This window comes from Streptomyces mangrovi (assembly GCF_900114215.1).
GTDB lineage: Bacteria > Actinomycetota > Actinomycetes > Streptomycetales > Streptomycetaceae > Streptomyces > Streptomyces barkulensis.
Map to the genome: position 1 here is coordinate 1 of NZ_FOSG01000010.1, position 115,343 is coordinate 115,343.

Consider the following 115,343-nt stretch of genomic DNA (forward strand, 5'->3'; position numbering starts at 1 on the left):
CGGCAAGGAGGCGAACAAGGGCGTCAACCCCGACGAGGTGGTGGCCATCGGCGCCTCGCTGCAGGCCGGTGTCCTCAAGGGCGAGGTCAAGGACGTCCTGCTGCTGGACGTCACCCCGCTGTCCCTGGGCATCGAGACCAAGGGCGGCATCATGACCAAGCTGATCGAGCGCAACACCACGATCCCGACCAAGCGCTCGGAGATCTTCACCACCGCCGAGGACAACCAGCCCAGCGTGCAGATCCAGGTGTACCAGGGCGAGCGGGAGATCGCCGCGTACAACAAGAAGCTGGGCATGTTCGAGCTGACCGGGCTGCCGCCGGCGCCGCGCGGAGTGCCGCAGATCGAGGTCACCTTCGACATCGACGCCAACGGCATCATGCACGTCTCCGCCAAGGACCTGGGCACCGGCAAGGAGCAGCGGATGACCGTCACCGGCGGCTCGGCGCTGCCCAAGGACGACATCGAGCGGATGATGCGGGAGGCCGAGCAGTACGCGGAGGAGGACCACCGGCGGCGGGAGGCGGCCGAGACCCGCAACCAGGCCGAGCAGCTCGTCTACACCACCGAGAAGTTCCTGGCGGACAACGCCGACAAGGTGCCCGGTGATGTGAAGAGTGAGGTCGAGGCGTCGGTGGCGGACCTGAAGGAGAAGCTCAAGGGAGAGTCCGCCGAGGGCGACAGCACGGCGGCCATCCGCGAGGCCTCCGAGAAGGTCGCGGCCACCAGTCAGAAGCTGGGCCAGGCCCTGTACGCCGACGCCCAGGGCCGGCAGGCCGCGGGCGGCGCCGAGGCCGGCGCCGGAGCCGGTGCGGAAGATGCCAGGGCCGGCGGCGCGGACGAGGACGTGGTGGACGCCGAGATCCTCGACGAGGACCGGGACGACAGGGGCAGGGCCGCGTAGCAGCCGGTCCGCCCGAACGGGCGCGGGCGCGCGGCGCGGACGGCCGAGGGCCTTCGGCATTTGCTGGACTTACCGCACCTCGTGCCGGAGCATCGAAGTACCGCCCGTTCGAGGCGGCCGGGCCCGGGCCGGACCCGGCCCCGCGCCAGGAGCCGGCAGAGGCCGGCAGGGCCCGGCCGGGACGAGTGGGCCGGGGCTCACAGCGAAGTGGGGAACGCCGATGAAGGGACAGGTGACGCGGACGACCGCCGTACCGTTCGGGGCCGCCGCGGCGCCGGTGGGCGGGGCGCGTCCCGGCCCGCCCACCGCCGACGACACGCGCGGTCTGTTCCGCGCCTCCGACGCCGTCTTCGCCGAACTGTCGGGTCCGCGCCACGTCGTGGAGACGGCCAACCCCGCCTTCTTCCGGGCGCTGGGCCGCGAGGAGGCCACCGGCGTCCCCTTGTCCGAGCTGGCCCCCGAACTCGCCGAGCAGGGGATCATGGACCTGCTCGACGGTGTCTACCGCACCGGCCGCCCCTACACCGCCCAGGACGCCAGGGTCCTGCTGGGCCCGCCGGAGGCGATGAACGAGGCGTACTACGACTTCACCTACGAACCGCGCCGGGAGCCGGGCGGCCGGGTGGTGGGCGTCACCGCCCTGGGCGTGGACACCACCGCCGTCCGGCAGGCCCGGCAGCTCGCTGCCGAACAGCGCGTCCTGCTGGAGCAGATCGCCCTGGACGCGCCCATAGGGGACGTTCTGCGCGCCATGACCGCCGCCATCGAGGAGCTCGACCCCGGAGTCCTGGTCTCGGTGCTCCTCGCCGACGCCGACGGACGCCATCTGCGGCACGGCGCCGCGCCGAGCCTGCCGGACTTCTACAACCGCGCCATCGACGGCATCGCCACGGGCGAGGGCGTCGGCTCCTGCGGCACCGCGGCCCACCGCCGCGAGACGGTCGTCGTCGCCGACATCGCCACCCACCCGTACTGGGAGGAGTTCCGCGAGCCGGCCCTGCGGGCGGGGCTGGCCGCCTGCTGGTCCACCCCGATCACCGGGACGGACGGAGGGCTGCTGGGCACCTTCGCGATGTACCACCGGATCCCGCTCATGCCCCGCGAGGCCGACCTGGCCCTGGCCGCCGCCTTCGCCCGTACCGCCGCCCTGGCGGTGGAGCGCCACCAGACCAAGCAGGCCCGCGAGCGGGCCGAGGCCGAGGAGCGGGCCGCCCGGCAGGACCTCGCCTTCGTCCTGGAGGCCAGCACCCGCATCGGCCGCGACCTGGACTTCGACGACAGCCTGCGCCGGCTGGCCGAGCTGAGTGTCCCGGCGCTGGCGCCGATGAGCGCGGTGGACGTGCTCGACGGCGGACGGCTGAGAAGGGTCGCCGCGTTCGACGCCGGGGACCGCGGCGGGCGGTGGGCGCGGGAGGCCGGGCGGACCGCGCTCCGCCCGGACGGCGAGACGGTCGCCCGGGTGCTGGCCACCGGGGTGACGGAGGTCGCCCGCCGCTTCCCGCCGTCCCCGGGGCCCTGGCGGGAGCTGGGCGTCACCGGCTACGTGTGCGTACCGCTGAGCTGGCGAGGGGGCCCCTTCGCCGTGCTGACCCTGCTGTTCACCGGGGACCGCCCCCTCCAGGGGCGCACCGTGGCCCTCGCCGAGGAACTGGCCCGCCGCACCGCCGTCATCGCCCACAACGCGCGCCAGTACACCGAGCGCGTCGAGCTGGCCCGGGATCTCCAGGCCGGTCTGCTGCTGCCAGAGCCGCCCGCCGTCCCCGGGGCCGAGGTCGCCACCTGCTACCGGCCGGCCGGTGAGGGGCTGGACGTCGGAGGCGACTTCTACGACGTCTTCCCGCTGGGCGGCGGCCGCTGGGCCTTCATGATCGGTGACGTGTGCGGGCGCGGGGCGTCGGCCGCCACCGTCACCGGGCTGGTCCGCCACACCGTCCGCGCCGTCGCCCGGCTCGTCGACGATCCGGCCCGGACCGTCGCGGAGGTCAACACCGCCCTGCTGGAGGGCGTCCGGCACGGCAGCGCCTTCGTCACCCTCGTCTACGGCCGGATGACACCGGGCAAGGACGGGCTGGAGGTCGAACTCGTCCGGGCCGGCCACGTACCGCCCCTGGTGCGGCGCGGCGGCCGGCGGGTGGAGGAGATCACGGCCGGGGGCATGCTGCTGGGCATCGTCCCCGACCCGGCCGTCCGCACGGTACGGCTGACCCTGCGGCCGGAGGAGACCCTGTTCCTGGTCACCGACGGCTTCACCGAGGCCCGCTCGGCCGACGGCCGGTTCCTCGGCGAGGACGGCCTGGCCGCCGCCCTCGCCCGCGCCGGCCGCGACGACGGCGCGGGCGCCCGGGAACTCCTCGACGAGGTGGTCGCCTCCGTCGACCGGTTCTCGGACGACGCGGCCCCCAGCGAGGACGACAGCGCGGCGCTGGTCATAACCGCCCGCTGACCGCCCGCCCGCCACCCGTCGGCCGGACCCCGTCCGCGGATGTCCGAAAACCCCTCCCGGCCAAGGGAATCGACCGGGGGGCGGCATCGGTTGCACGGACCGTGCCGCGCCCCACCCGGACGCGGCCTTCCGACGACCGAAGGCGTATCCCCATGACCGACGACAGCCCGTCCGCGCGCGCCCGGAACACCCTCGGCCGCCCCTTCTCCCTGGGCGGCCTCACCCTCCGCAACCGCGTCGTGATGGCGCCGATGACCCGCCAGTTCTCGCCCGGTGGCGTCCCCGGCCCGGACGTGGCCGAGTACTACGCCCGCCGGGCCGCCGCCGAGGTGGGCCTGATCGTCACCGAGGGCACCTACGTCGACCACCCGTCGGCCGGCACCAGCGACCGGGTGCCCCGATTCCACGGCGAGGACGCGCTCGCGGGCTGGGAGAGGGTGGCCGACGCGGTCCACCGCGCGGGTGGGGCGGTCATGCCGCAGCTGTGGCACGTGGGCATGGTGCGCGACGCCGGGGCTCCGCCGTTCCCCGACGCCCCGCGCACGGGTCCCTCGGGCATCCCCCTGGAGGGCGACGGGACCGGGCACGCGATGACACACTCCGACATCGACGACGTGATCGCCGCGTTCGCGGCCGGAGCCGCCGCGGCCGAGGCCCGCGGCTTCGACGGCGTCGAGATCCACGGCGCCCACGGCTATCTGGTCGACCAGTTCCTGTGGTCGCACACCAACCGGCGCACCGACGCCTACGGCGGCGACCTCGCCTCCCGCGTCCGCTTCGCCGCGGAGATCGTGGCGGCCTGCCGCGAGGCCGTCTCCCCGCACTTCCCGATCAGCTTCCGCACCTCCCAGTGGAAGGCGGGCCACTACCGGGCCAGACTCGCCGAGACGCCCGAGGAGCTGGAGGCCGTCCTGACCCCGCTGGCCGAGGCGGGGGCGGATGTCTTCCACTGCTCCACGCGCCGCTACTGGCTGCCGGAGTTCGAGGGGTCCGACCTCAACCTGGCGGGCTGGGCGAAGAAGCTGACCGGCCGCCCCACCATCACCGTCGGTTCGGTCGGCCTGGACAACGAGTTCTTCGCCGCGTTCCAGGGAGCGGACGGGAACCTCACGGACATCGACGCCCTGCTGGAGAGGCTGGAGCGCGACGAGTTCGACCTCGTGGCGGTCGGCCGCTCCCTGCTCGGCGACCCGGAGTGGGCGGCGAAGGTGCTGGCCGGCCGCTTCGGTGACCTGAGTTCCTTCGACGCGGCCGGGCTCTCCGTGCTCCACTGAGGTCCGCGGGCGCGGGCCGGGCCAGGAGGGGGCCGGGCGGCGGCCGGGTGGTGTTCCGGCCTCACTCCTGCGTCGGCGGCAGCGCGTAGCCGGGGACGGAGGGCCAGCGGACCGTCAGCAGCGTCGAGTCCTCCTCGGCGACCCAGGAGTGGTCCACGCCCCGGCCCCACACGACATAGTCGCCCCGCTCGGCCAGGACGACGCCGCGGCCGGGGAACTCGACGCGGAAGCGGCCCTCGACCAGGATCTGGAAGGTGGTGCGCTCCTCGCCGCGCACCCACTGCCGCCGCCGCTCGCCGCGCGGGTGGACGCCCCACTTGATCTCCAGCGCCTCGCTGTGCCGGAGGTCGCCCGCGTCCTTGAAGTGGCCCAGCAGCCAGCCCCGGTCCAGCGCCGCGTCCGGCCCGGCGCTGCCCGTGTACACGTTGTCGTCCATGTGCTCGGACGCTAACACCCGCGCCGGGTGGCCCGGGTCTCCGCCGCTCCGCTACTCGAAAGAAAAGTGTGCCAAGCGGTTTGTAGTACCGCCCTGTCCGACCCGGGCCGACGTCAGCGAGGGAGGGAGCGGACGAGGCGGAAGCCCACGTCGTCGATCCGCAGGGTCGGGTGGCTGCGGCGGCGCACCGAGGCCCGGCAGCTCCAGGGCTCGTCGAACCACCCGCCGCCGCGCAGCACCCGGTAGGCACCGTAGACCTCGGGGTCGTAGCGGTCCCAGCACCACTCCCAGACGTTGCCGAGCATGTCGTACAGGCCCCAGTCGTTGGGCCGCCTGCCGCCCACGGCGCGGACGCGCTCGCCGGAGTTGCCGCGGTGCCAGGCGATCTCGTCCAGCGGGCCGTAGCGCGGGCCGGTCGTGCCCGCGCGGCAGGCGTACTCCCACTCGGCCTCGGTCGGCAGCCGGTACCCGTCGGCGCGCTCGTCCCATTCGACGCCCGTGCCGTCGCCGTACCCGCCGTCGCCGTCGCCGTCGTCCGGGGGGAGGCGGTAAGCGGGAGCCAGCCCCTCGTGCAGGGACAGGGTGTTGCAGAACCGGACCGCCTCCAGCCAGGAGACGCCCTCGACGGGCAGCCGGCCGCCGTGCGCGGCCTCGGGCGGCGAGCCGGTGACCTGCGCGTACCGGGCCCGGGTGACGGGAAGGGCCGCGATCCGGTAGGGCGCGAGGTCGACCGGCCAACTGCGTTGTGTGCGGCGGTCCGACAGCGTCACCCGCCCCGGCGGGACGGCGATCAGAGCGCCGTCCCCGGTGTCGGTGTCCATGGGCGGGCGAGCCTAGCAAGGTGCTTGGGGAGGGCCGGTGTTCCAACGGATGCCGCGCACCGGTTTCGGCCGTCGCTCACCACGGAACCCCGGATCCCGTGTGTCGCAGGGGAGTTGACGGCATGTGGGAGGCGGCAACCCTGAAAACGACCACATTTAACGTTGTTTGCGGTGATTACTCCCAGATGGGTCGGGCACCCGATGTTGCGAAGGGACCTGCAAGACAACGAGTGAAGGGAGCAGTCATGGCTGCGTCCAGCAACTCCAACAACCCCGGTAACTTCGCCAACGACCGTGAGAAGGCCTCCGAGGCCGGCCGCCAGGGTGGTCACGAGAGCGGTGGCAACTTCGCCAACGACCCGCAGCGTGCCGCGGAGGCGGGCCGCCAGGGTGGTCACGAGAGCGGCGGCAACTTCGCCAACGACCCGCAGCGTGCCGCGGAGGCGGGCCGCCAGGGTGGTCACGAGAGCGGCGGTAACTTCGCCAACGACCGTGAGAAGGCCTCCGAGGCCGGCCGCAAGGGCGGCCAGAACAGCGGCGGCGGGCAGCGGTAACTCCCGCCTCGCCCGAACCGCGCCCGCGGGCGCGGAAGCAACACCACGGCCCCGGTTCCTCCGGCGAAACGGAGGGGCCGGGGCCGAGTCCGTGTGCGGCGGGGCGCGGCTCGCTGCCTCGTACGGGTGAAATGCGCTTACCGGGCCGCTCCGTTCCCGGCCCGGCCGTGCCGAGCCACAAGGATGGGGCGCGGAAGGGGGCCGGTTCCGGCCGGTCCGAGTTGAGCGCGCGAGGAGGCCCGATGGGCAAGGCATACGGCGTCGTTGCGGACATCCTGGTCGGCAAGTTCCAGTTCACCGAGGGCGAGCTGTCACCCGGTGCCACGCTGGAGGAGATCGACCTGGACTCGTTGGGGCGGGTCGAGTTCGCCCTGACCCTGCGGGAGAGCACCGGTGTGCCGTTCGCGGACGACCAGATCACCCTGGACACCACGCTGGGGGAGATCGCCGACGCGGTCGAGGCCGCGTGGGGCGCGGGTACGGCGGCGGCTCCGCGGTGACCCGCCCCGACATCGCGGTGACCGGCCTGGGGGCGGTCACCCCGGCCGGAGCCGGGGTGGAGGAGACCTGGCACCGGGTCCGCGCCGCCGAGCCCACGGCCTCCCAGGACGGCGAACTGGCCGGTCTGCCGGTCGACTTCAGCTGCCGCGTCCCCGAGGTGGAGGTCGCCGACCGGAGGCGCCGGCGGCAGTTGTGGCGGCAGGACCGCTTCACCCGGATCGCGCTGGCGGCGGCCGACGAGGCGCTGCGGGACGCGCGGCTGGATCCGTCCTCCTGGGACGGGGCCCGGATGGGCACGGCCGTCGGGTGCAGTCTGGGCGGTGCCGGCACCTGGGAGGCGGAGTTCGGCCGGATGCGGCGGGAGGGTCCCGAGGCGGTGTCGCCGGTGGTCATCCCGAGGCTGCTGCCGAACATGGCGGCCGGCGAGGTCGCGCTCGCGCTGGGGGCGCGCGGCCCGAGCATGGCGGTCTCCACCGCCTGCGCCTCGGGGGCCAGCGCGCTGGCGGTGGCCCGCGACTGGCTGGCCGCCGGTCTGTGCGACGTCGTCCTGGCGGGCGGTACGGAGGCCGCGGTCACGCCCCTGGTGGTGGCCGGGTTCCAGCGGGCCGGGGCGCTGTCGTCGCGCACCGGCGATCCGGCGGCGGCCTCACGGCCGTTCGCGGCGGACAGCGACGGGTTCGTGATGGCCGAGGCCGCGGCCGTCCTGGTGCTGGAGCGGCTGGCGGACGCGCGGGCGCGTGGTGTGCGCCCGCGCGCCCTGCTGGCCGGCTGCGGCACCAGCACCGACGCGCTCCACCCCACCGCGCCGCACCCCGAGGGCCGGTTCGCGGAGCTGGCGGTGACCGCGGCGCTGGCGGACGCGGGCCTGGAGCCGCGGGACGTCGACCACGTCAACGCGCACGCCACCTCCACCCCGCTGGGTGACGCGGCCGAGGCGAGCATGATCGCCAGGGTCTTCGGGCACGGCCCGAGCGTGACGTCGGCCAAGGGCGTCCTGGGACACTCACTGGGCGCCGCGGGCGCGGTGGAGGCGGTGCTCACGGCCTTGAGCATCGAGCGGTCCGCCGTGCCGCCGACGGCCAACACCGACGCGCCCGCGCCGGAGTTCGACATCGATCTGGTGACCAAGGCGGTGCGCGAGCAGCGCGTCGGTGTGGCCGTCAGCAATTCCTTCGGGTTCGGCGGCCACAACGTGTCCGTGGTGCTCCGGGCCGTCTGAGCCGACCGGCTCCCGGTCCCCGTTCCGGCCCGCGTTCCGGGCCCGCGTCCGCCGCCGGGCGCGGGCCCGGTGTGCTCAGCGCGCCGCCCCGTCCGCCGCCGTGGGCTCCGGGGCGGTACCGAAGACGTGGTCCCAGTAGGGGCAGCTCACTCCGAAGCCGCGGCTGTCGTCCTGGAAGTGGTGGCGCAGGTGGTGCCTGCGCAGCCGGCGTCCGAGCGCGGTGGGCGGGCCGGGGCGGTGCAGGAGGAAGTGCAGCTCGTCGTAGAGGACGTATCCGGCGGTGAACCCTGCGGCCACCGCGTTGGCCGCGCCGCCGTCCAGGGCCAGGTGGAGGGCGGCGAAGGGGAGGCCGGTCAGCAGCAGGCTGGCCAGCGGCGGCATGACCAGGCGGCGCGGGTCGCCGGGGTGGTCGTGGTGGACGCCGTGCACCATCCAGTGCAGCCGCCTGCCGCGCGCGCCGCGCGGGGTCAGATGGAAGAGGGCCCGGTGCACCCAGTACTCCGTCAGCGTCCACAGCGCGTAGCCGAGCAGGACGTGGCCGGCCAGGGCCGCCCAGCCCAGGCGGGGCGCGGCCAGGGCGGCGAGCAGGACGGCCGGGGGGCCGTACAGGACGGCCGGCACGGCCGGGTGGACGCGGGTGAAGCGGTCCAGGAACGGGGAGCGGAACAGGGGCGGGGAGGCCCGCAGCCGTTCGGCCCGGCCGGTGCGGGGCCGGGTGGGGCGGGGCTGGGTCGTCAAGACGGGTTCCTCTCGGGCTCGGGCACGGGAGTGGGTGCGGGCACGGGCGTGGGTGCGGGGCGCAGGGCGTCGGCGAGGCCCGCGGGCCAGACGGCCGCGGGGGTGAAGCCGAGCTCGCGGGCGGCCCGTTCGTGGCCGCAGATCCAGGCGGGGCGGGCCAGTTCGCGGACCTTGTCGTGGCAGAGCACCGACGGCCGCCCCCTGATCCGCGCCGCCGCCTCGGCGCACCGGGCGGCGGCGTACGCCACCGGTAGGGGGAGTGGGACGGCGGCGGGCGGGCGGTGGCCGGTCACCGCCGCCACGGCCGCCGCGAGGTCCTGCCCGCGGTGCCCGGCGCCGTCGCCGGCGTGGTAGATCCCGCGGGAGCCCTCACCGGGGGCGACGGTCGCGCCGCGGTCGGCCGCGGCGAGCAGCAGACGGCACAGGTCGTCGACGTGGATCAGCGAGTAGCGGCGCGGTCCGAAGCCGCACAAGGGCAGCACACGGTGGCGCACGGCGGCGAGCAGCGCGGGCAGGAAGTCGGTGTCGCCGGGGCCGTAGACGATCGGCGGGCGCACGACGGTGCAGGGCAGGGCACCGGCCACGGCGCGCAGCGCCTCCTCGCCGGCGAGCTTGCTGCGGCCGTACGCCGACACCGGCGCGGGCGGATCGTCCTCGCGGCGCGGCCGGCCGGGCGGGGAGGGCCCGGCGGCGGCCAGGGAGGAGCAGTGGACCAGCCGGGGCGGGCGCGGCAGCGCGGCCAGGGCCTCGCACAGGCGGCGGGTGCCGACGGCGTTGACGGGGGCGTAGCCGTCCGGGCGGAGGGCCCTGACGGCGCCGGCCAGGTGGATCACGCGGTCGGCGCCCCAGGCGGCGGCCCGGTGCAGGCCGCGGCCGTCCGCGAGGTCCCCGTCCAGTCGCTCCACCGGTGCCGGGAGCCGGGCCCGGGCGGGGTCCCGTACCAGGGCGGCGACGGTGTGGCCCTCGTCCAGCAGCCGGCGCACCAGACGGGTGCCGACGAAGCCGGTGGCGCCGGTGACCAGGTATCTCACCGGCGGGCTCCGGGGACGTGCGGGGCGGCGGGCGCGGGTACGGCCGTGGGCAGGGGCGTGGACGAGGCCGGGGGCGAGACCGGGGCGGCGGGGCGCAGTCCGCTGCCGTCCGCGAGGTCGCGCCGGTAGAGGCGGTGCCTGCGGTGGAGGACGCCGCCGAAGGCCCGGGCGTAGCGGTTGGCGTCGCGGTTGTCCTCCAGCAGCCAGGAGAACTCGCTCTCGGTATAGCCCAGGCGGAAGGCCGACCGCTGGGCCTCGGCGAGCAGCGCGGCGGTCAGTCCGCGGGCGCGGTGGGCGGCCCGGACGCCGGTGAGGATCACCCGGGCCCGGTCGATGCGCCGCACGGCCCGGGCCGTGCGCAGCCATCCCAGAGGCCGCCCCAGGGATTGCCCCAGGGGTGTGTCGCGGACGGCGTGCAGCGCCTGGTTGACGTCGGGCAGCCAGAAGGTGAAGGCGACCGGTTCGCCGCGCACCTCGGCGAACCACACCAGCTCCGGCCGTACCAGCGGACGCAGCCGGTCCATCGCGTGGGAGAACTCGCGGCCGGTCATGGGTACGGAGGCGTAGTTGCCGGACCAGGCGTCTGTGTAGATGTCGCGGACGACCGCCAGGTCCGCCTCCCGTCGGCAGGGGTCCAGGTGCCGCAGCCGTACGTCCGGCGCGTCCGCCGCCCAGCGGGCCGCGCGGGCGGCGGCCCCGGGCGGCTCGCCGCCGGGCGGCACGGGGACGCGCCAGGACAGCAGGTCCTTGGCCTTGGCCAGCCCGCAGGCGGCGTACAGGGCGGGGTAGTAGGCGGGGTTGTACGGCATCATCACGGTGGGCGGGCCGTCGAAGCCCTCGACGAGGACTCCGCACTCGTCGTGGACGGAGAAGCCCAGCGGGCCGAGCATCGTCTCCAGGCCGCGTTCGCGCAGCCAGCCGGCGGCGGCGTCGAAGAGGGCGGAGGCCGCTTCGGGGTCGTCGGCGCACTCGAAGAGGCCGAACAGGCCGCCGCGCGCGTCGTGGAGGGCCTGGTAGCGGGAGTCGACGGCGGCGGCGATCCGTCCGACCGTCTTCCGGCCCCGGCGGGCGAGGAACAGTTGGGCCGTACCGACCTCGAAGAACGGGTTGCGCCGACGGTCGATCAGGGAGCGCTGATCGCTTCTGGCGGGCGGCACCCGGTACGGGTCGCCGCGGTGCAGGGCGCGGGGGAGGGCGGCGAAGGCGGCGGTGTCCGCGCGCCCGCGCACCGGACGGACGGTCAGGGGCGCGGAGGCGACGGGGGAGGCGCCCGCGGGGCGTGCGGGGAGCGCGGGGGAGGCGGTCACGCCACCACCGCCTCGGTGCGCCCCGGGCCGCCCGGCGCCGGCAGGAGCCGGCCCAGTCCGCGCCGTACCCGGGCGAAGGCGTCCAGGACGCGGGTGATGTGGTCGTCGGTGTGGATCGCCTGGGGGGTCACCCGGATCAGCGCCCGGTTGCGGGCCACGGCCGGCGCCACCACGGCGTTGGTGAACACCCCGGCGTCCAGCAGCTCCTGCCACACCCGCAGGCACAGCCGCGAGTCGCCCACGTACACCGGCACCACCGGGGTGGTCGAGTCGCCGGTGTCCCAGCCCAGCGACCGCAGCCCGGCGAGCAGCCGCCGGGCGTGGCCGAACACCCGTCGGCGGCGCTCGGGTTCGGACTCGATGATGTCCAGCGAGGCCAGGGCGGCGGCCGCCGAGGGCGGTGGCATCGCGGCCGAGAAGAGGACGGAGCGGGCGCTGTGGCGCAGGTGCTCGACGACGGAGGCGGGGCCGATCAGCATCCCGCCGACGGAGCCGAAGCACTTCGACAGCGTCCCGGTGACCAGATCCACCTCGCCGGTCAGCCCGAAGTGCTCGGTCACGCCGCGTCCGCCGGCGCCCAGCAGGCCGATGTCGTGGGCGCCGTCCACCACCAGCCGGGCGCCGTGGCGCCGGGCCAGCTCCACGATGCCCGGCAGCGGGCACAGGTCGCCCTCCATGGAGAACATGCCGTCGGTGACGATCAGACGACCGCGGCCGCGGCCGGGATCGGAGGCGGACTCGGAGGCGGACTCGGAGGCGGCCAGCAGACGGCCGAGGTGGCCGAGGTCGCGGTGGCGGTAGCGGTGGTGGGCGGCGCCGCCGAGCCGGACGGCGTCCACCAGCGAGGCGTGGTTGGACATGTCGGCGAAGACGGCGTCGCGCTCGTCCAGCAGGGCGGCGAGCGCGAGGTTGGCCTGGAAGCCGGTGGTGGTCACCAGCGCCGCCTCGCCACCGACGAACGCGGCCAGCCGGCCCTCCAGTTCCTCGTGGAGCGCGAGCGTGCCGTTGAGCACGCGCGAGCCGGAGCAGGAGACGCCGTAGCGGCGCAGTGCGCGGGCGGCGGCCTCGGTCACCCGGGGGTCGGCCGACAGCCCCAGATAGTCGTTGCACCCGGCCATGACCACCGTGCGGCCGTCGATTCCGACCTCCGCGCCCCGGGGGGAGAGAGGGCGGTAGTAGGGCCGGGAGGTGCTCTGCGCCGCCAGGCGGTGGAGAGCCGACCGTTCTTTGCCGAAGACATCCGCCATGCTGTTCCCCGAGGAGTTCGCGTCGAGAGGGTTGCGTCGGTTTTCCGATGGGTGTTCGTGTTCTTGTGCTACCGGAGTCCGGCGTCCGTGATTTCGCGGGAAACGGGTCCGAATTCCCTCCGGTGGGTCCGTGGACCGGGTTCGGCGCGGCGGCGGGCGGCTTCCGCGGTACTGTCCCGGCCGCGCTCTCACCGGTCCGGTCACCGGTCCGGTCGCTGCGCCGTCCGGGGCCGGACGGGCGTCGGTCCTTTTCTCGCCGGGCGTTCCGCCAGAATACTGACACAGGATCAGAAGAGGCGCGGACAGGTGACTCGTGTGTTTTCCGGGTGTGCCGTCGAAGGTTTGCGCGAGTTCTCGATGAGTGAGCGAGAAGGCGTATGGAGACGAGTACCGCCCTTTCACCGGTGGAGGAAGTCCACTGCGGTGCGCGGGGAGTTCCCGAAACGGTCGGAATGGCGGCGCTGTTCACCGGTGAACCGCCGGGGGCGGACGCGCTGCGGGCCCGGGTCGCGGAGCGCTGGGGCGCCCTTCCCCGGCTGCGGCGGGTGCTGCTGCCCCCCGCGCCGCCGGCCCGGCTGCGCGGACACCGCTGGCTGCCGCTCGACCGGTTCGACGTCCGCCGCCACGTCACCGCCGTCAACACCGCCGTCGCCACCGCCGACACCGCCGACAGCAGTGGCGGTGGCGACGGCGCCGCGTTCACCGCCCTGCTCGGCCGGCTCGTCACCCGCGCCCTGCCCGCCGGGCTGCCGCCCTGGCGGCTGACGCTGGTACGGGGCGCGGACCGGGGGCGGTTCGCCGTCGTACTGACCGCCCACCACGCCCTGCTGGACGGCCGGTCCCTGGAGATCCTGCTCAGCCGCCTGTTCGACGGCACCCCGGGGCGCGGTGTCCGCAGAGGCACGGGCGTGCGGGCGGTGGGAGCGCTCGGGGCGGCCGGGCCGGACCGCCCCCGCCCACCCGCGGCGCCCGGCGCAGGGTCCGGCCGGGCCCTGCCGCTGCCCCCGGGCCTCCGCCCGCGGCCGGACCTGGCCTGGACGGAGGTGGACGCGGACGCGGTACGGGCCGCCCGCCGCGCCCTGCCCGGCCTGGGAGCCACCCTCAACGAGGTGCTGCTGGCCGCCGCCGCGGGCGCCCTGCGCACCGTCCACGGGGACCCGGACCGCTGGCCCGGCGCGCCGCGCCCGCTGTACGGCTCCTTCCCGGTGGACCTGCGCACGCCGCGGGAGGACCGGATGCTCGGCACCGCCGTCTCGGCGGTGCGGGTGCCGCTCCCCGTGACCGCCGCCGACCCCGGGGAGCGGCTGGCGGCCTGCCGGGGCGCGCTGGCCGCCTTCGGCCCCCTCCACGGCGGCGCGGACACCGTCCGCCGCACGGTCGGGGCCGCCGCACTGCTGGGCCCCTGGGCGGTGCGCCTGCTGGCCTCGCTGAGCTGCTCGCCGGGCTTCTGCCCCGTGACCTGCCTGGCCTTCGGCTGGCCGCGCGGCCCGTGGTCCCTGGACGGACGGCCGCTGGAGCGGATCGTCCCCCTGCCGCCCGTACTGGCCCCCGGGGCCGTCTGCCTGGCCCTGACCGACTACGCGGGCGCGTACACCCTCACCGCGGTCACCCACACCCTCCCCGGCGGGGCCCGGCCGCTGGCCGGCGCCCTCACCCGCGAACTGGCCCTCCTCGCCCGTCCGACCGGATCCGCGCCCGGCGCGCCGGGCGGTCCCGCGATGTCCGGCCCCGCGCGAATGTCCCGCACCGGGCGATTCGCCGGCGCGATCCGTGGAACGCGGAACGGGCCGCCGAGGTGACGTCCGCCGACCGACGAGGAGGGGTGGCGATGAGGTACGACGAGTTCCTCGCCCGGGTTCGCGAGCTGGGGGAGTACGAGAACAGGCTGGAGGCCGAGGAGGTGACCACGGCCGTGCTGGAGGTGCTCGCCTCCCGCATCACCCCGGGGGAGACCGAGGACCTGGCCGCCCAGCTGCCCGGCCCGCTGGGAGACTTCCTGATGGAGAGCAGCCCGGAGAGGCCCGAGACGTACGGCGTGGAGGAGTTCTGCCGCCGGGTGGGGGAGCGGACCGGGTCGCGGCCCAGGACCGCGGAGTGGGACGCCAGCGCCGTGCTGTCCACCACCGCCGGGGCGATCTCCGGGGGCGAGCTCAACCAGGTTCTGAGTCAACTGCCCTCCGGCTACGCCGTGCTGTTCGGCAAGCCGGAGCTGAGCGACTGAGCCCGCCGGGCCGCGGAGCTCGGGTGCCGGGCTGCGGATCCCGGGCTGTGGGCGCCGGGGTTGCCGGATTCGGGAGGTGAGAGGCGGCGGAGTCGCGGCGCGACGGCGCGCGTCGCGCGCCGCGCCACCCCCCGCCGCACACAACAACCGTGTTCGCTCTGCGTGACGACTTGTCACGCTGAGCTATCGAGGCCACCGTGGGGGCGTGACGAACGAACCCGCGAGTCCCCCCGTCCGCTCCGACCGCCCCGCCGGGCCCGCGCGGCATCTGCCGTGGCCCGGTGCGCGCCCGGCCGTGCCCGGTCCGGCACGGGCCGTGCTCCGCCCGGGCCGGTGGGACGGGTGCGTACGCGCCTACCGGGCCGACGTCACCGCCGAGGGGCCGGTGGACGGTGCCCCCGTCGCCGTACTGCTGGGCAGGTACACCGGCCCCAGCGCCGGTCTCGCGCTGCGGTGGCTGCGCGGACAGGCCCGCCGGATCGCCGACGGGCTCGACCCCGACCCGGTGACGGCCCGCTGGGCGGGGCGCGGCACGCTCGGCCGCGTGCCGGACCGGCCCGGGCGGAGCGCCGACGTACCCGCCGAGCTGCGGCGGTGGTGCGCGGACGAGGAGTCGCAGGAGGCCGCGGCCGAACGGCTCGCCGAGGGGCTGTCGTTCCGGCTCACCGCCGCCGACCACACCGGGAGTTACGCGCTGCGGGTGTGGCCCGTCGGCGTGGTCGTCCCCCGGTCGGGCACGTCACCGCTCACCTATGTGCGGTGGCCCCACCAGCTCCCGCCCTGGTCGCCGGAGCCCCGTCCCGCCGCGGCCTCCCCGCACCGGGGGACGGGAGTGCGCCTCCGCTCCCGGTGACCGGGGCGGGCCCGGCGCCGGCCGTCCGGGGGTGCGGCGGGCCACTCAGAGTCCGAACTCGTGGAGCGGCAGGTCGAGCAGGTGGCAGACCTCGCGGACCACCACCAGCTCGGCCGCGTCGAAATAGCCGTCGGCCCCGCCGACGGCTATGCCGATACGGACGACGGCGCGGGCCTCGGAGGGTCTGCGCGCGGCTTTGGCGACCTCGCGCAGGGCCTCGGCCCGGTTGAGGTCGAAGTCGGTGGTGAGCCGGTCCAGCCAGTTCTCGAAGCGGCCGCGCAGTTCGCCGGCGGGGAAGCTCCGCAGCACCTCGTCGTGCTCGATCAGCTGGGCGACGCGGCGGCGTTCGGCCGGGTCGATCGTCCCGTCCGCCGCGGCGACCAGCGCGCACATCGCCATGCTCGCGTCACGGAAAGCGCCGCCCGTCAGCGTGTTCCTCTTCGCCGCCAGCCGGCCCCGCGCCGTCCGGGCGGACTCCGCGAGGCGGTTCCACAGGGGCATGAACACTCCGGGTGTCGGGAAGAGGTCGGGCCGCGCCGACGCGGTCGGACGGAAATCGTAGGGGTTCGGTCCCGCCCCGCGTCCTCGCTTCCGATGTTTCTACAGAATCGTAGAATCAGGAAGGCGTCACGCTGCCGCGGGGGTTCCCTGGAGGTCCCGGGGCGGGGGCGGCGTCGAGGGGGGAGGCGGAGTTCCGGCTCCACGGTGGCACTTTGCCAATCCTTTACACTTCATCGGGAGGCCTCGGCCCGACCCGAGGTACCCGGACCCGAACCGACACAGAAGGAGCAGCACACCCGCCATGGGCGAACCTCCCAGTACCAGCCGTGCCACCCGCGGCCGCTCCGCGACGACCCCGGGGGCGGGGGTGGCACGGTGATCGAAGTCCTGCTCCTGCTGGCGGCCCTGGCCCTCGTCCTGGCCTGCGCGGTCTTCGTGGCCGCCGAGTTCTCCCTGACCACCGTCGAGCGCGGCGAGCTGGAGCGCGCCGCGCGCCAGGGGGAGCGCGGCGCCGAGGGCGCGCTCAGGGCCGTGCGGCAGCTCACCCTCCAGCTCTCCGGCGCCCAGCTGGGCATCACCGTCACCTCGCTGGTCATCGGCATGCTCGCCGAACCGTCCCTGGCCGCGCTGCTGCGCGGACCGCTGCGCGACGCCGGACTGGGATCCGCCGCCTCCACGGTGGCCACCGTGCTGGGCGTGGCCGTCTCCACGGTGGTGCTGATGGTGGTCGGCGAACTGGTGCCCAAGAACTGGGCCATCTCCAGCCCGCTGGCGGTCGCCCGCGTCGTCGCCGGCCCACAACGCGGCTTCACCGCCGTCTTCGGGCCCTTCATCCGCCATCTGAACGGCACCGCGAACCGCTTCGTGCGCCGCTTCGGCCTGGAGCCCACCGAGGAGCTGGCCTCCGCCCGCAGCCCGGACGAACTGGTCTCCCTGGCCCGCCGCTCCGCCAGGGAGGGCGCGATCGAGGAGGACTCCGCCGAACTGTTCGTCCGCACCCTCCACCTGAGCGAGCTGAGCGCGGAGAACGTGATGACCCCGCGCGTGGACGTCCGCGCCCTGGAGGCGCACGCCACCGCCGCCGACGCCGAGAACCTCACCCTGGCCACCGGCCTGTCGGTCTTCCCCGTCTACCGGGACACCCTGGACGAGGTGATCGGCACCGTCCACATCCGCGACGTCCTGGCCCTCCCGGCCGGCCGGCGCTCCACCACCCCCGTCACCGAACTGCTCGGCGAACCGCTGCTGGTGCCCGAGACCCTGCCGGTGGACCGGTTGCTGGAGCGCCTGCGCACCCGCCGCACCATCGCCGTCGTCATCGACGAGTACGGCGGCACCGCCGGGGTCGCCTCCGTGGAGGACATCGTCGAGGAGGTCGTCGGCGAGGTCCGCGACGAGCACGACCCGCTGGAGGAGCCCGACCTGCGCCCCACCGCCCCCGCGCCCGACGGCCGGGCACGCTGGGAGGCCGACGGCGGCGCCCGCCTGGACGTGCTGGCCGCGATCGGACTGGCCGCCCCCGAGGGCCCCTACGAGACCGCCGCCGGCCTGATCGCCGCCCGCCTGGAGCGTATCCCCGCACCCGGCGACACCGTCGGGATCGACGGCTGGGAGCTGCGCGTCCTCGACGTCGAGCACCACCGCGCCGACCGCATACGGATCACCGCCCCCGCGCGGACCGCCTCCGCCGGGGCGGCCGGCCGCACCCACCGGGAGGACGCCCGATGACCGCCCTGCAACTGACCATCGGCGCCCTGATGATCCTGGTGAACGCCTTCTTCGTCGGCGCCGAGTTCTCCCTGATCTCGGTACGCCGCAGCCAGATCGAGCCGCACGCCGAGGAGGGCGTCAGGCGGGCCCGCACCACCCTGTGGGGCCTGGAGCACCTGTCGGCGATGATGGCCACGGCCCAGCTGGGCATCACCGCCTCCTCCCTGGTGCTGGGCGCGGTCGCCGAACCGGCGATCGCGCACCTGCTGGAGCCTCCCTTCGAGGCCGTCGGCGTCCCCGGCGCCCTGGTCCACCCGATCGCCTTCGTCATCGCGCTGACCCTGGCGACCTATCTGCACATGCTCATCGGCGAGATGGTGCCCAAGAACATCGCCCTGGCCGCCCCCGTGCCCACCGCCCTGCTGCTCGGGCCGCCGCTGGTCGCCCTCACCCGGGCCCTGCGGCCGGTGATCTTCGGGATCAACGCCTTCGCCAACGCCCTGCTGCGCCTGCTCAGGGTCGAACCGAAGAGCGAGGTCGCCTCGATCTTCACCAACGCCGAGCTCACCCGCATGGCGCGGGAGGCCAGCGAGGCCGGACTGATCGAACCGGGCGGTCACGAGCGGCTGCGCGAGGCCCTGGAACTGGGCAGCCGCCCGGCCTCCGAGGTGCTGGTGCCCCTGGCCGAGATGCACACCGTCGGCCACACCGTCACCCCCGACCAGCTGGAGCGGACCGCCACCACGGTCGGCTTCTCCCGGCTGCCGGTCACCGGCCCGGGCGGCGCGGTGCTGGGATATCTGCACGTCAAGGACGCCATCGGCGTCGTGCACCGCGACCGGCCCTTCCCGCCCGAGGCGCTGCGCACCGTCGTACGTGTCGGGGCCGGCACCCCGCTGGACGACGTCCTCACCACCATGCGCGCCGGCGGTACCCACCTGGCCGCCGTCACCGGCGACCGGGGCGAGCCGCTGGGCTTCGTCACCATGGAGGACGTGCTGGAGAAGCTGGTCGGCCCGGCCCCGGCCGGGAACTGAGCGTCCGCTCGGGCCGCCCTCCGGCGGGGACGCACGAGGGAGCCCCGCCGCGCGTACGGGCACCGTTTTCTTCCTCCTGGGGCACCCGGGGCGCGGCGGGAGCGGGGACGGCGGGAGGAGTGGCGCCTAGCGCTCCCCCACCTTCTCCGTCTCCTCGTCCCCCTCCTTGTCCAGGTCGTTCCACTTGGCCACGTAGACCAGCGCATGGCCGTAACCGGGCCAGAGCGCGGGACAGGGCGAGCCGATGTGGACCTCGGTCGTGATGTCGGACCGGCCCTCGGGACTCCCCATCAGGAGCATCTTCAGTTCGGAGACGATCTCCTGCAGGTTCTGCACGGCCTCGGGCGTCTCCCTGGCCACCGCCGCGTGGACGACGACCTCGCCGGGGCGCGGCTCCACCGACAGCCCCAGGACGTCCCCGCCCACACGGCCCAGCGCGGCCTGACAGGTTCGCAGGAGGAGTTGGTCGCGGCGGAGCAGTGCCCGTACCTCGTCGGGCGGCAGACTGGGCGCGTAGTACAGCTCAGCGGGGTGGCGCATGCGCGTACGGTAGGGGCTCGCCGGGTGCTCCGCCATGGGAACGCCCGCATCCGTATCGCACTGTCACCGGGCCCGTACCCGGCTACCGGATCCGGGCCCGGCACAGGGAGGCCAGCTCCCGGGCCAGCGGCCCGTTCCCCGCCACCAGGACCGGGGCGCCGAAGGCGTACGGCCGTCCGTCGCCGTCCAGCACCGTCCATCCGCGGCGGCGCAGCAGCGCCACCCCGGCGGCCACGTCCCAGGGCTTGGCGCCGACGCACACACAGGCGTCCTGCCAGCCCTCGGCCACGCCGATCAGGTCCAGGCTCATGCAGCCCTGCATCCGTACCCGGTAGGCCTCGTCCAGCAGGGCGGTCAGCAGCCTCCCGGACGGGGAGTGGACGTCCCCGGCGCCCGTGACGCCGACCACCGCCCGGGACACCTCCCGGGCGCCTTCCCCCGCCTCTTCCGTACTGGGAGCCTCTTCCGTGCCCGGGGCGGCGTCCGTGTCGGGGCCCGTGCTCCAGCGGCGGTTCAGGGCGGGGGCGTGGAGCACGCCCAGTGCGGGCTCGCCGCCGTCCACCAGCCCCAGGGAGACGGCGTACAGCGGGGCGCCGCGGGTGAAGTTCATCGTGCCGTCGATCGGATCCAGCAGCCAGCAGCGGGACGGTACCGAATCCCCCTCCTCCCGGTCGGTCTCCTCGCCGACGACCGGGATACCGGGCGCGTGCTCCCGCAGCACCCGCGTGATGCGCCGCTCCACCTCGGCGTCGGCGTCCGTGACCTCCTCGCCCGACGCCTTGAACCTCCGCTTCGACCACTCGTCCCCCGCCTCGGTGAGCCACCCGACCCCGGCGTCGACGGCCGCCTCGGCGGCGCCGAGCAGACGGGCGAGCGGCTCACGGTCGGATCCCACATCAGGTTCGGTGCGCATTCCCCCAGTGTTTCCGAGGACCCGTCTCCCATCCGCGGCGGGCGGGCCGTACGCGTGGAGGGGTCCGGCGTGCGGCCGTGCGTGCGCACGATGACCTCGCAGCACTTGGTTGATGCCGACCATGGTCATTGTGATTGTGAACTTAGTTTCCTTGTTCTATGGTTCTTCGTGGAGCGCACGCCCGTGGCTGTCGGCCGAACCGGCCGGGTGGGGTGTGCCGGGGCCCGGCCCCGGCCGAGCGCCGTGCCTCTGAAGTCCGGAGGCAGCAGCACAGACAGGAAGAGGGGGGTCCTCCGATGGCCCAGCACAATCCCGGTCCGCAGTACCAGCAGCAGTGGGGGCCCGGCCGGCCGCAGCAGCCGATGCCGCCCGTACCGCGGAAGAAGTCCGGCGCGGGGAGGATCATCGGCTTCGGCTGCCTGGGCGTCATCGCCTTCTTCGTCGTGATCGGCGTCATCGGTGCGGCTCTCGGCGCGGGCGGTGACGAGAGCGCGGAGAAGCCCGCCGCGCCGGCGGCGCCGAAGGAGCCCGGCGGCGGGGAGAAGAAGGACAAGGGCGAGGAGAAGCCGCGGGAGGAGCCCGAGGAGGAGGCCCCCGCGCCGATCCAGGTCACGGCGGAGGCCGCCGACTTCCGGCCCACCATCCTCGCCGATGGCGAGGAGTACACCTCCGTGCTGGTCACGGTCGTCAACAACAGCGCGGAGAAGGTCGGCGTCAACCCGCTGTACTTCGAGGTCACGGCCGCGGACGGCTCCAAGTACGACGTCGAGCTCGCCGCTGACGAGCGCCAGATCGACACGGTCGAGCTGACCGAGGGCGAGAAGGTGACCGGCACCGTCACCGTCAAGGGGAAGATCGAGCCGAAGACGGTCACCTTCACCGACGGTCTCTTCGGCGACTCGATCAGGGCGGACGTCGGTTGACGCTCTCCCCCGTGAACGGGGGAGATTCCCACCGTGCCGCCGCTGTTGCCAGCACGTGCGTGGTGGTTCCTGCTTCATCACCCACCGCCCGGCTTGCCGAGTCTTACACGGGCTCCACGAGGCGTTTTACGTGTCCGGGCGTCCCTCGGCCACAATGCTCCGCCCTTCGCGGCGGATGTTGAGTTCGGCGTTCTCGTCCCGGTCGTGGACGGCTCCGCAGGAGCACGTCCACGACCGGATCTTGAGTCCTTCCAGTCCCTTCGGTCCTTCGACCGACCCGCAGGACGAGCACAATTGGGTGCTCGGGAACCAGCGGGACACCTTGGCGAAGTCACGGCCGTACCGGGCGCACTTCGCTTCGAGGGCGCGGGCGAACCTTCCCAAGGACTGGTCGTGGACGGACTTGGCGCGCTTTCCCCTGGCCATGCCCTTCACGTTCAGGTCCTCCAGGTAGACCGCTTGGCTCTCACGGCCGATCCGGGTGGTTTCCTGCTCGATGAAGTCGCGCCGCTGGTCGGCTGTGCGCGCATGGATCCTGGCTACGGCGAGCTTGGCCTTGCGCCGGTTGTTGCTGCCTTTCTCGCACCTGCTCAGCTTGCGCTGAGCACGGCGAAGCTTCTTCTCCTGGCGCCGGAAGAACTTCGGGCTGGCGATCTTCCGGCCCCGCAGCACCGCGTACGACGAGAGTCCGAGGTCGATTCCGGTTTCTGTCTCGTCCAAGTCCAGTTCCGGGAGCAGCTTGTCCTCGGCCTCCACGACGAACGAGGCGAAGTACCTTCCTGAGGCGTCCTTGATGACCGTCACGGACGACGGCTCGGACGGAAGTTCCCGGGACCAGCGGATCTTGACGTCACCGATCTTCGGAAGGCGCAGCGCGCCTTCCTCGGTGATGGAGAACCGTGCGGCCTTGGTAAGTCTGACGGCCTGGCGGCTGGTCTTCTTCTTGAACTTCGGCGGTCCCGTCCTCGGGCCCTTGCGGGTGCCGTTCTTCGAGGCGAAGAAGTTGGAGTACGCCGTCCCCAGGTCCCGTAGGGAGGACTGGAGTAGGACCGCGGAGACCTCGCCGAGCCATGCCCGGTCTTCGGTCTTCTTCGCCTCGGTGATGACCAGCTTGGCCAGCGCGACGATCGACGGAACCGGCTTGCCTTGCTTGTAGGCGTCCTGCCGGATACGCAAGGCGTCGTTCCAGACGACGCGAGCGCATCCGAACGCCCTGGCCAGTTGATTCCTCTGCGGGGCGCTCGGGTACAGCCGGAACTGGTACCTGAGCTTCATGTCGATCATGATATCACCGTAGGTCTACGATGAACCCATGAAGCACTTCTCACTCAGGCTCCCCGAAGACCTCCACGAACGGCTTCTCGCTCAGGCCGACACCGACCGGCGGTCCCTCAACTCTGAGATCATCCACCTGCTTGAGGTTGCTCTCACCACCGTGGGTGGAGACGGCGAATCGCCCTGACGGCGATGCGCCTTTCCCTGCCCCACTACGCGGGAAAGACGGCTACACCCTCCCCGTAAACGGGGAGGTACCGCCGCCACTCCGGATAGCGGCCGAGCCGGGCCGCCGGCGTCGGTCCTGCGGCGACGGGTCAGGGGTACGGGAACCGGAGGCGGACATGCTGGTGTGGTGCCCCGAGAAGCCGTTCGAACGGGGGGCCGCCCGGGGGTGCTGACCGGCGGCCCCCCGCGGTACCCCGGCGCCGTCGCGGCGGACAGCGCGTACAGCACCGCCCGCGGGCGCGTACACCACCTCCCTGGACGTGCGTGATCGCTTGTCCCTCCCGGTGGCGGGAGCCACCGTGGAGGGCGTGATCGACGTTTTCGGACCATCTGCCCGCACCGGCCGCCTCGCCGGGGCCGCGGGGAACTTCTCCTGGCGCGGCGCGCGCCTGGTCGTACGCGACTTCGCACGGACGGCGGGCCGTTCGGGCCGCCGGGGCCACACCGGATGCGGGGGAGACGGGGGAGGCGCCCGGCTCCCGGTCTACCGGGCCGAGGTCGTCGCCGTGGGAGCGGTGCACGGCGGCACGGTCGCCGTGCAGCTCGGTGCGTGCGAGGTGGACGACCGCCGCCGGGCGCTGGGCTGGCTGCGCGGACAGGCCCGCCGGATCGCCGACGGGCTCGACCCCGACCCGCGAACGGCCCGCTGGGCGCCGGGCGGTGCGCTCGTCCCCCTGCCGGACGGGCCCGCCGGGGCGGCCGACGCGCCCGCGGAACTGCGCCGGTGGCACGAGGACGAGGAGCGGCAGCGGGCCGCCTGCGAACTGCTGGCACGGGGAGCGCCGTTCCACCTCGCCGTCGCCGACCGCACCGGCACGTACGTGCTGAGCGCCAGGCCCGTCGGCACCGCCGCCCCGTAGGGCCGGCCGCCGGCGAGGCGGCGGGGGAGGCGTCCGCGGCCCGGCTGGTAGACCTGGAGCGTGAACGACGGACGGATGCACGCAGGCGGCGGGGACGGCGGCGACGGTGGGGGCGCCGAGGACGGCCGGGGGAGAGGGCACCACCCGGTGCCGTACGGACGGCCCCGGGGGAAGGTGGGCGAACTCCAGCGCAGGCTGGCCGAGTTCGCGGCGGCACGCCGCTGGGAGCCGTACCACACGCCGAAGAACCTGGTGATGGCGCTGGGCGTGGAGGCCGCCGAACTGGCCGAGATCTTCCAGTGGCTCACCCCCGGGGAGTCGGCGCGGGTGATGGAGGACCCGGGCACGGCGGGACGGGTCGCGGACGAGGTCGCCGACGTCCTCGCCTATCTGCTGCAGTTCTGCGAGGTGCTGGGGATCGACGCGCCGGCCGCGCTGGAGGCGAAGATCGAGCGGAACGAACGACGCTTCCCCGTCACGGAGAGTGGCGGAAGGGTTGATGGGGGAGCCGGTGAGACGGACGGCCTCGACGGTGCTCAGGGAAAGGCCAATCGTCACTCTTCGGAGTGATGGTGTTCTCCACAGTGTCGAGTTTTTCCACAGTTTTCCCGAACCCCCTAGCCAAGCGCGGTCATGGGTATCACGCTGGGTAGCGAATGGTTGCGGAGGGAAAAGGTGGATGGATGCGGTACCACTCATTGAGATCACGCGGCGAGCGCTCGCACACAGTGAGGAAGCGGCTGACGTCGTTACCGAGGCGTGGCAGGCGCAGGCGCTCGCGGAGGCGGTAGGAGTCCACCTGGCCACGGCGGGCCCGCCCGAGGTGCGGGCCCAGGCCGGGGGACTGCGGGAGGCGAGCGGACGCGCCTGCGGTTCGCTGCGCGGCCCCGGGCAGCGGTCCGACGGGGCGCGCGCCGCCCGCCTGACGGAGATGAGCGACCCCCTCTCGGCCCTGCACGAACTGGGCGGCCTGCTGGGCGAGGCCGGGGGCGCGCTGGTGCTGGTGGCGGTCGACGCGGAGGAGGAAGGGCTCTACTGGAGGTGCATCGAGGGCATCGACGCGGCCGACGAGTGCGGTGACAGGGTGACGGCGATCCTCAGACGGCTCGCCCTCATACCCCGGCCCTTCCGTCCGGCCCCGCCGGCGGGCGGGGCCGGAGTCCCGCCGGTGCGTGAGGGCGCCGCGCCGGTGTGCGGTGACGGCCCGCCGGTACGGGAGGAGGCGTAACAAAGGTGCAGGATGGAGGGCATGGATCTGCGCATCTTCACCGAACCCCAGCAGGGCGCCTCCTACGACACCCTCCTCACGGTCGCCAAGGCCACCGAGGACCTGGGCTTCGACGCCTTCTTCCGCTCCGACCACTACCTGAAGATGGGCGACGTCGACGGGCTCCCCGGCCCGACGGACGCCTGGATCACCCTGGCGGGGCTCGCCCGCGAGACCAGGCGCATCCGGCTGGGCACCCTGATGACCGCGGCCACCTTCCGGCTGCCGGGCGTCCTGGCCATCCAGGTGGCGCAGGTCGACGCCATGTCGGGCGGGCGGGTCGAACTCGGCCTGGGAGCCGGCTGGTTCGAGGCCGAGCACACCGCGTACGGCATCCCGTTCCCCAGGCAGAAGTTCTCCCGGCTTCAGGAGCAGCTGGAGATCGTCACCGGGCTGTGGGCCACCGAGCCGGGCAAGACGTTCTCCTACGACGGCGCCCACTACCGGCTCACCGACTCGCCCGCGCTGCCCAAGCCCGCACAGGCCAGGGTGCCCGTCCTCGTCGGAGGCATGGGGGCCAAGCGCACCCCGGCGCTGGCCGCGCGCTTCGCCGACGAGTTCAACGTCCCCTTCGTCTCCGTCGAGGACAGCGAGCGGCAGTTCGGCCGGGTGCGGGCCGCCGCCGAGGAGCACGGCCGCGCCGCGGACGACCTGATCTACTCCAACGCCCTGGTCGCCTGTGTGGGCCGGAACGACGCCGAGGTGGCACGGCGCGCGGCGGCCATCGGCCGCGAGGTGGACGAGCTGAAGGAGAACGGACTGGCCGGCTCCCCGGCCGAGGTGGTCGACAAGATCGGCCGCTACGCGGAGGCGGGCTCCTCCCGGATCTACCTGCAGATCCTGGACCTGCACGACCTGGACCACCTGGAGCTGATCTCCTCCCAGGTGCAGAGCCGGCTGGGGTGAGCCCGGCATGAGCCCACCGCCCGCGCCGCCGCCCGGTCCCACACCCGCGCCCGCCCCGGGGCTTTTGCTCGCGGACGCCCTGGCGCGCGGTCCCCTCGTCCTCGACGGCGGGCTGTCCAACCAGCTCCAGGCACAGGGCTGCGACCTGTCCGACGAGCTGTGGTCGGCCCGGCTGCTCGCCGACGACCCCACCCAGGTGGAGGCGGCCCACACCGCCTATGCGCGGGCGGGGGCGCGGGTGCTCATCACCGGCAGCTACCAGGCCTCACACCCCGGCTTCGCCCGGCGCGGGCTGGGCCGCGAGGAGACCGACGCCCTGCTGCGCCGCAGCGTGGCCCTGGCCCGTGCCGCGGCGGGCGCGGCCGGCGAACCGGTGTGGGTGGCCGCCTCGGTCGGCCCGTACGGCGCGGTGCTGGCCGACGGCGGCGAGTACCGCGGCCGGTACGGCCTGACGGTCGCCGAGCTGGAGCGCTTCCACCGGCCCCGGATCGAGGCGCTGGCGGCGGCCGCCCCGGACGTCCTGGCCCTGGAGACGGTGCCCGACGCCGACGAGGCCGAGGCCCTGCTGCGCGCGGCGGCCGGCTGCGGGGTGCCGGTGTGGCTGTCGTACACCGTCGCCGGGCGGCGCACCCGGGCCGGGCAGCCGCTGGCGGACGCCTTCGCCGTCGCCGCCGGCAACGACCAGGTGATCGCGGTCGGCGTCAACTGCTGCGATCCGCGCGACGCCGCGCCCGCCGTACGCCTGGCGGCGCGGGCCACGGGCAAGCCGGTGGTGGTCTACCCCAACAGCGGCGAGGGCTGGGACGCGGCGCGCGGCGCCTGGAGGGGCGAGGCCGCCTTCGACCCGGCCGCCGCCCGCGTGTGGGTGCGCGACGGCGCTCGGCTGGTCGGCGGCTGCTGCCGGGTGGGCCCGGCGGAGATCGCCGCTCTGGCGGCGGAGCTCGCGGCGGGAGCGGAGCGGGAGGCGGGGCCGGGGGCAGAACCGGGACCGGGACCAGGACCAGGACCGGAGGGATAGTCGTACCAGCGCCCCGCCCCGGTGGAAAACCGGTGGGGCGGACCACCTGAACGGGCCATACTCGCTCAGGTGTTCCTGACGATGACCACCACCGGCAGCGCCGGGCGGCCCGCCACCGACCTCGGATTCCTGCTGCACAAACACCCCGACCGGGCGCAGGAGTTCTCCACCTCCCACGGCACCGCGCACGTCTTCTACCCCGAGGCGGGGCCCGAGCGCTGCACCGCGGCGCTGCTGCTGGAGGTCGACCCCGTCGCCCTGGTCCGCCGCGGCCGGGGCAGGGGACGAGGCGGCGCACCCGACTCGGCCCTGGCGCAGTACGTCAACGACCGCCCGTACGCGGCCTCCTCGCTGCTGGCCGTGGCGCTGGGCGCGGTGTTCTCCAGCGCGCTCAAGGGCCAGTGCCGGGCCCGGCCCGAACTGCCCGGACGGAGAAGGCACCTGCGGATCGAGGTGCCCGCGCTGCCCGCCCGCGGCGGCCCCGAGCTGGTCCGCCGCCTCTTTCAGCCGCTGGGCTGGACGGTGGGCGCCCAGCCGGTGCCGCTGGACGCCCGCTTCCCCGAGTGGGGCGACTCCCGCCATGTGTCGCTGGTGCTGGAGGGCGAGGTGCGGCTCGCCGACGCGCTGCGCCATCTGTACGTCCTGCTGCCGGTGCTGGACGACGCCAAGCACTACTGGGTCGCCCCCGACGAGGTGGACAAGCTGCTGCGTGCCGGGGAGGGCTGGCTGGAGCACCACCCCGAGCAGGAGCTCATCGCCGGCCGCTACCTCACCCGCCGCCGTCGCCTCACCCGCGAGGCCCTGGAGCGCCTGGAACTCGCCCGCCTGGCCGAGGCCGACGGCAGCGAGCCCGAGGAGTTGGACAACGCCGTGGACGAGGGCGCCGACACCGACGAGCGCCCCGCCCCGCTGGCCGTCCTGCGCCGCGAGGCGATCCTGGCCGCCCTGCGCGAGAGCGGCGCCTCCCGCGTCCTGGACCTGGGCTGCGGACAGGGCCAGCTGGTGCAGGCGCTGCTGAAGGACACCCGCTTCACCGAGATCGCGGGCATGGACGTGTCGATGCGCGCTCTGCACGAAGCACGGCGCAGACTGCGCCCGGAGCGGATGTCCGAGCGGCAGGCCGCCCGCGTCAGCCTCGCCCAGGGCTCGCTGACGTACACCGATCCCCGGCTGTCCGGCTACGACGCGGCCGTGCTCAGCGAGGTGATCGAGCACATCGACCCGCCGCGCCTGCCCGCGGCCGAGTACGCCGTCTTCGGCGCGGCCCGGCCGGGGACTGTCGTGGTCACCACGCCCAACGCCGAGTACAACGTGCGCTGGGAGACCCTGCCCGCGGGCCGGGTGCGCCACCACGACCACCGCTTCGAGTGGACCCGCGAGGAGTTCCGCGCCTGGGCCGCGGGCGTGGCCGAACGGCACGGCTACACCGTGGAGTTCCGACCCGTCGGCGAGGACGACCCCGAGGTCGGCCCGCCCACCCAGCTCGCCCTGTTCCGCCTGGCCGCCGAGGCACCGACCAGTGTGAAGGAGGAAGCCGCATGACGGACCGCACCCCGGCACCCGCCCCCGCGCCCGCCCCGGCCGGGGCGGCGGACCCCGCCCCGGCCCGTACGACGGCCCTCGCCGTACCCGACCTGTCCCTGGTGGTGCTGGTCGGCACCACCGGCGCGGGCAAGTCCACCTTCGCCCGCACCCACTTCGCGCCCACCCAGGTCGTCTCCTCCGACTTCTGCCGCGGCCTGGTCGCCGACGACGAGAACGACCAGAGCGCCAGCTCCGACGCCTTCGACGTGCTGCACTACATCACCGGCAAGCGGCTGGCCGCCGGGCGCCTGACGGTGGTGGACGCCACCAATGTGCAGACCGAGGCCCGGCGGCAGCTCGTGAGGCTGGCCCGCGAGCACGACGTGCTGCCCGTGGCGATCGTCCTGGACGTGCCGGAGCGCGTCTGCGCCGAGCGCAACGCCGCCCGCCCCGACCGCGCGGACATGCCCGCCCACGTCATCCCGCGCCAGCGGCGCGAACTGCGCCGCTCCCTGCGCTCCCTGGAGCGCGAGGGCTTCCGCAAGGTGCACGTCCTGCGCGGGGTGGAGGAGGTGGCCGCCGCCCGCATCGAGCTGGAGCGGCGCTACAACGATCTGCGGCACCTGACCGGCCCGTTCGACATCGTCGGCGACGTCCACGGCTGCCGCGCCGAACTGGAGGCCCTCCTGGGCAGACTCGGCTACGCGATCGAGCGCGACGCGGCCGGCCGCGCGGTGGATGCGAGCCACCCCGATGGGCGCACCGCCGTCTTCGTCGGCGACCTCGTCGACCGCGGCCCCGACAGCCCCGGAGTGCTGCGCCTGGTCATGGGCATGGTCACCGCCGGGCACGCGCTGTGCGTCCCCGGCAACCACGAGAACAAGCTCGGCCGGCACCTGAGAGGACGCAACGTCCGGCACACCCACGGACTCGCCGAGACGATCGAGCAGATGGAGAAGGAGGCCGCCGCCGACCCGGGGTTCCCCGCGCGGGTGGGGGAGTTCATCGGCTCGCTCGTCAGCCACTACGTCCTCGACGGCGGAGAGCTGGTCGTCTGCCACGCCGGGCTGCCCGAGAAGTACCACGGCCGCACCTCCGGCCGGGTCCGCGGCCACGCCCTGTACGGCGACACCACCGGCGAGACCGACGAGTTCGGCCTGCCCGTGCGCTACCCGTGGGCCGAGGACTACCGGGGCCGGGCCGCCGTCGTCTACGGCCACACCCCCACCCCGCGCGCGACCTGGCTGAACAACACCGTCTGCCTGGACACCGGCTGCGTCTTCGGTGGCGCCCTGACCGCCCTGCGCTGGCCCGAGCGCGAACTGGTGGACGTCCCCGCCGAGCGGGTCTGGTACGAGCCGGTGAGGCCGCTGACGGCGGACGCGCCCGGCGGGCACGAGGGCCGCCCGCTCGCCCTGGCCGACGTGCACGGCCGCCGCGTGGTGGAGACCCGCCACGCCGGCCGCGTCGCGGTGCGCGAGGAGAACGCCGCCGCCGCGCTGGAGGTGATGAGCCGCTTCGCGATCGACCCGCGCCTGCTGCCCTACCTCCCGCCGACGATGGCGCCCTGCGCCACCTCGAAGTCGGCGGGCTACCTGGAGCACCCGGCCGAGGCGTTCGCCGAGTACCGGGCGGCGGGCGTGGCCAAGGTGGTGTGCGAGGAGAAGCACATGGGCTCGCGCGCCGTCGTCCTGGTCTGCCGCGACGCGGACACCGCGGCCGAGCGGTTCGGCGTGACCGGCGGGGAGACGGGCGCGCTCCACACCCGCACCGGGCGTCCGTTCTTCGACGACCGGGCCGTCACCGAGGAAGTCCTCGCCCGGGTGCGCGCCGCCGCCGACAGCGCCGGGCTGTGGGAGGAGCTGGACACCGACTGGCTGCTGCTGGACGCCGAGCTGCTGCCCTGGTCGCTGAAGTCGGCCGGGCTGCTGCGCCGGCAGTACGCGGCGGTCGGCGCGGCAGCGGGAGCCGTCTTCCCCGGCGCGCTGGCCGCCCTGGAGGCGGCGGCCGCCCGGGGCTCGAAGGTGGACGGGTTGCTGGCTCGGCAGCGGGAGCGCGCGGCGGACGCGGCGGCGTTCACCGAGGCGTACGGCCGGTACTGCCGGCCGGTGGAGGGGCTGGACGGCGTGGAGCTCGCGCCCTTCCAGATCCTCGCCGTCCGCGGCCGCAGCCTGGCCGCCGTACCGCACCTCGACCAGCTCGCCTGGCTGGACCGCCTGGCCGGCGCCGACGGCACCGGGCTGCTGCGCCGCACCGGGCGCCTGGTGGTGGACACCGGCGACGAGGCGTCCGTCGCGGCGGGCACCGACTGGTGGCTGGAGCTGACGGCGGCCGGGGGCGAGGGCATGGTCGTCAAGCCGCTGGACGCCCTGGTGCGGGGCCCGGGCGGACGGCTGGTCCAGCCGGGCGTGAAGTGCCGGGGGCGGGAGTACCTGCGGATCGTCTACGGCCCGGAGTACGCCCGCGAGGAGAACCTGCGGCGGCTGCGGGAGCGCCACCTGGGCCACAAGCGCTCCCTGGCCCTGCGCGAGTACGCCCTCGGCCTGGAGGCGCTGGACCGGCTGGCGGGGGGCGAGCCGCTGTGGCGGGTGCACGAGGCGGTCTTCGCGGTCCTCGCCCTGGAGTCGGAGCCGGTCGACCCCAGACTGTGACCGCGACTCCGGCCGCCGGCCCGGCGGCCGGTCGGTGCCTCGGGGTGTAGCCGTCCGGCTCGGGGTGAGGATGGTGGCATGGGATTCCACGTCGACTCCGAGGCCGGGCGGCTGCGCCGCGTCATCCTGCACCGCCCCGACCTGGAACTGAAACGGCTCACCCCGACCAACCGGGACGACCTGCTCTTCGACGACGTGCTGTGGGTGCGGCGGGCCCGCCAGGAGCACGACGGCTTCGCCGATGTCCTGCGCGACCGGGGCGTGGAGGTCCACCTGTTCGGCGACCTGCTGGCGGAGTCCCTGGAGATCCCCGCAGCCCGCGCGTTCGTCCTGGACCGCACCTTCCACGAGAAGGAGTACGGGCCGCTGGCCGCCGACCACCTGCGGGCCGTCTTCGAGGAGATGTCCGGGGCGGAGCTGGCCGAGGCGCTGGTGGGCGGGATGACCAAGCGGGAGTACCTGGAGCGGCACCCCGAGCCGGTCTCGGTGCGCTTCCACGTGATGGACCTGGACGACTTCCTGGTGGCCCCGCTGCCCAACCACCTGTTCACCCGCGACACCTCCGCCTGGATCTACGACGGGGTGTCCATCAACGCCATGCGCTGGCCGGCCCGGCAGCGCGAGACGATCCACTTCGAGGCGATCTACCACCACCACCCGCTGTTCGCCCGGCCCTCCGGCGCACCCGGAGTCCAGGACCCCGGCTCCCCGGACCCCGGCGCGCCCGGGGGCAGGGGTTTCCACGTCTGGTCCGAGGGCCAGGGCGCCTACCCCTCCACCATCGAGGGCGGGGACGTGCTGGTCATCGGCAATGGCGCGGTGCTCATCGGGATGAGCGAGCGCACCACCCCGCAGGCGGTGGAGATGCTCGCCCAGGGCCTGTTCGCGGCGGGCTCGGCCCGCACCATCGTGGCCCTGGACATGCCCAAGAAGCGCGCCCTGATGCACCTGGACACGGTGATGACGATGGTCGACGGCGACACCTTCACCCAGTACGCGGGCCTGGGCATGCTCCGCTCCTACACCATCGAGCCCGGCGCGGCCGAGTCGGAGCTGAAGGTCACCGACCACCCGCCCGAGCACATGCACCGCGCCATCGCCGCGGCCCTGGGTCTGGACGGCATCCGGGTGCTGACCGCGACCCAGGACGTGCACGCCGCCGAGCGCGAGCAGTGGGACGACGGCTGCAACGTGCTGGCCGTCGAGCCGGGCGTGGTCATCGCCTACGAGCGCAACGTCACCACCAACACGCACCTGCGCAAGCGGGGGATCGAGGTCATCACGATCCCCGGCAGCGAGCTGGGCCGGGGCCGGGGCGGGCCGCGCTGCATGAGCTGCCCGGTCGAGCGCGACGCGGTGTAGGCGTGGGGGCGGGCACGGCCGGGGAAGGGCGCGGGGCGGGGGGGAGTCCGTACGGGTACGGTCCGGGGGCGGAGCGGGGACGGAGACACCCCTCTCTGCATAGGGATGCGATGGCTCGTATAGACTTCCGGCTTTCCCGCCGTATCCGACGCGACAGTCCCCAGGAGACCCCATGGCGATCGATCTCACGGGCCGCCACTTCCTCAAGGAGCTGGACTTCACCCCCGAGGAGTTCCGCCACCTGATCGAGCTGGCAGCCGAACTGAAGGCGGCCCGGCGGGCGGGCACCGAGGAACAGCGGCTGCGGGGACGCGGCATCGCGCTGATCTTCGAGAAGACCTCCACCCGCACCCGCTGCGCCTTCGAGACCGCCGCCGCCCAGCAGGGCGCCCACACCACCTACCTCGACCCGTCCGGCTCCCAGATCGGCCACAAGGAGTCAGTGCGCGACACCGCCCGGGTGCTGGGACGGATGTACGACGCGATCGAGTACCGGGGCAGCGGTCAGGACGCGGTGGAGGAGCTGGCCGCCCACGCCGGCGTCCCCGTCTACAACGGGCTCACCGACGACTGGCACCCCACCCAGATGCTCGCCGACGTGCTCACCATGACCGAGCACTGTGACAAGCCGCTGACGCGGACCGCCTACGCCTACCTCGGCGACGCCCGCAACAACATGGGCAACTCCTACCTGGTCACCGGCGCCCTGCTCGGCATGGACGTGCGTATCGCGGCGCCGCGGAGCCTGTGGCCCGAGGAGCCGGTGGTCGCCGCCGCCCGCTCCCTGGCGAGGACCACCGGCGCCCGCGTCACCCTCACCGAGAAGGTCGAGGAGGGTGTGGCCGGCGCCGACTTCGTCGCCACCGACGTGTGGGTGTCGATGGGCGAGTCCAAGGAGGTCTGGGAGGAGCGCATCGAGCTGCTGCGGCCGTACGCCGTCACCATGGACGTCCTGCGCGCCACCGGCAACCCGCGCGTCCGCTTCCTGCACTGCCTGCCCGCCTTCCACGACCTGGGCACGGCCGTGGGCCGGGAGATCCACCAGCGGTACGGCCTGGAGTCGCTGGAGGTGACGGACGAGGTGTTCGAGTCGGAGCACTCGGTCGTCTTCGACGAGGCGGAGAACCGCATGCACACCATCAAGGCGGTCATGGTCGCCACCCTCGCGGGGGCGTAGAGGCTGCCACCCTCGCGGGGGCGTAGAGGCTGCCACCCTCGCGGGGGCGTAGGGACGGCCACCCCCGCGGGGGGCGCAGGCGCCGCAGCCCTCGCGAGGACATGGTGCTCACCGCGGGCGCAGGGGCATTGTCAGAGGGTGCGCCTAGGGTTCGAGGCGACACCCGTCGTCCGGCCCGGAAGGCCCCCATGCCCGCCCAGCGAACCCCGCGCCCCCGTCGCACGCCGCCCGCCCCGCCGGCTCCGCGGGAGCTGGCCGACCTGCCCTACGCGGAGTACCTCCAGCCGTTCGACGGCGGCGGGCGGCTGGAGCGGGAGCGCACCTACGACACCGTCCACTTCGACGGGGACGGCTTCCACGGCGCGGACGCCGGCGGCGCCGGCTTCGTGGAGTCCGCCCTCACCTCGGTCGAGTTCGACGGCGGGCGCTACCGGCGGGCGCGCTTCAACGACGTGTGGCTGCACACCGTGCGGTGGGTGGGCGCCGACCTGGCCGAGACCGACTGGACGGACGTCGAGGCCGTCTCCGGCGCCCTGGCCGGAGTGGAGGCGTTCGAGGCGCGGATGCGCCGCGTGACGTTCTTCAACTGCAAACTCGACTCGGTCAACCTCCGCGCCGCGCGCCTGCGCGACGTGTCCTTCGTGGACTGCCTGCTGCGCGACGTGGACTTCGGCGAGGCGGCCCTGGAGGGCGTGGCGTTCCCCGGTTCGGTCCTGGACGGGGTGCGGCTGGAGAAGGCGAGGCTCACGCGGGTCGATCTGCGCGACGCGGCCGGGCTGGGGATCACGGCGGGCCACGACTCGCTCAGGGGCGCGATCGTCAGCCCGGCGCAACTGCTGGACCTCGCCCCCGCGCTCGCCCGGGCGCTGGGCGTCGAGGTCCGCGACGACTGAGGACGACTGAGGAGACGCACTGTGCCCGCACATCCGTTACGACCCCGCCGGCCGGGGAGACCCGGCACATCCGGGAGACCCGGGACATCCGGTGGGGGAAATCCGCGGGAAGCGATGAGTCCGGTGCCCCCGGACGGTCCGAAGGACGAGGGAAGCCGCACAACCGACGAGCGACGAGGACGACGGAACATGGGCGAGAGCGCATCCGGCCTGGCGATCGAGACATCCGGGCTGGTCAAGGTGTTCGGGGAGACCCGTGCGGTGGACGGCGTGGACCTCGCCGTCCCGGCGGGCACGGTCTACGGGGTCCTCGGTCCCAACGGGGCGGGCAAGACCACCACGGTCAAGATGCTCGCCACCCTGCTGCGCCCCGACGGCGGCCGGGCCCGGGTCTTCGGGCACGACGTGCTGCACGAGGCCGACGCCGTACGCGCCCGGGTGAGCCTGACCGGGCAGTACGCCTCGGTGGACGAGGACCTGACCGGGGCGGAGAACCTGATCCTGCTGGGCAGGCTGCTGGGCCACCGCAAGCCCGCCGCCCGGAGGCGGGCCGAGCAGCTGCTGGAGGCCTTCGGGCTCGCCGAGGCGGCGGGCAAACAGGTCAAGAACTACTCGGGCGGCATGCGGCGCCGCATCGACATCGCCGCGTCCATCCTCAACACCCCCGACCTGCTCTTCCTGGACGAGCCGACCACCGGCCTGGACCCGCGCAGCCGCAACCAGGTGTGGGACATCGTGCGGGCGGTGGTCTCCCGGGGCACCACGGTGCTGCTGACCACCCAGTACCTCGACGAGGCCGACCAGCTCGCCTCCCGCATCGCCGTCATCGACCACGGGAAGGTCATCGCCGAGGGCACCAAGGGCGAGCTGAAGGCCTCGGTGGGCGCCGGCGCGGTGCATCTGCGGCTGCGGGACGCCGAGCGGCGGCCCGAGGCCGAGCGGCTGCTCGCCCGCGTCCTGGAGGCACGCATCCAGCTCGATCCCGACCCGGTGGCCCTGACCGCCCGCGTCGGCCTGCGCGGCGACGGCGCGGGCGCGGCCGAGCAGGCTTCCCGGGCGCTGGCGGAGCTGGCCCGATCCGGCATCACCGTCGACACCTTCTCGCTGGGCCAGCCCAGTCTGGACGAGGTCTTCCTCGCCCTCACCGACCGCCCCGCCGCCCGCACCGGCGCCCCCGAGAACGAGGCGAACGAGGAACAGGAGATCCCGGCATGAGCACCGCCACGACCCGCGGACAGCGCACCGGCGAGACCGGCGAGCCGGTCCCCGCGGCGGCCGACACCCTGGCCGGCCTGCTGGTCTCCGGGCAGCGCCCGCCCCGCCCCAGCGCCTGGGCCGCCTCCGCCGCTTTCGGCTGGCGGGCGGTGCTGAAGATCAAGCACGTGCCCGAGCAGCTCTTCGACGTCACCGTCTTCCCGGTGATGATGGTGCTGATGTTCACCTACCTCTTCGGGGGCGCACTGGCCGGGTCGACCGACCAGTACGTGCAGTTCCTGCTGCCGGGCATCCTGGTGATGAACATCGTGATGATCACCATGTACACCGGTGTGGCGGTCAACATCGACATCGCCAAGGGCGTCTTCGACCGGTTCCGCACCCTGCCGATCTGGCGCCCCTCGGCGATGGTCGGCTATCTGCTCGGCGACATGCTGCGCTACACCATCGCCTGCGCGGTGATGCTGGCCCTCGGCCTGGTGCTGGGCTTCCGCCCGGCCGGCGGCGTGCCCGGAGTGGTGGCCGGGGTGGCGCTGCTGATCGTCTTCGCGTTCGCCTTCTCGTGGATCTGGACGATGTTCGGCCTGATGCTGCGCACCGAGAAGTCGGTGATGGGCGTCAGCATGATGGTGATCTTCCCGCTGACGTTCCTCAGCAACGTCTTCGTCGACCCGTCCACCATGCCCGGCTGGCTCCAGGCCTTCGTCAACAACAGCCCCGTGACCCATCTGGCCTCGGCGGTGCGCGGACTGATGGCGGGCGACTGGCCCGCCACCGAGATCGCCTGGTCGCTGGGGTGGGGCGCGGTGCTGGTGGCCGTCTTCGGAACGGCCACCATGCGCCTGTACAACCGCAAGTAGGCCTTCGTGCCGCCCTGGGCGCCCAGGGCGGCACGAAGGCAGGCCGTCAGCCCCCGTCAGCCGCCGTCCGCCCAGGGGGCGGTCAGGGCGCAGGTCTCGTCGTAGGTGGGCAGTGGCGGGGGCGGGGCGGCCGGGTCGGCGAGGGAGGCGGCCAGCTCCACGGCGCGCTGGAGGGCGGCGCGGAACAGCAGCGACCCCAGGCTGATCCGGGCCACGCCGAGCTCGGCCAGCCGCTCGCGGGTGGGGCCGCCGGGGGAGTACAGGACGTTCAGCGGGGCGTCCAGCTCGCCGGCCAGCGCCCGGATGCCGTCCTCGTCGGTGAGGCCGGGCACGAAGACGCCGTCGGCCCCGGCCTCCCGGTAGGCGCGGGCCCGGCGGGACGCGGCGGCCGTGGTGGGGTCGGCGGCCAGCCAGTGGGTGTCGGTGCGGGCGTTGACGAACAGCGCCGGGGCGGCCTCCTTGACGGCCGCGATCTTCTCCGCGTGGTGGGCCGGGTCGGCCAGGCGCCCGCCGGGCAGCCCGTCCTCCAGGTTCACCCCGGCCACCCCCGCCTCGGCCAGCTCCCGCGCGAAACGGGCGACCTGCGCGGGGTCCTCGGAGAACCCGCCCTCGACGTCCACGCTGACGGGCACCGGCAGCCGGGCCAGCCGCCGCCCCAGCGCCAGGGTCCGCTCCCGCGCGGTCCCCGTGGCGTCGGGCAGTCCGGCCGCGGCGGCCACCCCCAGGCTGCTGGTCCCGACGGCGGGGAAGCCGTGCGCGGCCAAGGCGGCGGCCGAGGCGTGGTCCCAGGCGCATGGCAGCAGCAGCGGCCGCCCGCGGCGGTGCAGTGCGCGGAAGGCGGCGGACGCGGCGGAGCCGGTGGATGGGGCGGACGCGTTCACCACGGACGGCTCCCCTCTCCCACGACGTCCTTTCCCACGAGGTCTTCTCCGGAGCCGGCCCCTGCGGGGCTCAGCCCAGGTCGGAGGTGTCCAGCTCCACCGCGAACGGTTCGGGCAGCCGCACGGGCGTGCCGAACGGATGCGGCCCCTCCACCCGGGTGTAGCCGAGTTCGCCCGGCTCGGCGAAGAGCGTGCAGGCGCGCTCCTGCCGGTCGACCAGCAGGTACAGCGGCGCTCCGTACTCGGCGTAGCGGCGGCGCTTGGCGGTGCGGTCGGTGTCGGCGTTCGACTCGGAGGTGACCTCGACCACCAGCAGCGTCTGGTCCGGAAGCAGGGCGCCCGCCCCCTTGGCCAGGTCCCGGGGGACGACGGCCAGATCCGGCACGTACCAGTTGCTGCTTCCGGGCAGGTCCAGGTTGCCCGATCCCGCGACACAGCCGAGCCGCCGTACGGCCGGGCCGATCTGCTCGCGGACGACGTCCGCCGCGGCCTCGTGGTCCCAACTCGGTGACACCGGCTCGATGACCCCCTCCACGATCTGCACCCGGTCCCCCCGGATGTGCTGGATCGCGTACTTCAGCGCTGTTTCCGGGTCGGCGGCTGCGTACGAGTGCGGCTGGGCGCTCATCGGTCCTCCACGGACGGTGTGGGTGCAGCATGACGACATTCCCGGGTCTACCGCAATCCGGGACGGCCTGCCGCGTCCCAGCCCTCGCATCGCCCGTACGGGGGAACGCTCCGGCGGCGGTCCTCATGCCGTGGCCTCCGCCGTCTCCGTGGTCCTGGCTGCCTCCGCCATACCGGAAGTGCCCGCCGGCTCGCCGCCGAGGTCGGCGCCGGTCAGGCCCAGCAGCTCGTGCAGGGCGTGCCGCCCGGCATCGGTCACGCGCAGCGCCCGACGGGTGCCGATCCGCTCGCACCAGCCGGCCTCCAGGGCGTGCCGGCACAGCGCGGCCCCGGCCGCACCGGCCAGGTGGGGGCGGCGTTCGGTCCAGTCCAGGCAGGCGCGGGCCTGCGGGCGGCGGCCGTACGGGCGGGCTCCCAGGTCGATGCCGAGCCCGCCGAACCACCCCAGCCCGGCCCCGGTCACCGCGAACCCGGCCCCGGTCACCGCGAGCCCGGCCTCCTGCCGCAGCAGTCCCCGCTCCAGCAGGGCGTCGGTGACCGCGACCCCCAGGCGTCCGGCCAGGTGGTCGTAGCAGGTGCGGGCCCGGGCCATCGCCGTGTTCGCGGAGGCCTCCCGCAGGGAGCGCGCGGCGGGCGGGGGCCCCGCGTGCGCGGCCAGCTCCTCGACCAGACGCGCGGACGACGGACCGGCCAGCCGCATATAGCGGTGCCGGCCCTGGCGTTCCTGGGCCAGCAGGCCCCCGGCCACCAGTTTGTCCAGGTGCTCGCCGGCCGTGGACGGCGCGACGTGGGCCAGCCGGGCCAGCTCGCCCGCCGTCCACGCCCGCCCGTCCAGCAGCGCCAGGCAGAACAGGGCCCTGGTGTCGTCGGCGAGGAGCCCGGCGAGCCGGGCGAGGCCGGAGCCGGCGTGCTCGGGACGCCGCTCGGGAGGGGACGGGCGGGGCCGGCGGGTGCGGTCGGGGGAGTCCATGGCGCCCATCATGCGGGCCGGTCGTTTCGGCGGGCACCGAAGGAACACCCCGGCCGCCCTCAGAGGGTCGACTCCCTGACCGCCACGTTGTAGCTGGAGGGCGTGGGCGAGGTGACCTCGATCTGCGAGCGGAAGGAGTCGCCGGTGAAGACCACGGTCAGCTCCCTGGGCCCGCCGCGCCGGGTGGCCGCGGTGAAGCCGCCGGCCGGCAGCGCCGAGACCAGGCAGGCGCCGCTGCTGCCGAACCGGATGGACGCCCGTCCTCCCGTGGTCTGGAAGGTGCGCACCTCGGCGCCGGCCGTACGGCAGCCCTCCTCGCCGCCTTCGGTGTTCGCGGTGGGGGACGGCGTGGGGCGGGTGGCGGGACGGGTGGTGGGGGAGGGCGTCGGCTTCGGCGCGGGGGTGGGGGAGGAGGCGCGCCGGGTGGGTGAGGGGGTGGGCGTGGGAGTGGGGGACCGGCTCGGCTCGGCGCTCGCCGTCGCGGAGGAGACGACCGTCCCCGGGGTGTCGCGGGCGACGGGCGGGGTGGGCCGGGTCGTCCCGACCACGAACTGGACGGTGAGGCTCACCGTCGTCACGCTGAGGGACGTGCACGACAGCCACAGCAGTACGTAGCGCAGGTAGCGGGGCACCGCCCCATACTGCCCGACCGCCCGCGGCGGCCACCGCCAGGGCCCGCGAAGGCCCGCGAAGCCCCCTTGACGGGACGCTGGTTGCGGACACGGCGACGGCACCCGTTACCGTCCCTGGCCATGGCATCGGTACTTCTGGTCGAGGACGACCCCGTGATACGGGCCAGGCTCATCGACGTCCTGTCCCGGCACGACCACGTGGTGCGCAGCTCCCCCTACGGCTTCGAGGCCCTGCGGGAGGTGACGCGGCAGCCGCCGGACGCGGTGGTGCTCGACCTGGGGCTGCCCGACCTCGACGGCGTCGACGTCCTGCGCATGCTGCGCAGCATCTCGCAGGTGCCGGTGCTGGTGGCCACCGCGCGCGACGACGAGGCCGAGATCATCCGGCTGCTCAACGCCGGGGCCGACGACTATCTGGTCAAGCCCTTCTCCGGCGGGCAGTTGGCGGCCCGGCTCGGGGCGGTGCTGCGCCGCTCCGCCGTCGCGGCGGAGCGGCCGGGCGCCCTGGAGGCGGAGCCCCGGGACGGCGCGATACGCGTGGGCGGCCTGGCCATCGACCGGCAGGCGCGGTCGGTCTCCCTGGACGGGAGCGAACTGCGCCTGACCCGCCGGGAGTTCGACCTGCTGACCTATCTCGCCGAGCGCGCGGACCGGGTGGTGCCGCGCCGCCGCGTCCTGGCGGACGTGTGGCGCCAGTCCTACGTCGAGGAGCAGACCCTGGACGTGCACGTGTCCTCCCTGCGCCGCAAACTCGGCGAGCGGGCGAGCCGGCCGCGCTATCTGCACACCGTGCGGGGCGTGGGCATCAAGCTGGTGACGCCGCGATGAGACGGACGCTGGCCGGCGTCGCACTGGCCGTCACCTCCATGGTCGCGCTGTCCTTCCTGATCCCCCTGGCCCTGCTGGTCAAGTCCGAGGTGAGGTCCCGGGCGATCACGGTGGCCGAGCAGCGGGCGGCGGCGCTGGCCCCCGTACTGGCCCTGACCACCCGCCCGGACGAGGTCCAGCAGGCCGTGGCCGAGGTCGACGACACCGGCCGGCTGGGCGTCCACCTGCCCGGCGGACGCCTGGTGGGCACCGCCTACGCGCCCGCCGACGCATGGCGGCGGGCGGCCCGGCAGCAGCGGACCTTCGCCCAGGACACCGAGGAGGGCTGGGTCCATCTGCAGCCGGTGGTGCTGGCCAGGGACCGGGTGGCGGTGGTCGAGTCCTTCGTGCCGCGCGCCGAGTTCGAGCGCGGCGTGGGCACCTCCTGGATGGTGATGTCGGCGCTGGCGCTGGCTCTGGTGGCGGGGTCGGTGCTGGTCGCCGACCGGCTGGCGGCACGGGTGGTGCGCGCCTCGCGGGACCTCTCGCGCGCCGCCAACGCCCTGGGCGAGGGGGATCTGGACAGGAGACTGGAGCCGAAGGGGCCTCCCGAACTACAGGAGGCCGGCGCCGCGTTCAACACCATGGCCGACCGTGTCGTCGAACTGCTGGCGATGGAGCGAGAGCTGGTGGCCGACCTCTCGCACCGCCTCAGGACTCCGCTGACGGCGCTGCATCTGGAGTCCGAGCGCATCGCCTCCGGCCTGCGGCGGGAGGACGCCGACCGGCTGGAGACTGCCGTCACCCATCTGGAGGAGGAGCTCGACTCCATCATCAAGGCAGCCCGCACGCCTTTGTCGGCGGCCTCGTTCGCCCCGGCCTCGCAGGGGCCGGGGGGCTCGTGCGAGGCGGCGCGCGTGGTGTCGGCGCGGACCGACTTCTGGTCGGTCCTGGCCGCCCAGCAGGGCCGGGACTGCGCGGTGACGGTGACGGACGAGCCCACCCCCGTGACGCTGCCGGAGGAGGATCTGGCCGCGGCCGTCGACGCCCTGGTCGGCAACGTCTTCCGGCACACCCCGGAGGGCACGGCCCTGGCGGTGGGCGTGCACCGCACGGCGCACGCGGTGGTGGTGACCGTGGACGACGCCGGCCCCGGCATCCCCGACCCCGAGCGGGCGCTCGCCCGGGGCGCGAGCGTCGGCGGCTCCACCGGCCTGGGCCTGGACATAGCCCACCGCGCCGCCGACACCGGCCGCGGCCGGCTGGAGGTCGGCCGCGCGCCGCTGGGCGGGGCGCGGGTGCTGATGGAGCTGGAACTGGCGCCCGAGCGCTCCCCGGGCGGCGAGCGCGCCTCCCACGGGCGGCGGCGCCGGGCCTGGCTCCGCCTTCCCCGGCTCTCCCGTATCGGCCGCCCCCGTCCTCGGAGGGGGGCGGGGGAGGCGGGTGAGCGGAGAGCCGGCGGCCCGCCTTAGCTGTTCCTTAGCCGTCCCTGAGGGCACTTTGAAACCCGCTCACCTCGCTGATCTGCGGCGATAGCGTCCCCTCGGACGTCGCCCCAGGGCGATCCCCCCACGAGTGAACGGAGCGGATCTGTGAAGGTGAAGCAGCGGCGAGGACGGCGGGCGCGCAGACGGCCGATGGTGCTGAAGGCGGCCATCGGCGCCGCCGCCGCGTCCGTGGCGGCCACCACGATCGTCGTGCTGCAGCCCGAGGCGGACGCCATCCCCGCGCCCTCGCTCCTGAGCGCGGCCCAGGCGAGCACCCTGGCCCACCGGCTGGAGTCGAGGCTCGGCGAGGAGGCGGCCGGGTCCTACTACGACCCCGCCGAGAGGAAACTGGTCGTCAACGTCGTCGACGGCGGCGACCTGACGGCGGTCCGCAAGGCCGGAGCCGTGGCGAAGGAGGTGGAGCGCACCACCGAGGAGCTCGCCGGGGCCAAGTCGTCGCTGGACCGCAGCACCCGCACCCCGGGCACCTCCTGGGCCGTGGACCCCCGCACCAACAAGGTGCTGGTCACGGTGGACTCGACCGTGACCGGGAAGAAGTGGCGCGAACTGCGCCAGAAGGTCGCGAAGCTGGGTGGCAGGGCCCGAATAGAGCGGATCGAGGGCGTCTTCGAGCCCTTCGTCGCCGGCGGGGACGCCATCACCTCCGGGGGCTCCCGCTGCTCGGCCGGCTTCAACGCCCGCAAGGGGGACGAGTACTTCGTCGTCACCGCGGGCCACTGCACGGAGAAGGGCGCCACCTGGAGCAGCGGGGACTCCTCGCGGCAGCGGGTGGGCAGGGCCGTGGAGAGCAGCTTCCCCGGCGACGACTACGCGCTGATCCGCTACGACAACCCCGACGTGCCGCGCCCCGCCGCCGTGAACCTCTACAACGGCGGCACCCAGGAGATCACCGGCGCCGGCGAGGCGTTCGTCGGCCAGCGCGTCCAGCGCAGCGGCAGCACCACGGGCCTGCACGGCGGCACCGTCACCGGGCTGAACGCCACGGTCAACTACCCGCAGGGCAGGGTCCACGGCCTGATCCGCACCAATGTGTGCGCCCAGCCCGGCGACAGCGGCGGAGCGCTCTTCGCCGGCAGCGTCGCCGTCGGACTCACCTCGGGCGGCAACGGCGACTGCGGCAGGGGCGGCACCACCTTCTTCCAGCCCGTCACCGAGGTCCTGGACAAGTTCGGCCTGACCGTCGACCTCGGCTCCAAGCCCCCGGCGGACGGCGGGCCCGGCACCCCGCGGCCGACCGCGCCGGAGCAGACCCCCGCGCCCGAGCCGACCGCCTCCCGTCCGGCCGAGCCGGAGCCGGAGCCGGAGGCGGACGACGCGGCCGCGCGACGGGTGCTCCAGCTGGTCAACGCCGAGCGGGCCAAGGCCGGCTGCCGGCCGCTGACGGTGGACGAGAGGCTGGCCCGCGCCGCCCAGGCCCATGCCGGAACCATGGCGGAGCGCGGCGTGCTGTCCCACGTCGGCCCCGACGGTTCCACCATGGCCTCGCGGGTCGAGGCCGCCGGATACTCCTGGTCCGCGCTGGCGGAGAACATCGCCAGGGGCCAGAAGACCCCCGAGCAGGTGATGAACGGCTGGATGAACAGCCCCGGCCACCGCAGGAACATCCTCAACTGCGCCTACCGGGACATCGGCATCGGGGTGAGCGAGAAGGCCGGGGGCCCCTGGTGGGTCCAGAACTTCGGCAAGCGCCGCTGACCGGCTGAGCCCCGCGTCCGCCGTCCCGTCCCGCTCCGCCCCGCCGCGCCGGGGGCGGAGCGGGACGGGACGGCGGTGAAGGCGGTGGGGGCGCGGGTTTCACGTGCCGGAGCCGGGATGATCACATCACCGTCACGATCGAACGCCGGTCCGAGGTTCCCCGTCCGGGCCGCGGCGTGGACTCCTAGAGTTGCCCCGTCACAGGGACCTGTGGCGGGCCGGTGCCGAACACGCCCTCCGGGTGACGGCGTTGGGGCCGTCAACGGAGCAGAAAGAGCACACGATGCGATCCACCGCCGTACGCCGTACCGCCCTCGCCGCCTCCGCGGCCTGCCTGGCCCTGCTGGCCACCGCCTGCGGCGGCTCGGACTCCGGCGGGAGCGACGAGGAGAAGACCAAGGCCGGCAAGGCCGACAAGTCCTCCTCCGCCGGTCCGGCCGCAGGGGTGAAGACCTCCGACGAGCTGGAGAAGATCGTCCTCGCCGACGGCGACGTGGAGGGCCACAAGGTCGAGGAGCTGGGCGCCGGGGACAGCGTCTCCGCCGAGGAGGTCTCCTCCGACAAGGACGAGTGCACGCCGCTGGCCCACGCCCAGCTCGGCGTGCCGCTGGGCGACCCGGCGGCCACCGCCCAGCGCATGGTCACCCAGGAGCCCGAGAAGCCGGCCGACGGCGGCACGGGCGGCTCCGAGGAGCTCACCGAGGAGGACCTGGAGAACTTCGAGGACGCGATCATGGGCGCCCTCGACGCGACCACGACGATGCTCACCCTCACCTCCTACGAGGACGGGGGAGCACAGAAGGCCCTGGCCGGTCTGCGCACCGCCGCCGAGTCCTGCTCCGGCGGCTTCACCGGGGGCGTCAAGGGCGACGGGCAGAAGGTGACCGGCATCGAGGAGGAGAAGGTCACCGGCGGCGAGGAGGCCGCCGCCTGGACGGTGACCACCGAGCAGGAGGGCGAGAAGGTTCCGCTCAAGCTGGCCGTGGTGCGCCAGGGCGCCACGCTGGCTGTCTTCTCCTCCTTCAACATCGCCGCCGCCGGCAGCGGTGAGGACTTCGACCTCCCGACCGCCGTCATCGAGGCCCAGACGGAGAAGCTCGGCTGACGACTCCGGCAACCGTCCGCGACCCCCGGCAACCGCCCGCAGCCCCGGCCCCCGGCGCTTCCCCCCCCCGCCGGGGGCCGGGGGCTTTCCCGGGGGCGCGCCGCAACCAAACGCATGCCCCGGATGTCTCCCCTGCACGGACACCGACGAGACGGTGTCGGAAGCGGGCTCGTGCAGAGCCCGAGGGGAGAAGCGAGTTGAGGACCATGACACGAGCGGCGCTGGCCGTTCTGACCGCCGCCGGCACGCTGGCCGCCGTCCCCGCGGCGGCGCAGGCCGCCACCCCGTCCCCGGAGGGCGGCCCCGGAGCGGCCCGGACGGTCGAGAAGGGCTACGCGGTGAACTGCTCCGGGCGCTCCGGGGACGTCTTCGTCGCGGTGGACCTGTACCAGAACTCCGCGTACGGCACGCACACCGGCGTGGTCGTGGAGACGCCGGAGGGGGAGTACGGCGGCGGCTACGGCCCGGGGGACACCACGCTGTTCTCCGGCGGCGCGATCACCGCCGACATCCCGGTCAGGAGGCTGGACGAGACCGGGGAACCGGCCGGAGGCGCCACCGTCACCGGCACCTACACGACCGCGGGGGAGCCCACCCGTGTGCGCGAGGTCGTCGAGGACCCGCCCGGCCACTACGTGATCACCAGGGGCACCAACACACCGCTGACCGCGTCGGTCACCGTGGAGGTGCTCGGACGGACGGTGCCGCTGTCCTGCTCCACCGCCTTCGCGTTCGACCTCACGGTGGTACGGGTCACCACCGGCCGCGGCTGAGGGCCGTCGGCCGCCCGGGTTGGCGCGGGGCCCGGGCGGCCGGCGGGTCTCGGGGCGGAGGAAGCGTCCCCCGCCGGTCAGTGGCTGTCGGCGAGCCGGCCGGCGAGCCTGCCGTGCATCTCGGCGCTGGCCTTGTTGAGGCCGACGATGGTGACCTTCTTGCCGCGGGCGGCGTACTTGGTCTCGATCGCGTCCAGGGCGGCCACCGAGGAGGCGTCCCAGATGTGGGCGTCGGACAGGTCGATGACGACGTCGTCGGGGTCGCCGGCGTAGTCGAACTGGTAGACCAGGTCGTTGGAGGAGGCGAAGAACAGCTCGCCGGTGACGGCGTAGACGGCCTGCCTGCCGTCGGGGTCGACGACGCCGGAGACCTCGGCGAGGTGGGCGACGCGGCGGGCGAAGACCACCGTGGCGGTGATGACGCCGACGATGACGCCGATGGCGAGGTTGTGGGTGGCCACGACCACGGCGACGGTGACGGCCATCACGGCGGTCTCGCCGACGGGCATCCGCTTGAGGGTCCTGGGCTGGATGGAGTGCCAGTCGAAGGTGGCGAAGGAGACCAGGATCATCACCGCGACCAGGGCGGCCATCGGGATGGTGGAGACCACGGGTCCGAAGGTGACCACCAGGATCAGCAGGAAGACGCCGGCGAGGAAGGTCGACAGCCGGGTGCGGGCGCCGGAGGTCTTCACGTTGATCATGGTCTGGCCGATCATCGCGCAGCCGCCCATGCCGCCGAAGAGGCCGGTGACGACATTGGCGACGCCCTGGCCGATGGACTCGCGGGTCTTGCCCGAGTGGGTGTCGGTGATGTCGTCGACCAGCTTGGCCGTCATCAGCGACTCCATCAGCCCCACCAGGGCGAGGGCGAACGCGTAGGGGGCGATGGTGGCCAGGGTGTCGATGGTGAAGGGGACGTCGGGCAGGCCGGGGACGGGCAGGGCGGAGGGCAGCTCGCCCTTGTCGCCGACGGTGGGCACCGCGATGCCCGCGGCGACGGTGATGACGGTCAGGATGACGATGGACACCAGCGGGGCGGGCACGACCGTGGTGACCTTCGGAAAGAGCACCATCAGCGCCAGGCCGCCGATCACCAGCGGGTAGACCGCCCAGGGCACGTCGGTGATCTCCGGCACCTGCGCCATGAAGATCAGGATGGCGAGCGCGTTGACGAAGCCGACCATCACACTGCGCGGCACGAACCGCATCAGCTTGGCCACCCCGAGGGCGCCGAGCGCGATCTGCATCAGACCGCCCAGGATGACGGCGGCGACCAGGTGGCCCAGGCCGTACTCGTGGTTGAGCGGGGCGATGACCAGGGCGATGGCGCCGGTGGCGGCCGAGATCATCGCCTTGCGGCCGCCCACGACCGAGATCACCACGGCCATGGTGAAGGAGGCGAACAGGCCGACGGCCGGGTCCACCCCGGCGATGATCGAGAAGGAGATCGCCTCGGGGATCAGGGCCAGGGCGACGACCAGGCCGGCCAGCACCTCGGTGCGGAAGACCTTGGGCGAGGCGAGCCAGTCGGGGCGGGAGGGGCGCAGCCGCCAGGCTGCGGAGGTGTCAGCGGACATGCATCCGTTTCCGTATCGGGCGCGCAGGCGTCAGGCGTGCGCGCGCGGCGTGCGCGACTCCGGGTGGGAGCGGAAGGGGCCGGTCGGCCGCGGCCGTCTTCGGTGACGGGGGCGCAACCGGGGATCGGCGGACGTGGGGGAGCCGCCGGTCGGGCATCATTGCCCGACGGGATTGGGGAGGGCGGTGTTCCGCCCGAAAACAAACTCTACCCTGACGTGAGGGATGATTGCGGTCGAGGTCCTGTAAATCGCAGGTGAACACCGTGCGGGATCCTGTGATTCATATCACGCGATAGGGTTGGGATTTACGAATCCGAAAAATGTTCGGGCATCAGAGGGGAATCGGCAGTGGCGGACGAGCAGCGGATGCAGATCGGTGAGGTGGCCGACCGGACGGGACTGTCGCTGCGCACCATCCGGCACTACGAGGAGGTCGGCCTCGTCATCCCCTCCGCCCGCACCAAGGGGGGCTTCAGGCTCTACACCGCCGCCGACGTCGACCGCCTGATGGTCATCCGCCGGATGAAGCCGCTGGACTTCTCCCTGGAGGAGATGCGGGACCTGCTGTCCGTCACCGACCGGCTCTCGGCCGACGAGCCGCTGGAGGAGGCGGAGCGGAAGCGGCTGCGGGAGCGCCTGGACACCTACCGCAAGGTGGCCGACGCCCGCTGCGAGACGCTGCGCGCCCAGCTCATGGCCGCCGAGGACTTCGCCGCCACCCTCCGCCGCAGACTCGGCCCGCAGGGCTGAGCGTCCCGCCCGCCGTCGTCCCGTCGCACCCGTTCCCGCCGCCGGCCTCCACCGTGCGACGCGAAGCGGCTGGTGGGAGGGGCGATGGGACAGCCCGGCCGCCCTCGGATAGCGTCAGGGTATGAGTCATCCACACCCTGAGCTGAAGCCCGCCCCCAAGCTGCCCGAGGGAGGGCTGAGGGTCGTAGCCCTGGGCGGCCTGGGGGAGATCGGCCGCAACATGACCGTCTTCGAGTACGGCGGCAAGCTGCTGATCGTCGACTGCGGCGTGCTCTTCCCCGAGGAGCACCAGCCCGGCGTGGACGTGATCCTGCCGGACTTCACCTCCATCCGGGACCGCCTGGACGACGTGGTGGCCGTGGTGCTCACCCACGGCCACGAGGACCACATCGGCGGCGTGCCTTACCTGCTGCGCGAGCGGGCGGACATCCCCGTCGTCGGCTCCAAACTGACGCTGGCCTTCCTGGAGGCCAAGCTCAAGGAGCACGGCATCAAGCCGCGCACGGCGCGGGTGCGCGAGGGCGACCGGCGGGGCTTCGGTCCCTTCGACTGCGAGTTCGTCGCGGTCAACCACTCCATCCCCGACAGTCTGGCCGTCGCCATCCGCACCGGCGCGGGCCTGGTGCTGCACACCGGCGACTTCAAGATGGACCAGTTCCCGCTGGACGGCCGCATCACCGACCTGCGCGCCTTCGCCCGGCTCGGTGAGGAGGGTGTTGACCTCTTCCTCACCGACTCCACCAACGCCGAGGTCCCCGGTTTCACCACCGCCGAGGCCGATCTGAACCCCGCGATCGAGCAGGTGATGCGCACCGCGCCCCGGCGGGTCATCGTCTCCAGCTTCGCCAGCCATGTGCACCGCATCCAGCAGGTGCTGGACGCCGCCCACGCCTACGGCCGCAAGGTCGCCTTCGTGGGACGGTCGATGGTCCGCAACATGGGCATCGCCCGCGAGCTGGGCTATCTGAAGGTCCCCTCCGGCCTGGTGGTCGGCATGAAGGAACTGGAGAAGCTGCCCGACCACAAGGTCACGCTGGTGTGCACCGGTTCGCAGGGCGAGCCGATGGCCGCGCTGTCGCGCATGGCCAACCGCGACCACATGATCCGCATCGGCAAGGGCGACACCGTGCTGATGGCCTCCTCCCTCATCCCCGGCAACGAGACCGCCATCTACCGGGTGATCAACGGGCTGACCCGCTGGGGCGCCAACGTCGTCCACAAGGGCAACGCCAAGGTGCACGTCTCCGGCCATGCCAGCGCCGGCGAACTCGTCTACTGCTACAACATCGTCAAGCCCCGCAACGTCATGCCGGTGCACGGCGAGTTCAAGCACCTCAGGGCCAACGCCGATCTCGCCATCCGCACCGGCGTCGACCCCGACCGGGTCGTCGTCGCCGAGGACGGCGTCGTCGTCGACCTCGTCGACGGGCGCGCCTCCATCGCCGGCAAGGTGCCCGCGGGCAACGTCTACGTCGACGGCATGGAGGTCGGCGGCGCCACCGAGGCGTCCCTGAAGGACCGGCTCACCCTCGCCTCCGAGGGCGTGGTGACGGTCGTCGCCATCGTCGACGCCGACACCGGGGCGCTGGCCGAGCCCCCGGACTTCCTGGCCCGCGGCTTCGTCCACGACGAGGACACGTTCGCCTCGGCCGTTCCGGTGATCGAGAAGACCCTGGCCTCGGCGGCCGAGGAGGGGGTGGGGGACGCGCAGCAGCTGGAGCAGCTCATCGCCCGCTCCGTGGCCTCCTGGGCCTTCCGCACCTACCGCCGCAAGCCCCTGGTCATCCCCGTCGTCATCGACGCCTGACCGGACCGGAGGGCGACCGTATGAGCAAGCGCTTCGAGGAGATCGACTGGCGCCCCACCCCCATGGGCGACATCAGCCTGCGCCGCCGCCGGGACCCGGTGACCGGCCGGGAGGTGTACGAGGTCAAGCTCGGTGACGAGTTCCTCATGTCCAGCCTCTTCACGGCCGGCGAGACCGAACTGGCCCGCCTCGGCCTGGCCGCGCTCCCGAAGGACGCGGCCGGGCCGGACGCGGCCGGGCCGGCCGTGGCCGAGCTGGACGTGGCCGTGGGCGGGCTCGGCCTCGGCTACACCGCACGGGCCGTGCTGGAGGACCCGCGGGTGCGCTCGCTGGTCGTCGTCGACGCCCTCCCCGACGTCATCCGCTGGCACGAGGAGAAGCTGGTGCCGCTGGGCGGGACGCTGGTGTCGGACGGGCGCTGCCGGCTCGTCCGGGGCGACTTCTTCGAGCGGGCCGCGGGCACCGAGGGGCTGGACCCGCGGCGGCCCGGCGGCCGCCTGCACGCGATCCTGCTGGACGTCGACCACTCGCCGCGCCATGTGCTGCACCCCGGCCACGCCCCGTTCTACGAGGAGGCCGGGCTGCGCGCACTGTCGGAGCACCTCCACCCCGGCGGCGTCTTCGCCCTGTGGTCCGACGACCCGCCGGACGAGGACTTCACCGCCGTGCTGGCGCGGGTCTTCGCCACCGCCGAGGCCCACGTCGTCCGCTTCGACAACCCCTACCGGCCGGGGGAGGAGTCGGCCAACACCGTCTACGTGGCCGGGAAGGGGGCGGGGACGTAGCGGCGGGCGGAGGCCGGGATCCGCCCCGCCCTTGGAAACCTACCCTTACGTCAAGGTAGGTTTGCGTGCGGCGGGGCCTGCGGGCCGCCGCCCGGGGCCGGCGAAGAGGCACACGACGTATACGACGTATACGAGGAACCGCACGCAAAGGAACTGGTGGAACGGTTGCGCAGGTACAGGGACGAGGCGGACGCGCGGTGCGGGGCACCGCGCCGGGAGCAGGCGCGGTGAGCGCGGTGAGCGCCGCGGACCGGCAGGCCGCCGCCGAGGCGGCCCGGCGGCGGACGTTCGCGGTGATCAGCCACCCGGACGCGGGCAAGTCGACGCTGACCGAGGCGCTGGCCCTGCACGCCCACGCGATCACCTCGGCCGGCGCGGTGCACGGCAAGGCCGGCCGGCGCGGAGTGGCCTCGGACTGGATGGAGATGGAGAAGGCCCGCGGCATCTCGGTGACCTCCGCGGTGCTGCAGTTCGCCCACCGCGACGCGGTGCTGAACCTGCTGGACACCCCCGGCCACGCGGACTTCTCCGAGGACACCTACCGGGTACTGGCCGCCGTGGACTGCGCGGTGATGCTCATCGACGCGGCCAAGGGCCTGGAGGAGCAGACCCGCAAGCTGTTCGACGTCTGCCGCCACCGCGGCATCCCCGTCATCACGTTCGTCAACAAGTGGGACCGGCCCGGCCGCGACGCCCTGGAGCTGCTGGACGAGATCGAGTCCGAGTTCCGCCTCAGGCCCACCCCCGTCACCTGGCCGGTCGGCGACGCCGGCCATCTGCGCGGGCTGATCGACGTGCGCGAACCGGAGCGGATGCTGCGCTACACCCGCGCCCCCGGCGGTGCCCGGGCGGCGGCCGAGGAGAGCGTCCCGGCCGACCGGGCGGCCGCCGAGGAGGGCGCCGACTGGGCCAGGGCGATCGAGGAACTGGAGCTGCTGCGCGCCGACGGCGCCGAGCACGACCAGGGCTCGTTCCTGGCGGGCAAGTCCACGCCGGTGTTCTTCGGCGCGGCCGTCTCCAACATCGGGGTACGGCTGCTGCTGGACGCCGTGGTCGACCTCGCCCCGCCGCCCGGGGCGCGCGAGCTGGCCGGAGGCGGCAGCCGGCCCGTCGACGCCCCGTTCGCCGGCCTGGTGTTCAAGGTGCAGGCCAACATGGACCGCGCCCACCGCGACCGCATCGCCTTCATGCGGGTGTGCTCCGGGGTCTTCGAACGCGGTACGACCGTCATCCGGGCCGCATCGGGCAAGCCGTTCGCCACCAAGTACGCCCACAGCGTCTTCGGCCAGGACCGCTCCTCGGTCGACGTCGCCTACCCCGGCGACGTGGTCGGCCTGGTCAACGCCACGGCCCTGCGGGTGGGCGACACCCTCTACAGCGGAAAGCCCGCCGCCTTCCCGCCCATGCCCACCTTCGCCCCCGAGCACTTCGCCGTCGCCCGCCCCGCCGACATCGGCCGCTCCAAGCAGTTCCGCCGCGGCATCGCGCAGCTGGACGAGGAGGGCGTGGTCCAGGTCCTCGTCTCCGATCTGCGCGGCGAGCAGGCGCCGGTGCTGGCCGCGGTCGGGCCCATGCAGTTCGACGTGGTCGCCCACCGCATGGAGCACGAGTTCTCCGCCCCCGTGCGACTGGAGCCGCTGCCCTACCACGTCGCCCGGGCCACCGACGCCGCCGGCGCGGACGCCCTCAACCGCACCCGGCTGGTGACCGGGGAGGGCCTGGTCCGCAGCCGCGACACCACCCACCTCGCGCTCTTCCCCAGCCGCTGGCAGGCCGACTCCTTCGCCCGCGAGTTCCCCGGCGCCCGCCTGGAGACGCTCATCGCCGCCCACACCTGAGGGGCGGGCCCGGTCAGGGGCGCGGGGCGGCGCCGGCCAGCCGTCCGGCGACCTCCCGCAGGGCCGACAGCAGCTCCTCCGGCTCGCGCGAGAGGTCCAGGCCGTGCCGGTACAGCCGCACCCCCCGCCCGTCCGGCCCGGCCGCCGTCCCGCGCACCTCGTGGAAGTACGCGGGCAGCGCCCCGCCCGCGTACACCAGGTGCGCCTCGCGCAGGCCGAGCACGGTGGCGTACGCCAGCGCCTGGTACAGGTCGGCGGCGGGCGGCCCGCCGTCCTCCCCGGCGACCTTGTACTTGGCGTCGGCGACGGCGAGCGGGGTGCGGCCGTCGCCGCCGCGCACGACGAGGTCGGGGCGCATCCGCACCAGGCCGGCGGTGTCGAGGTGGTGGGGGTCCTGGAGGCGCGCGGTCAGGCCGTGCTCCCTGAGGGCCTCGCGCAGGGCGACGGTCACGAAGTCCTCGAACAGCTTGTTCATGTCGAGCAGGAAGCCGTCCACGGCGAGCGGTTCGGCCCCGGCGGGCCGGTGCTCGGGCGAGGAGCCGCGCAGTACGGCCTCGGCCAGCCGCAGCGCGGGCCGGTAGCGGGAGTTCAGGCGCGAGGGCCGCCAGCGCGGCGGCTCCTGCCCCCGTATCAGCGGCGCGGCGCCCGCCAGGCGCAGACGCTGGTGGGCCAGGCGCCGCCGGACGGCCCCGGGCACCCCCGGCAGCCGCAGCAGCCGCTCGGCGGCGGCGCGCAGGAGGCGGTTCTCGGCGATGTCCTCGGTGTACGCGTCGTAGGCGATCTCCACGGGCGGGGTGCGGCCGAAGTGCCGCCGGATCTGCTCGGCCTCGCGTATCCGCCCGCGTACCACCAGCGCGGACTCCTCCACCTCCCGGTAGCCCTGGAGGACCCCGCGCCGCAGCGCCGCGTCCACCCGCCGCTCCACGGCGTGCGCGAGCGCGGGGACGACGTCGTCGTACGCGCCGGTGTCGACGGTGCCCTCCCGGCCGTCGCGCCAGGCGCGCTCCGGGTCGAGGCTGAAGCCGAGCAGGAAGAACAGCCGGCGCACCGGCGTCTTGGGCGCGATCCGCAGAACCGGGCCGCCGCCGGGTACGCGCACGGCGCCGACCCGGCTGCCCGCCCGCAGCAGCCAGTGCCCGGCCCGGCCGGGATCGGGGGCGGCGCTGTGCAGGACGCCGGAGGAGATGAGCGCCCGCCCCGCCGCGGCGTCCAGGGGGACGGAGACGGCGGGCCCGTACTCGCGCAGCACCACCTCGCGCGCCGCCTCGCGCACGGGCGCCGCCTCGCGCACGGGCACGTCCGCGCTCACGGGCCCGGCCGCGTCCGCGGTCACGGGCGTTGCCCGCGCAGCGCGTCGAGGCCGTAGCGGGCGGCGACGTCGAGCCCCTCGCCGTAGTGGTGCTCCTCCAGCAGCGGCAGGATCTTGGTGCGCCAGGTCCGCTCCAGTCCACCGTCGCGGTACACCCCCGGCCTCATCAGGTACGAGGGCCCGATGGCGAAGTCGGGGTCGTCGATCAGGGAGTTGAGGGCGTCCAGCAGGCGGGCGGGCTCCGCGTCCCGGCCCTCGCGCTCCAGCCAGCGTGCGAGCAGACCGGCGGTCGGCTCGGTGCGCGGGGACAGCTCCACGAACGCGAAGCGGCGCCGCATGGCCGCGTCCACCAGCGCGATGGAGCGGTCGGCGGTGTTCATCGTGCCGATCACGAAGAGGTTGGGCGGCAGCGCGAAGTCGTCGCCGGAGTAGGTCAGCCGCACGGACCGGTCCCGGTACTCCAGGAGGAAGTACAGCTCGCCGAAGACCTTCGCGAGGTTGGCGCGGTTGATCTCGTCGATGATCAGGAAGTGCGGCACGTGCCGGTTCCCCTCGCGGGAGGCGAGGTCGGCCAGCTCCCGCAGCGGGCCCGCCGTCAGACGGAAGGCCACCTCCCGCGTCTCCGGGTCCGCCGCGGGCCGGAAGCCCTCGAAGAAGTCCTCGTAGGCGTAGGAGGGGTGGAACTGCACGATCTTGACCTGCTCCGGCCCGCCGCCGAAGTGCTCGGCCAGCCTCATCGCCAGATACGTCTTGCCCGTGCCCGGCGGTCCGTAGAAGACCAACTGCTTCTCGTCCAGCAGCAGTTCGCGCACCTCCTCCAGCCAGGACCGGTCGTGGACGAGGAGGTCCGCGGCCAGCTCCCCGGTGACCTGCGGCAGTGTCAGCTCCCGCTGCGCCGGCCGCTCGCCGCTGCCCCCGGCCGCCGACGGCTCCGCGCCCTCCACCTGCCCGGCGGACGCGCCTGGTGCGTCCAGCCCTTCCAGCCCTTCCCGTCCGTCCAGTCCGTCCAGCGCCTCCAGGACACCGGTCAGGTCGACCACGTCGTGCTGCACCGACAGCTTCTGCTGCACCTCCCCCGGCAGCTCCTCGTACGGGTGGCCGCCGGGCCGCCAGTCGACGGTGCGGCGCAGGTTGGACAGCCCGCCCGGTGATGCGGTCTGCACGGCCTCCCCGGTGATCCGCCCGGTGTACAGCCGGTCGTCGTCGAAGGTGGCGACCGTGTCGCCGACGCGCATCTGCGTCAGGAAGGCGTGCAACTCGTCGACCAGGCCCTGCTTCTGGTGGTACGAGGCCGCCCCCTCGTACCCCTCCTCGACGAAGCGGCGCAGCGCGCTCTTGGTCGGGTCGCTCTCCTCCAGCGGCGGCAGGTGCGCGCCGGAGAGCGAGACGATCCCCTCCGCCGGCCACAGCTTCCGCGCCAGGTTGTGTCCCGAGACGTTGGCGCCGCGCACCAGCCACGCCTTGCGCGGGGCGCGCCAGGCGGTGGACAGGTAGTCGGCCAGCGGATGGCCCTCGTCGGTGCGCCAGGACTCCGGGCCGGAGGCGTCGTAGCCGTAGACCAGGGCTGCGGCGGCCGAGGAGGAGTTGCACTCGATGTCCCGGGCCGTCACCCAGCGCGGCGGCGCCTGCGGCCGGCCGGGATCGGCGGGCGCGTCGACGAGCCCGCCGCTCGCGCGCAGTTCGGCGCGCAGACGGCGTGCGTGGTCGCCGAGCCCGGGGGACGCCCCGGCGGCCACCGCCGACTCCTTGAACAGGAGGAACCTGTTCGTGCCGTTGTTGCCGAACTCGGTGAGCAGGCAGCCTCGCGCCTCGCCGCCGCCCCTGGGGAGCCTGATGCGGAACTCGGGTGCGCCGGGGAGGCGTTCGGGCTGCGGCATGGGAGGACCCTCCGGGTAGAGCGGCACCTGCGTTAACGCCCCACACCTTACCTGTTGACATTGTCAATAGGTAAGGCGGTGTTGTGGGTGGATGCCCGGCGATCGGCGCCGCCCGCCCCTGCCCGGGGCCGGTGGTCCGGCCGGGCCGCTCAGGCCCGGTCGTCCTCGCGCCGGCCGCGTTCCGCGCCGTCGGCCGGGGGCAGGGCCGGGGAGAGGCAGCGGCGTACCAGGGCCAGGGTGCGGTCGGTCACGGAGTCCAGCGCCGCGCCGCGCTCCACGGCGGCCAGGGCCGTGTGCAGCATCCCGGCGATCAGGTCGGCGGTCAGTTCGGGGTCGGGGGCGCCGATCTCCCGGACGGCGGCGCGGAAGGGGGCGACCTGCTCCAGGTGGAGTTCCATCAGCCGCTCCTGGCAGGCGGGGGGCAGGCCGGCGCTCATCAGGGCGGCGGCCGGCCGGTGCGCGCCCTCGGCGCCCAGGCGCAGGCTCTCCCGGAAGAACGCCTCGACGCGTTCCACCGGGCCGCTCGCCGCGGCCATGGCGCCGGCCAGCGCCTCGTTCGACCGCCGGAAGGCCTCCTCGGTGACGGTCGCCAGCAGGGCCGCCGAGGAGTCGAAGTACTGGTAGACGCTGGAGCGGGCCAGGCCCGCCCGGGCGCCGACCGCCGCCGGGGTGACGGCGGAGGCGCCCTCGCTCACCAGGATGTCGATCGCCGCTCCCACCAGCGCCTCGCGCTGGTGGGCACGGTGTTCGGCGACGGTGGAGGCGTTGATCTTCGGCATGCGGTGCGGACTCCGGGGTGGCGGACGGGGCCGGGAGTGCGCACCGGTCCACGGCCCCGGTCAGGACAGGCGGCCGTCGACCATCTCGTACACCCGGTCGGCAGCGTCCATTATCGCCGTGTCGTGGGTGACCATGACCGTGGCCGTGCCGCGCTCGTGGGTCTGCTCGGCGAGCAGCCGTACCGCCTCGGCCGAACGCACCCGGTCCAGCGCGGAGGTGGGCTCGTCCACCAGCAGGACGGCGGGGGAGGTCATCAGCGCGCGGGCCAGGCCCGCGCGCTGGCGTTCGCCGCCGGAGAGCTGGTGCGGCCGGGAGCCGGCGCGGTGCGCGAGCCCGACCGCTTCGATGAGCTCGTCGGCCCGGGCCCGGGCGGCGGCGTCGAGCCGGCCGTCGATGTGCGCGGGCAGCAGGAGCTGTTCCCGGACGGTCAGCGAGGCCAGCAGGTTGGACTGCTGGAAGACGAAGCCGATGTGGCGCCGGCGGGCCGCGGTGCGCTCCTTGTCCGACAGGGCGGTCAGCTCGGTGCCGGCGACGCGGACGGTGCCCGAGGTGGGCCGCTGGAGGCCGCCGGCCACGGCCAGGAGGCTGGACTTGCCCGAGCCCGAGGGGCCGACGACGGCGGTGAACTCGCCGGGGGCGACGGCCAGTTCGACGTGGTCCAGGGCGGTCACGGCGGTGTCGCCGTCGCCCAGGGTGAGGGTGACATCGAGCAGTCGCAGCCCGCCGGAGTCGGCGGTCTCCGGTGCGTCCGCGGCGTCTGCGGCGTCCGGTGCGGCCCGGTGGCCGGCGGCGGTGGAGGGCGTGGTCATCGGGTGGCTCCCAGGGCGGTCAGGGGGTCGACGGCGGTGATGCGGCGGACGGCGACGGCGGCGCCCACGGTCCCCAGCCCGATGAGCAGGCCGGAGGAGGTGGCGATGGCCGGGGCGGACAGGGAGAACGGCGCCTTGCCGATCATCGCGCTCCCCAGCGCCAGGCCGACGGCGGTGCCGAGGGCCGTCGCGCCGACGAGTACGGCGACGACCTGGGCGAGCGCGTCGCGCAGGATGTACCCGGTGGGCGCGCCGAGCGCCTTCAGCAGCGCGATCTCGGCCTTGCGCTGCACGGTCCAGACGGTGAAGAACGCGCCGACGACGAGCGCGGAGATGGCGTACAGGAAGCCTTTGATCAGGGCCATGGTGCTCGATTCGGCCGTGTAGCCCGGGGAGGCGCCGAAGGTGGCCTCCTTGGTGTCGGCGCGGGTGCCGGTCGCCTTCTCCACGGCCGCCACGGCCGGGGTGCCGGCGCCGTCCTGAAGGGTCAGGGCGACGGCCGTGGCCTGCCCGCGCGCGGCCTCGGGCAGTTCGCCCGGCAGGCCGTAGTGCACATGGCGCCAGGTGTCGAGGTCGGCGTAGGCGACGCCGATGTGGCCGTAGGAGACGGTGTCGTCGACCAGGCCGACGACGGTCAGCGGGACCTCGCTCTTGTCGACGGTGAGGACGTCCCCGATCTCCACGCCCAGGTCGGCGATCTCCCGGGTGATGACGATGCCCGCGCCGTCCTCGCTGATGCGCTCGCCCTCGATGGGCTCGGGGGCGAGGGAGGAGTCCGGCTCCATGCCGAAGACGGCGAGGTTGACCTGCTCGCCCTTCTCGGCGCCCTCGGTCACCTGGGCGTTGACCAGTGTGTTCCCGAAGGGTTCGGCCCGCTCCACGCCCGGGGCCTTCGCCCAGGCCTGCCAGTCGGCCCGTTCCACGGTCGAGCGGGAGAACTGCTCGCCGGTGGCCTTCTCGTCGAAGGCCATGTGGGTCATGGGCAGCGCGCGCAGGCCGGATATGCCGGCGTCCGCGAGGCCGGAGGCCAGTCCGGACAGCAGGACGCCGAGTACGGCGATGAGCGCGACGACCGCGCCCATCAGGGCGAAGCGACCGCGGGCGAAGCGCAGGTCGCGCAGGGCGAGGAACACGGGATCTCCGGGCGAAGGGGGGAGTGGGTGAGGGCAGGGGAGGGCGCGGCGGCAGGACGCGAGCAGGGCGCATCCGCCGCTTTGCCGAATCTTGACGACGGCCGTGTCGGCATCGTACCCGACGATGCCGACACGTGTGTCGGCTCCCTGTGTCCGGCGCTCCGCGTGCCTCACCGCCGCCTCCGCCGGAGCCCGACACGGAAACGCGGCGGCCCGGGGCATCGCCCCGGGCCGCCGCGTTCGCGTGCCGTGTCAGGCTCCGGCGACCTCGACGGCCGCCAGGTTCTTCTTGCCGCGCCGCAGCACCAGCCAGCGCCCGTGCAGCAGCTGGTCGGCCGTGGCGACGGCGTCCTCGGCGGTCACCTTCACGTTGTTCACGTAGGCGCCGCCCTCCTTCACGGTGCGGCGGGCGGCCGACTTGCTCGCCACCAGGCCGACCTGCGCGAACAGATCGGTGATCTGGCCGAGTTCGCCCACCTTGGCGTGCGGAAGCTCGGAGACCGCGGCGGCCAGCGTCGCCTCGTCCAGCCCGGCGAGATCGCCCTGCCCGAACAGCGCCTTCGACGCGGCGACCACGGCCGCGCACTGGTCGGCGCCGTGCACCAGCGTGGTCAGCTCCTCGGCCAGGGCGCGCTGCGCGGCACGGGCCTGCGGCCGCTCCTCGGTCATCCGCTCCAGCTCCTCCAGCTCCTCGCGGGAGCGGAAGGAGAGGATGCGCATGTACCGCGAGATGTCCCGGTCGTCGGTGTTCAGCCAGAACTGGTAGAACGCGTACGGAGTGGTCATCTCCGGGTCCAGCCAGAGCGTGCCCGTCTCCGTCTTGCCGAACTTGGTGCCGTCCGCCTTCGTCATCAGCGGCGTCGCCAGCGCGTGCACCTCGGCGTGCGGCTCCAGGCGGTGGATCAGGTCCAGGCCGGCCGTGAGGTTGCCCCACTGGTCGCTGCCGCCGGTCTGGAGGGTGCAGCCGTACCGCCGGTACAGCTCCAGGAAGTCCATGGCCTGCAGCAGCTGGTAGCTGAACTCCGTGTAGGAGATGCCCTGGTCGGAGGCGAGGCGCTGGGCGACCGACTCCTTGGTGAGCATCTTGTTCACCCGGAAGTGCTTGCCGACGTCCCGCAGGAACCCGATCACGGACAGGCCCGAGATCCAGTCCATGTTGTTGACCATGACCGCCGCGTTGTCGCCCTCGAAGGAGAGGTACGGCTCGATCTGCGCGCGCAGCCGGGCCACCCACCCGGCGATGGTCTCGGAGTCGTTCAGGGTGCGCTCGGCGGTCGGCCGGGGATCGCCGATGTGGCCGGTCGCACCGCCCACGAGCGCCAGCGGCCGGTGCCCGGCCTGCTGGAGCCGCCGGACGGTGAGCACCTGCACCAGGTGCCCGACGTGCAGGCTGGGCGCGGTCGGGTCGAAGCCGCAATAGAACGTGACGGGGCCGTTCGCCAGAGCCTTGCGCAATGCGTCCTCGTCGGTGGACTGGGCGAGCAGCCCGCGCCACCTGAACTCGTCGACGATGGCCGTCACGGTCCTGTGTCTCCTTGGGTTGTGTTCCGGTCTGGCGGCCAGTGTAGTGCGCCGGCCGTTTCCCACCGTTTCCGCCTGTGGACGGCCGACCTGCCCGGCCCTCCGCCCGCCGCCGCGCCGGTCCTCACCCCCCGGCGGCCGGGGTGGTGAGGACCGCGCGGACGGTCTTGCCGCCGGGCGGGTGGGGGACGGTCTCCCAGTGGTCGGCGAGGGCGGTGACGAGGGTGAGGCCGTGCCCGCCGGTGCGGAGCGGCCCGGCCTCGGCGTCCGGCCCGTCATCCGGTCCGGCGTCCGGCGCGGAGACGCGCGGCTTGCACTCCCCGCGTGCGTCGGTCACCTCGACGAGCAGGCGGCCGGCCGCCCGGTCGTAGGTGAGCGACAGGCGGAAGCAGCGGCCGGGCACGTGCCCGTGGAGGACGGCGTTGGCGGCCAGCTCCGCGACGACGAGTTCGGCGCGCTCGGCGAGGCCCTGCGGCACCTCCCAGGAGAGCATCTCGGTCACGGTCAGGAGCCGGGCCAGACGGGCCCCGCGCCGCGTGGACGACAGCAGTTGTGTGAAGGCGGCGAGGGCCGGTCCGGCCTGCGGTGTCGCTCGGTTCATGCGGGCCAGGGTGGGGGTCGCGCGGGGGCGCGAACGAGTGCGCGGCCGTGTACGCGGAGTCCGTGTACGGGCACTTCGGGTGGACGGTACGGAAGTGCTCCGTCACGCCGGCCGGCGACCGCGAGCCTTTTCGGCGGCCGTCGCGGTCCGGGCCCGGAACACGGCGTCCCTGGTCATCGTTGCCGGGGCCCGGCCGACTCTCGTCCGTGGCACTGACGCCCGCGACACCGCGCAGTTGGTGCACGAGTCCGTACCGCGCGGCTGTTTTCGTGGCCTGTTCGAGGACAAGCAGCCCATCATCCCGGCAAGCTGCATCGGAGAGGGGATGTGGCCACGCGCGGTGTCAGGGGCGCGTGTTGCGCCGGTGATCCGCGCCCCCGTGCCCCGGCGGCCTTCCGGCCTGGGAGCCGGTGGGTTCGAGCCAACGTCGCGCTGGGCCTGTGACGCCCCTTGACGGCTCTCATCCCCTTCGGGAGCGTCGCACGCAAGAATGCGCAACCGACTTGGCCCGGGAGGACGCTGTGGATCTACAGTTCATCGGGATCGATCCGAATACCGGGGGCGAGGGGTCACCGACGGTGTGGGTGGAGGAGGAGACGGCCGACCTGGTCCTCCAGGGCGTCAGGGCCGAGGAAGCGCTGGAGGCGCTGATCGGAGGCACTCAGTGGGTCACCGGTCACTCGGTGGGAATCCCCGCCCATGAGACGGTGATCCGCGTCCCCGCCCGCATGGTGCCGATTCTGAGGGAGGCGTGTGATGTCGCGGAGCGGCGTGCCGAGCTTCGCTGAGCTGCTGTCCGGTACGTGCCGCAGCGCGGTGCACCTGGAGATGCGCGATGCGTACGGCGTCGGTGACGAGGTCGAGGAGTTCGAGCATTTCAAGCGCACCGGCCACGTCGACCTGGACCCGACGGCGCGGTGGTGGCCCCAGTGGCTGGGCCTGGTGCGGGAGGCCGTCGGCCGTGGTGTGGTGATGCGCCGGGCCCGGATCGTCTCCGAGCCCGTGACGGACTACATCCGGTGGGAGCACGCCGCCACCCCGCTGAACATCGGGGCGGGTGAGCTGGTGCGCTGGCTGCCCCGCCGGCGGGCCGTGGACATCGCCCTGCCCGGAGCCGACTTCTGGCTGTTCGACGACCGCCTGGTGCAGTTCAACATCTTCACGGGAGACGGGGACTGGGCGGTTCCGCCCAAGGAGTTCAGTGAGGATCCCGCCGTGGTCAAGCTCTGCTCCGACGCTTTCGAGGCCGTGTGGGAGCGTGCCGTCGACCACGAGAAGTACACCGTCTGAGCATTACGCGCACCGATGCCCGCTTCCCCCTCCTCCAGTGCCCAGGCGGCCCGCGAGGCGCTTGCCGTCCGCCTGACGCACCTCCGCAAGGACGCCGGCCTCACCGGGAAGGAACTGTCCGCCCGGTGCGGCTGGCACCCCGCGAAGACCACCCGCATCCAGAAGGGCGAGGTCCAGCCCACCGACGTGGACATCCGCGCCTGGTGCGCCGCCTGCGACGCCGTCGACCAGGCCGAGGACCTGATCGCCACGGCCCGCACCGTCGACTCGATGTACGTCGAGTGGCGCAGGAGCCACCGGACCGGCATGCGCAGGACCCAGGAGGACTTCTACGATCTCTACGCGCAGACCGGCGTCACCCGCGCCTACGTCTCCAACGTCGTGCCCGGTTTCTTCCAGACCCCCGCCTACGCCACGGCCCTGATGCAGGCCATCACCGACTTCCAGGGCACTCCCGACGACGTCTCCGAGGCCGTCGCGGCCCGCGTCGCCCGGAGCCGGTTCCTGTACGAGGGCGGGCACCGGTTCGTCGTGCTCATGGAGGAGTCCGTCCTGCGCTACCGCGTCGGCGACACCGAGACGATGGCCGGACAGCTGAGGCATCTGCTGACCGTGATGCCGCTTCCTTCCGTCTCCTTGGGCGTCATACCTTTCGGCGCACGCCGGACCATGTGGCCGCTGGAGGCGTTCTACCTCCATGACGGCACACGCAGTGTCGTGGAAACCCTCACAGCCGAGATCAACGTGGTGCGGCCCAGCGAACTCGCCGACTACCGCAAGGCGTTCGGGGAGCTGATGAAGATGGCCGTCCACGGCGGCGCCGCTCGCGCCCTGGTCAACGCGGCGATCGGCTCGCTCGGGTGACATTCCGCAATTCCCCGCAATTTCTTTGAGGTGCAACTCACTTTCTCCGTACGGTCGTTGAAGTCGCCGGGCGGAGACCGGGCTCCCTTCGGCAGCAGTGAAGGAGGATCCCGCCCGTACACCTCGCCCGCAGCCGGCCGGCCGCTACCTGGACGCCCGTACCCGTTGAACCCGGTTCTTCCCGCACGGCCCTGGACGGATAAGGATGAGAGGGAACCGCCATGGAGACCTTCGAACGCGCCCGGCTGGACGCCTACTTCGCCCGGATCGCCGCCCGGTTCGCGCCGGGCGAGCAGACCGCATCGTTCCTGATCACCCATCTGCTGGCCGAGCGTCCCTCGTTCGTCCGCGCCGTCGCCGCGATGACCCGGCTGGCAGCGGTGCTGCCCAAGCCGAAGTCCGTCCACGTGGCCGCGAAACGCGAGGTCGAGCAGACGGTCCCGGTCGACACCCTCACCCGCGACCTGTTCACGGACCAGGGCACCGCCCTGGACTACTTGGAGTCCCGGGCCGCGGGCGAGACGGTCTGCCTGCTGGACGTCGGCGGCTACTTCGCACCGAGCCTCACAGAGGTCCACAGCCGCTTCACCGGCCGTCTCGCCGGGGTGATCGAGGACACCGAGAACGGGCACCGCCGCTACGAGGACCTCGACAAAACCCCCTGCCCCGTCATCTCCGTGGCCCGCTCACCACTGAAGGACCCCGAGGACTTCCTCGTCGGCCAGTCCGTGGTCTTCTCCACCGAGGCCGTCATGCGGGACCGGGGCGATATTCTCCACGGCCGCCCGGCACTGGTGATCGGCTTCGGCAAGCTCGGCAGCTCGATCGCCAGGCTTCTGCACGCCAAGGGCGTCCAGGTCACCGTCTTCGACATCGACCCGGTCCGCCGCACCCAGGCACTGTCCCAGGGGTTCACCGTCGCCCGCGACCGTGAGGCCGCCCTGACCGGGGCCGGCCTGGTGCTCTGCGCGACCGGCGCCGTCTCCCTGCGCGGTGAGGACTTCTCCCACCTGCGAAACGGCGCCTACGTCGCCACCGTCACCTCCAGCGAGGACGAGCTCGACCTCGCCGGACTCCCCGACGTCTACACCCGCACCCAGGTCGGCGACCACGTCACCCGCTACCAGACAACGGGCCACTACTTCTATCTGGCGAACGGCGGCAACGCCGTCAACTTCATCCATGGCGCCAGCGTCGGGCCGTTCATCTTCCTGGTCCAGGCCGAGATCCTCGCCGCGATCAGGATGCTCACCCGCGGCGACCTCACTCCCGGAATCCACGAGGTCCCCGCATCCGACCGCGAAGCCATCGCGGCGACCTGGCTCTCCTACTTCAACAGGTGATCACCTTGGCCATCACGGCAGAGCACATCCGCACCACCATCGCCGCCTACCTCGAAGAACACCCCGGGGACAAGCGCGAACTCGGCGCCGTCCTCGATCTGATCGACGGCGGCGGCGACCTCACCAGCCGCAAGACCCTGCCCGGTCATGCCACGGCCGGCGCGATCCTCGTCGGCCCCGACGGCCGTGTCCTGCACGTCCTCCACAACGCGACCGGGAAGTGGCTTCTGCCCGGCGGCCACCTCGAGCCCTCGGACGAGACGCTCCTGCAGGCCGCCGGCCGCGAACTCACCGAGGAGACCGGCATCCCGCCCCACGTCGTCACCCCGCACGGCGAGATTCCGCTCCACATCGATGTCCACCCCATCGACGCCAACCCCGCCAAGGGCGAGCCCGCCCACCGGCACTTCGACTTCCGCTTCCTCTTCCGCACCACGGCCGGAATCGGCGAACTGCAGACAGAAGAGGTCAGTGCAGCCGCCTGGCGCGAGGTGGAGAACCTCCACGACGAACGCCTCAGGCATCGCATTGCCCAAGCCCTCCGCTGAGCCACAACCGGCTGCCCCGCAACCGGGTTCCTCACCGCGAGCGGGCAGCCGCCCACCAGCCCGGGCGAGAACGTGTCCGGCGCCGCTCATGGCGCTGCGGCGGTTCCGCCGTGGACGCACCTCGTCATCGGCGGGGGAGCGGTCCGGGATGCGGTGTTGCCGGGGGCGTGCGGGGCGAGGTGGGGGCGCGTGGGGGGCGTGAACGAGTGCGGGACCGCGTACGCGGGGTGAGCGTACGAGCACTTCGGTGGACGGCGCGGGAGGCATTCCGTCACGCTGAGTGTTGGCCGCGAGCGCTTTCGGTAGCCGTCGCGGTCCAGGCACTCAGCACGGAGCAAGCGGAGAGGGCGGCGGATGGACAACGTCGACAGGGCCGGGGTCGGGGTCGAGGTCGGGTTCGAAGTCGAGGGCGAAGTCGGAGCCGGGGACGAGGCCGACGACGAGACCGGAGCCGGGACCGGGGCCGGGACCGGCGACGGGGACGAGGCCGGGCGGGAGGCCGCGGGCGACGAGGAGCGCTCGGGCCCGGAGCGGGAGTGGGACCGGGAACCGCACCCCTCGGACAGCATGCGCACCTTCGGTGCGGTCGTCCAGGCGCTGCGCGAGCACGCGGGCCTCAGCCGCGCCGAACTCGGCACCTGGGTGCGGTACTCCAAGCACACGGTGGCCTCGGTGGAGCTGGGACGCCGGATGCCCGACCGGGCGTTCGTGGAACGCGCGGAACTCGCCCTCGGCAACACCGGCGCCCTGCGCAAGGCCGCCCGCCACCTCACGCGGGGTGAGATTGGGCTCGCCGCCTGGTTTCGCCAGTGGGCGAGGCTGGAGCGGAAGGCGGTGAGCCTGTCGACCTACGAGTGCCGGCTGGTGCCGGGCTTGTTGCAGTCGGAGGCGTACGCGCGGGCGGTGTTCGAGGGCACCATCCCGCTGCGCACCGACGAGGAGCTGGAGGACCAACTCGCCGCCCGGATGGACCGGCAGCGGATGATGCGGGAGCGGCCGACCGTCCCGTTCAGCTTCATCGTCGAGGAGCACGTGTTCCGGCGGCGGTTCGGTGACGCGGAGATGATGCGCGAGCTGCTGGACCACGTCCTCGAACTCACCGCCCCACGCAACGTGACGTTCCAGGTCGTGCCGCTGGAGGCGGGGCTGCACGCATGCCTGGACGGACCGACTCGCATCCTGGAGACTCCGGAGGGACGGTGGCTCGGGTACTCCGAGGGGCAGCAGAACGGACGGCTGATCTCGGACCGAAAAGAGATGCGGCTGCTCTGCCAGCGCTATGAAACACTGCGCTCGCAGGCCCTGAGCCCCGACGAATCCCGGGCCCTGCTGGAGCGACTGCGAGGAGAGCTGTGAACAGCGGTACGACGGAACTCGACTGGTTCAAGTCCAGCTACAGCGGCAGCCAGGGCGACGACTGCGTGGAGGTCGCGGTCGCCGAACAGGCCGTCCACGTACGCGACTCCAAGGACCTGGCCCGCCCCGCCTTCAAGGTCGGCCGCGAGGGCTGGACCCGGTTCGTGCGCTTCGCGTCGGAGCGCTGAACGACTTCGGGGTGTGCCGTCCGCCGCGCCAGCATCCGGCGCGGCGGACGGCACACCTTCACTGCGTGGCTTCGTCCGTAGAGCCGTAGCCGAGGGCCGTGCGGTTGATGTAGCGGTTGCCAAGGTCGCGAACGGGCGCGGGCTTCGGAACCTGTGCGGCCTTCGTCGTGACCTTTTTCGCAGTGGTCTTCGCGGCCGACTTCTTGCCACCCGCACGTGCGGTGGGCTTCGGCTGCGGCTTCTTGCCGTTCCTCGCGGCCGGCGTGTCACGCGCTGCGTACTTCTTGCGGAGCTGCGAGAGCTGTTCGCGTTCCTGAGTGACCAGGTTGGCGGGAAGGGCGTTGACGAGGGCCCGCGCTCGGCTGAGCGCGTAACGTGCCTGCGGCCAGCGCTTCTTGTTGATCGCCGTGCGGGCCACCTCGATGGTCTGCTGCAAGGCTTTGATCTTCGCGGGCTGCCGACGGGGCATGGGGGACTCGGCTCCGCTGCTGCGCCGCTGGGACGCGGCGCGGGCACCCCAGTCCGCACCCGAGGTCAGGACGACGGTTGAGCGCGGGTTGCTGGTCTGGCTTCTGCGTACCACGTGGTGCTGTTCCTTGCGTGAGGTCAGCCGCTCCTGGGTGGCCGCAGGCGTGACCACCCAGGAATCGGCAGATCAACCGTGCCGGGGTCCCTGGCCGGGCGGCGGAGTGAGGGTGGAGCGGTACGTGCCGGACTCGCCCTCGGTGAGCGGGTTCTCCAGCGTCAGGCCGGCGGCGGCCATCCGGTCGTACTCGGCGAGGATCAGCCGCTTGGTGCGGTACTCGCCGTGCGCCTTGATGTCGTTGTCGCGCGTGACGTTGAAAGTGTCGAGGATGTACTCGGAATCGTCGCGATTGATCCCGTACAGGTGGAAGAAGAGTGCGTCCAACTCGGCACGGATTACGGCGCGACGGTCCTCGTCCCAGCGGAACGGCGCTCCTGTGTCGCTGAGGTCCTGGGCGAAGGGGCGCATGTCGTTTGCAGTGTAGGTGAGTTCGAGGAGGCGTGAGCGGATGAAGGGGGAGTGCGATTCAGCGACGGAGGGGGGCAAGAAGGGGAGTTGTGCAAGTTGGAAAAAGTTCAGATTTGTTCCGCCCAGCTTCTGTCGAAGAATATAGTCCAGTGCGATGCTGATCGAATTTGCGTAGAAGGTGAATGGCGGCGCAGTGGGGTGACTTGGGATCATGATGTTCCCGGAGTCGCCGAGGCCTCCCTTCGGGAATGCGAAGGAGATCAGGGTTCGCTCATCTGAGGCTCGACAAATCTTACGGAATCCAATAACCCATTCACGGGACCAGCCTTTTTCGGTCAGGCGCGAGGAAACGCCGGGATCTTTTTGCTCTCTGCCCTGCTTGTCGACTTTTCTGTTAGGTGTGTCCTGATCGGGAACCCAGTAGCGAGGCAGTGGAGCGGTGTACGGGTCCTGATGCTGGTCGGAGGTAAGGCGCGGCAACGTGCCCACTGCGAGCTGCTTTTCCGTGGCGCCCTCATACGTGGAGAATCGGTGGTCGTAGTGGTGGAGCATCTTCGCCTCGTAGAGTGGCAGCAGGTGCTCCTCGCCGCGCACCAGCACGTTGCCGTCCAGCTCCCAGCCTTCTTTCAGGAGGTCGTCGAAGGTTTCCCCGTTCTGGGCGTCGGGGCGGAAGAGGTGGGAGTCGTTGGACATATGGAACATGGTCATGAAGGAGATGCCCCATGGGTTTCCTGCCTCCTCCTTGGCCTCTTCGACCAGTACCGGGACACGGCGATAGATGCCCAGGGTGATCTCGGCGTCGCGGCGACTACGGAAGACAGGGCACGTTCCGGTGTTCGGGTTGAGGAGCTGGATGTCGCGGCCGGTCAGGGTGTAGGCGCGCTCGGCGATCTCTGCCACATGGCGGACCCGGAAAGCGATGGAGATCGGGGAGTCGGGTGAACCAGATCCCGCCATGCAGAACAAGGCGAAGTTCACGCGGTGGTCAACGCCGGGGAAGATTTTCTCCTCGTTCTCGAAACCGTAGAGCGCGACCAAGTTCCCCTTCGTGACCAGATCCTTGAAGAAGAACTGTGTCGTCGCGTCCGTGGCGATCCCGGTCGGAACGATCACGCCGGTTCGGCCACCCGGACCCGTGAGCGCACGGTCTGTCTCCGCGAAGACCGCATACGTATTGATGTCACCACGCCCCGTCAGCGGGAAGCGGTTGCTCATGCGCAGGAAGTGGCTCTCGCCCTCCGCGCGGCGCTTGGCGGCGCCGAACTCGGCGAACAGGCGCGTCCCGTCCGGGTCGTTGGCCAGTGCGGCGATGAGCTTCTTACGGGCTGCCGCGTTCTTGGCCTCGGCGATGCGCGGGTCGCGCTGGGCGAAGAACTCCTGCTCCTGGAGCTTGACCCGCTCCCACGGCGGGTTGCCCACGACCGCGTCGAAACCGCCGGCCCAGCCGGTCTCCGGCTGGACGCCGGCGCCCGACTCGGGGACGGCGAAGACCTCGGGGAACTCCAGGTGCCAGTGGAAGAAGCGGTACTGGTCGCGCAGGCGCAGGATCTCGGCGTGCGTGGAGTCCGGCACGGCCGACTGGTCGCGGCCGCGCAGGGCGCGGAACACCTGGTCGGTCGGGGCCTCGGGGGCGCCCTCGCGCTTGGGCCAGACGAAGGCCGCGCACCAGGCGTCGGCGGCGTGCAGGTCCTGCACGTACGACGTGGACTCCACGTACGCCCGGTAGGCGTTCTCCTGGGCCCGGACCTGCTCCAGCTTGTCGGCCGGGGCGGTGACGATGCGGGTCAGTTCGGCGGCGTAGCGGTCGTTGCCGGGCAGCGTCTCCGTGTCGAAGGTCAGCTCGTCCTGCCCGGAGCGCTGGGCCCGGTTGCGCTTGACGAGGGCCGCCGCGTACTTCTTCTCGTCGCCCTCGATGGGCTTGAACGCGTCGTCCGGGACGCCGTCCGCCAGCAGCTTCGGCGTCGAGCCGATCAGGCCGTTGCCGTGCTTGACGTGGGCGTCGAGGAACCCGAGCGCCTTGCCCGGCTCCAGGGCCTCCAGCCACAGCGAGACCTTGGCAAGCTCGACGGCCATCGGGTTGAGGTCCACGCCGTAGATGCAGCGGGCGACGACCTCGTGCAGGGCGTGGCGCACGGCGTCGACCGTCGGCTCCGGGTTGCGCTCGCGCACCGAGGCCACGCGCTTGGCGATGCGGCGGGCGGAGGCGACCAGGAAGTGCCCCGACCCGCAGGCGGGGTCGCAGACGGTCAGGGAGAGCAGTTCACCGACGATGTCCTCGGCCGGGTCGGGGCGGCCGGCCTCGGCGGCGCGCCGCTCGCCGCGCTTGACGGCGTCGTCTATGACCGGATCCAGCGTCGTGTCCAGCAGGCATTCGATGAGCGAGGACGGGGTGTAGTAACTGCCGGTCGTCTTGCGGCTGTTGCCCGCGACCTCGATCAGTTCGAAGGTGCGGTCCGCAGCGGAGTGCTTGGGCTCCAGCTCCAGCAGCGACTCGTAGACCGAGCCCAGCTCCTCGGCGTCCAGGTGGCGGTAGTCGACCGCGCGCCAGCGGCGCGCGCCGGGGTCGCGGACCTGGGCGAGGTGGCGGACGGCGGCGAGCAGCGACTCGTTGGACAGCTTCAGTCCGTCCAGCGGCGCGTCGGCCTCGGTGCGGGAGAACAGCCCGCCCAGGCCGGGCAGGCCCAGCTCGGGACGGCCGCCTTCCGTGCCGAGGGCGTCCAGGACGATGCGCAGCGCCTCGTACTGGTCGCCGTGGGCCGTGCCCTGGCGGCGGCGGGCGCGCTCGCGCAGCCGGGCGGAGGAGAAGTACCGCTCGTACGCAGCCCGCTGCCGCTCACCGGCGGCCGGGTCGAGCAGGGCGTCGCGGTCCTCGGCGACGAAGACGAACAGCAGGCGGTAGACCAGGCGCAGCAGGGCGTCCCGCAGCGCCTTCGGGTCGGTGTCCTCGCGCAGCCCGGTGTTCTCCGGGTGGCGCAGGAAGCCGGTGCCCAGCACCGTCAGCGCGTTCTGCACGCCCAGGCGGAGCTGGTCCAGTGCGCGGGCGCCGGAGGTGACGGCCTCGGTGCGCCACTTCTCCAGCCAGCACCCGGAGGGCGCGGCGCCCTCGGGGACCTCGAAGCGGGAGGCGTGCAGCACGCAGTACAGCAGCACGAACTCGCTGAACAGCTCGCCGTCGAAGATCGCCTCCAGGTCGAAGTCGACGTAGGCGGCGGTGGCGAAGGACGAGGAGTCGCGCAGCAGGCGCAGGCGGCGGCCGTTGGTGAGGACGGCCCACAGGTGGGCCTCGGTGCGGTTGAGGCAGTCCTGGAGCATCGACTGCGCCGGGACCTGCCCGGCCGCCGGGCGCTTGTCCAGCTCCTGGTTCCAGGGGATGAGGTGGACCAGGGCCGGGCCGTGGCGGTGGGAGACGGGGAAGCGCTTGTCGGGGTCGGAGTCGGCGGCGACGCCCGCCGCGCCGATCTCGGTGAGCGCGCCGAAGTCCAGCTTGCGGAAGAGCTGGGAGAGCCAGTCGGAGCCGGCCCGGCCGGTGGGGTCGGCGGCGGGCGTGCCCGTGGCCGGGTCGGAGGGCAGGGCGGCGCGCAGTTCGCGCCACAGCGGCTTGAGGTACTCCCAGGCGCGCTCGGCCTCGTCGCGCACGGGGACGGAGGAGGGCAGGCCGTAGTCGGCGGACCTGGTGCCCGGCAGGTTCCGCGCCTCGGCGATGCGCAGCAGCATGTCGGCGGGGAGCAGTCCGCCGACCGTGGTGACGGCGGTGAAGGCCAGGGCGGTGCGGGTGGCGGCGGCGGACATCAGGCTTCGGCTCCGGAGGCGGTAGAGGCGGCGGGTGCGGAGGCAGCGGGGGCGGCGGGCGGCAGGTAGACGTACACGCCCAGCACGTCGGCGGGCTCCTGGGGCACGACCTTCAGGCCGCGCACGATCTCCTCGTTGGCCTTGCGCACGCGGCGGTGGGAGGCGTCGAGTTCGGCGGCCAGGCGCCTGCCGTACTCGGCCAGGTGGCCGGCCAGCTCCGGCAGGGCGTCCAGGTCGCGGGTGATCTGGTTGCGGGCCCGCTGCTCGTGGGTGTTGGCGGTGGCGCGGGCGTCCAGCAGGGCGGTGGCCGCCTCGTCCTCCAGCCAGCGGGCGCGCTGCGGCAGGCCCTCGTACGCCAGCAGGCGGGCGTCCTCGGCCACCAGCTGCCGCTCGCCGTTGCGGGAGGGCAGGGTGAGGTGGAAGCGGTAGCGCACCAGCAGCAGCGTGGTGCGGGTGGCGACCGCGTCGGTGGTGACCACGCCGCAGCGGCGGGCCGGGCGGGGGCCGGGGGCGTTGGTGTCCAGGGCGGAGTCCAGGACGTAGGAGGCGATGGCGCCGATCGCCGGGTCGGTGCGCACCAGGGCGGCCTCGCCGCGGGCGATCGCGGGGGAGGAGCGGAAGGGGATCTCGCGGTCCTCCTCCACCAGCCGGCCGCCCAGCGTCGCGGCGAGCGCGTCGCGCAGGCCCGCCGGGGTGCCGCCGACCTGGGCGGTGAAGTCGCCGCCGTCGCGCCCGGCGGATGTCGCGGCGCGCACCAGCGCGTCCAGGTCGCGCAGCGCCTCCAGGGCGAACTCGCGGACCTCCCCGGCCCCGCCGAGCGCGGCCCGTACGGCGGCGACCTCGCGGGCCACCTCCTCGGGGTGGATGGCGCGCTGGGCGTACTTGGAGCGGGAGGTCCTCTCCCGTTCGGCGGCCGAGTTCCACTCGCGCTCGACGCGCTCGAAGGACTCCTGGTGGCCGTCCATCTCGAACAGGCTCTCCTGACTGCCCTGCCGCCCGTGCAGCAGCAGCCACTCCACCACGGCGTCGGTGACGCCGGAGGCGGTCTCGTCGGGCACGGAGACGGAGATGCCCAGGTCCTTCTTGATCTGCCGGTGCTTGGCGAACAGCACCTCCAGCACCTTGCCGTCGATGCCGTTGTCCTCGCCGTACATGGTGATGACGCGGACCTGGTCGCGGCGCTGGCCGTAGCGGTCGACGCGGCCCTCGCGCTGGTCGTGGCGGGTGGGGTTCCAGGCCAGGTCGTAGTGGACGACGGCGTCGAAGTGGTGCTGGAGGTTGACGCCCTCGGACAGGCAGTCGGTGGCGATCAGCACCCGGCGTACGGCCGGGTCGTCGCCGGAGCGCGCGGTCTCGGCCGCCTCGGCGGCGAGCTGCTCGATGCGCTCGATGCGCTGCTGCGGGGAGAGGGTGCCGGTGACGGCGGCGATCCGCGTCTTCTTCCCCAGCTTGCCCTCCAGCTGCTCGGCCAGGTACTCGGCGGTGGGGATGTAGCGGCAGAAGACGATGGGGTGGTAGCCCTCGGCGAGCAGGCCCTTCAGATGCCGGGTGAGCGCCTTGAGCTTGGCGTCCTCGGCGGGGCCGGTCAACTGCCCGGCACGCTCGGCCAGTTCCAGCAGGCGGGCGCCGGCGTCCTCGGACTCGGCCGCGCCGGGGGCCACGTCCATGCCCTCCAGGCGGTCCATCTCGGCGGAGTCGGCGGCGACCGGGGCGCCCAGCACATCCGCCTCGTGTGCGGTGCGCGCGGCGGCGGACTCCGAGCGGGTCTTGAGCGTCTGCGCGGCGGCGGCCGGGGAGGAGACCATCGAACGCAGCAGCGCGATCACCGACCACCAGGCGATACGGGCCTCCCGGCGGCCCTGCTCCCCGGCCCGCTCGACGCGGTCGCGGGCGTAGGCGATGGCGTCGTCCAGCAGCGCCCGGTAGGCGGGGGTGAGCCGGTAGGGCTCGTCCTTGGTCCAGCGGTCGGAGGGGAAGGCGGTGCGCTCGGCCAGGGAGTCGTCGGCCAGGCCGTCCTCGCGGGTGAGGTAGCTGCGCACGTCCGCGCGCTTGCGGGCCACGAAGTGCTCGGCCAGCCTCGCCCGCCCGGCCGCCGTCTCCAGGTCCAGCGTCGCCAGTTCGGGGCGCACCAGGCCCAGCAGGTTGCGGAAGGCGGACTCCTTGCCCGAGTGCGGGGTGGCCGTCAGCAGCAGCAGATGGCGGTCGGCGTCGGCCGAGACCCTGCGCAGCAGCTCGTAGCGGAGCTGGCCGGCGGCGGACGCGCCGCCCCGCGCGGCGTCGTCGGCGGCCACGCAGGTGTGCGCCTCGTCCACGATCACCAGGTCGGGGCAGTGGCGGACGAAGTCCTCGCGGTGGCGGGTGGACTTGATGAAATCCGTGGAGATGATCGTGAACGGATGCCGGTCGAACAGCGACTGGCCCAGCTCCAGACCGCGCTCCAGCCGCGAGACCGTGGAGGCCAGCACCAGCTCGGCGTCGATGCCGAACTTCTCCCGCAGCTCGCCCTGCCACTGCTCGGCCAGCGCCGGGGAGCACAGCACCGCCAGCCCGGACGCCTCGCCCTGCGCCAGCAGCTCCCTGGCGATCAGACCCGCCTCGACCGTCTTGCCGATGCCGACGTCGTCGGAGATCAGCAGCCGCACGGTGCGCTGCCGCAGCGCCATCAGCAGCGGCACCAGCTGGTAGGCGCGCGGCTCCACCGCGATCGACGCCAGCGAGCGGAACGGACCCGCGCCCGACCGGAAGCCGATGCGCAGCGCCGTGCGCAGCAGACCGGCGGCGCGCTGGTCGCCCAGATCGTCCGGGCTCGGCGCGGCGAACTCGGCCGGGCGCACCTCCTCGAAGGAGGGGAAGACGGCCGCGACGTCGTCCTCGCTCCCGCCCAGCGGGCGCAGCACCAGCATGTCGGGGGCGCTCTCGGGCAGCACCACCCACTCGCGGCCGCGGGCGGCGACCAGCGAACCGGCCGTGTACGTGAGGCTCATGGGGTCTCTCGGTTTCTGGGAGTCGACATGTCGGGAAGTCGGGGTGCGGGGCGGGTGGTTCGGGGCGGGCGGTCAGCGCAGGCGGAGGTAGGAGGCGTGGTCGTCGACGACGGCGTCCCAGTCGGCGTCCGTGTCCGCGGGGAAGCGCACCACCTCCCAGCCGGCCTCCACCAGGCGGTCCTCGGCGTCGGCGTCGCGGGTGGGGTCGGCCGGGTGGCCGGGGAGGTCGACGAACACGGCCAGGTGGACGTCCTCCACGTGGAAGACCAGGTCCGGGCGCGCGTCCGCCGTGCCGACGAAGGCGCCGGCCTCGTCCGGCAGGCGGTAGCCCTTGGCGCGCAGCCAGCCCAGCAGGTCGCCCCGGGTGACCAGGTCCGCCAGGTCCGCCTCCGCCGGGGTGGGGGAGGAGGGGGCGGTGCTCGCGGGGACGGGGGCGGGGGCGGCTCCGGCGGCCGGGGCGAGGCGGCGGAACCGCTCGCTGCGAGACTCGCCCCGGTCCTCCCGCTCGGTGCGGGCCCGGGCCAGCCGCAGCAGCAGCGGGCGGGCGGAGTGCCGGCTCAGCCTGCGGTGGTGCGTCTGGTTGCCGTAGGTCAGCAGGCAGGCGTAGCAGCCGCGGGCGCACTCCTCGCCGTCGGCCGGGCCGCCCAGGTCCTCGCCGGTGTCCGGGTCGAAGTGGCAGATCTCCAGCGCCGTGCGGGCGGCCTTCGCCAGCGCGCCCCTCTCGTGCTGGATACGGCGCAGCACACCCGCGCCGCCCTCGGCGGCCTCGGTGAACAGCATGCGGCGGCGCGGGCCGTCGTCCGGCGGCAGCAGCTCCGCCGTCAGCTCCGAGTCCTCCAGCTCGAACGCCGCCTCGACACCCCGCTCCAGCGCGTACAGCACCGACAGGGCCACCGGCTCGGGCTGCGGCTCGTCCAGGGTGACCACCAGGATGTTGCGGCGGTCCTCCACATACGGCAGCACCCGCTTCTTGCGGCGCTTCTCGTTGCCCTCCTCGTCGACCACCGGCATGCCGGTGCCCTCGATGGCGTCGGCGGCGGCCCGGTCGTTGAGCCAGCGGCCGTCGCCCAGGTCCAGCCAGTAGCCGTCCGGCTCGCCCTCCTTGTCGCGCACCCGGCCGAGGTTGGTGATGCGCACGGTCGCCGAGTCGCCGTAGTCCACATCGAGGACGGGCGCGCCGTCGGCGTCGGTGACGTGCGAGGTGAGACGGCCCTTGCGGACGCCGTGGTCCTGGAAGGCGTAGGAGGTCTCCAGGCGGAAACCGGCCCGGCGGCGCTCCTCCTCGTCCGAGGAGATCCGCTCGCGGGGGGTGGTGTAGACGGTGTGCAGGTGCAGCAGGCCGGTGCGCTTGCCCCGCAGCGGCTCGCCGCACATCGCGCACAGGTCGGAGCCGGCCCGCACGTCGTGGTGGTAGCCGCAGCCGTCGCAGCGCCGCGCCTCGGCGGTGGCCGGATCGCCCGAGGCGTCCGGCGGGAGCTGGACGCGGGTGACCTGGTAGCGGGCGCCCTCGTGGTAGATGAGCGCGCCGGGGCCGAACTCGCGGATCGCCAGGAAGCGCGGGCGCTGGAGGTAGTCCCCGTCGGCGTTGCGGCGGTTGCCCGAACGCGGGATGTAGGCGGCCAGCGGCAGCCGGGGGAAGCTGTAGCCGGGCAGGAAGCCCTCGGAGGCCAGATAGCGGTAGGGGTTGAAGTCGCTCATCACCGACTTGCTGTCCACCGAGCGGTTCAGCAGCAGGTTCGTCTGCGTCTCGGCCTCCCGGCGGCGGCTGCGCGCCCGGCTCTGCTCGCCGGGGGAGAGGGTGTGGTCGACCACGCGCCGGTTCTGCTCGTACTGGTCGATCACGGCCGCGCGGAACAGGTCCCGCCAGCGGTCGAAGGAGGCGTCGAACCGCTCGGGCGCCCGCTCGATACGGTCCTCGATCCACTCGTCGTACCACCAGGTGGTGGCCTCGAAGTCGGCGATCAGCGGGGCCAGTACGGTGCGGGCGGTGGCGACCGCGCGGCACCGGGCGTCCTCGTCCAGGGACAGGTCGCGCACATGGGGGTGCAGCGGCAGAGGCATGTGGGGGTCGGGGCGGTCGCCGCCGTCGGGGTCGTAGGCGACGTCCACGACGTCCGGGATCGCGGTGCCCAGCTTCATGCCCGTCTCCGCCAGCCAGATGCCCTGCAGATGGGAGCGGACCAGGTCCTCGTTGGCCAGGTCCAGGCGCGGCGGGGCCACCTGCCCGGCCACCATGTCCTGGGAGCGGCGGAAGTAGTACTGGTCGTGGCTGTTGCCCGTGGCGCAGTAGGTGGTCACCAGCGCCGGCTGGCCGCTGCGGCCGGCCCGGCCCGAGCGCTGCGCGTAGTTCGCCGGGGTCGGCGGCACGTTGCGCATCATCACCGCGTTGAGCGAGGAGATGTCCACGCCCAGCTCCATCGTCGGCGAGCAGTACAGCAGCGGCAGTTCGGCCTCGCGGAACCGCCGCTCGCGCTCCAGCCGGTCCTCCGGGGCCACCTGCGCGGTGTGCTCCCGCGCGTACAGTCCGGCCAGCTCGGCCGCCGCACTGCGGTACAGATCGCGGAAGAACGGGTTCACCCGCGGGCCCTCGCCGCTGCTGTAGGTGCGCGCCAGCGGATCGACCGCGCCCCGCTCACCGCTCCCGGCCCGCCAGATGAGCGCCGAGGCCGACACCCGGTAGCCGGTGCGCCGCTCCGCCGCCCGGCGGCGGCGGGCCGGGCCGGAGTACTCGGGGGCCGCCTCCACCTCGCGCACCAGGTCCGCCTCCCGCAGCACCTTCAGCAGGTCCTCGATGACGCATTGGACGTCGCCCAGGGGGAGGTCCCGCAGCTCGGGCATGTTCCGCCGCAGATACCGGCCGAACTTGCCGCGCGCCGACAGGAACAGCGCCGAGCGCTCCATGCCCGGCCGCGAGGCGTACGGGTAGGCGGTGCCGACGGCCGGGCGGTCGCTGTCGCCCAGCACCCACGGCCCGGTCAGGCGCTCCTCGCTGGCCCGCTGCAAGGCGTCGAAGTCGTCGCGGAAGTACTGCACGTCGATGGCGAGGGCGCGGCGCATGAAGTCCAGCAGGGTGCGGGCGACCTCCTCGCGCAGCGCCGGGTCGGCGCCGCGCAGCACCGCGTGGGACGACTGCCAGCGCTCGGGACGGGCGGCGATCCAGGCCAGGTCCTCGTAGTCGATGCGCAGCAGGCCCGTCTGCTCCAGGTTCGGCATGGTGATGCGCCAGCCGCGCTCCAGGTCGCGGTAGAGGCGGTAGCCGACGACGTCTCGGAAGACCTTCGCCGCCCGGCGCTCCATGGACGGCGGCAGATCCGTGCCGGAGGCGTACTCGCCCGGCGCCAGGCCCATCACCTCGGTGACGGCCTCGGCCAGACCGTCGTGGCGCAGGCCCTCCTCGCCCGCGCGCACCGCGGCCCGGTACAGGGCGCCGCGCAACTGGGTCACCTGGGCGAAGTCGTTGAAGTGCCCGGCCTGCAGCGAGGCGTCCTGCCGGTTGTCGACGAAGGTCAGCAGCTTGCGCGCCTCCCTGCCCAGGCTCTCCCGCGGCACCGCGCGCAGGGACTTGACGATCGACGCCGAGATCAGCGAGGTCGCCGAGGAACGGCCCTCCTGGGCCAGGGTGGCCAGCTTGGCGAAGTCCTGACCGCGGGTCTGCTCGTAGGAGACCTGGCAGTGCACGCAGAACAGGAACGGCGCCGGGACGAACGCCGCCACCAGGCCCCCGCCCGTGCCCTCCCCCGTGCCCCCGCCCGCGCCGTCGCCGGACTCGGCGCCGTGGGCGTCCACCACGACGCGCTTGGGCACCCGGGGCCGGTAGGACTTCTTCACCACCATCACGCCCTGCGCGTCCGGCTCCAGCCACGACTCCGGCAGCCGCCGGTCGTCCACGGCCTTCTGCGGATCGGCCGGCCACTCGTAGTCCTGGCCGGGCATGCCCACGTACAGGTAGCCCTCGCCGGCGCGGCCGCCGGAGGCGGAGGTGTCCCGGCGCGGCTCGTACCGGAAGGAGCCGCCCTCCTCGGTGCGCCACACCGTCAGGTACTCCTGGCCGCACTCGCGGCAGAACGACAGCGGGAACAGCGGCTTGCCGCCGCTGCCCGGCTGCTCCAGCTGGTAGGTGCGGGTCAGCGGCCGGGTGAGCGGATCGTCCAGCGTGGTGTAGACGGTGTCGCCCTTGGAGAGGAACTGGTGCAGCCGGAACGCGAACAGCGGCCGCTCCGTCACCGGGTGCTTGGCCTGCGCGCCCGCCTCCAGCGTCGTGCGGATCGCCTCGCGCACGCTCTCCCCGTCCACCCCGGAGGAGGCGGCCAGCTCGGCCGCCGCCTGCTCGATCCTGCCCGGGGCGCGGCGGCGCAGCCGCCCCGTGCCCTCCTCGGGCTCCAGGCCGAAGCGCGACTCCACCCAGCGGGCCAGCGGGTCCTTCGTCAGCGCCTCGTAGGAGCGGGGCGCGGCCGGCACCCGCAGCCGCTCGGCCGGCACGGTCTCGGGAGCCTCGCCGGTGGCCCGCACCAGCGTCTCGCCGATGACCCGCTCCGGCAGCACCACCGTGCCGAACAGCCGCCCGGCGACCCTCGCCACCTCGCGCCGCTGCTCCTCCCAGGAGCCTTCGGTCGACATGGTCGCGGAGGTGCCGACGCACTGCAGCGACGCCGAGGCCCGGCAGGCCTCGCGCACCCGGCGGATCAGGAACGCCACGTCCGCGCCCTGCCGGCCCCGGTAGGTGTGCAGCTCGTCGAAGACGAGGAACTGGAGCCCCTCGGCCATGCGGATCAGGCTGGAGCGGTCGTCCGGCCGGGTCAGCATCAGCTCCAGCATCACGTAGTTGGTCAGCAGGATGTCCGGGGGGTCGCGGCGCAGCTCGCGGCGGTCCTCCTCGGACTCCTGGCCGGTGTAGCGGGCGAAGGTGACCGGCTCGCGGCCCTTGCCGAAACCGTGGCGCAGGTACTTCTCCAGCTCCCCGAGCTGGGAGTTGGCCAGCGCGTTCATCGGGTAGACCACGATCGCGCGCACCCGGCCGCCCGCTTTGGGCCCCGCCGCCTCGCGCTCCTTCAGCACCCGGTGCACGATCGGGACGATGTACGCCAGCGACTTGCCCGAACCGGTGCCGGTGGTCAGCACGTAGGAGTCGCCCGCGGCCGCGGCCTCGATCGCCTCGCGCTGGTGGAGGTGGAAGGTCAGGGGGCGGCCGTCCGGGCGGGGCGAGCCCTCCTTCTTGCCGGCCTGGAAGATCTCCGCGCACTTCGGGTGCAGCACCCCGTCGCGCACCAGGTCGGTGACCTGGCCGCCGTCGGCGAAGAACGGGTTCAGCGACAGCCACGGGTCGGGCCACTGCGACTTCCTCGCCAGATCCTCCTCGACGAAGTTCTCGATCCGGGCGTCCCGGATCACCGTCGCGCTCCTGGTGAAGCTCGCGTACTCGCCGATCAGATCGGAGTGGATACCGAAGACGTCCATCGTCTCGGGCAGCCGCGGCCGCCTGCGCGGCACGGGCGCCGGCGCGGCCGGAGCGGGCTCGGGCAGCAGGGCGCGCAGCCTTGCGACCGGATCCATCGCCCGCCAGTGCGGGGCGGGCAGGCCGGCCGTGGGATCCGGGGCGAGCGCGAGCGGGAGCAGCGTCTCCCGGACCGCGTCGGCGTTCTCCGGCCGCAGTTCGGCGTTCTTCTCCAGCAGGCGGTCCACCAGCCGGACCAGCCCGGCCGGCAGGTCCGGGCGCACCAGGGCCAGCTGCGGCGGCAGCTCGTGCAGATGCTGCCGGGAGAGCTCGAAGGCGGTCCGGGCGGAGAACGGCGGCCGGCCGATCAGCAGCTCGTACAGGATGCAGCCCAGCGCGTACAGGTCGGCCGGGGCCGAGACGCGCTCGGCGCGGAACTGCTCGGGCGCCATGTAGCGGGCCGTGCCGACGCTGACGCCCGTGCTGGTCAGCCGCGTCTGGTCGGGGTCGTCGACGATCGATCCCATGCCGAAGTCGAGGATCTTGACGGTGCCGTCGCCGGTCAGCATCACATTGGCCGGCTTCAGATCGCGGTGGACGACCCCGGCGGTGTGCGCGGCGGTCAGCCCGGCGGCGATCTGCGCCCCGATCGCGGCGGCCCAGGAGACCGGCAGCTGGGGTTCCTCGTCGATCAGGTCCGCCAGCGGATGGCCGTCCAGCAGCTCCATCGCCAGATAGGGCAGACCGCTGCCGCCCGGCTCCCCGTCCACGCCGCCGTCGACGCCGCCGTCGATCAGCAGGGTGAGGTTGGGGTGGCCCTGGGAGAGCATGCGCATGATGCGCACCTCGCGGCGGAAGCGGTCGATCTCCTTGCCGGAGCCGGAGGTGTCGACCGCGATCCCGGTCCGGCCGCGCAGCACCGTCTTGACCGCGACCTCGCGGTGCGGGGAGTCCGGGGCGGCGTCGAGATCCTCGGCCCGGCGCACCTCGCCCATGTTCCCGCGCCCCACGGCCCCCGTGATCCGGAACCGCCCGCCGACCGTCTCAAGGCCCACTGGCCCTCCCCGCCTCACCCGTCGCACACACTGGGTCGCACCCCGTGAGAGCGTATCCCTTCGTCCACCGAAGAGGGTCACATACTAGCGTTTACTCAGTCAACGTATGGCAGCCGACTTGACTGACTCAGTCGCCCGCCGGTGCCACCGACGCCGGCCGGGGGCGGGCGCTACGCGGCGGCGCGGAACCGCTCGTCCAGGACGCGCGCCACCGTGCCGGGGTGGGTGAGCTGGGGGTAGTGCCCGGCTCCGGGGACGGCGACGACCGGGTGGGGCGACGGGTGGGTCAGGGGGTCGGCCGCGCCGGCCACCAGGGTGACGGGGACGGGCACGTCCCGCAGTTCGCGGCGCAGCGAGGCCCGGTCGGCCTCGGCGGCGCGCAGCGCCGCGAGTACGCGTGCGGCCCCGCGCGGCCGGTGGAGGGCGGCCGCCGCGCTGTCGATCGCGGGACCGGGCGGGACGTCCAGGGCCCCGGCGAGGTCTGCGGGCGTGACGCGGCGCAGGGCGGAGGCCCTGAGCCGGAGGGGATTTCGGCGGCCGGAAGGTTCCCGCAGGAAGGCCGGCGCGATCAGCACCAGGCCGCGGACGCGGTCGGGGTGGCGCCGGACGTAGCGCAGTGCGGGGCCGCAGGCCAGGGAGTGCGCGGTCAGCAGCGGCCGGGTGGCCAGGGGCCGCATGAGCCCGGTCAGCCAGGCGTCCATCCCCTCGCCGCTCGGACCGGAGCGGCCCAGGCCGGGGAGATCGGCCGCCAGCGCCGGTCCGCCGAGGCGCCCGGTGACCTCGGTCCAGGAGTCGGAGTCCAGGGGCAGCCCGTGCAGCAGTACGTGGTCCGGCCGGTGGCGCTCTCCCACGAGCCAGGTGCGGCTGTCGGCGACCTGGTGGAAGCCGTACGGCCGCGCCGGCGCGTCGGCGGCGCCGAAGCGGGTGGCGACCAGGTGGTCGGCCCAGCCGCGCAGCGCCTCCTCCACCGGGGGTATGCGCAGTCCGTGGGCGCGTGCGAACGCGGTGGCGGACCGGGTCGGGTAGCGGTCCGCCGACAGGAACGACAGGGTCTCGGGGTCCGCGCGGGTGATGCGGCGGGGCAGCAGGCGCAGCAGGGGCACGGGCACGCGGCCCCGGGGCGGCCGCGTGCCGGTGTGCCGGGCCAGGAGCGCGATGAGTCCGGGCAGCTTCGGGGTGTCGTCGTCGAGTATCCAGTAGGCCTCTCCCGCGGCTCCGGGATCCTCGGGGACGGTGGCGAGGAAGCGGGTCAGATGCTCCAGGGTCACCACGGGCAGGAAGGTGCGGGCGTTGCCGGGGACGGCGTGCAGGCTCCCCCGCCACAGGTCGCCGACCAGCGAGGCGAGGCCGATGAACTGACCCGGGCCGATGACGGTGGCCGGGTTGGCGATGGTCAGGGGCACACCCAGTTCGGCGGCCCGGACGCGCACGGCGGTGTCGCCCTCGCGCTTGGAGGACTCGTACGCGCCGAGCCGGCCGGGGTCGTCGGCTCTCCTCCCGGCGCCGGCCTTTCCGGCCGCGCCCTTCTCGGCCGCGCCCTCTCCGGCGCTGACGCGGTAGCCGCTCAGGTGGACGAGGCGGCGCACGGAGTCCCTCGACGCGGTCCAGTCGAGGACGTTCAGCGCTCCGGTGACGTTGACGGCCCGCGCCTGCTCCGGGTCGAGTCCGAAGGCGAAACGGGCCGCGCAGTTGTAGACGTCCCGCACATCGCGCAGACCGTCCGGGGGCAGGCCGAGGCCGGGGCGGGTGATGTCGGCGGTCACGACGGTCAGCCGGCCGGTGTCGGCTCCCGAGGCGCGCAGCCACGACAGCAGAGGCTCGGCGGGGCCCCGTACCGCGGCGGCCACATGGCGGCCCCGGCCGAGCAGTTCGGCCACGAGCGCCCGCCCGATGAAGCCGGCGGCGCCGAAGACGATGGAATCGGTCAACGCAACTCCTTAGTAGACTGGTCTACATATTTTTTGCGCAGCGGAGGCCGCCGGTCCGTGTTCGTGCGGGCCGGCGGGAAGTGCTCTTCTCCGGTCCTTCCGTTCAGGTCACAGCAGGGACGCGATCGAGTGCGCCGCCCGGTCCAGGGGCTCGCGGCTGCGGTGCGCCTTGGCCAGCACCAGCGCGCCCTCGATCAGGCACAGCACCGTGGTCGCGGCCTGGCCGGGTGCCGGATGGCCGTCCGCGGCCAGGCGCTCGGCCAGGGCCGCCTCCCAGGAGCGGTACACCTCCGAGCACGCCTTCTGCAGCTCCGGACTGGTGGCGGCCATCTCCAGGGCGACCGTGGCGACCGGGCACCCCTTGCGCCAGCCGGACTCCTCCAGCCTGTGGGCCAGGAGCCCGACGAGGGCGGTGAGCATCTCGGCCGGACGGCGGTGGGCGGCGTCCTCGCCGAGGTCCGCCATCAACCGCGCGATCTCCCGGCCGCCCTGCCGTACGGACTCCTCGACGAGCTGGTCCTTGCCGCCGGGGAAGTGGAAGTACAGCGATCCCTTCGGGGCGCCGCTCGCGGCCACCACCTGGTTGAGGCCCGCGCCGAAGTAACCGCCCGACTCGATGAGCCGCTGTGCCGCGTCCAGAAGCCGGCCGCGTGTCTCCTCGCCCTTCTGACCCATGCGGAGAAAGTAGACCGGTCTTCTTATTTTTGCAAGCGGCGGCCGGGTGGCCGTCCGGAGGGGCGGCCCCTGTCTGCGGCCCCTGTCTGCGGCCCGTGCCCGCGTACCGAGACGATCGCGTATGAACGTGAGCCCGGCAGCCATGGAGCGTCCGCCGGGCGCGGACTTCAATGAATCCGTGAACACCCAAGGAAACGAAACCGCACCCATCCTCGTCGTCGGCGGCACCGGCAAGACCGGACGGCGGGTGGTCGACCGCCTCCGGGCGCTCGGCCGCCCCGCACGGCCCGTCTCCCGTGGCAGCGAGGTTCCCTTCGTCTGGGAGGACGAGAGCACCTGGCAGGCCGCGCTGGAAGGGGCCCGCACCGCCTATGTGACCTACTACCCCGACCTCGCCTTCCCGGGGGCGAAGGAGGCCGTCGGGCGGTTCGCGGCCTTCGCCGTCGAGCGGGGGGTGCGCCGCCTGGTGCTGCTCTCCGGCCGGGGCGAGGAGGGCGCCGTCGCCAGTGAGGAGGCGCTCAAGGCCTCCGGCTGCGACTGGACCGTGGTGCGGGCCGACTGGTTCAACCAGAACTTCAGCGAGGACTTCTTCCTCGACCCGGTCCGCTCGGGCGAACTGGCGCTGCCCGCCGGGGACGCCGTCGAGCCCTTCGTGGACGCCGACGACATCGCCGACGTCGTGGTCGCCGCCCTCACCGACGACCGGCACATCGGCGAGACCTACGAACTGTCCGGCCCCCGGCCGCTGAGCTTCCACGACGTGGCCCGCGAACTGTCGGCGGCCACCGGCCGGACCATCACCTACACCCCGGTCGGCGCCGACGACTACCGTGCGATGCTGCGGGAGGCGGGCGCGCCGGAGGAGTTCGCGGACCTCTTCACCCTCATCACCGACGGCCGCAACGCCGGCGTGGTGCACGGCGTCCGCGAGGTGCTCGGGCGGGAGCCCAGGGACTTCTCGCAGTACGTCAGGGAGACCGCGGCCACCGGGATCTGGGACGCCTGACCGAGCGGGGAGACGAGCGCTGTGGACACGATCGGCGGACTGCTGGGGAGCCCCCGGGCCAGAGGCGCCTTCCTGCTGAAGTCGGTGTTCAACCCGCCGTGGGGGCTGCGCGTCGAGGACCGCGCGCCCCTGTCGCTGGTCACCGTGCTGCACGGCTCGGCGTGGGTGCTGCGCGAGGGCGGCGAGCCGGCGCGGCTGGCGGCCGGGGACGTGGCGGTCCTGCGCGGGCCCGAGCCGTACACGCTCGCCGACGACCCCGCGACGCCGCCGGGCATCACGGTCGGCCCCGGGCAGCGCTGCGGCACCACCGAGGGGGAGGACCTCACCGAGGCGATGTCCCTGGGCGTGCGCACCTGGGGCCAGCCGCACCGCACGGGGTCGACCGTGATGCTCAGCGGCACCTACCAGGCGCCCGGCGAGGTCGGGCGCCGGCTGCTCGACGGCCTGCCCGCCCTGCTCCTCCGCCCCGCCTCGGCCGCGCGCACCCCGCTGATCGGCATGCTGGCCGCCGAGGTGGACAAGGAGGAGATCGGCCAGGAGGTGGTCCTGGACCGGCTGCTCGACCTGCTGCTCATCGACGTCCTGCGCTCCTGGCTCGCGGAGCCCGGCACCGGCGCGCCGCCCTGGTTCCGGGCCCAGGGCGACCCGGTGGTGGGACAGGCCCTGCGGCTGCTGCACGAGCGGCCCGGCCGGCCCTGGACGGTCGCCTCGCTCGCCTCCGCCGTCGGCGTCTCCCGGGCGGCGCTGGCCCGCCGCTTCACCGAGCTCGTCGGCGAGCCGCCGATGTCCTACCTGACCGGGTGGCGGCTGACGCTCGCCGCCGAACTGCTGCGCGACCCCGAGCTGTCCATCGCCGGCGTCGCCCGGCGGGTGGGCTACTCGGGCCCCTTCGCCCTGAGCACCGCCTTCAAGCGGGAACGCGGCGTCAGCCCGCGGGAGTTCCGCCGGGGGGAGCGGCCCGGCGAGAGCGCGGAGACCTGTTCCGACGAGAGGACGGTCGTCCTCGGGGGGCCTTCCCGGGCGTGACCTCGCCCCCGCCGCGAAAGCCGCTGCGGCGGTGAGGTGACACGGCCGGGGGGCCCGCCGCGCGACCCGGCCGAGGACTGCCCCCGCTCCGGCTCGCGAAGCTGCCGCCCCGCCGGCGGGCGAACCGTGCGTCCGGCCGGCGGGACGCCGGCACGGAAAGAGGAACACGGCGCCTCCCACCGCGAGGGCCGTGCCCGCGACGAGCGCGCCTTTACCCGTATGAAGACCCGGAAGATTCTCCGCAAAAGCCGTCCGAAAAGCGATGCCGCCGACCGGTCCGCGCTCGCCGTCGCCCGGCCCCGCGGCATGGTCCTCACCGATGAGCGGAGAAGCAAAACGCCCAAAAGGTGAGTGACAGGGAAATATGCCCGCGATAGTGAAAAGGCTCGACTTTCCAAAAGCGGCGGCAAGATGCGCGGTGCTAAGATCGGCGCGCTTGCTCACCAGCACCTTGATCGCCGGACCCAGGCCGCCAAGTGTGCCGTGAGGGGAAGTTCCTGACGGTGCGGAACCACCGGATCCGCAGCGGCTACGCTTGGCGGTGCTGAGCACGCAGCGGGCGCGGCGGGGGATCGCGGCGTGCCGGTGCGCTTCTGCGTTTCCCGCGATACAAGCGAAGCGCGGTCTTACTCATGGCCCCTCGTTAAACGAAGAGAGCTCATGGCACATTACTTCACGGACCCGGTCTTCTGGGTTCTGGCCGCTGTGGCGCTTGTCGCCACGGCCGTACTCCTCCTGAGCAGACGGCGCGCCCGGAAGTTGGTCAGCGATTTAACGCTGCGGAACAACCGCATTGGAGAACTGGAGAGGGATCTGGCGGAAACCCGGAAACGACTGGCCGGGGCCGAGGAGAACGCCGAGGAGGCCGCCAGGGAGGTCAGGGAGATCACCGACGGGAAGATCTCCGCGGTCCTCAAGTCCGCCATGCAGACGCTCCGTCTCCTCGCCGGCGAGCAGCAGCTCATGCTGGACCGGCTGGAACAGGAGTACGGCGGCCACAAGATCCTGCAGTCGCTGCTGGAGGTGGACCGTGCCAACGCCCAGTTCGCCCGGCGCGCACTGGGCATCACGATCCTGTGCGGCGGGTTCCCCGGGCGGCGCAGGGAACCCGCGTCGGTCCATGACGTGATCCGCAGTGCCCAGGGGCAGATCGGTCCCTTCGACCGGGTCCAGATCCGCTCCCAGAGCAACTTCGCCATCGTCCCCGCCGCGGTGGACGGTGTCGCTCTGGCCGTCGCCGAGCTGCTCGCCAACGCCGCGAGCTACTCGCGCCCCGAGAGCACGATCGAGGTGAACCTCCAGCCCGTCCACCAGGGGCTGTGCATCGTCATCGACGACGCCGGTCCGGGCCTGAGCCCGGAGAGGAAGCAGAAGGCCGCGGAGCTCTTCTCGGGCGAGTACCGGCCCGGTCTGTCCGAACTCGGCAACCCTCCGCAGTTCGGCTTCCCCGTGGTGGCCGAACTGGCGCGCCGCTTCGGCTTCGCCGTGGACGTCAGCACCACCTCTCCCTTCGGCGGCGCACGGGCGATCGTGCGTGTCCCCGAGGGGCTCCTGACGACGGAGTACACCGAGCGGAGGAGTACACCAGACATGGCCGCCACCCCGCGGAACACCCCTGCCGCGCAGAACTCCTCCGGCGACCGCACCGCCAACGGTCTGCCCAAGAGGGGTGAACGCAAGGCCCCCATCGCCCTCGTGCACACCACCTCCCCGGAGGCCGGCAGGCAGCCCGGGCAGAACGTGGAGTCCGCCGCCGCCAGAATGGCGGCGCTGCAGAGAGGCACGCGGACGGGGCGACAGCTCCCCGTGACGAACCAGGAAGGACAGGACTCTTGATGCAGGAAGACCTGTCATGGATGCTCGCGAACATCCTGAAGGTGCCCGGCGCGCGGCATGCGCTGCTCGTCTCGGCGGATGGTCTCAAGCGAGGCATGACCGAGGGCCTTCACCCCGATCTGGCCGACAGGACGGCCGCGGCGATGAGCGCCCTGCAGTCGATCAGCCGCTCCACGGCGGGCTTCGTGGGCACCGACGGGGAGCAGCAGTGGCGTCAGACGGTGGTCGAGTTCGACCACGGGTGGCTGTTCCTCGTGGCGGCCGGCAGCGGGGCGTACCTGGCCGTCTCGGCCTCGACGGACGTCGACATGGAAGGGATCACCTTCCGTATGCACCAGCTCGTGCAGAGCCTCGGCGAAGAGATGACCGCCCCGCCTCGCGAGATGGCTGATGGATCGTGAGCACTGAAGATTCGGCCTTCGAGCTGACCGGAAGATTAGTACGTCCCTACGTCATCACGGGCGGCCGTGAGATTCCCTCCGAACGGGAGTTCTCGGTGACGACACTGATCACGGCCGCCGACGACGCGCCCGACAGGTGGGTGATATCCCCGGAGAGCCGCAGCGTGCTGGAACTGTGCATGGGCGGCTACCTCTCGGTCGTCGAGATCGCCGGGTACCTCGGCCTCCCCCTGGGGATCGTGCGCGGGCTGCTCGCGGAACTGGCCGAAAAAGGAATGATCCTGACCCGTGCTCCGGTGCCGAGCGCCGAGCGCGTCCCCAGACAACTTCTCGAGGATGTACTGCATGGCCTCCGTGCTCGATTCGCCTGACCGTGGACCGGTACACCTGGGCCGGTCCGTCCGGACGACGGTGAAGATCCTGGTCGTCGGTCACTTCGGTGTCGGCAAGACCACCTTCGTCGGCAACATCTCCGAGATCGAGCCGCTGCGCACCGAGGAACTGATCACGGAGGCCAGCACCGGGGTGGACGACCTGGCCGGCACGCCGGACAAGACGACCACCACGGTCGCCCTGGACTTCGGCCGCCTCACCCTCAGCGAGGAGCTGGTCCTGTACCTGTTCGGGACCCCCGGACAGCAGCGCTTCCAGCAACTGTGGGAGGACCTCTCGATCGGGGCCCTGGGCGCGCTGCTGCTGGTCGACCCGGAGCGGCTGGGCGAGTCCTTCCCCGTCCTGGACCTCGTGGAGCAGTACGGACTCCCGTGCGCGGTCGGGGTGAACCGCTTCGACGGATCCCCCTCCTACGCCGCCGACGAGGTCCGCGAGGCGCTCAACCTGCCCGACGGCGTACCCGTGGTTCCCTGCGACGTCCGGGATCAGGCATCCTCGGCCAACACTCTGATCACCTTCGTGGAGTATCTCCTCTCCCGCACCGACTAGGAGCACCCCGTGCAGCACCAACCGGACTACCGGCAGCCCCCGCCCGGCTGCCCCGCCCACGGCAGAGTCCCCCTGTACACACCCGAGTTCGGGATCGACCCCGACAGCTACTACAACCATCTGAGGCAGTTCGGGGCCAGCGCGCCCGTGGAGATGGCGCCCGGCGTCGAAGCGGAACTGGTGACCAGTTACGCGGCCGCGCTGCACATCCTGCAGCACCCCGACACGTTCGTCCGGGACGCACGCCGCTGGCGCGCCCTCAACGAGGGCCGCATACCGGCCGACAGCCCGGCCCTGCCCATGATGGGTTACCGGCCCAACGCCCTGTTCTCCGACGGGGCCGACCACGCGCGGCTGCGGCAGGTGGCGACCGACGGCCTGGACACCGTGGACCCCCATCAGCTGGGGCGCCACGTGGAACAGGTCGCCGACTACCTCATCGACCAGATCAGCGGCCGCGGTCGCAGAGCCGATCTCGTGACCGACTACGCCCAGCAGCTGCCCCTGCTGGTCTTCAGCGAACTCTTCGGGTGCCCGCCCGACATCGGCGACGACATCGTCTTCGGCGTCTCCGGCATCTTCGAGGGCGGATCCGACGCCGAGCAGGCCAATCAGATCCTCGGACAGGCCCTGCACCGGCTCGTCACCCTCAAGCGGCGGTCACCGGGCGCCGACGTGACCTCCCAGATGCTCAAGCACCCCGCGGGCCTCAACGACGACGAGATGGTCAACCAGCTCGTCACGCTGCTGTCGGGAGGCACCGCACCGCTGACCTCCCTCATCAGCACGGGCATCGCCCTGATGCTCGGCGACGACCGGTACACGGGCACCCAGGTGCTGGTCGAGGACGCCGTCAACGAAGTGCTGTGGAAGTACGCCCCCATCGCCAACTACGCCGTGCACTACCCCGTGCAGGACGTGGAGCTCGACGGCAGGGTCCTGCGGGCCGACGATCCCGTGGTGATCAGCTTCGCGGCCGCCAACACCGACCCCGCCGTGACCGAGAGCCGCTACGCCCTCAGGGGGCGGGCATACCTCGCCTTCGGCGCGGGCCCCCACGTGTGCCCCGCCAAGGACCCCGCCAACCTGATCGGGACCAGGGCGATCGAGAGGGTGCTCACCCGGCTGCCCGACATCTCCCTGGGCATCGACTTCGACCGCCTGACCTGGCAGCCGACACCCTGGAGCAGAACACTCACCACCCTGCCCGTCCACTTCACCCCCGCCCCGCCGTCGGCCCGGCAGACCCAGGCCCGTGCGCGGCAGGCTTCGGCGTCGGCCGCGGAGCCCGCCCACCACGCCGCGCCCCCCATGTCGCAGTCCCATGCGAAGGCCACGCGGTGGAGTTCCTTCCTCAAGTGGCTCACTGGAGCGTGATCTACGTAACAGCATGTGACGGAGGGATATTCGCATAGTCATCACGCCGTACGGGTAGGGACGGCAGGTCATTCTGACTGCTTGTCCCGAAGGAGCCCTCAGCGTGGAACCCGCGATAGCCCCATCCGTCGACCGGCGTTCCGCCGCAACCCTCATATCCCGCCTGCGGACCGCCGCGGGCCAGCGGAACCCCTACCCCTACTACGCGAAGCTCCGGGCGATGGGGGACATCATCCCGGCCCCCTGGGGAGGTCACCTGATCACCTCCTTCGGCCTGGCCGACCAGGTACTGCGCAGCAGGGACTGGCACGTCCCCGACGCCCGGTGGCGTGCCAGTCAGGGGGAAGCGACGCGGTGGAGCGCGGTCTCCTCCCAGGAGATGAGCAAGACCCTGCCCGCGCTCAACCCGCCCGACCACACACGGGTACGCCGGGTGACCAGCAGCAGGCTCGACCGCAGAGCGCTGGAGGAACTGCGGCACCCGGTCGCCGGGATCACCGATGGTCTCCTCGACCGGTTCGCCGAACATCTCACCGGCGGGGAGGCGGACTTCGTGCCCCTGGTCGCCGAGGAACTGCCCGTCATGACCATCGGCCGGTGGCTCGGCCTGCCGCCCGCCGACTACCCGCTGCTGCGCGACCTCACCCACGATCAGGTCTTCGCCCAGGAACTCCTCCCCTCCGCCAGCCAGCTCGCGCTCTCCGACGCGGCGACGGCGCAGCTGCGCGGCTACTTCACCGCCCTGGTCCGCGAGCGCCGCTCCAGACCCGGCTCCGATCCGGTCTCGGCCTGGATCCGGGCCTGGGACGAGATCGAGCCCGACCGGGAGGCCGCCGACGAGGCCGTCTACCACACCACTTTGTTCGTCCTCCTGGCCGCGCTCGAGACGACCTCCACCCTGCTGGCCACCACGGTCCAGCTCCTCCTGGAGCGCCCGCGGCAGTGGGGATGGCTGCGCGGTCACCCCGAGCAGGTTCCCGCGGCGGTCGAGGAGGCGCTGCGGTACGACGCCCCCACCCACGTCGCCAGCCGCATCGCGCGCAAGGACCTCACCCTCGCCGGCGTCGACATCCGCGCGGACCAGATGGTGCACCTCATGATCGGCGTCGCCAACCGCGACCCCGCCCACCACCTCGATCCCGACACCTTCGACGTCCGCCGCAGAGCGTCCCACCTGAGTTTCAGCGGGGGCATCCACTACTGCCTCGGCGCGCCTATGGCCCGCCTGGAGGCCACGACCCTGCTGACCGCCCTGCTCGAACGTTTCCCCTCCCTCGTCCTCGCCCGCGAGCCCCAGTGGGCACCGCGGGTCGCCTTCCGCCGCATGCTCACCCTGCCCGTCGCCCTGCCATGAGGTGCCCGTGACCACCCCGACAGACAACCGGTACAAGACGCTCCACGTCAGCCAGGACGGACCCGTTCTGCACGTCCGCCTGAACAGCCCGGAGACCGGCAACACCCTCACCGCCGCCATCCTCGACGAACTCCTCGCCGTCCTCGGCGCGGCCAACGACCGCCCCGAGATCCGGGTCCTGGTGCTCTCCGGGGCGGGGGAGCACTTCTGCCTGGGCGCCGACCGGGAGGAGTTCGCCACCTCCCTGAAGGCGGACCCCACCGGGGGCGGACTCCGGGTGATCGCCGACAAGGCCCGGCGCGTCTGCGAAGCCCTGGACACCACCACCGCGATCACCATCGCCCAAGTCCACGGCAAGGTCGTCGGCGCCGGCCTCGCCCTCACCGTCTTCTGCGACCTGCGGGCCGGGGCGGACACCACCCGGTTCCGGCTGCCCGAGGTCGCCCTGGGCGTGGCACCGGTGTGGGGCGGTGTCCTGCCCCGGCTGCTCAGCGAGGCCGGAACCGCCAGGATCCGCGAACTGCTCCTCACCTGCGCCCCGTTCGGAGCCGAGACGGCACAGGAGATGTCCATCCTCCACAAGGCGGTGCCGGCCGGTGAGCTCGACGCGGCCGTCGAGGCCTGGGTCAGGCCGCTGCTCCGCCGCCCGCCCGAGGCGCTTCCGCTGGCCAAGGCCGTCCTCGGGGCGTACTCCAGAGGGACCCGGCTCGCGGACGCCGGCCTGCTCGACGCCCAGCTGCTGTCCGCGGCCTGTGCCGTCTCCGCCTCCCAGCCCGGCTGAGCCCGGCCGGTCCTGCCGGTCCTGCCGCCGCAGCCCCTTCCCGGCCCGCCGCATCACAGCGCATCGCGGGCCGGAGGGGGCGCGGCGGCATTCCGGCTCTCAGATGTCGCGGAAGATGTCGATGCGCGCGCCCACCGAGTTCAGCCGCTCGGCCAGGTCCTCGTAGCCGCGGTTGATGACGTAGACGTTGCGCAGCACCGAGGTGCCCTCGGCCGCCATCATCGCCAGCAGCACGACCACGGCCGGGCGCAGGGCGGGCGGGCACATCATCTCGGCGGCCCGCCAGCGGGTGGGGCCTTCGACCAGGACGCGGTGGGGGTCCAGGAGCTGGAGGCGGCCGCCGAGCCGGTTGAGGTCGGTCAGGTAGATGGCGCGGTTGTCGTAGACCCAGTCGTGGATGAGGGTCTTGCCCTGGGCGCTGGCGGCGATGGCCGCGAAGAAGGGCACGTTGTCGATGTTGATGCCGGGGAACGGCATCGGGTGGATCTTGTCGATCGGCGCCTCCAGCTTGGAGGGCCGCACGGTGAGGTCGACCAGGCGGGTACGGCCGTTGTCGGCGTGGTACTCCGCGCCGCGGTCGTGGTCCAGGCCCATCTCCTCCAGCACGGCCAGCTCGATCTCCAGGAACTCGATGGGCACCCGCCGCACCGTCAGCTCCGACTCGGTGACCACGGCGGCGGCCAGCAGGCTCATCGCCTCCACCGGGTCCTCGGAGGGGGAGTAGTCCACGTCGCGGTCGATGTGGGGGACGCCGTGGACGGTGAGCGTGGTGGTGCCCACCCCCTCCACCCGCACGCCGAGCTGCTCCAGGAAGAAGCACAGGTCCTGGACCATGTAGTTGGAGGAGGCGTTGCGGATGACGGTGGTGCCGTCGTGCCGGGCGGCGGCCAGCAGGGCGTTCTCGGTGACGGTGTCCCCGCGCTCGGTCAGCACGATGGGGCGGGTGGGGCGCACCGAGCGGTCCACCACCGAGTGGTAGGTGCCCTCGGTCGCGGTGACCTCCAGGCCGAAGTGCCGCAGCGCGCTCATGTGCGGCTGCACGGTGCGGGTGCCCAGGTCACAGCCGCCGGCGTAGGGGATGCGGAAGTGGTCCATGCGGTGCAGCAGGGGGCCGAGGAACATGATGATGCTGCGGGTGCGGCGGGCGGCGTCGGCGTCGATGCCGTCCAGGTCCAGCTCGGCCGGCGGGACGATCTCCAGGTCGGCGCCGTCGTTGATCCAGCGGGCGCGTACTCCGACGGAGCCGAGCACCTCCAGGATCCGGTAGACCTCCTCGATCCGGGCGACCCGGCGCAGCACGGTGCGGCCGGAGTTCAGCAGGGAGGCGCACAGCAGGGCGACGCAGGCGTTCTTGCTGGTCTTGACGTCGATGGCGCCGGACAGGCGGCGGCCTCCGACGACCCGCAGATGCATCGGGCCGGAGTAGCCCAATGAGACGATCTCACTGTCCAGGGCTTCACCGATACGGGCGATCATCTCAAGGCTGATGTTTTGATTGCCTCGTTCGATGCGGTTGACCGCGCTCTGGCTGGTGGCCAGCGCCTCCGCCAGCTGGGCCTGGGTCCAGCCACGGTGCTGGCGGGCGTCACGGATGAGCTTGCCGATGCGCATGAGGTAGTCGTCGGTCATGTGGTGGATGTTATCTCAGATATGAGATGTCAACATCCGGGGCTTGGGTGAGTTTCTGTTTTTCTTCTTACTTTCACCCTTTTATCGGGCAAGCGCATGTTCGCCTCCCGCCTCCGCCGGTGCTTGGCGGAGGGTGTGCGGGTACCCGGAGTGAGGCGGGGCATGACCGTGGAGCGGCCATGTACTAGAGTTATCTCGACATCGAGATATCTACCGAGAGACGTACCGCCGCCGCGTCCACCGAGGCTTCGCCGGGCGACCCTCCACTTAGGTGAGCCTGAGCGAAGCGGTCGGGGCCCGGGGCGGCAGGATCGCGGTGGTACGCGCGAACCCATGCACTTGAAGGAGACTGTCGTGTCGGCGAACAGCTTCGACGCCCGCAGCACGCTGCAGGTGGGCGACGAGTCGTACGAGATCTTCCGGCTGGACAAGGTCGAGGGCTCCGCCCGGCTGCCGTACAGCCTGAAGGTCCTCCTGGAGAACCTCCTGCGCACCGAGGACGGCGCGAACATCACCGCCGACCACATCCGGGCGCTGGGCGGCTGGGACGCCAGTGCCCAGCCCAGCCAGGAGATCCAGTTCACCCCGGCCCGCGTGATCATGCAGGACTTCACCGGCGTGCCCTGCGTGGTGGACCTGGCCACCATGCGCGAGGCCGTCAAGGAGCTCGGCGGCGACCCGGCGAAGATCAACCCGCTGGCCCCGGCCGAGCTGGTCATCGACCACTCCGTCATCGCCGACAAGTTCGGCACCCCGGAGTCCTTCGCGCAGAACGTCGAGCTGGAGTACGGCCGCAACCGCGAGCGCTACCAGTTCCTGCGCTGGGGCCAGACCGCCTTCGACGAGTTCAAGGTCGTTCCCCCCGGCACCGGCATCGTCCACCAGGTGAACATCGAGCACCTGGCCCGCACCGTCATGGTCCGGGGCGGCCAGGCCTACCCCGACACCCTGGTCGGCACCGACTCGCACACCACCATGGTCAACGGCCTGGGCGTGCTGGGCTGGGGCGTCGGCGGCATCGAGGCCGAGGCCGCGATGCTGGGCCAGCCGGTCTCCATGCTCATCCCGCGGGTGGTCGGCTTCAAGCTGACCGGCGAGCTGCCCACCGGCACCACCGCCACCGACCTGGTGCTCACCATCACCGAGATGCTGCGCAAGCACGGCGTGGTCGGCAAGTTCGTCGAGTTCTACGGCGAGGGCGTCTCGGCGGTGCCGCTGGCCAACCGCGCCACGATCGGCAACATGTCGCCGGAGTTCGGCTCCACCGCCGCGATGTTCCCCATCGACGGCGAGACCATCAGTTACCTGCGCCTGACCGGCCGCTCCGAGCAGCAGCTCGCGCTGGTCGAGGCGTACGCCAAGGAGCAGGGCCTGTGGCTGGACCCGGCCGCCGAGCCGGACTTCTCCGAGAAGCTGGAGCTCGACCTCTCCACCGTCGTGCCCTCCATCGCCGGCCCCAAGCGCCCGCAGGACCGCATCGTCCTGGCCGACGCCAAGAACCAGTTCCTGCAGGACGTGCGGAACTACGTCAAGGACGGCGGCGACGTCGACGAGGCCAGCAAGGAGTCCTTCCCGGCCTCCGACGCCCCGGCCATCTCCAACGGCGCACCGGCCGCCAAGGTGAAGGTCACCGCCCCCGACGGCACCGAGTACGAGCTGGACCACGGCGCCGTCACCGTCGCCGCCATCACCTCCTGCACCAACACCTCCAACCCCTACGTCATGGTCGCCGCCGCCCTGGTGGCCAAGAAGGCGGTGGAGAAGGGCCTGACCCGCAAGCCGTGGGTCAAGACCACCCTGGCCCCGGGCTCCAAGGTCGTCATGGACTACTACGACCGCGCCGGCCTGACCCCGTACCTCGACAAGATGGGCTTCAACCTCGTCGGCTACGGCTGCACCACCTGCATCGGCAACTCCGGACCGCTGCCGGAGGAGGTCTCCAAGGCGGTCAACGAGCACGACCTCGCGGTGGTCTCGGTGCTCTCCGGCAACCGCAACTTCGAGGGCCGGATCAACCCCGACGTCAAGATGAACTACCTGGCGTCCCCGCCGCTGGTCGTCGCGTACGCCATCGCCGGCTCGATGAAGACCGACATCACCACCGAGGCGCTGGGCACCGACTCCGACGGCCACCCGGTCTTCCTCAAGGACATCTGGCCCTCCGAGCAGGAGGTCGAGGAGGTCGTCGCCTCCGCGATCGGCCAGGAGATGTTCGGCTCCAGCTACGCGGACGTCTTCGCGGGCGACGCCCAGTGGCAGGCGCTGCCGGTGCCCACCGGCGACACCTTCGAGTGGGACCCGCAGTCCACCTACGTGCGCAAGCCCCCGTACTTCGAGGGCATGGGCATGGACCCGGAGCCGGTGCAGGACATCTCCGGCGCCCGCGTCCTGGCCAAGCTGGGCGACTCGGTCACCACCGACCACATCTCCCCGGCCGGCGCCATCAAGGCCGACACCCCGGCCGGCAAGTACCTCACCGAGCACGGTGTGGAGCGCCGCGACTTCAACTCCTACGGCTCGCGCCGCGGCAACCACGAGGTCATGATCCGCGGCACCTTCGCCAACATCCGCCTGCGCAACCAGATCGCGCCGGGCACCGAGGGCGGCTACACCCGCGACTTCACCGTCGACGGCGGGCCGGTCTCCTTCATCTACGACGCCTCCCAGAACTACCAGGCCGCCGGCATCCCGCTGGTCGTCCTGGCGGGCAAGGAGTACGGTTCGGGCTCCTCGCGCGACTGGGCGGCCAAGGGCACCGCGCTGCTGGGCGTCAAGGCCGTCATCGCCGAGAGCTACGAGCGCATCCACCGCTCGAACCTGATCGGCATGGGCGTGCTGCCGCTGCAGTTCCCCGAGGGGCAGTCGGCCGAGTCGCTGGGCCTGACGGGTGAGGAGACCTTCTCCGTCAGCGGCATCACCGCGCTGAACGAGGGCGGCATCCCCGGCACGGTGAAGGTGACCACCGACACCGGCGTGGAGTTCGACGCCACGGTGCGCATCGACACCCCCGGTGAGGCGGACTACTACCGCAACGGCGGCATCATGCAGTACGTGCTGCGCTCGCTGATCCGCGGGTGACCTGCGGATCATCCGCGGATGACCCGCGAGTGAGGGGGCGCTGTCCGCCGCCCGGGTGACCGGGCGGCGGACAGCGCCCCGGACGGCGGCGTTCAAGCGGTGACGGCGGGGCCGTACCTCCCATGGTGGGAGGTACGGCCCCGCCGCGTTTCCCGGAGGTCTCAACTCGGGAAAGACTGGCACCCGAACGCGCACCGATCTTGCCCCCCGGAAGGAGAGTGGACTATACCTGTCGGCGTCCGAGCGGTCATATGAGAAGACGAAGGCTCGAAAGTCGCGGCCCCGGAGGAGGACGGGTCCGGCCAGGGCGCGGCACGGCTTCGCACAACCGGCGTTACATCCCGCACAACTCAGCTTCAACTCACAAGCGGTGTGGGGGAGTTCCGGCACGGCGCCGGAGTCCTCCACAGAAGGCGAGGACTTGAGCATGGGATCCACCGATGTCAACCGTCGTGATCTGATCAAGCGGGCCACCGCGGCCGGCCTGATCGCCGTCCCCGCCATGAGCGCGCTCTCCGCCTGCGCCAGCAGCGACGGCGGCGGCGACACCGAGGTCGCCAAGGGCCAGAAGACCAAGGACAACCCGCTGGGCGTCAACAAGGACGCCGGCCTGGACTTCGTCATCTTCGACGGCGGCTTCGGCACCCAGTACGGCAAGGACGCCGCGAAGATCTACGAGGAGAGCTACGGCAAGGTCAAGCTCACCCCCACCCAGAAGATCCGCTCGGTCCTCCAGCCCAGAATGGTCGGCGGCAACCCGCCCGACCTCATCGACAACTCCGGCGCCGAGCAGATGGACGCGGCCACCCTGATCGCCAAGGACCAGCTCGCCGAGCTGAGCCCCCTGCTGGACGCCCCCTCCGTCGACGACCCGGACACCAAGGTCCGCGACACCCTCCTGCCGGGCACCATCGAGATGGGCCAGTACGGCGACGAGAAGGTCTGGCGCCTGAACTACGCCTACACCGTCTACGGCCAGTGGTACTCCAAGAAGCTGCTGGCCGACAACGACTGGGAGTACCCCAGGACCTGGGACGAGATGCTCGCCCTGTGCGCCAAGGCCAAGAAGAAGGGCATCGCGGGCTGGACGTACGCCGGCCAGCACCCGTACTACATCCCCTTCACCCTCTACCCGTTCATCGGGAAGATCGGCGGCCGGGAGGTCCTGGACGCCATCGACAACCTGGAGCCGGGCGCCTGGAAGCACGGCGCGGTCAAGAGCGCCTTCGAGGCCTACCACGAGCTGTCCGCCAAGGGCTACATCCTGCGGGGCACCCCCGGCCTGGACCACATCCAGTCCCAGACCCAGTGGACCAAGGGCAAGTGCCTCTTCATCCCCAACGGCTCCTGGGTGGAGAACGAGGCCGCCGACACCACGCCCGCCGACTTCGACATGGCCTGCGGCGCGGTCACCGGACTGGACGACTCCGACAAGATGCCCTTCGGCACCCTGTGGGCGCAGGCCGGCGAGCCGTTCATAGTGCCCGCCCAGGCCAAGAACCCGGCCGGCGGCATGGAACTGCTGCGGATCATGCTGAGCAAGGAGTCGGCGCAGAACTTCTCCAAGCTGGTGAAGTCGCTGACCTGCGTGGCCGGCGCCACCGACGGCATGAAGATGTCCCCCGGACTGGCCTCCTCCAGCCAGGCGCTCAAGGACGCCGGGGACAACGTGGTCAACCCGCGCATCTTCGACTGGTACCAGACCCTCCACAAGGAGCAGATCGGCTCGGTGCTCGCCGAGCTGCTGGCCGGCCGGATGAAGCCCGCCGAGGCCATGAACAAGTGCCAGGAGTACGCCGACCGGACGGCCAAGGACGACTCCGTCAGGAAGTACAAGCACGCGTGAGCCGGACCCCCGCCGGGGGCCGGAAGAACCGGAAGAACCGGAACAGCCGAAGCAGCCGGAAGACGCAGATGGGACGAGGGCGGCATGGCCAGTGACGGTCCGGCGGTTGCCGAGGCCACCAAGGAAGCGGCATCCCCGCCGGGAAGGTCCGGCGGGGGCCGCGGGGAGCGGCGCGTCTCCCCCCACCACCGGACCTATCTGAAGTACCGGTTCGTCGCCGGCTTCCTCGCGGCGCCCCTGGTGCTCTACGGCGTCCTGGTCGTGTCGCCCTTCTTCCAGACGTTCTACTACTCGCTGACCGACTGGACGGGACTGAGCAGCGACTTCGCCTTCGTCGGGCTGGACAACTTCAGCCGCCTGATGGAGGACGAGATCTTCCGCAAGGCGCTGTGGCACAACGTCCTGCTGCTGCTGGTCCTGCCCGTCATCACCCTCGGACTGGGCCTGTTCTTCGCCTTCATGCTCAACGTCGGCGGCCGGCACCGGCGGGGCGAGGCCGTGGCGGGGGTGCGCGGCTCGCACTTCTACAAGATCGTCTACTTCTTCCCGCAGGCGCTGTCGATCGCGATCGTCGTGGTGTTGTGGAAATACATCTTCAACCCCGTCGGCGGCCTGCTCAACGGCGTACTGTCGGCCGTCGGCCTGGGCCAGTGGCAGCAGAGCTGGCTCGGCGACCCCCGGCTGGCCTTCTGGTGCGTCGTGATCGTGATGGTGTGGGCGAACGTCGGCTTCTACGTCGTCCTGTTCTCCGCGGCGATGGGCTCCATCCCCCGCGAGATCTACGAGGCGACGCTGCTGGACGGCGCCGGCCGGACGACCACGTTCTTCCGCGTCACCCTGCCGCTGATGCGCGACACCGTGCAGACCGGCTGGGTGTACATGGGCATCATGGCGCTCGACGCCTTCGCCGTGGTGCACATCCTGACGGTGAACGCGGGCGGCCCCGCCTACTCGACCATCGTCGCGCCGGTCTACCTGTACAACAAGGCGTTCCAGGACGGACAGGCCGGCTACGCCACCGCCGTCGCCGTCGCCCTGCTGATCGTCACCATGGTCTTCTCCGTGGCGGCGATGGCGTTCGGGCGGAGCAAGGACCGGATCGAGTTCTGACAGGCCAGCGGGAGAACCAGTCATGACCACTGCCGAACCGTCGCCCTCCCTCAGGCCGGGGGACCCCGAGGAGACCGCCGCGGCCCTCACCAAGGGCACAGGCGGCCCGCGCCGGCCCGCGAACGCGCCGGGCAAGGACGCCGGGCGGAGTGGGGGCGGCACGGAGGGGCGCACCCTCAACGCCTTCTCGCACGCCTTCCTGGTGCTGTGGGCCGTGATGGCCGCCGGACCCCTGCTGTGGGCGGTGATGAACTCCCTCAAGTCCTCCGGTGCCATCCTGGAGAACCCCTGGTCGCTTCCGAAGAGGCTGAACTGGGAGAACTGGTCCTTCGCCTGGAACGAGGCGAACATCGGCCAGTACACGATCAACTCGGTGATCGTGGTGGGCGGTTCGGTGATCGGAACCATGCTGCTGGGCTCGATGGTGGCCTACGTCCTGGCCCGCTACGACTTCCCCGGCAACCGGCTGGTGTACTTCCTGTTCGTCGGCGGCATGGCGTTTCCGATCATCGTCGCCCTGGTGCCGCTGTTCTTCGTGATGAAGAACTTCGCGCTGCTGAACACCTACCACGGCCTGATCCTGGTCTACATCGCCTACTCGCTGCCGTTCACCGTCTTCTTCATGTCGGCCTTCTTCCGCACCCTGCCCTCCTCCATCGCCGAGGCCGCCGAGATCGACGGCGCCTCGCACAGCCGGATCTTCTTCCAGGTCATGCTGCCGATGGCCAAGCCCGGCCTGATAAGCGTGGGGATCTTCAACTTCCTGGGACAGTGGAACCAGTACCTGATCCCCCAGGTGGTGCACGTGGGCGACGCCGACAAGTACGTGCTCACCCAGGGCCTGGCCAACCTGGCGGCCCAGACCGGCTACCGCGGCAACTGGGGCGGGCTCTTCGCCGGACTGACCCTGGCCGTGCTGCCCATCCTCGTCGTCTACGTCGTCTTCCAGCGCCAGGTGCAGGCGGGGCTGACCGCGGGCGCGCTGAAGTAGGCCCGGCACGCACCCGGCGCCCGGCATCCCCGTCCTCCCCGCCGCACCGAGGCGGCCACCGCACACCGGTGGCCGCCTCTTCGCGTCCTCCCTCCACTTCTCCCCGTGCTCTCTCGCACCCCCCTCGCACCCCCTCGCACCCCCTCGCACCCGGAGTGTCACTCTCCGTGCACGGATAACATCTGAGCGCCCACCCCGCTCAAGGTCTTGACGGGAGAGAACGCTTCAGGCTGTCCTTATGGTTCACGTGTTGGAGACAAGCCGCACCGCGTCGGCGTGGTGCGGCCCACGGGCGGGCCGTCGAGCCGCCCGTCGAGGCGGGAGTGGATGAGTCGTGGAGACTCCGGGGTCGCAGTCCTCTCTGCACCGGGCCAATCTGGAGCGGGTGGTCCGAGCCGTGCGCATCGCGGGCTCGCTCACCCAGGCGGAGATCGCCCGGACCACCGGGCTGTCGGCCGCGACGGTCTCCAACATCGTCCGGGAGCTGAAGGACAACGGCACGGTCGAGGTCACCCCGACCTCCGCCGGAGGGCGCCGGGCCCGCAGCGTCTCGCTGTCGGGGGACGCCGGGATCGTCGTCGGCGTCGACTTCGGCCACTCCCACCTGCGCGTGGCCGTCGGCAACCTGGCCCACCAGGTGCTCGCCGAGGAGTCCGAGCCCATCGACGTGGACGCCTCCGCCTCCCAGGGCTTCGACCGGGCCGAGCGGCTGGTGGAGCGGCTGATCGAGGTGACCGGATTCCGCCGCGAGAAGGTCATCGGGATGGGCCTGGGCGTCCCCGGCCCGATCGACGTCGAGACCGGCGTGCTGGGCTCCAGCACCATCCTGCCGGGCTGGGCCGGGACCAACCCGCGCGAGGAGCTGGCCTCCCGGCTCGGCGTGGAGGTCCACGTCGACAACGACGCCAACCTCGGCGCGCTGGGCGAGCTGGTGTGGGGCAGCGGGCGCGGCGCGCGGGACCTGGCGTACATCAAGGTCGCCAGCGGCGTCGGCGCGGGCCTGGTGATCGACGGCCAGATCTACCGCGGTCCGGGCGGCACCGCGGGTGAGATCGGGCACATCACGCTGGACGAGTCCGGCCCGGTGTGCCGGTGCGGCAACCGCGGCTGCCTGGAGACGTTCACCGCGGCCCGCTACGTCCTGCCGCTGCTGCACTCCAGCCACGGACCCGACCTGACCATGCCCGAGATGGTCAGGCTCGCCCGCTCCGGCGATCCGGGCTGCCGCCGGGTGGTGGCCGACGTCGGGCGCCATGTGGGCAGCGGCGTCGCCAACCTGTGCAATCTGCTCAACCCCAGCCGGGTCGTGCTCGGCGGCGACCTGGCCGAGGCCGGTGAGCTGGTGCTCGGCCCGATCCGCGACTCGGTCTCCCGGTACGCCATCCCCAGCGCGGCCCGGCGGCTGACGGTGGTGCCCGGCGCCCTGGGCGGCCGAGCGGAGGTGCTGGGCGCGCTGGCACTGGTGCTGAGCGAGATGGGCGACTCCACGCTGCTGGACGGCTCGCTGAACGGCTCGCCGGACGGGGCCGCCGGGCGCGTGCCGGCCGTCGCCGCCTCCGCAGGGGCCTGACGGGTTCCGGGCCTGACGGGTTCCGGGTCCGGCGCCGGGCCGGGGCGCGCGGAAAACAAGCGAAGAGAAGGACGGGACGGACGGGACCAAAGGTACCTTCGTACCCGTGCCACGGTGGCGAGAGCGCTCTCGCCGCCACTCTGTGTTCACCTTGTTCACGCATGGCATCGTTGCTGTCTCGTTAAGAATTTACTTCTTGACGGCAGGTGTTACTGCGAGTTGACTTCCTGCCACCTCGGCCGCAGTGACGCGGCCTCGTCAGGGAGGTTTCTGTATGAACACGCAACTGCGCCGTGCCGCCGTGGCCGTGGCCGCAACCGCCATGGCCGTCTCGCTCGCCGCGTGCGGGAGCGCCAAGGAAGCCGGAGGCAACGGCTCCGGCGGCGACGACGAGAAGAAGGACGGCCCGCTGGCCATCGGCCTGCTGCTGCCGGAGGACCAGACGGCCCGTTACGAGAACTTCGACAAGCCCCTCATAGAGAAGAGGATCAAGGAGCTCTGCTCCGACTGCGAGATCAGCTACGTCAACGCCAAGGAGGACGCGTCGACGCAGCAGCAGCAGATGAACTCGATGATCACCAAGAAGGTGGACGCGATCATCCTGGACGCGGTGGACGCCAAGTCCATCGCCGGATCGGTCAACAAGGCCGACCAGGCCGGCATCCCGGTCGTCGCCTACGACCGCCTCGCCGAGGGCCCGATCTCCGCCTACACCTCCTTCGACAACGAGCAGGTCGGCAAGGTCCAGGGCACCGCGCTGCTGGAGGAGCTCGGCGACAAGGCCGGGGACGGCCAGATCGTCATGATGAACGGGTCGCCGACCGACCCCAACGCGGCCATGTTCAAGAAGGGCGCCAAGTCCGTCCTGGACGGCAAGGTCAAGGTGGGTAAGTCCTACGACACCACCGGCTGGAAGCCCGAAGAGGCCAACAAGAACATGAGCGGTGCCATCGCCTCCCTGGGCAAGGAGAACATCGTCGGCGTCTACTCCGCCAACGACGGCATGGCCGGCGGCATCATCACCGCCCTCAAGAGCGCCGGCGTCGACCCGCTGCCCCCGGTCACCGGCCAGGACGCCGAACTGGCGGGCGTTCAGCGCATCATCTCCGGCGACCAGTTCATGACGGTCTACAAGCCCTTCCAGCCCGAGGCCTACGCCGCCGCCGAGATGGCCGTCGCCCTGGCCCGCGGCGAGAAGCCGGAGACCGAGACCACCGTCGACAGCGCGACCACCAAGGACGTGCCCTCGACCCTGATCGAGCCGATCGCGGTGACCGTCGACAACCTCAAGGACACCGTCGTCAAGGACGGCCTCTACACGGTGGAGGAGATCTGCACGGCCAAGTACGCCAAGGCGTGCGAGAAGGCCGGCCTGAAGTAACGGTCCGGCACTTCGCCGGCCCACCGGTGCCCGCGCCCCCTCCACCCCGTCGGGCGCGGGCACCGGGCGGTCCCGCCCCCCGTCCTGTCCTGTTCTAGGAGTTGGTTCACGTGTCCGCTACGCCTGTACTGGCGTTGCGCGGAATCTCCAAGCGCTTCGGTGCCGTTCAGGCGCTCACCGACGTCGAGCTGGAGGTCCACGCCGGCGAGGTGGTCGCCCTGGTGGGCGACAACGGCGCCGGAAAGTCCACGCTCGTGAAGACGATCGCCGGCGTCGGCCCCGCCGACGAGGGCGTCTTCGAGTGGCAGGGCAGAGCCGTCGAGGTCAACCGGCCGCACGACGCCCAGGACCTGGGCATCGCGACCGTCTACCAGGACCTCGCGCTCTGCGACAACCTCGACGTGGTCGGCAACCTGTTCCTCGGGCGCGAGATCCTGCGCTCCGGCGTCCTCGACGAGATCGAGATGGAGCGCCGCGCCCGGGAACTGCTCGACACCCTGTCGATCCGCATCCCCAGCGTCCGCATCCCCGTCGCCTCCCTCTCCGGCGGCCAGCGGCAGGTCGTCGCGATCGCCCGCTCGATGCTGGGCGAGCCGAAACTCGTCATCCTCGACGAGCCCACCGCGGCCCTCGGCGTCGAGCAGACCGCCCAGGTCCTCGACCTGGTCGAGAGGCTGCGCGAACGCGGCCTGGCCGTCATCCTCATCAGCCACAACATGGCGGACGTCAAGGCGGTCGCCGACAAGGTGGCGGTGCTCCGGCTCGGCCGCAACAACGGCGTCTTCGACGTCGCGAGCACATCCCAGGAAGAGATCATCTCCGCCATCACCGGCGCCACGGAGAACGCCGTGACCCGCCGCAAGGCGCGTACCGCGGGGAGCCGACCGTGAGTGAGACCAAGCTTTCCAAGAACGCCGCCCCCGCCCAGGGCGCCGCGCCCGCCGTCGACCCCCGGCTGCTCGTGCGCGAGGAGGGTCTGGCGGGCTACTGGACCGACTTCGTACGGAAGATGCGCACCGGCGAACTGGGCTCCGTCCCCGTCGTCGTCGGCCTGATCCTCATCTGGGCGATCTTCCAGTTCCAGGACTCGGCCTTCCTGTCCGCCGAGAACCTCTCCAACCTGTCGGTCTACATCGTCGGCACCGGCCTGATCTCGGTCGGCATCGTCTTCGTGCTGCTGCTGGGCGAGATCGACCTGTCGGTCGGCTCGGTCAGCGGCCTGGCCTCCGCCGTCTTCGCCGTGCTCGCCGTCAACAACGGGATGAACGAGTGGCTGGCGGTCGTCCTGGCGCTGGTCACCGGCGCGGCGGTCGGAGCCTTCCACGGCTACTTCTTCGCGAAGATCGGCGTCCCCGCCTTCGTCGTCACCCTGGCGGGCCTGCTGGCCTGGAACGGCCTGATGCTGAAGGTGCTCGGCACCGACGGCACCATCAACCTGGACCGCGACGGCCTGGTCGGCACCCTGTCCAACCACTACTTCACCGACATCGCCGTCGCCTACGGCACCGCGGCGGTCGCGGTCGGCGTCTTCTTCGCCGTCCAGTTCGCCGGCGCCCGGCGCCGCGCCGCGGCCGGCATCCCCGCCCGCCCGCTCAGCGAGATCATCGTGCGCACCGCGGTGCTGGCCCTGCTGGCCTTCGGCGCCGCCTACATGCTCAACCAGTACCGGGGCATGCCGCTGGCGCTGCTGATCTTCCTGGTGGTGCTGGTGGCGCTGGACTTCGTCCTCAAGCGCACCTCCTACGGCCGCAAGGTCTTCGCGCTCGGCGGCAACACCGAGGCGGCGCGCCGCGCCGGCATCAACGTCGAGCTGGTGCGCATCTCGGTCTTCTCCGTCGCGGGCACCATGGCCGCCTTCGGCGGACTGATGATCGCCTCCCGCATCCTGGCCGCCAACCAGGGCGCGGGCAGCGGCAACCTGCTGATGGAGGCCATCGCCGCGGCCGTCATCGGCGGCACCAGCCTCTTCGGCGGGCGCGGCTCGGTGTGGTCCGCGCTGCTGGGCATGCTGGTGATCGGTTCGATCGCCAACGGCATGGCCCTGCTGGGCATCGCCGCCGCCATCCAGTACATGATCACGGGCGCGGTGCTGCTGGCCGCGGTCGTCATCGACTCGGTCTCCCGGCGCACCCAGCGCTCGGCGGGCCGGAGCTGACCACCCGCCCGCCCGTCCTCCCGCTCCGCCCGGTGCCGGGCCCCTCGGCGTGAGGGGCCCGGCACCGGGCGTGTGCGCGGCCTTCCCGCAAGGGCCGCCCGGCCGTCCCGCGACACACCGCGACACGCCGCGACACACCCGGACGGCCGCAACGCGGTGGCCGCCGCACGGTCGGGCGAGGGGAACATTAGACTCGTCGGATCGGCACAAGCCCGTACGGCTCGACCAGCAAGGAGGCACGGGTGGCTCTGCTGACCCGCATCACGGGACCGCGCGATCTCGACCGGCTCAGCCCCGAAGAGCTCGACCAGCTCGCCCGGGAGATCCGGACCTTCCTCGTCGAGGCGGTCTCCAAGACCGGCGGCCACCTCGGGCCCAACCTGGGCGTGGTCGAGCTGACCATCGCCCTGCACCGGGTCTTCGAGTCGCCCAGGGACAAGGTCCTCTTCGACACCGGACACCAGAGCTACGTCCACAAGCTGCTCACCGGGCGGCAGGACTTCTCCAGGCTGCGGGCCAGAGGCGGCATCTCCGGCTACCCCTCGCGGGCCGAGTCCGAGCACGACGTCATCGAGAACTCCCACGCCTCCACCGTGCTGGGCTGGGCCGACGGACTGGCCAAGGCCAACCAGGTGCTGGGCCGCGCCGACCACCACGTGGCCGCGGTCATCGGCGACGGCGCGCTCACCGGCGGCATGGCCTGGGAGGCGCTCAACAACATCGCCGCCGCCAAGGACCGCCCCCTGGTGATCGTCGTCAACGACAACGAGCGCTCCTACGCGCCCACCATCGGCGGCCTGGCCGACCACCTGGCCACCCTGCGCACCACCGACGGCTACGAGCGCTTCCTCGCCCGCAGCAAGGACCTGCTCAACCGCACCCCGGTCGTCGGCAGGCCGCTGTACGAGACCCTGCACGGCGCCAAGAAGGGCATCAAGGACGTCATCGCCCCGCAGGGCATGTTCGAGGACCTGGGCCTGAAGTACCTCGGCCCCATCGACGGCCACGACATAGCGGCCCTGGAGTCCGCCCTGACCCGCGCCAAGCGCTTCGGCGGCCCGGTCATCGTCCACTGCCTGACCGAGAAGGGCCGCGGCTACCAGCCCGCCGTCCAGCACGAGGCCGACCGCTTCCACGCCGTCGGCGTCATCCACCCCGACACCGGCCTGCCGGTGGCCGCCTCCGGCGCCGACTGGACCTCGGTCTTCGGCGACGAGATGGTCGAGCTCGGCCGCGAGCGCGCGGACATCGTGGCCATCACCGCCGCGATGCTCCAGCCCGTCGGCCTGCGGAAGTTCGCCGAGACCTTCCCCGACCGCGTCTACGACGTGGGCATCGCCGAGCAGCACGGCGCCGTCTCGGCGGCCGGACTGGCCACCGGCGGACTGCACCCGGTCTTCGCCGTCTACGCCACCTTCCTCAACCGCGCCTTCGACCAGGTGCTGATGGACGTCGCCCTGCACAAGTGCGGGGTGACGTTCGTCCTGGACCGGGCCGGGGTCACCGGCACCGACGGCGCCTCCCACAACGGCATGTGGGACATGTCGATCCTCCAGGTCGTCCCCGGACTGCGGATCGCCGCCCCGCGCGACGCCGACCAGTTGCGCGCCCAGCTGCGCGAGGCCGTCGAGGTGAAGGACGCCCCGACGGTGGTGCGCTTCTCCAAGGGCGCCGTCGGCCCGTCCGTGCCCGCCGTCTCCGCGATCGGCGGCATGGACGTGCTGCGCGAGCCGCGGACGGAGGAGGGCGAGCGGCCGGACGTGCTGCTGGTCTCGGTCGGCGCGCTGGCCCCGATGTGCCTGGAGGTCGCCGGCCTGCTGGAGAAGCAGGGCATCTCCACCACCGTGGTGGACCCGCGCTGGGTCAAGCCGGTCGACGAGGCGCTGCCGCCGCTGGCGGACCGCCACCGCGTCGTCGTCACCGTGGAGGACAACAGCCGGGCGGGCGGCGTCGGTTCGGCGATCGCGCAGGCGCTGCGCGACGCGGGTGTGGACGTGCCGCTGCGCGACTTCGGCATCCCCGCGAAGTTCCTGGACCACGCCTCCCGCGGCGAGGTGCTCGCCGAGATCGGCCTGACCGCTCCGGACATCGCCCGCCAGGTCACCGGTCTGGTCGCCAAGCTCGGTGGCCGCTACGGCACCGGCGACACCGAGGGCGCCGAGCACGCGGAGGCCTCCCGGGACTGACGCGCCCGGATCCGACCGCGCACCCTCCCCCCGACCGGCCCGTCCGGCACTCCGGACGGGCCGGCGAGCCCGGTTCCCGAGCCCGCCCCGAAGGCGTTCCCGCAGCGCCCCGTCCCCGCCGCCCCGGCACGCCGCACCGGTGCCCGCCGGGGCGGCGGGGGGCGGCGGCGGGGGACGGATAGGTTGTAGCCCATGCCGACCGCCTCCGACCCACCCCGGTCCGTCCGGCTGCCGAGCGCCCGCACGGCACCGGCCGAGGCCGCACGGGTGCGGGAGCCCGGCGCCGGCCGGCCGTCCGGCGGTCTCGCCCACCGGCCGCCGCCCACACCCGCCGACCGCCCGCGCCCGCTGTGGCCCCGGCTGCTGCCCGTGCTGGTGCTGCTGGCCGCGCTCACCCGCGTCCCCTCCTTCCTGCGCCCGCTGTGGAACCCCGACGAGGGCTTCCTCGCCACCCAGGCACGGATGCTCGCGGACGGCGGGACGCTCTACGACACCGTCGTGGACCGCAAACCACCCCTGGTGCCCTGGCTGTACCAGGGGGCCTTCGCCGTCTTCGGCGACGCCTCGCTGTGGCCGGTCAAGGCCGCGGCGGTGGCGGCGGTGGTGGCCACCGCCGCGCTGCTGGCCTCCCTGGCCCGCCGTCGCTGGGGCGAGCGGGCCGCATGGGCCGCCGGAGTGCTGTTCGTCCTCGCCTCGGTGGGCCTGAACCCCGAGGACGCCCAGGCGGCGAACTTCGAGGTCTTCATGCTGCCGTTCACCGCGGCGGCCGTCTGGTGCGCCGACCGGCGGCACTGGACGGCCGCGGGCCTCGCGGTCGCCGGCGCCTTCCTGGTCAAGCAGACGGGCGGCGCGACCCTGCTGCCGGTGCTGTTCCTGCTGTGGCGCGCGGCGCCGCCCGGCGACCCGCGGCGGGCCGCGCTGCTCCGGCTGGGCGCGGGCTGCGTACTGCCGGTGGCGGTGGTGGCCGTGGCCTGCGGCTGGTCCCGCTTCCTGTTCTGGACGGTCACCGGCTCGGGCGCGTACGCCTCCTTCACCGGTTCGGAGCTGCACGTGCTCGGCCGGGGCCTGGGCAACACCGCCATCGCGGCGGCGGGCTTCGCGGGCCTGCTGGTACCGCTGACGGCGGCGCTGCGGCGGCGCCCGCCGCTGCGGCGGCGGGTCCTGACGGCGGACCTGTGGATCTGGCTGGCGGCCTCCGCGGTCGCCGTGGTCTCCGGATTCCACTTCTTCGGCCACTACTACCTGCAGCTGCTGCCGCCGCTGGCCCTGCTGGGGGCGGGCGCCCTGCGTCTGCTGGGCGACGGGTGGACGCGCCGGGCCGCGCTGTGCGCGGTGCTGTCGTGCGCGCTGTTCCTGGGCTGGAGCACGGCCGCGGGCAGCGCGGAGCTGGACCACGCCCGGAAGGTGGCCGACACGGCGCGGCGGCACGCCGGACCGCAGGAGAAGGTGCTGCTGTGGGGCATGCACCCGGAGGGCTACTGGCTGGCCGACCGCCGCCCGGCCAGCCGCTATCTCACCGCCGGCCTGCTCACCAACTTCAGCGGCGGCCGGGACGGGCCCCGGGTGGGCCAGCGGTACGGCGTCGAGGGCGGCTGGCACACCTTCCGCGCCGAGCTGTCCGAGGACCTGCCGAAGGTGATCGTCGACGACTCGCGCGGCAAGCCGTACGCCCCCTCCCGGATGCCGACGCTGCGCTATCTGCTCGCGGCGCACTACGAGCGCGCGGAGCGGGTGGACGGGGCGGTGGTGTACGTGCTGCGGCCGGAGCGCGAGGAGAGGCGGGAGCAGGGGCAGCGCGAAGAGCCCGAGGAGCGCGGGGGTCGCGAGGGCCGGGGGGAGAGGGGCGCGGCCGGCGCCCGCTGAGCCGGGGGAGCGGGGTCAGCGCACCGAGCGCGGCCCGGCCGCCCGGGCGCCCAGCGCCGCCACCCGCTCGCGCAGCCCGCGGTCGGCGGTGACCACCGTGCAGGGCCGGCCGCGGCCCTCGGCCGCCACCAGTTCCACGATCCGGTCGTCCCCGCTGCCGGGCGCGTCCACCACCCGCACCCCGGACACGGAGGCCACCCCGCGGGCGGTGCCCTCCACCACGAGCACGATCTCCTCACCGTTCCCCGTGTCATCGCCGTCCCCGCCCAGGGCCCGCGCCGCGAGGCGGTCCCGCAGCCGCTCGGCGGCGCCGCGCCGGTCCCGCCACCAGCCGTCCGGCACCGAGCCGACGACATTGGCGGCGTCCACGACGAGCAGGGGGCGAAGGTGTCCGGGCATGGCCCAAGAGTGCCACGGCCACTGCCCGGGCGCCGCTTCCCGAAGCCCCGCGCACACGACGGCGCCCGCCCGCACTCGGGGTGCGGACGGGCGCCGTGGACGGGAAGCGGCGGCGGGCCGCCCCGGTGCGTCAGTTCGGGACGCTCGCCACGCCCGGCTCCAGGAACCGCTTGCCGTCAACGCGCTCGGAGACGCCCTCGCGGTCCAGGTACGGCGTGATGCCGCCCAGGTGGAAGGGCCAGCCCGCGCCGGTGATCAGGCACAGGTCGATGTCCTGCGCCTCGGCGACGACGCCCTCGTCGAGCATCAGGCGGATCTCCTCGGCGATCGCGTTCAGCGCGCGCTCGCGGACCTGCTCCTCGGTCAGCACCGTGTCGCCGGTCTCGAACAGGGCGGCGACCTCCGGGTCCAGCTCCGGCTTGCCGGAGTCGTACACGTAGAGGCCGCGCTTGCCCGCCTTGACGATGCGGCCCAGGTTCTCCGAGACGGCGAAGCGGTCGGGGAACGCGGCGTTGAGCGTGCCGGCCACATGGTGGGCGACGGCCGGGCCGACCAGCTCCAGCAGCACGATCGGCGACATGGGCAGGCCCAGGGGGGCCAGCGCCCGGTCGGCGACCTCGACGGGGGTGCCCTCGTCGATGGAGCGCAGCACCTCGCCCAGGAAGCGGGTCAGGATGCGGTTGACGACGAACGCCGGGGCGTCCTTGACCAGCACGGCCGTCTTCTTCAGCGACTTGGCGACCGCGAAGGCCGTCGCCAGCGAGGCGTCGTCGGTCCGCTCGGCGCGGACGATCTCCAGCAGCGGCAGCACGGCGACGGGGTTGAAGAAGTGGAAGCCCACGACCCGCTCGGGGTGCCTGAGCTTGCCCGCCATCTCGGTGACCGACAGCGAGGAGGTGTTGGTGGCCAGGATGGCGTGCTCGGGCACGACCGCCTCGACCTCGGCGAACACCTGCTGCTTGACGCCCATCTCCTCGAAGACGGCCTCGATGACGAAGTCGGCGTCGCCGAAGGCGGCGGCCTTGTCCAGCGAGCCGGTGACCAGGGCCTTGAGGCGGTTGGCCCTGTCCTGGCCCACACGCCCCTTGAGCAGGAGCTTGTCGATCTCCTCGTGGACGTAGCCCACGCCCTTGTCGATGCGCTCCTGGTCGATGTCGGTCAGCACGACCGGCACCTCCAGGCGGCGGGCGAACAGCAGCGCCAGCTGCGAGGCCATCAGACCGGCGCCGACGACGCCGACCTTGGTGACCGGGCGGGCCAGCTTCTTGTCCGGGGCGCCGGCCGGGCGCTTGGCGCGCTTGTTGACCAGGTTGAAGGCGTACAGGCCGCTGCGCAGCTCATCGCCCATGATCAGGTCGGCCAGGGCGCGGTCCTCGGCGTCGAAGCCCTGCCGCAGGTCGCCGTTCTTGGCCGCCGCGATGATGTCCAGCGCGCGGTAGGCGGCCGGGGCCGCGCCGTGCACCTTGGAGTCGGCGACGGAGCGCCCGCGGGCGACGGCCCGGTCCCAGGCCTCGCCGCGGTCGACGTCCGGGCGCTCGACCTCGAGCTCGCCGCGGAGCACCGAGGCGGTCCAGATCAGGGACTGCTCCAGGAAGTCGGCGCCGTCGAAGATCGCGTCGGCGATGCCGAGCTCGAAGACCTGCTCGCCCTTCAGCTGCTTGTTCTGGTTGAGCGAGTTCTCGATGATCACCGAGACCGCGCGGTCGGCGCCGATCAGGTTCGGCAGCAGGGTGCAGCCGCCCCAGCCGGGGACCAGACCGAGGAAGACCTCGGGGAGGGAGAAGGCCGGGATGACCCGCGAGACGGTCCGGTAGGAGCAGTGCAGACCCACCTCGACACCGCCGCCCATCGAGGCACCGTTGTAGTAGGCGAAGGTCGGCACGGCCAGGGAGGACAGCCGCTTGAAGACGTCGTGGCCGCCCTTGCCGATGGCCAGCGCGTCCTCGTGGCGCTTGATGACCTCCACGCCCTTGAGGTCGGCGCCCACGGCGAAGATGAACGGCTTGCCGGTCACACCGGCGCCGACGATCTCGCCCCTGGCGGCCTCGGCCTCGACCTGGTCGATCGCCTTGTCGAGGTTGACCAGCGACTGCGGGCCGAGCGTGGTGGGCTTGGTGTGGTCCAGACCGTTGTCCAGGGTGATGAGCGCGAAGCGGCCCGCACCCTGGGGGAGGTCGAGGTGACGTACGTGGGCGGTGGTGACGACCTCGTCGGGGAAGAGCTCGGCTGCGCCCTTCAGCAGTTCGGCGGTGTTACTCACTTGCCCTCCCAGTGGGGGTTCTCCCAGATCACGGTGCCGCCCATGCCGAAGCCGACGCACATGGTGGTCAGGCCGTAGCGGACGTGCGGCTGCTCCTCGAACTGCCGCGCGAGCTGCGTCATCAGACGCACACCCGAGGAGGCCAGCGGGTGGCCGAACGCGATGGCGCCGCCGTACTGGTTGACGCGCGGGTCGTCGTCGGCGATGCCGTAGTGGTCCAGCAGGGCCAGCACCTGGACGGCGAAGGCCTCGTTGATCTCGAACAGGCCGATGTCACCGATCGACAGACCGGCCTTGGCCAGCGCCTTCTCGGTGGAGGGGATCGGACCGACGCCCATGACCTCCGGCTCCACACCGGCGAAGGCGTAGGAGACCAGGCGCATCTTGACCGGCAGGCCCAGCTCGCGGGCCACGTCCTCGGCGGCGAGCAGGGAGGCGGTGGCACCGTCGTTGAGACCGGCGGCGTTGCCCGCGGTGACCCGGCCGTGCGCGCGGAAGGGGGTCTTCAGGCCCGCGAGCTGCTCCAGGGTGGTGCCCGGGCGCATCGGCTCGTCGGCGGTGGCCAGGCCCCAGCCCGTCTCCCCGACCGATTCGTCGGAGCGGCGCACGGAGACCGGCACCAGGTCGGCCTGGATCCTGCCGTCGGCGTACGCCTTGGCGGCCTTCTCCTGGCTGCGCACGGCGTACTCGTCGGCGCGCCGCTTGGTGATGTGCGGGTAGCGGTCGTGGAGGTTCTCCGCCGTCATGCCCATGAACATGGCGGACTGGTCGACCAGCTTCTCGGAGACGAGGCGCGGGTTGGGGTCCACGCCCTCGCCCATCGGGTGGCGGCCCATGTGCTCGACGCCGCCCGCGACCACGACGTCGTACGCGCCGAAGGCGATCGACCCGGAGGTCGTCGTCACGGCGGTCATGGCGCCGGCGCACATGCGGTCGATGGAGTAGCCCGGCACCGTCGTCGGCAGCCCGGCCAGGATGCCGGCGGTGCGGCCCAGGGTCAGGCCCTGGTCGCCGATCTGGGTCGTCGCGGCGATGGCGACCTCGTCGATGCGCTCCGGGGGCAGGTCCGGGTTGCGGCGCAGCAGCTCACGGATGCACTTGACGACCAGGTCGTCGGCGCGCGTCTCGTGGTAGATGCCCTTCGGGCCCGCCTTGCCGAACGGGGTCCGGACGCCGTCGACGAAGACGACGTCCCTAGCGGTACGAGGCACGTTGGCTCTCCTCCAGGGGTGCGGTGGTACGCCGTACGGCGCGCTTCCCGGAGCTTATGCTACTTGCCGGTAACCCTCGGGAGGGAAGCCCCCTTCCGAGGGAGTCGCACGTCACACTCCCGGGTGCCCCGGCCGCTCCGCGCGGCGGCAGGGCATCGGGCCCGCCCCCGTGAGGGAACGGGCCCGGAAAGCGGTGCGCGGCCGGCCTCGACCGCCGTACGCGGCCGGGGGACGTCAGATGCCCTGCATCCCCTGGAAGACGACGAAGCCGAGGATCATGCCGACGACCAGGCCCGCGATGGAGACCCCGAGGGCGGTCTTGCCCAGCCGCTCGCCCTTGGAGGTGGCGATCGCGCCGCAGATGATCCCCGCGATGCCGAAGAGCGGCGGGCAGAAGAGGAAGGCGACGCAGCCGAGCACGATGCCGATGATGCTGAGCGTGTTCGACGGGTTCGGCTGCGGCTGCGGCTGGTACGGCTGGTTCGGGTAGTTCGGATAGGACATGCTCATCCCCCCTGGGTTGTCAATGCGCGATCACCCTATGGGGGAACCGCGTGTGAGCGAAAGCCCGGCCCCCCTGCCCGCGGCGGGGAAGGGGGGACCGAAGGGCCGGTGGCGTGTTTCGGACGGCCCCCGTCAGACGTCGGACGGGACGGCCGACAGGGCGGCCGTCAGCAGCGGCGCCGTCTGCTCGACCTGCCACCGCCGGGCGCCGAGGTCGCTCAGCGCCCGCGCGACCGCGGACTCGGACGCCTCGCCCGGGGGCTCCCAGCACAGCCGCCGCACCGTGTCGGGGGCGAGCAGGTTCTCCTGGGGCAGGTTCAGCTCCTCCGCGCGCGCCGTCACCGCCGCCCGCGCCGCGGCGAGCCGGGCCGCGGCGGCCGGGTCCTTGTCGGCCCAGGCGCGCGGGGGCGGCGGCCCGGCCGGCGTCAGGGCCGACTGCGGCAGTTCCGCATCGGGCAGGGCGAGGGCGCGCTGGACCGCGGCCAGCCACTGCTCGAGCTGCCTGCGCCCCATCCGGTGCCCGTACCCCGGCAGCGCGGCCAGCGCCTGCACGGTGGCGGGCATCGCCAGCGCGGCCTCCACGATGGCCGCGTCGGTGAGCACCTTGCCCGGCGAGACGTCGCGGCGCCGCGCCACCTGGTCGCGGGCCGTCCACAGTTCCCGCACGGCCGCCATCTGCCGCCGCCTGCGCACCTTGTGCATGCCCGAGGTGCGGCGCCAGGGGTCCTTGCGGGGGGCGGCCGGCGGGGCCGCCGCTATGGCGGCGAACTCCTGGCGCGCCCACTCCAGCTTGCCCTGGCGCTCCAGCTCCTCCTCCAGGGCGTCGCGCAGGTCGACCAGCAGCTCCACGTCCAGCGCCGCGTACCGCAGCCAGGGCTCGGGCAGCGGGCGGGTGGACCAGTCCACGGCGGAGTGGCCCTTCTCCAGGGAGTAGCCCAGGACGTTCTCGACCATCGCGCCGAGGCCGACGCGGGCGAAGCCCGCGAGCCGTCCGGCCAGCTCGGTGTCGAACAGCCGCGCGGGGCGCATGCCCGTCTCGCGCAGGCAGGGCAGATCCTGGGTGGCGGCGTGCAGCACCCACTCGGCGTCCGCGATCGCCTCGCCGAGGGCGGTCAGATCAGGGCAGCCGACCGGGTCGACCAGTGCGGTCCCCGCGCCCGCGCGGCGCAGCTGGACGAGATAGGCGCTCTGCCCGTAGCGGTATCCGGACGCCCGTTCGGCGTCGACGGCCACGGGGCCGCGCCCCGCGGCGAAGGCCTCCACGACCTCGGCGAGCGCCTCGGGCGCGGCGGTCACGGGCGGGATGCCCTCACGCGGTTCCAGCAAGGGGACCGGCGCCGGACCTTCCTCCCGTGCGGGAGGCCGAGCTGCGTTGCTTATGGAGGTCTCTTGGGCGTCGGTCACGCGACAAGGGTATCCATGCGCACGTGGTGTGCGGTGTCCACCGACGGAACGTCACGCCGGGGGACGCCGCATACCCGCCCGCACACCCGCCCGCCCGGCCGGGGAGCCGGCCGGGCGGGTGGGTGGTGCCGGGGCGGTACGGGGGTCGTGGGGGCGGGGGAGTGGGGAACGGGAAGTGGGTGGGGTGAGGGAGCGTCGGGGGGAACGGGGTCAGTGGATGATGCCGGTGCGCAGGGCGACCGCGACCATGCCCGCGCGGTCGCCGGTGCCCAGCTTGCGGGCGATCCGGGCGAGGTGGCTCTTGACGGTCAGGGCCGACAGGCCCATGGAGACGCCGATCGCCTTGTTGGACTGGCCCTCCGCCACCAGCCGCAGCACCTCGATCTCCCGG

Annotated in this window: 95 protein-coding genes (1 of these 95 running past the window's edge); 60 read left to right on the plus strand and 35 right to left on the minus strand. The window is 72.9% G+C overall.

The features are described from left to right. From BM237_RS15515 to BM237_RS15525, 3 genes are all read left to right on the plus strand, one after another. On the plus strand, window positions 1–904 hold a 904-nt coding region (locus BM237_RS15515), incomplete at its 5' end, for an Hsp70 family protein (RefSeq protein WP_175541024.1). 232 nt (window positions 905–1,136) lie between these two features. Continuing rightward, window positions 1,137–3,347, plus strand: coding sequence for a SpoIIE family protein phosphatase (locus BM237_RS15520; RefSeq protein WP_245793649.1), 2,211 nt, complete (start codon window positions 1,137–1,139; stop codon window positions 3,345–3,347). 152 nt (window positions 3,348–3,499) lie between these two features. Beyond that, complete coding sequence (locus BM237_RS15525; RefSeq protein WP_093850258.1) at window positions 3,500–4,621, plus strand: NADH:flavin oxidoreductase; 1,122 nt, start codon at window positions 3,500–3,502, stop codon at window positions 4,619–4,621. A 61-nt stretch (window positions 4,622–4,682) separates the two neighbouring features. On the opposite strand, the gene BM237_RS15530 is transcribed toward BM237_RS15525, so the two are convergent. Both BM237_RS15530 and BM237_RS15535 read right to left on the minus strand, forming a co-directional pair. After that, a complete protein-coding gene (locus BM237_RS15530) occupies window positions 4,683–5,057 on the minus strand; it encodes a cupin domain-containing protein (protein WP_093850259.1) in 375 nt (124 codons plus the stop codon). A 113-nt stretch (window positions 5,058–5,170) separates the two neighbouring features. Then, entirely contained in the window at window positions 5,171–5,878 is a 708-nt protein-coding gene (locus BM237_RS15535) for a formylglycine-generating enzyme family protein (RefSeq protein ID WP_093850260.1), read from the minus strand. A gap of 245 nt (window positions 5,879–6,123) precedes the next feature. On the opposite strand from BM237_RS15535, the gene BM237_RS30440 reads away from it, so the two are divergent. From BM237_RS30440 to BM237_RS15550, 3 genes are all read left to right on the plus strand, one after another. Beyond that, window positions 6,124–6,432: a con-10 family general stress protein gene (locus BM237_RS30440; RefSeq protein WP_093850261.1), complete on the plus strand. Its 309-nt coding sequence runs from the start codon at window positions 6,124–6,126 to the stop codon at window positions 6,430–6,432. 242 nt (window positions 6,433–6,674) lie between these two features. Further along, window positions 6,675–6,932 carry an acyl carrier protein gene (locus BM237_RS15545; protein ID WP_175541025.1) on the plus strand — a complete coding sequence of 86 codons (258 nt, stop codon included), beginning with the start codon at window positions 6,675–6,677 and terminating at the stop codon, window positions 6,930–6,932. Further along, complete coding sequence (locus BM237_RS15550; RefSeq protein ID WP_093850432.1) at window positions 6,929–8,152, plus strand: beta-ketoacyl-[acyl-carrier-protein] synthase family protein; 1,224 nt, start codon at window positions 6,929–6,931, stop codon at window positions 8,150–8,152. The genes BM237_RS15545 and BM237_RS15550 overlap by 4 nt, the downstream gene beginning before the upstream one ends. Before the next feature lie 75 nt (window positions 8,153–8,227). Here BM237_RS15550 and BM237_RS15555 read toward each other — a convergent pair whose 3' ends face one another. Genes BM237_RS15555 through BM237_RS15570 form a run of 4 tightly spaced genes read right to left on the minus strand, consistent with a single transcriptional unit; the run spans window position 8,228 to window position 12,475 of the window. Next, window positions 8,228–8,890 carry a sterol desaturase family protein gene (locus tag BM237_RS15555; RefSeq protein ID WP_093850263.1) on the minus strand — a complete coding sequence of 221 codons (663 nt, stop codon included), beginning with the start codon at window positions 8,888–8,890 and terminating at the stop codon, window positions 8,228–8,230. Next, complete coding sequence (locus BM237_RS15560) at window positions 8,887–9,921, minus strand: NAD-dependent epimerase/dehydratase family protein (RefSeq protein WP_093850264.1); 1,035 nt, start codon at window positions 9,919–9,921, stop codon at window positions 8,887–8,889. The genes BM237_RS15555 and BM237_RS15560 overlap by 4 nt, the downstream gene beginning before the upstream one ends. Beyond that, complete coding sequence (locus BM237_RS15565) at window positions 9,918–11,228, minus strand: GNAT family protein (RefSeq protein ID WP_093850265.1); 1,311 nt, start codon at window positions 11,226–11,228, stop codon at window positions 9,918–9,920. The genes BM237_RS15560 and BM237_RS15565 overlap by 4 nt, the downstream gene beginning before the upstream one ends. Next, window positions 11,225–12,475: an aminotransferase class I/II-fold pyridoxal phosphate-dependent enzyme gene (locus BM237_RS15570; protein WP_093850266.1), complete on the minus strand. Its 1,251-nt coding sequence runs from the start codon at window positions 12,473–12,475 to the stop codon at window positions 11,225–11,227. The genes BM237_RS15565 and BM237_RS15570 overlap by 4 nt, the downstream gene beginning before the upstream one ends. A gap of 452 nt (window positions 12,476–12,927) precedes the next feature. Here BM237_RS15570 and BM237_RS15575 point away from each other — a divergent pair, with 452 nt between their 5' ends. From BM237_RS15575 to BM237_RS15585, 3 genes are all read left to right on the plus strand, one after another. Beyond that, complete coding sequence (locus BM237_RS15575; RefSeq protein ID WP_175541026.1) at window positions 12,928–14,274, plus strand: wax ester/triacylglycerol synthase domain-containing protein; 1,347 nt, start codon at window positions 12,928–12,930, stop codon at window positions 14,272–14,274. Between the two features lie 29 nt (window positions 14,275–14,303). Beyond that, complete coding sequence (locus tag BM237_RS15580; RefSeq protein WP_093850268.1) at window positions 14,304–14,696, plus strand: DUF2267 domain-containing protein; 393 nt, start codon at window positions 14,304–14,306, stop codon at window positions 14,694–14,696. A 205-nt stretch (window positions 14,697–14,901) separates the two neighbouring features. Further along, a complete protein-coding gene (locus tag BM237_RS15585) occupies window positions 14,902–15,549 on the plus strand; it encodes a hypothetical protein (RefSeq protein ID WP_093850269.1) in 648 nt (215 codons plus the stop codon). Between the two features lie 45 nt (window positions 15,550–15,594). Here the strand turns inward: BM237_RS15585 and BM237_RS15590 are convergent, their stop codons facing one another. Continuing rightward, window positions 15,595–16,050, minus strand: a complete 456-nt coding sequence (locus BM237_RS15590; protein WP_093850270.1) for a tellurite resistance TerB family protein — start codon at window positions 16,048–16,050, stop codon at window positions 15,595–15,597. Window positions 16,051–16,425: 375 nt separating this feature from the next. Here BM237_RS15590 and BM237_RS15595 point away from each other — a divergent pair, with 375 nt between their 5' ends. Beyond that, the gene (locus BM237_RS15595; protein WP_093850271.1) at window positions 16,426–17,778 is read left to right on the plus strand and encodes a hemolysin family protein; all 1,353 of its coding nucleotides are present in this window, start codon (window positions 16,426–16,428) and stop codon (window positions 17,776–17,778) included. After that, window positions 17,775–18,797, plus strand: a complete 1,023-nt coding sequence (locus BM237_RS15600; protein WP_093850272.1) for a hemolysin family protein — start codon at window positions 17,775–17,777, stop codon at window positions 18,795–18,797. Before BM237_RS15595 ends, BM237_RS15600 begins: the two co-directional genes overlap by 4 nt. 126 nt (window positions 18,798–18,923) lie before the next feature. Here the strand turns inward: BM237_RS15600 and BM237_RS15605 are convergent, their stop codons facing one another. Both BM237_RS15605 and BM237_RS15610 read right to left on the minus strand, forming a co-directional pair. Next, window positions 18,924–19,337, minus strand: coding sequence for a hypothetical protein (locus BM237_RS15605; RefSeq protein WP_139238116.1), 414 nt, complete (start codon window positions 19,335–19,337; stop codon window positions 18,924–18,926). A gap of 82 nt (window positions 19,338–19,419) precedes the next feature. Then, window positions 19,420–20,250: an inositol monophosphatase family protein gene (locus tag BM237_RS15610; RefSeq protein ID WP_093850274.1), complete on the minus strand. Its 831-nt coding sequence runs from the start codon at window positions 20,248–20,250 to the stop codon at window positions 19,420–19,422. A 296-nt stretch (window positions 20,251–20,546) separates the two neighbouring features. On the opposite strand from BM237_RS15610, the gene BM237_RS15615 reads away from it, so the two are divergent. After that, a complete protein-coding gene (locus tag BM237_RS15615) occupies window positions 20,547–21,173 on the plus strand; it encodes a DUF4352 domain-containing protein (RefSeq protein WP_093850275.1) in 627 nt (208 codons plus the stop codon). 126 nt (window positions 21,174–21,299) lie between these two features. On the opposite strand, the gene BM237_RS15620 is transcribed toward BM237_RS15615, so the two are convergent. Next, window positions 21,300–22,457, minus strand: coding sequence for an RNA-guided endonuclease InsQ/TnpB family protein (locus BM237_RS15620; RefSeq protein WP_245793650.1), 1,158 nt, complete (start codon window positions 22,455–22,457; stop codon window positions 21,300–21,302). A gap of 28 nt (window positions 22,458–22,485) precedes the next feature. On the opposite strand from BM237_RS15620, the gene BM237_RS15625 reads away from it, so the two are divergent. The 13 genes from BM237_RS15625 to BM237_RS15685 all read left to right on the plus strand — a co-directional run bounded on the left by BM237_RS15625 (window position 22,486) and on the right by BM237_RS15685 (window position 36,409). After that, complete coding sequence (locus BM237_RS15625; protein WP_093850276.1) at window positions 22,486–22,635, plus strand: Arc family DNA-binding protein; 150 nt, start codon at window positions 22,486–22,488, stop codon at window positions 22,633–22,635. 349 nt (window positions 22,636–22,984) lie between these two features. Continuing rightward, entirely contained in the window at window positions 22,985–23,536 is a 552-nt protein-coding gene (locus BM237_RS15630; protein ID WP_139238117.1) for a hypothetical protein, read from the plus strand. Window positions 23,537–23,611: 75 nt separating this feature from the next. Next, window positions 23,612–24,106, plus strand: coding sequence for a nucleotide pyrophosphohydrolase (locus BM237_RS15635; RefSeq protein ID WP_093850434.1), 495 nt, complete (start codon window positions 23,612–23,614; stop codon window positions 24,104–24,106). A 109-nt stretch (window positions 24,107–24,215) separates the two neighbouring features. Beyond that, a complete protein-coding gene (locus tag BM237_RS15640; RefSeq protein WP_245793651.1) occupies window positions 24,216–24,764 on the plus strand; it encodes a DUF6099 family protein in 549 nt (182 codons plus the stop codon). A 21-nt stretch (window positions 24,765–24,785) separates the two neighbouring features. Continuing rightward, complete coding sequence (locus BM237_RS15645) at window positions 24,786–25,709, plus strand: LLM class F420-dependent oxidoreductase (RefSeq protein ID WP_093850435.1); 924 nt, start codon at window positions 24,786–24,788, stop codon at window positions 25,707–25,709. Window positions 25,710–25,716: 7 nt separating this feature from the next. Next, entirely contained in the window at window positions 25,717–26,727 is a 1,011-nt protein-coding gene (gene mmuM / locus BM237_RS15650; protein ID WP_093850278.1) for a homocysteine S-methyltransferase, read from the plus strand. 69 nt (window positions 26,728–26,796) lie between these two features. Further along, window positions 26,797–28,269 (plus strand): 3' terminal RNA ribose 2'-O-methyltransferase Hen1, encoded by a 1,473-nt coding sequence (locus BM237_RS15655; protein ID WP_093850279.1) that lies wholly within the window; start codon window positions 26,797–26,799, stop codon window positions 28,267–28,269. Continuing rightward, complete coding sequence (locus BM237_RS15660) at window positions 28,266–30,902, plus strand: polynucleotide kinase-phosphatase (protein ID WP_093850280.1); 2,637 nt, start codon at window positions 28,266–28,268, stop codon at window positions 30,900–30,902. Before BM237_RS15655 ends, BM237_RS15660 begins: the two co-directional genes overlap by 4 nt. Before the next feature lie 78 nt (window positions 30,903–30,980). Beyond that, window positions 30,981–32,264, plus strand: coding sequence for an arginine deiminase (locus tag BM237_RS15665; protein WP_093850281.1), 1,284 nt, complete (start codon window positions 30,981–30,983; stop codon window positions 32,262–32,264). 172 nt (window positions 32,265–32,436) lie between these two features. After that, window positions 32,437–33,441: an ornithine carbamoyltransferase gene (argF, locus tag BM237_RS15670; protein ID WP_093850282.1), complete on the plus strand. Its 1,005-nt coding sequence runs from the start codon at window positions 32,437–32,439 to the stop codon at window positions 33,439–33,441. A 188-nt stretch (window positions 33,442–33,629) separates the two neighbouring features. Next, the gene (locus tag BM237_RS15675) at window positions 33,630–34,334 is read left to right on the plus strand and encodes a pentapeptide repeat-containing protein (RefSeq protein WP_093850283.1); all 705 of its coding nucleotides are present in this window, start codon (window positions 33,630–33,632) and stop codon (window positions 34,332–34,334) included. A 189-nt stretch (window positions 34,335–34,523) separates the two neighbouring features. Continuing rightward, window positions 34,524–35,549 (plus strand): ATP-binding cassette domain-containing protein, encoded by a 1,026-nt coding sequence (locus BM237_RS15680; protein ID WP_093850284.1) that lies wholly within the window; start codon window positions 34,524–34,526, stop codon window positions 35,547–35,549. Beyond that, window positions 35,546–36,409 (plus strand): ABC transporter permease, encoded by an 864-nt coding sequence (locus BM237_RS15685; protein WP_093850285.1) that lies wholly within the window; start codon window positions 35,546–35,548, stop codon window positions 36,407–36,409. The genes BM237_RS15680 and BM237_RS15685 overlap by 4 nt, the downstream gene beginning before the upstream one ends. A gap of 56 nt (window positions 36,410–36,465) precedes the next feature. Here BM237_RS15685 and BM237_RS15690 read toward each other — a convergent pair whose 3' ends face one another. The 4 genes from BM237_RS15690 to BM237_RS28985 form a co-directional block, all read right to left on the minus strand. After that, complete coding sequence (locus tag BM237_RS15690; protein WP_175541037.1) at window positions 36,466–37,290, minus strand: isocitrate lyase/PEP mutase family protein; 825 nt, start codon at window positions 37,288–37,290, stop codon at window positions 36,466–36,468. A 70-nt stretch (window positions 37,291–37,360) separates the two neighbouring features. Beyond that, complete coding sequence (locus BM237_RS15695; RefSeq protein ID WP_093850287.1) at window positions 37,361–37,918, minus strand: Uma2 family endonuclease; 558 nt, start codon at window positions 37,916–37,918, stop codon at window positions 37,361–37,363. A gap of 123 nt (window positions 37,919–38,041) precedes the next feature. Further along, on the minus strand, window positions 38,042–38,887 hold the full coding sequence (locus BM237_RS15700; RefSeq protein ID WP_093850436.1) for an ArsR/SmtB family transcription factor: 846 nt from the start codon (window positions 38,885–38,887) through the stop codon (window positions 38,042–38,044). Window positions 38,888–38,946: 59 nt separating this feature from the next. After that, on the minus strand, window positions 38,947–39,519 hold the full coding sequence (locus BM237_RS28985) for a hypothetical protein (protein ID WP_139238118.1): 573 nt from the start codon (window positions 39,517–39,519) through the stop codon (window positions 38,947–38,949). Between the two features lie 120 nt (window positions 39,520–39,639). Here BM237_RS28985 and BM237_RS15715 point away from each other — a divergent pair, with 120 nt between their 5' ends. From BM237_RS15715 to BM237_RS15735, 5 genes are all read left to right on the plus strand, one after another. Continuing rightward, window positions 39,640–40,347, plus strand: coding sequence for a response regulator transcription factor (locus BM237_RS15715; RefSeq protein ID WP_093850289.1), 708 nt, complete (start codon window positions 39,640–39,642; stop codon window positions 40,345–40,347). After that, window positions 40,344–41,798 (plus strand): sensor histidine kinase, encoded by a 1,455-nt coding sequence (locus BM237_RS15720; RefSeq protein WP_093850290.1) that lies wholly within the window; start codon window positions 40,344–40,346, stop codon window positions 41,796–41,798. The genes BM237_RS15715 and BM237_RS15720 overlap by 4 nt, the downstream gene beginning before the upstream one ends. Before the next feature lie 120 nt (window positions 41,799–41,918). After that, complete coding sequence (locus BM237_RS15725; RefSeq protein ID WP_139238119.1) at window positions 41,919–43,529, plus strand: CAP domain-containing protein; 1,611 nt, start codon at window positions 41,919–41,921, stop codon at window positions 43,527–43,529. A 283-nt stretch (window positions 43,530–43,812) separates the two neighbouring features. Then, a complete protein-coding gene (locus BM237_RS15730) occupies window positions 43,813–44,634 on the plus strand; it encodes a hypothetical protein (RefSeq protein ID WP_093850292.1) in 822 nt (273 codons plus the stop codon). 206 nt (window positions 44,635–44,840) lie between these two features. Further along, the gene (locus BM237_RS15735) at window positions 44,841–45,407 is read left to right on the plus strand and encodes a hypothetical protein (protein ID WP_093850293.1); all 567 of its coding nucleotides are present in this window, start codon (window positions 44,841–44,843) and stop codon (window positions 45,405–45,407) included. Window positions 45,408–45,484: 77 nt separating this feature from the next. Here the strand turns inward: BM237_RS15735 and BM237_RS15740 are convergent, their stop codons facing one another. Beyond that, the gene (locus BM237_RS15740; RefSeq protein ID WP_093850294.1) at window positions 45,485–46,987 is read right to left on the minus strand and encodes a SulP family inorganic anion transporter; all 1,503 of its coding nucleotides are present in this window, start codon (window positions 46,985–46,987) and stop codon (window positions 45,485–45,487) included. 366 nt (window positions 46,988–47,353) lie between these two features. On the opposite strand from BM237_RS15740, the gene BM237_RS15745 reads away from it, so the two are divergent. From BM237_RS15745 to BM237_RS15760, 4 genes are all read left to right on the plus strand, one after another. Continuing rightward, window positions 47,354–47,737 carry a MerR family transcriptional regulator gene (locus BM237_RS15745; protein ID WP_093850437.1) on the plus strand — a complete coding sequence of 128 codons (384 nt, stop codon included), beginning with the start codon at window positions 47,354–47,356 and terminating at the stop codon, window positions 47,735–47,737. Between the two features lie 121 nt (window positions 47,738–47,858). After that, a complete protein-coding gene (locus tag BM237_RS15750; protein WP_093850295.1) occupies window positions 47,859–49,544 on the plus strand; it encodes a ribonuclease J in 1,686 nt (561 codons plus the stop codon). Window positions 49,545–49,564: 20 nt separating this feature from the next. Continuing rightward, window positions 49,565–50,329: a spermidine synthase family protein gene (locus BM237_RS15755; protein WP_093850296.1), complete on the plus strand. Its 765-nt coding sequence runs from the start codon at window positions 49,565–49,567 to the stop codon at window positions 50,327–50,329. A gap of 227 nt (window positions 50,330–50,556) precedes the next feature. Beyond that, window positions 50,557–52,167 carry a peptide chain release factor 3 gene (locus BM237_RS15760; protein WP_245793652.1) on the plus strand — a complete coding sequence of 537 codons (1,611 nt, stop codon included), beginning with the start codon at window positions 50,557–50,559 and terminating at the stop codon, window positions 52,165–52,167. Between the two features lie 13 nt (window positions 52,168–52,180). Here BM237_RS15760 and BM237_RS15765 read toward each other — a convergent pair whose 3' ends face one another. The 7 genes from BM237_RS15765 to BM237_RS15795 all read right to left on the minus strand — a co-directional run bounded on the left by BM237_RS15765 (window position 52,181) and on the right by BM237_RS15795 (window position 60,197). Next, window positions 52,181–53,476: an McrC family protein gene (locus BM237_RS15765; RefSeq protein ID WP_245793653.1), complete on the minus strand. Its 1,296-nt coding sequence runs from the start codon at window positions 53,474–53,476 to the stop codon at window positions 52,181–52,183. A 20-nt stretch (window positions 53,477–53,496) separates the two neighbouring features. Beyond that, complete coding sequence (locus BM237_RS15770) at window positions 53,497–55,353, minus strand: DUF4357 domain-containing protein (protein ID WP_093850297.1); 1,857 nt, start codon at window positions 55,351–55,353, stop codon at window positions 53,497–53,499. Window positions 55,354–55,502: 149 nt separating this feature from the next. After that, window positions 55,503–56,132 carry a TetR/AcrR family transcriptional regulator gene (locus BM237_RS15775; protein WP_093850298.1) on the minus strand — a complete coding sequence of 210 codons (630 nt, stop codon included), beginning with the start codon at window positions 56,130–56,132 and terminating at the stop codon, window positions 55,503–55,505. A 60-nt stretch (window positions 56,133–56,192) separates the two neighbouring features. Next, entirely contained in the window at window positions 56,193–56,942 is a 750-nt protein-coding gene (locus BM237_RS15780) for an ABC transporter ATP-binding protein (protein ID WP_093850299.1), read from the minus strand. Continuing rightward, window positions 56,939–58,075: an ABC transporter permease gene (locus tag BM237_RS15785; protein WP_093850300.1), complete on the minus strand. Its 1,137-nt coding sequence runs from the start codon at window positions 58,073–58,075 to the stop codon at window positions 56,939–56,941. The genes BM237_RS15780 and BM237_RS15785 overlap by 4 nt, the downstream gene beginning before the upstream one ends. A 252-nt stretch (window positions 58,076–58,327) precedes the next feature. After that, window positions 58,328–59,596, minus strand: a complete 1,269-nt coding sequence (gene tyrS / locus BM237_RS15790; protein WP_093850301.1) for a tyrosine--tRNA ligase — start codon at window positions 59,594–59,596, stop codon at window positions 58,328–58,330. 124 nt (window positions 59,597–59,720) lie between these two features. Further along, the gene (locus BM237_RS15795; protein WP_093850302.1) at window positions 59,721–60,197 is read right to left on the minus strand and encodes an ATP-binding protein; all 477 of its coding nucleotides are present in this window, start codon (window positions 60,195–60,197) and stop codon (window positions 59,721–59,723) included. Between the two features lie 521 nt (window positions 60,198–60,718). Between BM237_RS15795 and BM237_RS15800 the strand changes: the two genes are divergently transcribed. The 7 genes from BM237_RS15800 to BM237_RS15830 all read left to right on the plus strand — a co-directional run bounded on the left by BM237_RS15800 (window position 60,719) and on the right by BM237_RS15830 (window position 65,786). After that, window positions 60,719–60,985, plus strand: a complete 267-nt coding sequence (locus BM237_RS15800; protein WP_093850303.1) for a hypothetical protein — start codon at window positions 60,719–60,721, stop codon at window positions 60,983–60,985. Continuing rightward, window positions 60,954–61,487 carry a DUF6879 family protein gene (locus BM237_RS15805; protein WP_093850304.1) on the plus strand — a complete coding sequence of 178 codons (534 nt, stop codon included), beginning with the start codon at window positions 60,954–60,956 and terminating at the stop codon, window positions 61,485–61,487. Before BM237_RS15800 ends, BM237_RS15805 begins: the two co-directional genes overlap by 32 nt. A gap of 15 nt (window positions 61,488–61,502) precedes the next feature. Further along, window positions 61,503–62,351: a helix-turn-helix domain-containing protein gene (locus tag BM237_RS15810; protein WP_093850305.1), complete on the plus strand. Its 849-nt coding sequence runs from the start codon at window positions 61,503–61,505 to the stop codon at window positions 62,349–62,351. A gap of 221 nt (window positions 62,352–62,572) precedes the next feature. Next, window positions 62,573–63,694 carry an adenosylhomocysteinase gene (locus tag BM237_RS15815; RefSeq protein ID WP_093850306.1) on the plus strand — a complete coding sequence of 374 codons (1,122 nt, stop codon included), beginning with the start codon at window positions 62,573–62,575 and terminating at the stop codon, window positions 63,692–63,694. Further along, window positions 63,691–64,242 carry an NUDIX hydrolase gene (locus BM237_RS15820; RefSeq protein WP_342746239.1) on the plus strand — a complete coding sequence of 184 codons (552 nt, stop codon included), beginning with the start codon at window positions 63,691–63,693 and terminating at the stop codon, window positions 64,240–64,242. Before BM237_RS15815 ends, BM237_RS15820 begins: the two co-directional genes overlap by 4 nt. A 354-nt stretch (window positions 64,243–64,596) precedes the next feature. Beyond that, entirely contained in the window at window positions 64,597–65,598 is a 1,002-nt protein-coding gene (locus BM237_RS15825) for a helix-turn-helix domain-containing protein (protein WP_093850307.1), read from the plus strand. Then, a complete protein-coding gene (locus tag BM237_RS15830; protein WP_093850308.1) occupies window positions 65,595–65,786 on the plus strand; it encodes a DUF397 domain-containing protein in 192 nt (63 codons plus the stop codon). Before BM237_RS15825 ends, BM237_RS15830 begins: the two co-directional genes overlap by 4 nt. Before the next feature lie 58 nt (window positions 65,787–65,844). On the opposite strand, the gene BM237_RS15835 is transcribed toward BM237_RS15830, so the two are convergent. The 6 genes from BM237_RS15835 to BM237_RS15860 form a co-directional block, all read right to left on the minus strand. Further along, entirely contained in the window at window positions 65,845–66,426 is a 582-nt protein-coding gene (locus BM237_RS15835; protein WP_245793654.1) for a hypothetical protein, read from the minus strand. Between the two features lie 15 nt (window positions 66,427–66,441). Continuing rightward, a complete protein-coding gene (locus BM237_RS15840; protein WP_093850309.1) occupies window positions 66,442–70,569 on the minus strand; it encodes an Eco57I restriction-modification methylase domain-containing protein in 4,128 nt (1,375 codons plus the stop codon). Continuing rightward, window positions 70,569–73,553 (minus strand): DEAD/DEAH box helicase, encoded by a 2,985-nt coding sequence (locus BM237_RS15845; protein ID WP_093850310.1) that lies wholly within the window; start codon window positions 73,551–73,553, stop codon window positions 70,569–70,571. The genes BM237_RS15840 and BM237_RS15845 overlap by 1 nt, the downstream gene beginning before the upstream one ends. A gap of 72 nt (window positions 73,554–73,625) precedes the next feature. Further along, a complete protein-coding gene (locus BM237_RS15850) occupies window positions 73,626–80,039 on the minus strand; it encodes a protein kinase domain-containing protein (RefSeq protein ID WP_093850311.1) in 6,414 nt (2,137 codons plus the stop codon). A 170-nt stretch (window positions 80,040–80,209) separates the two neighbouring features. Next, window positions 80,210–81,967 (minus strand): alpha/beta fold hydrolase, encoded by a 1,758-nt coding sequence (locus tag BM237_RS15855; protein ID WP_093850312.1) that lies wholly within the window; start codon window positions 81,965–81,967, stop codon window positions 80,210–80,212. Window positions 81,968–82,075: 108 nt separating this feature from the next. Further along, complete coding sequence (locus BM237_RS15860) at window positions 82,076–82,642, minus strand: TetR/AcrR family transcriptional regulator (RefSeq protein ID WP_093850313.1); 567 nt, start codon at window positions 82,640–82,642, stop codon at window positions 82,076–82,078. 142 nt (window positions 82,643–82,784) lie between these two features. On the opposite strand from BM237_RS15860, the gene BM237_RS15865 reads away from it, so the two are divergent. The 9 genes from BM237_RS15865 (at window position 82,785) to BM237_RS15910 (ending at window position 91,365) form a co-directional block, all read left to right on the plus strand. Next, window positions 82,785–83,648, plus strand: a complete 864-nt coding sequence (locus tag BM237_RS15865) for an NmrA family NAD(P)-binding protein (protein WP_093850314.1) — start codon at window positions 82,785–82,787, stop codon at window positions 83,646–83,648. A 21-nt stretch (window positions 83,649–83,669) separates the two neighbouring features. Then, the gene (locus BM237_RS15870) at window positions 83,670–84,674 is read left to right on the plus strand and encodes an AraC family transcriptional regulator (RefSeq protein WP_093850315.1); all 1,005 of its coding nucleotides are present in this window, start codon (window positions 83,670–83,672) and stop codon (window positions 84,672–84,674) included. A 660-nt stretch (window positions 84,675–85,334) separates the two neighbouring features. Next, window positions 85,335–86,510, plus strand: a complete 1,176-nt coding sequence (locus BM237_RS15880; RefSeq protein WP_093850317.1) for an ATP-binding protein — start codon at window positions 85,335–85,337, stop codon at window positions 86,508–86,510. Beyond that, window positions 86,510–86,911, plus strand: coding sequence for a roadblock/LC7 domain-containing protein (locus BM237_RS15885; RefSeq protein WP_093850318.1), 402 nt, complete (start codon window positions 86,510–86,512; stop codon window positions 86,909–86,911). The genes BM237_RS15880 and BM237_RS15885 overlap by 1 nt, the downstream gene beginning before the upstream one ends. Continuing rightward, window positions 86,908–87,282: a DUF742 domain-containing protein gene (locus BM237_RS15890; RefSeq protein ID WP_093850319.1), complete on the plus strand. Its 375-nt coding sequence runs from the start codon at window positions 86,908–86,910 to the stop codon at window positions 87,280–87,282. The genes BM237_RS15885 and BM237_RS15890 overlap by 4 nt, the downstream gene beginning before the upstream one ends. After that, window positions 87,257–87,853 carry a GTP-binding protein gene (locus BM237_RS15895; RefSeq protein ID WP_093850320.1) on the plus strand — a complete coding sequence of 199 codons (597 nt, stop codon included), beginning with the start codon at window positions 87,257–87,259 and terminating at the stop codon, window positions 87,851–87,853. Before BM237_RS15890 ends, BM237_RS15895 begins: the two co-directional genes overlap by 26 nt. A gap of 9 nt (window positions 87,854–87,862) precedes the next feature. Then, the gene (locus tag BM237_RS15900) at window positions 87,863–89,230 is read left to right on the plus strand and encodes a cytochrome P450 (RefSeq protein ID WP_093850321.1); all 1,368 of its coding nucleotides are present in this window, start codon (window positions 87,863–87,865) and stop codon (window positions 89,228–89,230) included. A 103-nt stretch (window positions 89,231–89,333) separates the two neighbouring features. Further along, window positions 89,334–90,584 (plus strand): cytochrome P450, encoded by a 1,251-nt coding sequence (locus tag BM237_RS15905; protein WP_093850322.1) that lies wholly within the window; start codon window positions 89,334–89,336, stop codon window positions 90,582–90,584. 7 nt (window positions 90,585–90,591) lie between these two features. Then, entirely contained in the window at window positions 90,592–91,365 is a 774-nt protein-coding gene (locus tag BM237_RS15910; protein ID WP_175541028.1) for an enoyl-CoA hydratase/isomerase family protein, read from the plus strand. A gap of 99 nt (window positions 91,366–91,464) precedes the next feature. Here BM237_RS15910 and BM237_RS15915 read toward each other — a convergent pair whose 3' ends face one another. Continuing rightward, entirely contained in the window at window positions 91,465–92,994 is a 1,530-nt protein-coding gene (locus BM237_RS15915) for a helix-turn-helix domain-containing protein (RefSeq protein ID WP_093850324.1), read from the minus strand. Between the two features lie 354 nt (window positions 92,995–93,348). Between BM237_RS15915 and acnA the strand changes: the two genes are divergently transcribed. From acnA to BM237_RS15965, 10 genes are all read left to right on the plus strand, one after another. Next, window positions 93,349–96,072: an aconitate hydratase AcnA gene (acnA, locus tag BM237_RS15920; protein WP_093850325.1), complete on the plus strand. Its 2,724-nt coding sequence runs from the start codon at window positions 93,349–93,351 to the stop codon at window positions 96,070–96,072. 427 nt (window positions 96,073–96,499) lie between these two features. Next, the gene (ngcE, locus tag BM237_RS15925; protein ID WP_093850326.1) at window positions 96,500–97,918 is read left to right on the plus strand and encodes an N-acetylglucosamine/diacetylchitobiose ABC transporter substrate-binding protein; all 1,419 of its coding nucleotides are present in this window, start codon (window positions 96,500–96,502) and stop codon (window positions 97,916–97,918) included. A gap of 84 nt (window positions 97,919–98,002) precedes the next feature. Continuing rightward, complete coding sequence (locus BM237_RS15930; protein ID WP_093850327.1) at window positions 98,003–99,028, plus strand: carbohydrate ABC transporter permease; 1,026 nt, start codon at window positions 98,003–98,005, stop codon at window positions 99,026–99,028. 22 nt (window positions 99,029–99,050) lie between these two features. Further along, window positions 99,051–100,019, plus strand: coding sequence for a carbohydrate ABC transporter permease (locus BM237_RS15935; protein ID WP_093850328.1), 969 nt, complete (start codon window positions 99,051–99,053; stop codon window positions 100,017–100,019). A 334-nt stretch (window positions 100,020–100,353) separates the two neighbouring features. Then, on the plus strand, window positions 100,354–101,589 hold the full coding sequence (locus tag BM237_RS15940; protein ID WP_093850329.1) for an ROK family transcriptional regulator: 1,236 nt from the start codon (window positions 100,354–100,356) through the stop codon (window positions 101,587–101,589). 274 nt (window positions 101,590–101,863) lie between these two features. Next, window positions 101,864–102,970 (plus strand): ABC transporter substrate-binding protein, encoded by a 1,107-nt coding sequence (locus BM237_RS15945; protein ID WP_093850330.1) that lies wholly within the window; start codon window positions 101,864–101,866, stop codon window positions 102,968–102,970. A 101-nt stretch (window positions 102,971–103,071) separates the two neighbouring features. Further along, window positions 103,072–103,860, plus strand: coding sequence for an ATP-binding cassette domain-containing protein (locus tag BM237_RS15950; protein WP_165869611.1), 789 nt, complete (start codon window positions 103,072–103,074; stop codon window positions 103,858–103,860). Further along, the gene (locus tag BM237_RS15955) at window positions 103,857–105,125 is read left to right on the plus strand and encodes a sugar ABC transporter permease (protein ID WP_245793656.1); all 1,269 of its coding nucleotides are present in this window, start codon (window positions 103,857–103,859) and stop codon (window positions 105,123–105,125) included. The genes BM237_RS15950 and BM237_RS15955 overlap by 4 nt, the downstream gene beginning before the upstream one ends. A gap of 242 nt (window positions 105,126–105,367) precedes the next feature. Beyond that, window positions 105,368–107,311 carry a 1-deoxy-D-xylulose-5-phosphate synthase gene (dxs, locus tag BM237_RS15960; RefSeq protein WP_093850332.1) on the plus strand — a complete coding sequence of 648 codons (1,944 nt, stop codon included), beginning with the start codon at window positions 105,368–105,370 and terminating at the stop codon, window positions 107,309–107,311. Window positions 107,312–107,503: 192 nt separating this feature from the next. After that, entirely contained in the window at window positions 107,504–109,174 is a 1,671-nt protein-coding gene (locus tag BM237_RS15965) for an ArnT family glycosyltransferase (RefSeq protein WP_093850333.1), read from the plus strand. A 15-nt stretch (window positions 109,175–109,189) separates the two neighbouring features. On the opposite strand, the gene BM237_RS15970 is transcribed toward BM237_RS15965, so the two are convergent. From BM237_RS15970 to BM237_RS15995, 6 genes are all read right to left on the minus strand, one after another. Beyond that, window positions 109,190–109,573, minus strand: coding sequence for a PIN domain-containing protein (locus tag BM237_RS15970; RefSeq protein WP_093850334.1), 384 nt, complete (start codon window positions 109,571–109,573; stop codon window positions 109,190–109,192). A 130-nt stretch (window positions 109,574–109,703) separates the two neighbouring features. Then, the gene (locus BM237_RS15975) at window positions 109,704–111,833 is read right to left on the minus strand and encodes a 3-hydroxyacyl-CoA dehydrogenase NAD-binding domain-containing protein (protein WP_093850335.1); all 2,130 of its coding nucleotides are present in this window, start codon (window positions 111,831–111,833) and stop codon (window positions 109,704–109,706) included. After that, window positions 111,830–113,044, minus strand: a complete 1,215-nt coding sequence (locus tag BM237_RS15980) for a thiolase family protein (RefSeq protein ID WP_093850336.1) — start codon at window positions 113,042–113,044, stop codon at window positions 111,830–111,832. Before BM237_RS15980 ends, BM237_RS15975 begins: the two co-directional genes overlap by 4 nt. A gap of 234 nt (window positions 113,045–113,278) precedes the next feature. Next, entirely contained in the window at window positions 113,279–113,548 is a 270-nt protein-coding gene (locus BM237_RS15985) for a hypothetical protein (protein ID WP_093850337.1), read from the minus strand. A gap of 132 nt (window positions 113,549–113,680) precedes the next feature. After that, window positions 113,681–114,952, minus strand: a complete 1,272-nt coding sequence (locus BM237_RS15990; protein ID WP_093850338.1) for a ribonuclease D — start codon at window positions 114,950–114,952, stop codon at window positions 113,681–113,683. A gap of 210 nt (window positions 114,953–115,162) precedes the next feature. Beyond that, window positions 115,163–115,343, minus strand: partial view of a helix-turn-helix transcriptional regulator gene (locus tag BM237_RS15995; RefSeq protein WP_093850339.1) — the 3' end only. 482 nt of this gene lie beyond the right edge of the window; 181 of the gene's 663 nt are visible here — the last part of the coding sequence; the start codon falls outside the window, past its right edge; the stop codon is at window positions 115,163–115,165.

What these genes read in the sequence shown, in the direction of transcription:
- BM237_RS15865 (WP_093850314.1), top strand. Translation starts at nt 82,785, where the DNA reads ATGGAGCGTCCGCCGGGCGCGGACTTCAATGAATCCGTGAACACCCAA.
- BM237_RS15770 (WP_093850297.1), bottom strand. Translation starts at nt 55,353, where the DNA reads ATGCCGCAGCCCGAACGCCTCCCCGGCGCACCCGAGTTCCGCATCAGG.
- BM237_RS15745 (WP_093850437.1), top strand. Translation starts at nt 47,354, where the DNA reads ATGCAGATCGGTGAGGTGGCCGACCGGACGGGACTGTCGCTGCGCACC.
- BM237_RS15735 (WP_093850293.1), top strand. Translation starts at nt 44,841, where the DNA reads ATGACACGAGCGGCGCTGGCCGTTCTGACCGCCGCCGGCACGCTGGCC.
- BM237_RS15880 (WP_093850317.1), top strand. Translation starts at nt 85,335, where the DNA reads ATGGCACATTACTTCACGGACCCGGTCTTCTGGGTTCTGGCCGCTGTG.
- BM237_RS15640 (WP_245793651.1), top strand. Translation starts at nt 24,216, where the DNA reads ATGGATGCGGTACCACTCATTGAGATCACGCGGCGAGCGCTCGCACAC.
- BM237_RS15750 (WP_093850295.1), top strand. Translation starts at nt 47,859, where the DNA reads ATGAGTCATCCACACCCTGAGCTGAAGCCCGCCCCCAAGCTGCCCGAG.
- BM237_RS15570 (WP_093850266.1), bottom strand. Translation starts at nt 12,475, where the DNA reads ATGGCGGATGTCTTCGGCAAAGAACGGTCGGCTCTCCACCGCCTGGCG.
- BM237_RS15625 (WP_093850276.1), top strand. Translation starts at nt 22,486, where the DNA reads ATGAAGCACTTCTCACTCAGGCTCCCCGAAGACCTCCACGAACGGCTT.
- BM237_RS15915 (WP_093850324.1), bottom strand. Translation starts at nt 92,994, where the DNA reads ATGACCGACGACTACCTCATGCGCATCGGCAAGCTCATCCGTGACGCC.
- BM237_RS15815 (WP_093850306.1), top strand. Translation starts at nt 62,573, where the DNA reads ATGGAGACCTTCGAACGCGCCCGGCTGGACGCCTACTTCGCCCGGATC.
- BM237_RS15895 (WP_093850320.1), top strand. Translation starts at nt 87,257, where the DNA reads ATGGCCTCCGTGCTCGATTCGCCTGACCGTGGACCGGTACACCTGGGC.
- BM237_RS15795 (WP_093850302.1), bottom strand. Translation starts at nt 60,197, where the DNA reads ATGAACCGAGCGACACCGCAGGCCGGACCGGCCCTCGCCGCCTTCACA.
- BM237_RS15685 (WP_093850285.1), top strand. Translation starts at nt 35,546, where the DNA reads ATGAGCACCGCCACGACCCGCGGACAGCGCACCGGCGAGACCGGCGAG.
- BM237_RS15965 (WP_093850333.1), top strand. Translation starts at nt 107,504, where the DNA reads ATGCCGACCGCCTCCGACCCACCCCGGTCCGTCCGGCTGCCGAGCGCC.
- BM237_RS15730 (WP_093850292.1), top strand. Translation starts at nt 43,813, where the DNA reads ATGCGATCCACCGCCGTACGCCGTACCGCCCTCGCCGCCTCCGCGGCC.
- BM237_RS15610 (WP_093850274.1), bottom strand. Translation starts at nt 20,250, where the DNA reads ATGCGCACCGAACCTGATGTGGGATCCGACCGTGAGCCGCTCGCCCGT.
- BM237_RS30440 (WP_093850261.1), top strand. Translation starts at nt 6,124, where the DNA reads ATGGCTGCGTCCAGCAACTCCAACAACCCCGGTAACTTCGCCAACGAC.
- BM237_RS15860 (WP_093850313.1), bottom strand. Translation starts at nt 82,642, where the DNA reads ATGGGTCAGAAGGGCGAGGAGACACGCGGCCGGCTTCTGGACGCGGCA.
- BM237_RS15530 (WP_093850259.1), bottom strand. Translation starts at nt 5,057, where the DNA reads ATGGACGACAACGTGTACACGGGCAGCGCCGGGCCGGACGCGGCGCTG.
- BM237_RS15805 (WP_093850304.1), top strand. Translation starts at nt 60,954, where the DNA reads ATGTCGCGGAGCGGCGTGCCGAGCTTCGCTGAGCTGCTGTCCGGTACG.
- BM237_RS15545 (WP_175541025.1), top strand. Translation starts at nt 6,675, where the DNA reads ATGGGCAAGGCATACGGCGTCGTTGCGGACATCCTGGTCGGCAAGTTC.
- BM237_RS15755 (WP_093850296.1), top strand. Translation starts at nt 49,565, where the DNA reads ATGAGCAAGCGCTTCGAGGAGATCGACTGGCGCCCCACCCCCATGGGC.
- BM237_RS15635 (WP_093850434.1), top strand. Translation starts at nt 23,612, where the DNA reads ATGCACGCAGGCGGCGGGGACGGCGGCGACGGTGGGGGCGCCGAGGAC.
- BM237_RS15720 (WP_093850290.1), top strand. Translation starts at nt 40,344, where the DNA reads ATGAGACGGACGCTGGCCGGCGTCGCACTGGCCGTCACCTCCATGGTC.
- BM237_RS15620 (WP_245793650.1), bottom strand. Translation starts at nt 22,457, where the DNA reads ATGATCGACATGAAGCTCAGGTACCAGTTCCGGCTGTACCCGAGCGCC.
- BM237_RS15600 (WP_093850272.1), top strand. Translation starts at nt 17,775, where the DNA reads ATGACCGCCCTGCAACTGACCATCGGCGCCCTGATGATCCTGGTGAAC.
- BM237_RS15825 (WP_093850307.1), top strand. Translation starts at nt 64,597, where the DNA reads ATGGACAACGTCGACAGGGCCGGGGTCGGGGTCGAGGTCGGGTTCGAA.
- BM237_RS15645 (WP_093850435.1), top strand. Translation starts at nt 24,786, where the DNA reads ATGGATCTGCGCATCTTCACCGAACCCCAGCAGGGCGCCTCCTACGAC.
- BM237_RS15780 (WP_093850299.1), bottom strand. Translation starts at nt 56,942, where the DNA reads ATGACCACGCCCTCCACCGCCGCCGGCCACCGGGCCGCACCGGACGCC.
- BM237_RS15605 (WP_139238116.1), bottom strand. Translation starts at nt 19,337, where the DNA reads ATGCGCCACCCCGCTGAGCTGTACTACGCGCCCAGTCTGCCGCCCGAC.
- BM237_RS15700 (WP_093850436.1), bottom strand. Translation starts at nt 38,887, where the DNA reads ATGGACTCCCCCGACCGCACCCGCCGGCCCCGCCCGTCCCCTCCCGAG.
- BM237_RS15845 (WP_093850310.1), bottom strand. Translation starts at nt 73,553, where the DNA reads ATGAGCCTCACGTACACGGCCGGTTCGCTGGTCGCCGCCCGCGGCCGC.
- BM237_RS15615 (WP_093850275.1), top strand. Translation starts at nt 20,547, where the DNA reads ATGGCCCAGCACAATCCCGGTCCGCAGTACCAGCAGCAGTGGGGGCCC.
- BM237_RS15885 (WP_093850318.1), top strand. Translation starts at nt 86,510, where the DNA reads ATGCAGGAAGACCTGTCATGGATGCTCGCGAACATCCTGAAGGTGCCC.
- BM237_RS15535 (WP_093850260.1), bottom strand. Translation starts at nt 5,878, where the DNA reads ATGGACACCGACACCGGGGACGGCGCTCTGATCGCCGTCCCGCCGGGG.
- BM237_RS15580 (WP_093850268.1), top strand. Translation starts at nt 14,304, where the DNA reads ATGAGGTACGACGAGTTCCTCGCCCGGGTTCGCGAGCTGGGGGAGTAC.
- BM237_RS15775 (WP_093850298.1), bottom strand. Translation starts at nt 56,132, where the DNA reads ATGCCGAAGATCAACGCCTCCACCGTCGCCGAACACCGTGCCCACCAG.
- BM237_RS15695 (WP_093850287.1), bottom strand. Translation starts at nt 37,918, where the DNA reads ATGAGCGCCCAGCCGCACTCGTACGCAGCCGCCGACCCGGAAACAGCG.
- BM237_RS15740 (WP_093850294.1), bottom strand. Translation starts at nt 46,987, where the DNA reads ATGTCCGCTGACACCTCCGCAGCCTGGCGGCTGCGCCCCTCCCGCCCC.
- BM237_RS15715 (WP_093850289.1), top strand. Translation starts at nt 39,640, where the DNA reads ATGGCATCGGTACTTCTGGTCGAGGACGACCCCGTGATACGGGCCAGG.
- ngcE (WP_093850326.1), top strand. Translation starts at nt 96,500, where the DNA reads ATGGGATCCACCGATGTCAACCGTCGTGATCTGATCAAGCGGGCCACC.
- BM237_RS15575 (WP_175541026.1), top strand. Translation starts at nt 12,928, where the DNA reads ATGGCGGCGCTGTTCACCGGTGAACCGCCGGGGGCGGACGCGCTGCGG.
- BM237_RS15840 (WP_093850309.1), bottom strand. Translation starts at nt 70,569, where the DNA reads ATGTCCGCCGCCGCCACCCGCACCGCCCTGGCCTTCACCGCCGTCACC.
- BM237_RS15665 (WP_093850281.1), top strand. Translation starts at nt 30,981, where the DNA reads ATGGGATTCCACGTCGACTCCGAGGCCGGGCGGCTGCGCCGCGTCATC.
- BM237_RS15675 (WP_093850283.1), top strand. Translation starts at nt 33,630, where the DNA reads ATGCCCGCCCAGCGAACCCCGCGCCCCCGTCGCACGCCGCCCGCCCCG.
- BM237_RS15525 (WP_093850258.1), top strand. Translation starts at nt 3,500, where the DNA reads ATGACCGACGACAGCCCGTCCGCGCGCGCCCGGAACACCCTCGGCCGC.
- mmuM (WP_093850278.1), top strand. Translation starts at nt 25,717, where the DNA reads ATGAGCCCACCGCCCGCGCCGCCGCCCGGTCCCACACCCGCGCCCGCC.
- argF (WP_093850282.1), top strand. Translation starts at nt 32,437, where the DNA reads ATGGCGATCGATCTCACGGGCCGCCACTTCCTCAAGGAGCTGGACTTC.
- BM237_RS15590 (WP_093850270.1), bottom strand. Translation starts at nt 16,050, where the DNA reads ATGCCCCTGTGGAACCGCCTCGCGGAGTCCGCCCGGACGGCGCGGGGC.
- BM237_RS15810 (WP_093850305.1), top strand. Translation starts at nt 61,503, where the DNA reads ATGCCCGCTTCCCCCTCCTCCAGTGCCCAGGCGGCCCGCGAGGCGCTT.
- BM237_RS15660 (WP_093850280.1), top strand. Translation starts at nt 28,266, where the DNA reads ATGACGGACCGCACCCCGGCACCCGCCCCCGCGCCCGCCCCGGCCGGG.
- BM237_RS15935 (WP_093850328.1), top strand. Translation starts at nt 99,051, where the DNA reads ATGACCACTGCCGAACCGTCGCCCTCCCTCAGGCCGGGGGACCCCGAG.
- BM237_RS15680 (WP_093850284.1), top strand. Translation starts at nt 34,524, where the DNA reads ATGGGCGAGAGCGCATCCGGCCTGGCGATCGAGACATCCGGGCTGGTC.
- BM237_RS15985 (WP_093850337.1), bottom strand. Translation starts at nt 113,548, where the DNA reads ATGTCCTATCCGAACTACCCGAACCAGCCGTACCAGCCGCAGCCGCAG.
- BM237_RS15970 (WP_093850334.1), bottom strand. Translation starts at nt 109,573, where the DNA reads ATGCCCGGACACCTTCGCCCCCTGCTCGTCGTGGACGCCGCCAATGTC.
- BM237_RS15945 (WP_093850330.1), top strand. Translation starts at nt 101,864, where the DNA reads ATGAACACGCAACTGCGCCGTGCCGCCGTGGCCGTGGCCGCAACCGCC.
- BM237_RS15930 (WP_093850327.1), top strand. Translation starts at nt 98,003, where the DNA reads ATGGCCAGTGACGGTCCGGCGGTTGCCGAGGCCACCAAGGAAGCGGCA.